The sequence below is a fragment of the Actinacidiphila sp. bgisy160 genome (assembly GCF_057707815.1).
In genome coordinates this window covers 1-96,745 of the sequence record NZ_JBYIQW010000028.1, presented here as the reverse complement: position 1 = coordinate 96,745, position 96,745 = coordinate 1, and the positions used below count along the sequence as shown (strand labels likewise).

Sequence of the window (96,745 nt, the reverse complement as noted above, 5' to 3'; positions counted from 1 at the left end):
GCACCGCGAGGGTGCGCGGCCGGCCGGTGCGGAAGTGGTGCACCGCGAAGGCGAGGGCGAGGAGGAGCACGACGGCGAGGGCGGCGGCGGTCTTCGCCTCGATGCCGCAGCGCACGGAGAACCAGGTGGGGAGGCGTTCGGTGAGGGCGAGGTGCCAGGCGCCCGCGACGCGGCGCCGCGGCGGATCCTGGGCGCTCGGCCGTTCCGGCGCGACCGGCCGTTCGTTCGCGACGGGCCGTTCGCGCGCGTCCTGTCGTTCGTGCGCGACCGATCGTTCCGGTGGATCCGGCGCCGCCGCACCCGGCCCACCCCGTGGCTCGGGGCGGGCCGGCAGAGGGGCGAAGAGCGCGGCGGCCCGTGCCCGGACCGCGCCGGGGTCGGGCGCGGGTCCGGATGCGGATGCGGGTGCGGATGCGGATGCGGATCCGGATGCGGATCCGGATGCGGGTGCGGATGCGGGTGCGGATGCGGATGCGGGTGCGGATGCGGATGCGGACGGATGCCTGCGGTGGCGAGGAGTTGCGGTGGTCGATCCCATGTCAGGGACGGTAGGCGGACCGGCACCAAAGAGATGATCTTGCTCAAGTCCTGTGAATTGTTCAGAGGTTGTGGATATCCCCGTCACCCGAAAGGTGTCACAGCGGGGAGACGACCGCCCCCAGCAACCCGGGCCCCGTGTGGGCGCCGATCACCGCGCCGACCTCGCTGAGGATGAGGGTGTTGAGGCCGGGGACCCGCGCGCGAAGCCGCTCCGCCAGGGTGGAGGCGCGGTCGGCGGCGGCCAGGTGGTGGACGGCGATGTCCACCGGCCGGGTGCCCGCCCGCTCGACGACGATCTCCTCGAGCCGCGCCAGCGCCTTGGAGGCCGTACGGACCTTCTCCAGCAGCTGGATGCGGCCCTCGTCCAGCTGCAGCAGCGGCTTCACCGCCAGCGCCGACCCGAGCAGCGCCTGCGCCGCGCCGATGCGGCCGCCCCGGCGCAGGTAGTCCAGGGTGTCCACGTAGAAGTACGCCGAGGTGTCCGAAGCCCGCTTCTCCGCCGCCGCCACGATCTCATCCGCGGAACCGCCCGCCTCCGCCGCCTCGGCGGCGCTCAGCACCGGGAACCCGAGGGCCATGGCGACCATGGCGGTGTCCACGACGCGCACCGGCACCGGTGCGTCCGCCCCCGCGAGCAGCGCGGCGTCGTAGGTGCCGGAGAACTCGGCCGACAGGTGCAGGGAGACGATCTCGGTCGCGCCCGACGCCGCCACCGCGCGGTAGGCGGCGGCGAATTCCGCCGGGCTCGGCCGCGACGTGGTGACGGGCTTGCGGCGCTGCAGGGCGCGGGCGACCGCGGGCGCCGACACCTCGGTGCCCTCTTCCAGCGCCTCGTCGCCGATCACCACCGCCAGGGGCACCACGGTGATCCGGTGCCGGGTCAGGGCCTCCTGCGGCAGGTAGGCCGTGGAATCGGTGACGATAGCGACATGGGGCGACATGTGCGGGAGGTTACCCGCGCCGAAGGCCGGACGACAGTACGGCTCCGCCGAGGTGAACCCCGGTGAACGTCCTCGGAACCCTTCCCGGCCGCGCCCGGCCCGTCACAACGCCTTGGGCGGCTGCCCGGCACCGGGCTCGGACGCCGGCTCGCGCCGCCTCCCCGGCTGAGTGCGCGGTTCCGGTTCCGGCTCCGGGAGCGCCGCGGGCGCCCAGTGCCGCAACGCCCCGGCCTCCAGGTCGATGTCGCGGCCCAGCGCCGCGAGATCGTCGTCGGCGAAGCGGCGGGCGCGGTCCTGGGCGGCCCAGCGCAGCGAGTCCGCGGAATGGGTGATCCGCCGCGTGCGCTCCTCGAGCTCGCCGATCCGGGCGGCGATGCGGGCACGGTCGGGCTCGCGCTCCAGCAGCCTCAGTTCCGCGTCGAGCTCGTGGGCGTGGGAACGCAGCCGGCCGAGGAGGGCGACGGCCTCGCTCAGGGAGGGGTCCACGCTTGCCTGCCCCTCCAGCGCCTCTGCCGTGCTCGTGATGGACGTACGCAGCGCAAGGCGCAACTCGGCGAGCTTCCCGGCGGGCCCCGGCCGGCTGTAGCGGCGCGCTCTGAGACCGGTCTCCTCGACCACGCGGCGGGCCTCGATGCCCGTGCGCTCCACCCCGCGCTTGACCGCCCGCGCCGTCTTGACCGCGGCGAAGACGCCGAGCGCCATGAAAGAGGCGAAGAGCAGCAGGATCACGGCGACGGCGACATCCACGGCGGCTCCTCTGCCTGGTCGGCCCGGTCCGTCCGACCGGCCCGATCCGTTCGATCGGCTGTATGCCCACCGTAAACGGACGGGGACGGGCGAGGGTTCCGGGAGAACCCCTACCCGCCCCCTACACCGACGTGCGCCGACCGGGCGACCAGACGACCGTGCCGCCGTCACGTCCCCAGGCGGGCAGGCCACCGTCAGACGCTCAGCCCCTCAGGCCCTCAGGCCCTCAGGCGGGAACGATGTTCACCAGCTTCGGCGCCCGCACGATCACCTTGCGGACCCCCGCCCCGTCCAGCGCGGCGACGACCGCCGGGTCGGCCAGGGCCTGGGCCTCCAGGTCGGCCTCGGAGATCGTCGGCGGCACCTCCAGACGGGCCTTGATCTTGCCCTTGATCTGGACGACGCAGGTGACGGCCTCGTCCACCACGTACGCCGGGTCGGCCACCGGCAGGTCCTCGTGCGCCAGGGACCCGTCGTGGCCCAGCCGTCGCCACAGCTCCTCGGCGATGTGCGGGGCCAGCGGCGCGATCAGCAGCACCAGGGGCTCGGCCACCGAGCGCGGCACGGGGCCGCCCACCTTGGTCAGGTGGTTGTTCAGCTCGGTGATCTTGGCGATGGCGGTGTTGAAACGCAGCCCCTCCAGGTCCTGGCGGACGCCTTCGATCGCCTTGTGCAGCGCGCGCAGGGTGCTCTCGTCCGGCTCGGCGTCGGTCACCGTGACCTCGCCGGTCGTCTCGTCCACGACGTTGCGCCACAGCCGCTGCAGCAGCCGGTACTGGCCGACGACGGCGCGGGTGTCCCAGGGGCGGGAGACGTCCAGCGGGCCCATCGCCATCTCGTACAGGCGCAGGGTGTCCGCGCCGTACTCGGCGGCGATCTCGTCCGGGGTGACGGCGTTCTTCAGGGACTTGCCCATCTTGCCCAGCTCGCGCTTGACCTGCTCGCCGCCGTACCAGTGGCCGCCGTCCCTCTCCTCGGCCTCGGCCGCCGGGACGGGGAAGCCACGGCTGTCGCGGTAGACGTAGGCCTGGATCATGCCCTGGTTGAACAGCTTGTGGAACGGCTCGGCGGACGAGACGTGGCCCAGGTCGAACAGCACCTTGGACCAGAAACGCGCGTACAGCAGGTGCAGCACCGCGTGCTCGGCGCCGCCGACGTACAGGTCGACGCCGCCGTGCGGCTGCCCCTCGCGCGGGCCCATCCAGTACCGCTCGATCTCGGGGTCGACCAGTTTCCGGTCGTTGTGCGGGTCCAGGTAGCGCAGCTCGTACCAGCACGAACCGGCCCAGTTGGGCATGGTGTTGGTCTCGCGGCGGTAGCGGCGCACGCCCCGGCCGTCGCCCAGGTCCAGCTCGACGTGGACCCACGACGCGTTGCGGGACAGCGGGGTCTCGGGCTCGGTGTCCGCGTCGTCCGGGTCGAAGGTGCGCGGCGAGTAGTCCTCGACCTCTGGCAGCTCCAGCGGCAGCATCGACTCGGGCAGGGCGTGGGCGACGCCGTCCTCGTCGTAGACGATCGGGAAGGGCTCGCCCCAGTACCGCTGGCGGCTGAACAGCCAGTCGCGCAGGCGGTAGTTGATGGTGCCCTCGCCGATGCCGCGCTGCTCCAGGTACGCGATGACCTTGCGCTTGGCGTCGGCGACCTCCAGGCCGTTCAGGTCGATCTCGTCGTTGGCGGAGTTGATCGCCGGGCCCTGGCCGGTGTACGCCTCGCCCTCCCAGCCCTCGGGCGGCCGGACGGTGCGGATGATGGGCAGGTCGAAGACGGTGGCGAACTCCCAGTCGCGCTCGTCCTGGCCGGGGACGGCCATGATGGCGCCGGTGCCGTAGCCCATCAGGACGTAGTCGGCGACGAAGACCGGGATGCGGGTGCCGGTCAGCGGGTTCACCGCGTACGCGCCGCTGAAGACGCCGGTCTTGTTCTTGCCCTCGGTCTGCCGCTCGACGTCCGACTTGGCCTGGGCCTGCTTGCGGTACTCCGCGACGGCCTCGGCCGGGGTGGCCGCACCGCCGGTCCAGGCGTCCTTGGCGCCCTCGGGCCAGGCGGCCGGCACCACGGTGTCGACCAGCGGGTGCTCGGGAGCCAGCACCATGTAGGTGGCGCCGAACAGGGTGTCGGGGCGTGTGGTGAAGACGGTGACCGGGGTGTCGCCGTGACCCTCGACGGCGAAGTCGACCTTGGCGCCCTCGGAGCGGCCGATCCAGTTGCGCTGCTGCAGCTTGATCGCCTCGGGCCAGTCCAGCGCGTCCAGGTCGGCCAGCAGGCGGTCCGCGTAGGCGGTGATGCGCATCATCCACTGGCGCAGCTTGGCCTTGAAGACCGGGAAGTTCCCGCGCTCGGAGCGGCCGTCTGCGGTGACCTCCTCGTTGGCCAGCACGGTGCCCAGGCCGGGACACCAGTTGACCGGGGACTCCGAGGCGTACGCCAGGCGGTACTCGCCCAGCACGGCGTCGCGCTCGGCGGGGGTCAGCTCGGCCCACGCCCGCCCGTCGGGCGTGGGCCGCTCACCCTTCTCGTACTGCTCGACCAGCTCGGCGATGGGGCGGGCGCGGTCGGCCTGCGGGTCGTACCAGGAGTTGAAGATCTGCAGGAAGATCCACTGGGTCCACTTGTAGTAGTCCGGGTCGATAGTGGCGAACGACCGGCGCTTGTCGTGGCCCAGGCCCAGCCGGCGCAGCTGGGACCGCATGTTGTTCATGGCCGCCTCGGTGGTGACCCGAGGGTGCTCGCCGGTCTGCACGGCGTGCTGCTCGGCGGGCAGGCCGAAGGCGTCGAAGCCCAGGGTGTGCAGCACGTTGTGCCCGGTCATCCGCTGGAAGCGGGCGAAGACGTCGGTGGCGATGTAACCCAGGGGGTGGCCGACGTGCAGTCCCGCGCCCGAGGGGTACGGGAACATGTCCATGATGAACTTCTTGGGCTTGGCCAGCTCGCCGTCCCCGGCCAGGTCACCGGTGGGGTTCGGGGCGGCGAAGGTCTGGTTCTGCTCCCAGAAGTCCTGCCAGCGGCTCTCGATGTCGGCGGCCAGGGCGGCCGTGTAGCGGTGGGGCGCAGCCGCCTCGGCGGCGGGGGTGGTCTCGCTCATCGTCCTTCGTACTCCATCGCTGTCATGACGGCCTGCGGCCCGGCCGCCGTACGGACATCTGCCTGCGAACTGCGGAAACGAAAAAGCCCCTCGCACAGGAGGGGCGCCGCACTGACATCGATCCTGGTCAGCGCGGCTTGCTAAGCAGAAGGCGTACGGCATGCATGGGGTCAGGGTACCCCAGAGCGGAAAGGGCCCGTACCGAGGATCCCCCCGGTACGGGCCCGTCCCTGCCGTTTCCGGCCGTGCTCAGCGGCGGTGGTGCGGCTTGTACGAGTCGACGTACCCGCGCGCCGGGGTGCCGACGCCGGTCACGTCGTCGTACCCGACGACCGCGGACAGCGAGCTGTCCTTGCCGAGGCTGCGGAGCGAGGTGAGCAGCCCGTCCGCCGCGTCGAAGCCGTTGGCGTAGTCCACGCGGACCACCGCGAGGTCCTTGCCGCGGCCCAGCGGGTGGTCGGTCACGTCGTGGTACGCGCCGGTGCCGTAGCGGTCGTAGATCAGCGGGTTCGCGAAGCCGATCGGCACGCCGTGCCGGGCCTGCTGCGCCAGCGCCTGGACGCCCGCGATGACGGGCGCGGCGAGCGAGGTGCCACCGATGCGGTACTCGCTGTACTGGAAGGACCCGTCGGGGAACGCTTGGGTCTGGCCGACCAGGAAGCCGGTGTTCGGGTCGGCGACGGCCGCGATGTCCGGCTCGACGCGCTGCTTGACCGTGCCACCGCCTGCCAGGGCGAGCGAGTCGGGGACGACGCCGCGCTGGTAGAAGGGCTGCCCGTAGAGCCTGCTGGTGCCGCCGCCCGCGCCGGAGGTGAAGCCGCCGGGGAAGGCCGTCCAACTGGAGCCGTCCACGGACAGCGTTGCCCTCAGGGTGCCCCAGCCGGTCTCCCACTGGTACTTGTCGCCCTTGCCGACGGCGAGCGAGGTGCCGCCGACGGAGGTGACCCAGGGGGAGTTCGCCGGGGTGTCGACCTGCTTCGCGCCCGTGCCCAGCGGGTTCGCCACGTTGTCGCCCGCGTCGCCGGAGGAGAAGTAGAAGCCGATGCCCTCGACCGCGCCGATCTGGAAGATCCGGTCGTAGGCGGCGGCGATGTCCGGCGTCTCGTTGGACTCGAGGTCGCCCCACGAGTTGGAGACGATGTCGGCGAGCCGGTGGTCGACGATCTTGCCGAGCGCGTCGAGCAGGTCGTCGTCCGTGCAGGAGGAGGCGCCGACGTAAGTGATGTCGGCGGCCGGTGCGACCGCGTGCACCGCCTCGACGTCCAGGGTCTCCTCGCCGTACCAGCCGGAGGCGTCGCACTCGTCGGGGCTCGTGTAGCGGTAGTCGTCCGGCAGCACCTGGGAGAGCTGGCCGCGCTTGTACGGGGCGTCGCCGTTGCGGGCGGCGTACTTCTGGGCGTCGGCGACGATCGTCGGGGAGGCGAACGCGTCGGTGATGGCGACGGTGACGCCCTTGCCGTTGTACGAGCCGGCGCCGTAGGCGGCGCGCAACTGCCTGCCCGTGTAGCCCTTGACGGCGTACGGGGCGTGCGTGCCGTAGGCGACCGGCAGCTTCTTGTCGGTGTTCGACCCGTAATAAGTGGAGAAGGGGCCGGAGTTCTTGAAGACGGCACCGGGCGGCGGCAGCGTGTCCTGGTGCCGCGCGCGCCGCGGGGAGTTGTCCAGGCCGGTGACCGTGAGCACCGCGCCGCCCAGGGAGGCCGGGACGGAGGCGGTCCCGGTCGGGGCGTGGTAAGTCTTCGCGCCCTTTACGTAGTTGTGGAGCTGGGTGCCGAAAGCCTTCTCCGCGTCGGCGACCTCGCCGGTGACGGTCAGGTAGTGGTCGTTGGCACCGGTGATTTTCAGCCCGGAGGACTCCAGCCACTACCGGGTCTGCGCGACCTGCCGCGCGGAGGCGCCGAAGCGGGCCTTGGCCCGCTTCGGCGAGAGGAACTTGCCGTACGAGACGGAACCGGGGTCGGACACCGCCTGCGCGTAGGCCGCCAGGCCCTGGGCGTCGCGGCCTGCGAGGTACACCCGGAGGGTGACCTCGGCCGAGTCGGCGGTGGCGCCCTTGTCCGCCTTTGCGGTGGCCCAGGCCGGCTTGCCGCCGGCGAGGTTGTGACGTCCGTGCGATGCGTCGGCCTGGGCGCTGGGTATGCCCATCGCCAGCACACCGGCGGCCAGCGGCAGTGTCGCCGCCAGGGCCAGGCCGGCCCGCTTCCTCGAGCGGGTGGAGCTCATGTAACCCCCTGCTGTGTGAAGTTCGCGCGGAGCGGCGGCGCGCCGGAACCGGCAGCGCGCGTGGACCGCCAGGCCACTCTCGCGGTGAACAGCTCACGCCAGGGACATGTGTGCGCCAAGAAGGACTCAAGGAAGGCCCACGAAAGGGCAATTGGGACGGCAATCCGACTCGGAATGCGGACATATGGTGCCGGAGAGCGGGCGCTCCGCTGAAGGACCGGTCATCCCTGCCGAACAGCGCCCGAACAGCGCCCGAACAAACCGACGTTAGCAGTTCGTAATGATCGTCATCCCGGGTTGTCGAAAGACGATCGATCCGACCACCCGTACGGGTTAGCGTCTGCCGCATGCGCACCAACCGACAGTCCCCGGACGGTCGCCGGACCCCCCCGATACCGGCGAGCGACATCCTGTCCGGGGCCCTTCGCGCCGCACGGTCGCCCCGCGCCTGGGCGATCGCCGGCACCGCCGCCGCCCTGCTCGTCCTCGCCGCCACCGCGGGTCCGTACCTGCGGGCGTTCCTGGACTTCGGCGCCGGCGTCCTCACCCTCGTCTCCCTGAGCTGCACCGTCATCTGGGGCCTGGTGTCCACCGACACCTTCTTCCTCGGGCCCCGCGAACGCCTGCTCACCCAGGGCATCCACCGTGGCCTGGGCGTGGCCGCGATCGGGTTCCTGATCCTGCACGTGACGACGAAGGTCATCGAGGTACGTGTCACCACCGCCGGCGCCTTCCTCCCCCTCGGGGTGACCGGCCGGGACGGCCTCATCGCTCTCGGCGTGCTGGCCGCCTACCTGATGATCCTCGCCGCCGCCACGGGCGCCATGCGCAGCATCTTCGCCGCCAACCGGCACCCCGTCCGGTGGCGCATCCTGCACAGCACGGCGTACGCGTCCTGGTGCATGGCGCTGATCCACGGCCTGCAGTCCGGCCGTTCGGCCAAGTCCTGGATCGTCGTGGCCTACGGGATCTGCCTGGTGGGTGTCGCCATCGGCCTGATCTACCGGCTCCGCAGGACCCGCGGCGAGGCGCTCTTCCCCGAGACCCGCGAACGCTCCGCCTCCTTCCGCAAGCTCGGGGGCGAACGGGCCGCGTCCCGGGGCGGTTCCGGCGGCCGACGGCGCGCCGCGCCGCGTGAGGAGACCGGGCCCAGCCTGGCCAGCGCCTACAGCGAACCGCTGCCGCCGCTGCCCAACTTCCCCACCGCCCAGCAGTACACGGCTGTCCCTCCCCCGGCCCCTGACCGTACCCTCGGCATGGATCCCGCGGCCGCCACGATGCAACTGCCGCAGTTACCGGCCGAACCTCAGGCGACGTACCCGCAGCAACCGCAGGTGCCGTACCAGCAGCAACTCCAGCAGCAGGCCCAGCAGGCCGGCTGGGACGGCACCCCGGCGTGGGGTACGCCGATGCCGGGCGGCGCGCAGGACGCGGACCCGCTGGGGGCCGACCGGCTCCAGCCGATCGCCTGGCAGCAGTCCACGCCCGGACCCTATGAAGGACAGCGATGAGCGTTCCCGCCATACCGAACCGGTCACCCGCCCCTCGTTCGGGGGCGGGTGACGTGCTCCCCGACGTGCGCACTGTCGGGCTGCCCCGGATCACCGCGGGTTTCGACGAGGTGGAGCGCCTGGACCGGGTGACCCACCTGAACGTCCACGGCTCCATGCCGAGCATGACCGAGGGCGAACTGCTCGACCTCGCCGAACTGATGGGCCTGCGCGGTCGCGGCGGCGCGGGTTTCCCCTTCTACAAGAAGCTCAAGGCCGTCGGTGAGGCCGCGCGCCGGCGCGGCTCCCCCACCGCGGTGATGGTCAACGGCTGCGAGGGCGAGCCGGCCTGCCGCAAGGACGCGGTCATCCTGCGCCGCGCCCCGCATCTCATGCTGGACGGGGCCCTGCTGTGCGCCGAGATCCTCGGCGCCCGCGAACTCGTCATCAGCGTCACCCGCGACACCAACGAGCAGTCCGTCCGCGACGCGCTGGCCGAACGCGGCCTCGGCACCAAGCGCGGCCGCCAGCTGAGGGCCCGGATCGTGCGCATGCCGGAGCGCTTCGTGTCCGGCGAGTCCTCGGGCATCATCTCGGCGGCCAACGGCGGCCTCCCCCTGCCGCCCGGCAAGAAGGTGAGTGCGAGCGAATCCGGCCTCGGCGGCCTGCCGACACTCTTCTCCAACACCGAGACCTACACCCAACTGGCCATCGGTGCCCGCATGGGAGCAATCCGCTTCGGCTCCGCGGGCGCCCCCGGCGAGCCCGGCACCGCCATGCTGACCGTCTCCGGCTCGGTGCCCCGGCAGACGGTCGTGGAGACCCCGACGGGCGTGCCGATGTCGTACATCCTGCAGATGTGCGGCGGTAACCCGGGGCAGGGCGTGCTCGTGGGCGGCTACCACGGCAACTGGATCGACCCCAACGTCGCCTCGATGGTGACCATCGCCCGCGAGAGCCTGGAGGCCCACAAGGCCACCCTGGGCGCGGGCGCCCTGCTCCCGCTGGACCCGGGCCTGTGCCCGCTGGGCGAGTCGCTGCGGGTCGCGCAGTGGCTGGCCGCCGAGACGGCCGGCCAGTGCGGGCCGTGCCGCCTCGGGCTGCCGCGTATGGCCGGACTGCTCCAGGACGTGCTCAACGGCGGCGGGCAGGCCGCGCTGGAGCAACTGCGGCAGACCGCGGTGGCGGTGAAGGGCCGCGGGGTGTGCAAGCACCCCGACGGCTCGATGCGCTTCGTGATGTCCACCATCAACGCCTTCACCGACGACCTGGCCGCCCACGTCCTCGGCGGCGGCTGCGGGCGCCCCACGGTGGGCGTGCTCCCACTGCTGAAGTCCGACCCGCCGGTGCTGCGCGGCGGCGCCCCCGCGGGCGCGACGGCCGCGCAGCCCAGCAACAAGCGCCTGGTCGTGGACTGGACGCTGTGCAAGGGCCACGGACTGTGCGCCGGCGTGCTGCCCGAGATCGTACGGCTGGACCGGGACGGCTACCCCGATATCGCCGGCACCCCCGTCCCACCGCACCTGGACGCGGCGGCGCAGCGCGCGGTGGCCCGCTGCCCCGCACTGGCGCTGCGCATGGAGGAGGGCGGCCGCCGCTGACCGCGGCCGCGTGGCAGAGGGGCCCGGCACCCACGGCCCACGGTGCCGGGCCCCTCGTACGTCCGTGCCGGCCGCCGGGCCGGCACCGCGCGCTCACTCCGCGCGGTCACCGGTCATGCGTCGCAGCCACTGCCGGGCCAGCCGGCGCTCCTCGTTGCTGAACCCGGCCTCGAGCTCCCGTTCGCGCTCGCGCACCACGGGCCGGGCCTCCTCGAGGCGCTCACGCCCGGCGTCGGTCAGGAAGACCTGCTGGCTGCGGCCGTCCGTGGGGTGCCGCCGGCGTTCGACCAGACCCTGGTCCGCGAGCCCGGCGAGCAGTTCGTTGGCCGACTGCCGGGTGCTCGCGACGGCACGGGCCAGGTCGGCGATGGTGATGCCCGGCTGGTCCGCCAGCACGAGCAGGGACGCGTACTGGGCGACGGACAGCCCGAGCCCCGACAAGGCGCCGTCCATGGCCCCGCGCATGTTCAGCCAGGCCTGACGCACCAGGAAGCTCAGGCAGAGCTCATCGATGTCGGCGTCCACCCAGGTCTCCCCTCGCATTGACAGGAACCTTACGTTCTTGGCACGCTAAGAACGTAAGGACCCTGTCCATCTTACCCGAGACGGCCGGTCCGCAGCAGTTCCGTCATACCCGCTCACCGGAGGTGTGCCGTACTATGTCCGATCGCTTAAGGAGTGGGCAGGGAGAGCCCGAGGTCAATCCGGGCCTGGTGCTGCTCCTCTGCTCGGGCGCGACCTTCATGGCGTTCCTCGACCTGTCCGTCGTGAACATCGCGTTCCCCAAGATCATCGAGAAGTTCCCGGACACCGGGATGGCCACGCTGACCTGGGTGGTCAGCGGCTACGCGGTGATGTTCGCCGCCGTACTGACGCCGGCGGGACGGCTGGCCGACACCGTCGGGCGCACCAAGGTCTTCCTCTGGTCGCTGGCCGGCTTCACGCTCGCCTCACTGGCCTGCGGCGCGGCCACCGGCCCGGAGTGGCTGATCGGGGCGCGGTTCGCGCAGGGAGCGCTCGCGGCGGGGATGATCCCCTCTGCGCTCAGTCTGATCATGTCCTCGACCCCACTGGAGAAGCTGATCAAGGCGATCGGCACCTGGTCGGCGGTGGCGGGTTTCTCCGCGGTCGTCGGCCCGGCCATCGGCGGCGTGCTCGTGGAGCAGCTGAGCTGGCGTGCGGTCTTCTACATCAATGTGCCCATCGGCGTCCTGCTGGCCGTCGCCGGGCTGAGGGCGCTCCCCCGCCATCAGCCCGCGACGGGCAGCAGGCTTCCCGACGTCGTGGGCACGGCGGCGCTCGCGCTCGGCATCGGACTGGTCGTGGCCTCGCTCACCGAGGGCGACTCCTGGGGATGGACGAGCGCCCGCACGCTCGGCCTGCTCGCCGGCGGACTGGCTCTGGGCGCGTTCGCGGTGCTGAGGTCGCGGCGGCACGAGTCCCCGGCCATCGCCACCGACCTGTGGAAGAGCCGGAAGTACGCGGTGGTCAACGGCGTCTCCGCGGTCTTCGGCGTGTCGATGTTCGCCTGGCTGCTGGCGGGCGCGCTCTTCGCCACCGGGGTGTGGCACTGGAGCATCATGGAGGCCGCCGGGGCGATGAGCGTCGGCGCGGTCGCCTCCATGATCACCTCGACCGCCGCCGGCCGGGTCTCCCGACCGGCGACGCATCGCTGGCTGGTGGTCCTCGGCGCGCTGATGTTCGCCGCGTGCACCGCGCTGATGGGCAGTGACTTCCTGGGCGCCGAACCCGACTTCTGGGGGGCCTGGGTCCCGACCGGACTCCTGGGCGGCGGCGGTCTCGGCTTCGCCGTCACCTCGCTGTCGTCCATCGCGGCGACCGCGCTCCCGCCGCTGCAGTTCGCGGCCGGCGTGGGGATGAACCTCACCGCGCGCCAGATCGGCGGCGCCCTGGGGACGGCGATGCTGGCCGCGATCCTGGCCGCGCACTCGGCGCCGGGCATCGACGCCTTCCACGACCTGTACCGGGCGTGCACGGCCGTCACCGTCGTGGCGGCGCTCGCCGCCCTGGGGCTCACCGACCGGGCCCCCGCGGCCGCCCCGCGGCAGGAGGCGGACACGCCGGCACCGGCGGAGGTCTCCGGCTCCTGACCCCCGCCCCGGAGCCGGGAAAATCGGCGGCCGGGAGAACATTGAATCGTTCTCCCGGCCGCCGCCCCCCCCGTTTTCCCTCAACATTCCCCACGATTGCTCACCGAACGGCGGAGTAAATCATTCCGGAAAGAATTCAAGGAATAAACCAATCCGCTCCCGCCGATCATTACCGATGGGTCGACTCAAATAATTTTCTTGCAGTCAACCCCTCCCCATGGCAGACTCGGTCGCGGCAGGGCCGGAACTTCGAAAACGACCATGTTCCGGCTCGTAGATCAGTGACCGCGGGGGGACCTGGTGCACACCGTTCTTGATTGGCTCGACCATGCCGCCGAAGATCGCGGAATCCATTTCTCGGATTCCGGTACCGGCTGGTCGTTCGTCTCCTACACCACACTGGCCGGCGAGGCGCACCGAGTGGCCTCCTTGCTCCATGCCCACGGCGCACAGCCCGGCGACGTGGTGTCTTTGCTGGTCAGCGAGGTACGTGACTTCGCACCCGCCTTCCTGGGCACCATGCTGGCCGGCCTCACACCGGCCCCCATCGCCTCGCCCCTCACCTTCCAGGGGAATGACCGGTACACCGAGCACGTCACGGACATCCTGAAGGTCGCCGAACCGGTCCTGGTGCTGTCCGACGCGCCCCTCGCCGAAATAGCCGGGAAAACATCGGCACAACTGGACGGCAGCTCCGTGGTACTCCTCGACGGCGCGGCAGAATTACCGATCGAGGATTCCGCGCGACGCGCTCCGGCGAACCTCGGGCTCCTGCAGTTCACGTCGGGATCCAGCGGCTCCCCGAAGGGGGTCCGGGTGTCCCGGGACAATCTGGCGGCGAATGTCCGGAGCATTCACGAGTGGCTGGGGATATCCGCCGCCGACTCCTGCTCCTCCTGGCTCCCGCTCTACCACGACATGGGGCTCATCGGAACGTTCCTCGGTTCGCTCACGGCCCAGATCGACCTGTGGCTCATGTCACCCCTGGACTTCGTTCGGGACCCGCTGCGCTGGCTGGAGGCGCACGGCCGGCACGGCGCGACCGTGACCACCGCCCCCAATTTCGGATACGGCTACACCGCCAAACGCGTCCGTCCGCAGGACCTGGAGGGAATGGACTTCTCCGGCTGGCGGGTCGCCATGAACGGAGCGGAGCGCATCGATCCCCGTGCCGCCGCCGCCTTCGACGCGCTGCTGGCCCCTCACGGCTTCCGCGCCACGGCCTTCGCCCCCTGCTACGGACTCGCCGAGGCCACCCTCGCCGTCTCGGGCGTCACGCCGGGCACCGGGGCGCGCACCGTACGGCTGGAGGGCGGACTGCACACCGGCCGGCCGGTCGTGCCCACCGACCGCGGACGGCTCGGGTCCGCACACCCCGACGGCGGGACGAACTGGCTGACGTCCTGCGGCCCGGCGGTGCCGGGCACCCGCGTGGACATCGTCGACGAGGACGGCGCGCCGCTCCCCGAGGGGCACTTCGGCGAGATCCGCGTCCGGGGGGCGTCCGTGGCGGGCGGCTACCGGTCCTCGGTACCGGACGCCTCGTCCGACTTCACGGACGGCGGCCTGCGCACCGGCGACTCCGGATTCCTGCTGGACGGCGAGCTGTTCGTGGTCGGGCGGGTCGGCGACAGCATCAAGGTCCGCGGTCGGAAGGTGCACGCGGAGGACCTCGAGACCGCGCTCACCGCGATCGACGGCATCCCGTCCGGGCGCTGTGCCGTCGCCCTCGGCACGACCGGTGAGGCCCACCACGTGGTGGCCGTCGTCGAATCGGGGCAGGCCGGCTGGCTCGACGGCGCGCTCGCCGTGGTCCGCGCCGCCACCGACGACACCGTCGGGGTCACCGTGGTCCGCGCCGCGCGGGGCGGCATCCCCCGCACCTCCAGCGGCAAGCCGCGCCGGCGCCTGCTCTGGCGCCGCTTCCAGGACGGAGAGGCCATCGGGGAGGTCGTGCACGGCACGGCTCCCGCCGGCCCCGTCACCGGCTGACCCGGCGCCTCCCGCACATCCGGCGCACCCGGCCCTCCCGGCACGTGCGCCGCAGCCGCAGTCCCCTTCACAGTCCCATGCGCAGCACATTCCTTTCCGTCATCCGTGAATTCCGCCGCATTCCCGCCGCGGTCACGCATGCCCTGACGACGTGAATTCCCACAAGGAGACGAGTGCCATGACGACCGCCGCCACCACGGACACCGGCCCCGGCCAGGGATACGTCCCCGACATCACCGCGGAAACCGGCGCCGACGAGCACGGACCCGGCCAGGAACGGCAGGGCCGGCTCGCCACCTCCGCCGACCTCTACCGCCGCTGGGAACGGCAGCAGTGGAGCGTCGCCGAGGTCAGGCCGGCCCGTGACGCGGAGCGCTGGAACGCCCTCACCCCGTTCATGCGGCAGCAGATGCTGGGCGCGCTGGCCGAACTGGAGGTCGGCGAGGTCGCGGTGACCCACACCCTCGGCACGCTGATCGACAGCCCGCCGACCGAGGACGACCGCATCTACCTGTGCACCCAGCTCGCCGACGAGGCCCGCCACGTGAGGTTCTTCCAGACCTACCTGGAGGACGCCTGCGGCATCGACCTCGACGCCGCGGAGGGCGGCGACCTGGAGGCGGCGGCCGACTACGCCAAGGTCTTCGCCCCCGAGCTCACCAGGGTCACCTCGGAGGTCCGGCGCAGCGGCGACACCGAGTCCTGGTACCGCGCCCTGGTCTACTACCACCTGATCACCGAGGGCGTGCTGGCCGCCACCGCGCTGCGCACCACCCGCTTCCTCGCCCGGCGGCTGCGGCTGGCCGCCCTGGAGGAGGGCCTGACCAACGTCACGCGGGACGAGTCCCGGCACGTCTCGTTCGGGCTGCGGGCCGCCGAGGACGGCGTGGCGCGCGGTTTCGGCCGAGTGGTCGAGGACGCCCACTTCGAGGCGGTCGGGATGGCGGCCTGGGTGCTCGTCGGCCCGGCCCGCCACAACCCCTCGCCCGCCATCCCCGCCGCGCTCGCCAGCCGGGCCGCGCAGTTGCAGGGCTCCGTCGACATCGGCGAGGAGCGGCTGGTCAAACAGCTGCGCCTGATCGGTATGCCCGAACTGGCCGACCGCGCCCAGCGGGCCTGGCGCGAGGAGATCGACAAGGCGCTCTCCGCCTACGAGGAGCGGTGGTCGGCCCCGCACCCGATCCGTGCCGCGGCCCGCGACGCCGCCGCCCGGTGAGCCACCCGTCAGTACACCTCTCAGGAAAGTGAGTTCGGCATGTCCAACGAGTCCACACGCGCCAGGGTCCGCGAGATCGTCGGCGAGATGAGCCCCAGCGGCAAGCGGGACGTCGCCCCCTCGGACCTCCTGGTGGAGGACCTCGGCTACGACTCCCTCGCCGTGATCGAGCTGTCGCTGCAGATCGAGTCCGCCTTCGGTCTCAGTTCCGTGAGCCAGGGGACGGTGCCCGACATCATCACCGTCCAGGACGTCGAGGAGCTGGTCGTGCAGGCCCTCGCCACCCCCATCGACGCCGCGTGAGCGCCGCCGTGACCCCGGCGAAGGAGCGCGCCGACCGGCACTGCCTGGCGGAGGACGCGGCGGCGGAGCTGCTGCGCCCCGCGCCCTGGCGCCGGTTCGCCGTGATGGGCGACAGCTTCGCCCAGGGCGTGGGCGGCCCGTGCCCCGGCTACGCCGACGTGCCCTGGCCCGATCGGGTCGCGGGCGCCCTGCGGGCCACCCGGCCCGGACTGGAGTACCTCAACACCGGCGAGACGGGGCTGCGCACCGCCCAGGTGCGCGAGACCCAGCTGGAGCGGGTGCTGGCGTTCCGCCCCGACCTGGTGAACGTCGCCTCCGGCGGCAACGACCTGTTCGTCCCGGAGCCCGACCTGGACGCGGTCGAGGCCGACCTCGACGCCATCTACCGGGCGCTGCGCGAGCGGAAGGCGCACATCTTCGCCTTCACGGTCGCCGACATCTTCGACGCCTTCCCCGAACTGGCCGAGTTCCGCACCAGGATCGCCGCGCTGAACGAGCGGATCAGGGCCGTGGCCGGCCGCTACGACGCCACCGTCGTGGAGATGGAGCGGCATCCGGTCCGGAACGAGCCCACGCTGATGAGCGGGGACGGGATCCACTTCTCGATGCACGGCCACGCCGTGCTCGCGTCCGAGATCATCCGCAACCTCGCGCAGGACGTCGCGTGACCGGGCCCGCCGCCTCGGCCGCCGGCGCCGACTACGTCGTGGTCGGCGCCGGCTCGGCCGGCTGCGTCCTCGCCGCGCGGCTGAGCGAGGACCCCTCGGTGCGGGTCGTCCTCGTCGAGGCGGGCGGTCCCGATCGCAAGGCGGAGATCAGCATCCCGGCCGCGTTCCCCAAGCTGTTCGGCACGGAGTACGACTGGGCGTTCTCCACCGCCCCCCAGCCGGCCCTGGGCGGCCGTGAGGTCTTCTGGCCGCGGGGCAGGACCCTGGGCGGTTCCTCCTCGCTCAACGCCCAGATCTGGACGCGCGGTCACCGCGCGGACTACGACGGCTGGGCCGCCGCCGGCCTCACCGGCTGGGGCTTCGCCGAGGTGGAACCGTACTTCCGGCGGGCCGAGGAGACCCTGGGCGTCCGGCACCTGCGGGATCCCAATCCGACCACCGCCGACTTCCTCGCCGCCTGCGCCAAGGCGGGCATCCCGCCGATGGGCGACACCGAGTGGACGGCGCCCGAGGGCTGCGGGCCGATCCGCGTGACCCAGCGCAACGGCCGTCGCTGGAGCACCGCCGACGCCTATCTGCGCCCCGCCCTCGGCCGGGACAACCTGACCGTCCTCACCGCGGGGCAGGCCCGGCGGGTCGTGCTCGACGGCACCCGCGCGGTCGGCGTGGAGATCGCCACGGTGGACGGCCCGCGGACGGTGGCGGCGGCCCGCGAGGTGATCCTCGCCGCGGGCGCGGTGGGCAGCCCGCACCTGCTCATGCTCTCCGGCGTCGGCGACCCGGAGCAGCTGCGCGCGCACGGCGTCCCGGTCGCCGTGGAGCTGCCCGCGGTGGGCCGGGGGCTGAGCGACCACCTGTTCGCGCCGCTCGCCCTGGCCGCCCGCGAACCGGTCTCGCCGGGCATCGGCGACCAGGCCGAGGACGTGATGCGGTACTTCCGCCACCGCACCGGGAAGCTGAGCTCCAACCTCGCCGAGGCCGTGGCCTGGCTGCGCACCGACGAGCGGCCGGCGGCCCCGGACGTCGAACTGCTGTGGATGCCGGTGCCGTTCCTCGACCACGGGCGCGGCGACCCCGGGCACGGGGTGACGCTCAGCGTCGTCCTGCTGCAGCCGCAGAGCCGCGGCCGGATCACGCTGCGGTCCGCCGACCCGGCCGCGGCGCCCCTGATCGACCCCGGCTATCTGACCGACCCGGGCGGGGCCGACCTGGCCACGCTGACCGCGGGCATCCGCCGGGCCCAGGACATCCTCCGCCGGGAGCCGCTGGCGCCGTGGCTCGGGGAGCCGCTGGTCGCCGGGGTCCTGGACGATTCCGCCGACGCCGTGGCCGCCCTGGTGCGACGCCACGCGGAGACGCTCTACCACCCCGTGGGCACCTGCCGTATGGGGGCGGACGAGGCGTCGGTCGTGGATCCCCTGTTCTGCGTGCGGGGGACAGCGGGACTGCGCGTCGTCGATGCCGGCGCACTTCCTGTCGTCCCCCGCGCGCACACCCACGCCCCGACCGTGATGCTCGCCGAGCGCGCGGCCGACCTGCTGCGCACCGCCTGACCCGAGCCCGATGAACGAGAGGCCATCCGCCATGACCGTGGACCACCGGACACTGTTCTGCGCCCTGCTCGCCGACGACGACTTCACCGCCAAGCTGAAGGACCGCGGTCTCTCGCTGTTCTTCGTCCAGCCCGAGCCCGGCGCCGCCGTCTTCGTCTCCTCCGACGGTGTGGTGACGGGCGAACCGCCCTTCCCTCCCACCCTGCGCTTCGAGATGGGGCCGGACACCGCCCACGAGGTGTGGAGCGGCCGGCTGCCGCTGATGAACGCCGTGGTGGAGCGCCGGCTGACCATCAAGGGCCCGGTCGCCCAGGTACGGCAGCTGGCCGACCTGCTGCCCGCGGTGGGCGCCGCGTACGCCGAGCTGTCCGCCTGACCCGTCCGTGACGCCTTCGACGACCGTACGACATCGATGAAAGGCATGACCGCCATGACCGCCGCCGTCAGCACCGGCATCGTGACCAATGCGCCGACCCTGTCCGACGCGGCCGCCCTCAGCGCGGCCGCCATGCCCTCCCTGTTCACGCTGCCGCCCGAGGTGGAGCGGCTGCGCGACGAGGTCCGCGAGTTCGCGCGCACCGTCGTGAAGCCCCGTGTCCTCGACAACGACCTCGCGCCGCACGACGACTTCGACTGGGAGATCGTCCGCCAGGGCCACGAGCTGGGGCTGCTGCGGATGACCCTGCCCCGGGAGTTCGGCGGCCGAGGCGTGGGGGTGCTCGGTGTCGCCGTCGCCCTGGAGGAGCTCGCCGCCGTCTGCGCCAGTACCGCGCTGATCTTCGGTGCGTCGCTGCTCGGCCAGAGCAGCGTGCTCGCCTCCGGCGACCCCGACCTCCAGGCCCGGTTCATCCCCGGGTTCCTCGGCGCCGAGCCGGTGCTCGCCTGCAACGCCATCACCGAGGAGGTGGCCGGCTGCGACCTGCTCATCCCGGAGAACTCCCCGTACGCACAGGAGGTGACCACCGCCCGCCGGGAGGGCGACACCTACGTCCTCAACGGCGTCAAGCGGTTCATCACCAACGGCAAGGTCGCGCAGTGGTGCACCGTCTTCGCCAACCTCGAGGGACATCCGGGGGCGGACGGCCTGACCACCTTCGTCGTCCCGCTGGACAGCGAGGGCGTGACCCGCGGCCCGGTCGCGGACAAGATGGGCTACCGCGCCTGCCTCGGCACCACCCTGGTCCTCGAAGAGGTCAGGGTCCCCGCCGCGAACGTGGTGCACGGCGAGGGCAACGGCTGGAACTTCCTCACCATGCAGTCCAACCAGGCCCGCGCCACCGTCGCCGCGATCTCCACCGGCGTCGCCCGGGGCGCGTTCGAGATCGCCAAGCAGTGGTGCGGCGAGCGCGTCCAGGCCGGGGTGCCGCTGTACCGGCACCAGTTCAGCGCGCGGAAGCTCGCCGACATGTCCGTGAAGATCGACGCCGCCCGGCTCCTCTACCTCCAGGCCGCCCACCAGGCCGACAACATGCTGCCCGCCCCCACCTACGGCCCGGCCGCCGCCAAGCTCTTCGCGGACCGGATCGCCATCGAGGTGGCCGAGGAGGCCATGTCGATGCTCGGCGCCCGCGGCTACTGCCGGGAGTACGACGTCGAGAAGTTCGTCCGCGAGTCCTTCGGGGCCCGCATCTACGAGGGCACCCCAGAGGTCCTCGCACTGGCCGTCACGGGCGCGCTCTACGGCCACCGCGCCTGATCCACGATCCGGCCGAGGGAGCCATCGCGATGGAGCAGACACTCGAACGGGCCCGGAGCACCGACGTCTACGCCGCCGAGGTGCAGATGGTGCACAGCCTGACCAGTTTCACGGGGCTCGCCGCCCAGGTGCCCGCGGAGAGCCTCCTCTACCACTGCGAACGGCCCGGCGGCCCGACCGTCCTCGCCGTGCGCGACGACGGGCTGCCGGAGCCGTACCGCCACGGTATCTACGGCTTCCGGCTCGCCCAGTACCTGCGCCTGAGGTTCGCCAGCGCGGATCTCGCCTTCCGGCGCTCGCTGGTGACCGAGCCCCACGGCGGCCACCGCAACGAGATCCACGTGCTCGCCCTCGACGGGCCGAGCGGCGCGATCCTGCGCTATCTCTCGCTGGTCGGCTCGACCAACCCGGTGCCCCGGCACCTCAAGGACCCGGCACGGTCGCTCTTCCCGTGCGAGGTCGCCCACGGAGTCAATCTCTTCGAGCACGTGGAGTGCGACGGGGACCTGGACACCAGCCGCGTGTGGGAGGTCAAGCGGCTGGTGCACCGCGCCGAGCAGAATCGTTCCAGCGCCTACGCGCGGCTCCGCCTGACACTGGAGCTGATGCTCGGCTTCTACACCGCGCTCGGCCGGATCGAGCCGGCCCCCGAGGCGCTCGTGGGGGACGGCGAGGAGGGCGTCGCGATCCGCAGGCTGCTGCGCAGCCTGAAGGACATCACGGTGCTGGAGGGCACCCGGCCCTCGCTGCCCGCCGACGACCTGATGTTCCCGCTCTACACGCAGCGCGACGTGGTGAAGCCCTTCGTGGCGCGGGCTCCGCACGGCGAGGAACTTCGGCGACTGATCCGACACATCGACCGCGCCCTGACCGACCGCAATCCGCTGGACGCCCTCAAGGGCCTGGTGGAGACGGTCGGCGGCCGCTTGCGGAGGGTTCACGTATGACCGGCATCCACACGACCGCACCCGTCCCGGCCCGCGCCGCGACCGCCGCCACGGGGACGGGCGGCGCCCCCGACGCGTTCTACGCCGCGTTCACCGAACGCAACCGCGGCCTGATCCCGGACGCCGCGCAGCGGGCGCTGCGGACGGCCGTGGTGCTCGTCGCGGGGTGCGGATCGACGGGCGGGGCGGCCGTCGATCCGCTGACCCGGCTGGGCGTGCAGCACTTCGTCCTCGCCGAACCCGGCGTGTACGAGCTGAACAACCTCAACCGACAGCACGCCGCGCACGCCGACATCGGCCGCAACAAGGCCGAGGTGGCCGCGGAGCGCGTCCGCGCGGTCAACCCGCACGCGGTCGCCGAGGTGCGCCCGGAGGGGATCCAGCCCGGGAACGTGGCGGCGCTGCTGGGCGGTTGCGACATCGTCGTCGACGGCGTCGACGTGACCACCCCGGAGGGCTGGCGGGCCAAGTACGCCCTGCACGCCGAGGCCGCGGCCCAGGGCCGGCCCGTCGTCTCCGGCTACGACATGTCCGGCACCCAGTACATCCGCTACTACGACTACCGCCTCGGGCTGCCACCGCTGGCCGGCGAGGTCACCGCGGAGCAGGTCGCCTCCGAGTCGGTGTGGGAGCTGCTGTTGCGGATCGTGCCGCGCGAGCTGGTGCCCGAGGACCTGCTGGCCGATGTGCGCGCCCACCGCGACGAGCCGGACTACAGCGTTCCGCAGCTGGTCTACACCTCGCTGCTCTTCGGCGTCCTGACCGCCCGTTACGTCGTCGAGGTGCTGGCCGGCCGTCCCGTCCGCGAGGCGCTGTCGCTGGACGTCCACCAGATTGTCCGACCGCAGTCCTAGGAGGAAGAGATGACGTCCGAACTGCTCAAGCCCGATCTCAAGGCCGATCCGGTCGCCCGCCAGACGAAGAAGGCGGCCCAGCTGCTCATCGCGTCCGCCCGGCACTCGTACGACCCCCTGGTGGACATCGACTGGGACGCGCCGCTCGTCGAGGGCAAGTGGTTCCTCGCGGAGAAGCGCTGCTCGCTCTACGGCACCGAGCTGTGGGACTCGCTCGGCGCCGAGCAGCGGATGCTGCTCAGCCGCGAGGAGCTGGCCGCCTCGGTCGCCGTCGGGGTGTGGACCGAGCACGTCCTGCTCCACCTGGTCTCCCGGTACGTCTACAAGCGCGACGTGTCGACCCCACAGGTGCAGTTCGCCCTGACGGAGGTCGCGGACGAGGTCCGGCACATGATCATGTTCGCCAGGCTGGTGGAGAAGATCGGCGCCGAGATCTACCCGACCCCGCCGAAGACCCTCCGCAGCGGCCTGCTGCTCAAGACCTTCGCGCCGGTGCCGGCGTTGTGGGCTCTGATCCTGCTCACCGAGGAGTTCTTCGACCGCTTCCAGCGCGAGCAGTCCAATGACGAGACCATCCAGCCCGTCGTGCGCGCGGTCGCCCGCATCCACGTGGTCGAGGAGGCCCGGCACATCTCCTTCGCCCGCACCGAACTCGAACGGTTCGTGCCCACCCTGTCCAGGGCCCGGCTCGGCGCGCTGCGCCGGCTGCTCGCGGGGATCGTCGCCGGCATGCGCAAGGACCGCTACAACCCGCTGATGTACCAGCGGGCCGGGCTCGACCCGAAGACCGCGATCGCGGCGGCCCGCGCGAACCCCAACAACATCGAGAACGCGAAGTACGGCGGTCAGCGGATCGCCGCGTACTACCAGCAGATCGGGCTGATCGGCGGCCCGACGGAGAAGGTCTGGCGCGAGGCCGGCTGGCTGTCGTGACCGCCCACGGCCACGAGTCCGATCACGGGCCCCACCACGACCACGACCACGACCACGACGAGGACGGCTACGCCGGACCGGCCACCCTGCTGGTGGCAGGCCGGACCCTGGACGTCGAGATCCGGCTGACCGGCTACTTCCAGCCCCTCGACGGCCGCTACCACTGGTACGGCCGGCTGGCCCCCGACGCGCGGCTGTCCGCGCTGGTGGGCGGACAGCCGGTCCCCGTCACCGTGTGCACCCCGCACGGCCGGGCCGAGGGCGAGCTCTCCGACCCCGACCTGTGGCAGCGGATGCGGGTCGCGGGCACCAGCACGCCCCCGTTCAGCGCCATGGCCACGCCCGGCCTCGAGAACTGACCCGCGAGAACCCCCAGGGAGCCGCACCATGTGCTTCGAACCCGATTCCGCGCCTCCGGTGCCCCACGGGCCGCAGGCCCTCGCCCGGGACCACCGGATCACGCTCACCGCGCGGGACGGAACCCGCTTCGCCGCCTTCGAGGCCGTACCGGAGAACCCCTCCGGCCTCGGTGTCGTCATCCTGCCCGATGTGCGCGGGCTCTACCGCTTCTACATCGAGCTGGCCCGGCGCTTCGCCGAGAACGGCCACCACGCGGTGGTCGTCGACTACTACGGCCGCACCGCGGGGGTGGGCGAACGGGACGCGGACTTCCCGGTGGACGAGCACATGGTGCGGCTGACCCCGCGCGGCCTGTACGACGACCTCTCCGCCGCGGTGGCGCACCTGCGCTCCCCCGAGGGCGGCGAGCGGCGCCGGATCGTCACCGCGGGCTTTTGCATCGGGGGCCGGCTGGCCGTCCTCGCGGGCACGAAGCGGGCGGGCCACGACCTGGCCGGGACGGTGGGCTTCTCCTGCTGGCCCGCCCCCGGCCCCGACGGCGCACCCGGCCCCACCCAGCGGGCGGGCGAGCTGACCGCCCCGGTGCTCGCGCTCATGGCGGGAGACGACCCCGGCATCCCGCAGCGGCATGTCGACGCCTTCGAGCGCGCCCTCGCCGAGGCGGGGATCGAGCACGAAGTGGTCACCTACCCCGGCGCCCCGCACAGCTTCTTCGACGTGAAGCAGGGCGAGAACACCGAGGCCTCGGCCGACGCCTGGCGCAGGGTGCTGGCCTTCGCCCGGCGCGCGGCCGCCGGGTGAGACGGCCGACGCGGAACACGAAGAACCCGTCCGATCGAGGCGATCGGACGGGCTCTCGTCACACTGCGGAAGTGGAGCTACGGGGATTCGAACCCCGGACCTCTTGCATGCCATGCAAGCGCTCTACCAACTGAGCTATAGCCCCGCGCTGCCGTCTCCCGGGGTTCCCCCCGGCGACCTGGCATACATTACACGGCCATGGGGGCGGTTCGCCAAATCCATTCCTGGCCGCCGCGGCAGGGCTCCCGGTACTGTCGGCTGACCCCTCCCCGACCGAGAGCGGAGCAGGCCGCCGTGACCGCGACACAGCCCAGAGCCGCCGCCGAGGACGCCACCCGGAGCCTCCCGGCGCGGCGGGCCGTCCTCGTCGCGGCACTCGCCTGCCTGGTCTCCTTCACGGCCTTCTGGGCCGCCCAACGCGCCGCACACGTCTCGATGATCGACCTCACCGTCTACCGTGCCGAGGGATGGACGGTGCGCAAGGGCGGGGACCTGTACGCGATGCGCGTCACCCACGCCCGGCTGCCCAACACCTACCCCCCGTTCGCGGCGCTGCTCTTCACGCCGCTGACGCTGCTCGGCACCGGCGCCTGCCGGACCGCGGCGACCCTGCTCAACCTGGGCCTGCTGGTGGCGCTCTGCCACCTGTCGCTCCGGCTGGCCGGACTGCCGCGGCGGCTCCCCCCGACGGCGGCCGCGCTCGGCGTGGCGGCGGCGGCCGTGTGGTGCGAGCCGGTGTGGACGACGCTGCGGTACGGGCAGGTCAACCTGCTGCTCGCGGTCCTGGTGCTGTGGGACTTCACCCGGCGCGGGAACCGGGCGGCCGGGATCGGCATCGGCGTCGCCGCGGGGATCAAGCTGACCCCGTTGCTGTTCGTGGTCTTCCTGGCCGTCGGCGGAGCGGCGGTGGCCTGGCGGCGGCGCGAGCGGTGGAACCCGTATCTGCGGCAGGCCGCCGTGGCGTGCGTCACCTTCGCGGCGACGGTGGGCCTTTCCGCGCTCGTACTGCCGCGCGACTCGGGGCGCTTCTGGACCGGGGTCGTCTTCTCCGCCGACCGCGCCGGCAACGCCGAGGACACCGCCAACCAGTCCTTGCGGGGAGTGCTCGCGCGGGCGCTGCACACCGGCGACCCGGGCGGCTGGTGGCTCCTCCCGGCCGTTCTCGCGGCCTGCGCGGGCCTGGCCGTCGCCACTGCGCACCTGCGGGCCGGGGAGCACGCCTGGGCGGCGCTGTCCTGTGCCGTGACGGGCCTCCTGGTCAGCCCCATCTCCTGGTCGCACCACTGGGTGTGGGCGGTTCCCCTGGCCGTGTTCCTCGCCGGACGCGCCCCGCGCGCCCGGCGGCCCGCGCTCGGGTGGGGCGGCACCGCGCTGTACGGCCTGCTCTTCTGCTCGTACGCGCTGTGGCTCACACCGCACGGCGACGGGGTCTCGCGTCCCGAACTCCACCAGTCCGCGGCCCAGATGGCCCTCTCCGCGGTCTACCCGGCCGCCGGGGCGGCGTTCCTGTGCCTCGCGGCGGCCATCGCCTGGCGCGACCGGAGGGAGCGCGCCACGGCCCCCGGCTGAGCCGGCCGGCCCGAGACCGGTCCCCAACGGTCCCGCCGGGAAGGCCGCTTCGCGCCGCCAGACGCTTCACGGCACGCCCGGAGCACGACGGCGGTGCGAACGCAAAGATCCCGCCTCCCTGGGGGAGACGGGATCCGCTGCTTCTGTGGAGCTACGGGGATTCGAACCCCGGACCTCTTGCATGCCATGCAAGCGCTCTACCAACTGAGCTATAGCCCCGCTGTCCTCGGGCTTTCGGCCCTCCGAACGAGAAGAAGCTTAGCCGGTCGGGGCCGGATTCCTGAAATCGGCTCCGGACCGGCCCCGCCCCGGGCGTCCGGGACCCGTCAGTCGTCGTCGCCGAGCACCGGCTCGGGCAGGGTGCCGGCGTTGTGCTCCAGCAGCCGCCAGCCCCGGGCGCCCTCGCCGAGGACGGACCAGCAGGTGTTGGACAGCCCGCCGAGCGCCTCCCAGCTGCGCGGGTCGAGCCCGAGGAGACGGCCGATGGTGGTGCGGATCGCGCCGCCGTGGCTGACGACCACCAGCACCCCGCCGTCGGGCAGCTTGTCGGCCGCCGCGAGCACCACCGGGGCGGCCCGGTCGGCGACCTCGGTCTCCAGCTCGCCGCCGCCGCGCCGCACGGGCTCGCCGCGCTTCCAGGCCGCGTACTCCGCGCCATAACGCTCGGTGATCTCCTCGTGGGTCAGGCCCTGCCACACACCCGCGTAGGTCTCCCGCAGCCCCTCGTCGTACGAGATGTCCAGGCCCGTGACGGCGGCCAGCTCCGCGGCGGTGTCGGCGGCGCGCTGCAGGTCGGAGGAGACGATCGCGTCCGGCTGCAGCGCGGCGAGCAGCCGTGCGGCCCGTTTGGCCTGCGCGACGCCGGTGGAGGTCAGCGAGATGTCCGTGGAGCCCTGGAAGCGGCCCTCCACGTTCCACGAGGTCTGGCCGTGCCGCCAGAAGACGACCCGGCGGCCGCGACCGCGTACATGCCCGTTCAGATCAGCTCTCCGTCCCCGTCGGCGGCCGCGGTGGCGCGGGCGTGCTCCTCGGCCTTGCCGCGGGTGGCGACGGCGTCCTTGGGCAGCTCGAGCTCGGGGCAGTCCTTCCACAGCCGCTCGAGCGCGTAGAAGACCCGCTCCTCCGAGTGCTGCACGTGCACCACGATGTCCACGTAGTCGAGCAGCACCCAGCGCCCCTCGCGCTCGCCCTCGCGGCGCACCGGCTTGACGCCGAGCTCCTTCTGCAGCCGCTCCTCGACCTCGTCGACGATGGCCTTCACCTGGCGGTCGTTGGGCGCGGAGGCCAGCAGGAACGCGTCGGTGATGGAGAGGACGTCGCTGACGTCGTAGGCGATGATGTCGTGCGCGAGCTTGTCGGCGGCCGCTTGGGCGGCGGTCTGGATGAGCTCGATGGAGCGGTCCGTGGCGGTCACTGTGCGGCTTTCCGGTCGGGGGCGTCGTACGTCCAGGGTCTCACGGACCGCACTCCGTCCCCGACCGGTTATGGGCCGCCCCGGTCAGCTCTTCTCCGGCGGGCTGTAGTCCTGGCCCAGGACGACCGTGATGTCGGCGTTGGAGGCCACGCCGCCCTTCTTGGCGGCCTTGGCGGACAGGCCCAGCGTCTTCGCCAGCTCCTGCGCGTTCGCCTTCTGGTCGGCGTCGGCGTACAGCACCTGCGAGGTGGCCTGGATGTCCGCGGTGGCGCCGGAGACGAAGGTGTAGCCGCCGCCGATGATCTGCACCTGGGCCTCGCCGGTGTTGGCCGCCACTCCGGTGGCGTTGCGCAGGGTGACCCGGGGGATGCCGTCGGACTCGGTGTTGGTGACGGTGCCGCCGAGCACCTTCTTCACCACGTCCTCGGTGGCCTTCTCGCTCAGCGTGCCGTCGGGCTCCACGGGCAGCGTCTCGGTGGTGTAGTCGCCGCCCTTCGCCTCCTCGGACAGCGCCGCGAGGCTGCTGCCGAGGTCCTTCTCGGTCAGCGGGGGCTCGATGACCTGGTTGAGCCCCTCGATGGTCTTGGTCGCCAGGTCCGGGTCGCTGTACATCTTCTTCAGCACGGCCTGGACGACCTGCCCGAAGCGGGCGAGCTGCTTGTCCGGCCCCTCGCCCGGTCCCCGGTAGGTCGCGTAGGCGACGGCGGCCTGACCGCCCAGCTCCTGCTGCTTGCCGGGCTTGACGAGGGTCTTGTCGCCCTTCTTCTTGCCGGCCTTCACCGTGGCGTCGGTGTCGACGAGGACCCCGCCGAGGGACTCGACGAGGTTGTCCAGGTAGGGGGTGTCCAGCCGCCAGGTGCCGCTGATCTTGGTGCCGAGCAGACCTTCCAGCGCCTCACGGGTGGGGGCGGAACCGTTCTCCACGACGGACTTGCCGAGCGTGGTGCTGCCGCCGTCGTCGCTGCTGACGGCGAGGGAGTTCGGCAGCAGGACGGTGGTGCCCTTCCTGGTCGTCGAGTTGCTGACCAGCAGCGCGGTCGAGGTCTCCTCGCTGCCGACCGGGCGCAGGTGCAGCACGATGACGTCGCGCTTCTGACCGCCCGCCGCCTGCTGGGCGGTCCCGGAGTCCCCACCGAGGCCGGGGATCTTGCCGGCCTTCCACAGGTAGCCGACGCCGCCGACGGCGGCCAGCACCAGGACGACGACCGCGGCGACCACGCGGTTGCGGCCGCGGCGCCTGGCCTCCTCGCGGCGCTCGGTGCGGGACTCGGTGAACTTCAGCCAGTCGATGACCTCTTCCGACTCCTCGGTCTCCTCGTCGACGAAGGAGAACTGGCCGGTGTGGTAGTCGGCTTCGCCCGAGGGCGCGCGGGCGGCGGCGGGCCGGGCCGGCGGTTCCTCGTACGCGGGCTGCCGCTGGGCCGGAGGGGCCTGCGGGGGCGCCGGAGGCTGCCCGTTCTGCTGCTGCTCGTAGTACGGCTCCTGGTACTGCGGCTGCTGCGGGATCCACCCCTGGTACTGCTGCGTCTGCTGGGGGTGTTGGGGGTGCTGCTGCTGGTACTGCGGCTGCTCCTGTGGGTAGTACGGCTGCCCGGAGTAGCCCTGCTGCCCGCCCTGCCGGCCCGGGTAGGACTGCTGCCGGCCGGTCTGCTGACCGCCGGGCGGGCCGGGTTGCTGGGCGTAGGGGCCGTACTGGCCGTACTCGTCGCCGCAACCGTTTGCGTAGTCGCCCCGCTGCTGTGCGTAGGGGTCCTCTCCGTAGGGGTCCTGACCGCCCTGCTCGGGTGTTCCCTCGGCGTATTGCCATCGGGGGTAGTCGTTCACTGGGGACCCCTCCAGTTGCCGATCAGCCGCTGATCACTTACCGGTACAGCCTGCGTTTGTCGATGTAGCGCACGACACCGTCGGGCACGAGATACCAGACCGGCTCCCCCTTGGCGACCCGCTGACGGCAGTCGGTCGAGGAGATCGCCAGGGCGGGCACCTCCACCAGGGAGACCCCACCGGCCGGGAAGCCGGGGTCGGACAGGGTGTGCCCGGGACGGGTGACGCCGATGAAGTGCGCCAGCGAGAACAGCTCCTCGGCCTTGCGCCAGGAGAAGATCTGGGCCAGCGCGTCCGCCCCCGTGATGAAGAACAGCTCCGCCTCGGGGTGCTCGGCCCGCAGGTCGCGGAGCGTGTCGATGGTGTACGTGCGGCCGCCGCGCTCGATGTCGCTGCGGCTGACCGAGAACTGCGGGTTCGACGCGGTGGCGATCACCGTCATCAGGTAGCGGTCCTCGGCCGCCGACACCTTCTGTGCGCTCTTCTGCCATGGCTGGCCGGTGGGCACGAAGACCACCTCGTCCAGCTGGAAAAGGTGCGCCACCTCGCTGGCCGCCACGAGGTGGCCGTGGTGGATGGGATCGAACGTCCCACCCATCACACCGATTCGCTTCTTCATGCGGATAGACCCTACCCGCATCGCCTGATCGAGCTCAGCGGTCGCGGTTGAAACGGGTGGTGATGAAGAGCAGGAGCAGCAGCGCGAACAGCGCGCCGCCGCCCGTGAGGTAGGGGCTCAGGCTCTCGTGGTTGCCGCCGCCCTCGCCCTCGGCGAGCGTGGTCAGAACGGCGGCGGTCGCGTAGGAGGTCATTCGGCGGTCCCTTGGTGGCTTCGGGGTCTGTCGACGGGCGGAAGACTCGGGCAACATCGTACGGGCGGTCCGGCTGGAACTTCGCGGTGGCTCCGCGCGTCCTCACTAGGTACCCAACGGGCGAGCAGGGGGGCGGGGACATATGTCCGGTCCGAACGATTCGAGCGGTGCGAACGGCGGCGGGAACGAGTCGGGGCGGCTGCCCGGACGCAACCGGCGGCGCTTCGAGGGCGTCTCCTCGCGCGCGTACGAACACCCGGCGGACCGTTCCGCGCTGGTGGCGCTGCGCAAGCTGAGCGGCTTCGACACCGTCTTCAAGGCGCTCAGCGGGCTGCTGCCGGAGCGCTCGTTGCGGCTGCTGTTCCTCTCGGACTCGGTGCGCGTCAGCGACCAGCAGTTCGCGCACCTCAACGACATGCTGCGGGACGCCTGCTACATCCTCGACCTGCCCAGGGTCCCGGCGATGTACGTCACCCAGGACCCGAAGCCCAACGCGATGTGCATCGGCCTGGACGAGCCGATCATCGTCGTCACCACCGGGCTGGTGGAGCTGCTGGACGAGGAGGAGATGCGGGCCGTCGTCGGCCACGAGGTCGGTCACGCCCTGTCCGGCCACTCCGTCTACCGCACGATCCTGCTCTTCCTGACCAGCCTGGCGCTGCGGGTCGCCTGGATACCGCTCGGCAACCTCGCGATCATGGCGCTCGTCACCGCACTGCGCGAGTGGTTCCGCAAGTCGGAGCTCTCCGCCGACCGCGCCGGACTCCTGGTCGGCCAGGACCTGCAGGCCTCGATGCGCGGCCTGATGAAGATCGCCGGCGGCAACCACCTGCACGAGATGAACGTGGACGCGTTCCTGAAGCAGGCCGAGGAGTACGAGGAGTCGGGCGACCTGCGCGACTCCGTGCTGAAGATCCTCAACGTCCTGCCGCGCAGCCACCCGTTCACCACCGTGCGCGCCGCCGAGCTGAAGAAGTGGGCGGCGAGCCGCGACCACCAGCGCATCATGGACGGCCACTACCCGCGGCGCAGCGAGGACAAGGACACCTCGGTCTACGACTCGTTCAAGGAATCCGCGAGCCACTACGCCGACACGGTGAAGACCAGCAAGGACCCGCTCATGAAGCTGCTCGCCGACATCGGGTCGGGGGCAGGGGACATCGGCGGCCGGCTGCGCGGCCGCTTCACCGGGACGCCGGGCCAGGGCTCCGGCTCGTCGGAGCGCCCGCCGAAGGACTCGCCGCACTCGCCGCCGGAGAGCTGATCCCCGGTCCGGCCACCGGGGCCGGGGCGAGCACCCCGCACACCGAGCTGATCTCGTGGCGGTGGTCGTAGGGGTCGACCCCGGGCTGCGCCGACGGCCGCTGCCCGGCCAGCAGCGGCAGGAAGTGCGCCACGGGGGCGCCCGCGCAGGACAGCGGCCCGGCCTCGACGGCGGCCTGCAGCAGCTCCACGTGCTGGTCGCGCAGGTCCGCGCGGTCGAACCGCAGCCGCAGTGCGCGGCGCACCGTGAACAGCGAGGCCTGGCCGCTGCCCCCGGTGGCGGCCTGTACGGCGTAGACCAGGGTGTGGTCGGTGACGACCTCCAGAGCCTCGCCGCCCGCCTCGGCCACGGTCATGGTGCCGCGCACCTTGACCTCGTCGTCGGCGAGGGCGACACGGGTGGGGTCGAAGCGCACCAGCCAGCCGGTCGCCGCGTGGCGCCCGTCGTCCGCGGGCCGCTCCAGGCTGCGGTCGAACTGGTCGAGCTGCCCGGGGTCGAGCATGGTGCGCACCGTGCGGATGTCCCCGCCGGTCAGCGCGCCGGGATCGGCGGAGGATGCGACCAGGTAGTCCTTGGCGAAGACCAGGGCCTGCATGACCTGGCTCTCGCTGAAGTGCGCGGTGCGGCGCGCCGGGGGCAGCGCGTAGCCGTCCCCGCCGGCCCGGTAGTGCTCGGCGCGCTGCCCGGCGAACGGCCGCGACCGGTCCACGGCGGCCACGACAGCCGTGGGGGCGAGCGGCAGCAAGGTGATCCGCAGCGGCTCCGCCACGGGAGGGGCGGGCTGGTCGTAGGGGTTGCGTATGCCCAGGTAGACGGCGGTGCCGAAGGCCATGACGATCAGCAGGACGAGGACCAGGGCCTGCCGCGGGGCACCGCCGCGGGCCCATGGGCGGCGGGTGCGCACCGAGCGGGCCGATCCGTCCAGCCGCTCCCGCGCGGAGAACTCCTGTATCCGGGCAGCACGGACGAACGACTCGTCGAAGACGACGGATCGGTACTCGTCCTCACCACCTCCCGGGGAGCCCTCGGGGTTCCCCTCCGGTGGGTTACCAGGCCCTGCCATACAACAAGCGTAGGTCTGTCAGGGCCCTTTAAAACGTCCTGGTACGAGACAAGTTCGGGCGGCGTCAGGGGGTGCGGCTGACCGCCACCGGGGGTAGCGACGGGGCTCCGATCCGGCCCGTCGGAGCGGGCGGGACGGAGGGCTGGCGAGCGCCTCCGGCACCCCGGTAGACCGCCGCGAACGTCAGTGCCACGACGCCGATGCCCATCACCACGGCGAGCACCCACGCCACGGTCCGGTGCCAGCGCCCGTGCCCCCGGTAGGGGCGCCGCTGGGAGTAGAGGTCCTCGTACTCAACGTCCTGCGCGGAGCGCTCGGCCTCCGCTTCCCCGTACGGGCTGGTGCCGTCCTCCCCGCTCAGGACGCGGGGGCGGGACGCCTCGGCCTCGGCCTGTGCCGTGGCGGCGGCGAGCATGCGCTCATGGGCGCTGGGTTCGTGGAAGGCGGCCGCCCGTATGAAGGCCTCGTCGAGCACCACGGACGCGAATTCGTCATCCGCGCCACCGTGGTCCTCGCCGTCCGGGAACGGCTTGCCCCCCAGTTCGTCCGGCACCCGTCCAGAATAGGGCCGATCACGCGGATTGGGCAGGCCGCTCGGGAAGTCCGTCCTTCCACCGGGGCCGGTCAGCCGCGGATGTGACCGTCCCCGGTGAAGACGTACTTGGTCGAGGTCAGCTCCGGAAGCCCCATCGGGCCGCGGGCGTGCAGCTTCTGCGTGGAGATGCCGATCTCCGCGCCGAAGCCGAACTGCCCGCCGTCGGTGAACCGGGTCGAGGCGTTGACGGCGACGGCCGCGGAATCCACCAACCGGGTGAACCGCCGGGCGGCCGGCTGCGAGGTGGTGACGATGGCCTCGGTGTGCCCGGAGGACCACAGCCGGATGTGCTGCACGGCGGCGTCCAGCGAGTCCACCACGGCGGCGGCGATGTCGTTGCTCAGGTACTCGGTCTCCCAGTCCTCCGCGGTGGCCGGGACGACGATGGCCTTGGTGCCGCTCTTCTCGGCCAGTTCCCGCACCCGGTCGTCGGCGTGCACGGTGACCCCGGCCGCGGCCAGCGCGTCCAGGGCGCGCGGCAGGAAGTCGGCGGCGATGTCCCGGTGCACCAGCAGTGTCTCGGCGGCGTTGCACACGCTCGGGCGCTGCGCCTTGGAGTTGACCAGGATCGAGACGGCGGTGTCGAGGTCGGCCTGCGCGTCCACGTACACATGGCAGTTGCCGGTGCCGGTCTCGATCACCGGGACGATCGACTCCTCGACCACCGTCTTGATGAGGGAGGCACCGCCGCGCGGGATGAGCACGTCGACCATGCCGCGGGCGCGCATCAGCTCGCGCACCGACTCCCGGCTCTCCCCCGGCACCAACTGGACGGCGTCGGCGGGCAGCCCGGCGCCGCCGACGGCGTCGCGCACCACCGTCACCAGCGCGGAGTTGGAGTGGTACGCCGAGGAGGAGCCGCGCAGCAGCACCGCGTTGCCGGACTTCAGGCAGAGCGAGGCCGCGTCCACGGTGACGTTGGGCCGGGCCTCGTAGATGATGCCGACCACGCCCAGCGGCACACGGATCTGCCGCAGGTCCAGCCCGTTGGGCAGCGTGGAGCCGCGCACCACCTCGCCGACCGGGTCGGGCAGGCCGGCCACGTCGCGCACATCGGAGGCGATGGCGCGGACCCGCTCGGGGGTCAGCGTCAGCCGGTCCACAATCGCCTCGCCGGTGCCCGCCTCGCGGGCGCGGGCGACGTCCTCCGCGTTGGCCTCGACGATCTCCCGTGTGCGGACCACCAGGGCGTCGGCGATGGCCAGCAGAGCATCGTCCTTCGCCGAGCGCGGCAGCGGCGCGAGGTCGGCGGCGGCCGAACGGGCACGGTAGGCGGCCTGCAGCACCGGGCTCTTCGGCCACGGCGAGGGCAGGGAGGCGGCGAGGTCGTCGTTGCTGTGGCTGCGGCTGCTCATAGCGGCCAGGGTACGGCGTGGGCGCCGGCCGACGGGGCGGCTTTCCAGCGGGTGAGACCCGTGCCGCGCACGGCCGGAGGCCGTCGCGGCTCAGTAGGGGTGCACGCCGACGGGCGCCGCCGGGGGAGGTCCGTAGCCCTCCGCGAGGCGCTGGTGATAGGTGTCCCGGTCGATGACCTCCAGGCCCACCGTCTCCCAGGGCGGCAGGTTGGCGGAGGAGCGGTGCTCACCCCACAGCCGCAGCGCGATGGCGGCGGCGTCGTGCAGGTCGCGGGCCTCCTCCCAGTACCGGATCTCGGCGTGGTCGGCCGCGTACCGGCTGGTCAGCAGGAAGGGATGGTCGTTCGCGAGTTGTTCCAGCGCGCGCCGCACCTCGGCGAGCGGGGCCTCGGGCCCGGAGACGCTGAGCGTCACGTGCCAGAGCCGGGACACGGGGCGCTCCCGGGTCGGCGGGGCGATGTCGTCGCTCGTCACGCTCACCAGTGTCCGCTCCGCCGTCCCTCGGGACGACGATGCCCCCGGGCGCCCTCGTCTCACCGGCGGCCTCCCTGTCGTCCCTGTCTTCACGTCCGTGGCCGGATTCCGTGCTCCGCCCTCAAAGTCCAGCAGCCCGGGAGCGGCCGCGGGGCGGTTTTCACGAAGTAACCACGAAGGAGGTCCGCCTCAGTGGTGCAGGAGAACGAGGTCGTCCCGGTGCACGACCTCGCGCTCGTAGGCGGGCCCCAGCTCCCGCGCCAGTTCGCGGGTGGAACGGCCGAGCAGCCGCGGCAGCTCCTTGGCGTCGAAGTTCACCAGGCCGCGTGCGACGGCGTGGCCGGAGGTGTCGCGCAGTTCGACCGGGTCTCCGGCGGTGAAGTGGCCCTCCACCGCCGCGATTCCCGCGGGCAGCAGTGAGGTGCGGCGCTTGACGACCGCCTGCACCGCGCCGTCGTCCAGGATGAGCGCGCCGAGCGGCGTGGAGGCGTGGGCCAGCCACAGCAGCCGGTCGGCGGAGCGCTTGCCGGTGGCGTGGAAGAGGGTGCCCGTACACCGTCCGGCCAGCGCGTCCGCGGCCTGCGAGGCGGAGGTGAGCACGACCGGGATGCCGGCGCCGGCCGCGATCCGCGCGGCCTCGACCTTGGTGACCATGCCCCCGGTGCCGACGCCGGCCTTGCCCGCGCTGCCGATGGAGACGCCCTCCAGGTCCCGCTGCCCGCGGACCTCCTCGATGCGCGAGGTGCCCGGGAGTGCGGGGTCGCCGTCGTAGAGGCCGTCGACGTCGGAGAGCAGCACGAGCAGGTCGGCGCGGACCAGGTGGGCGACCAGGGCGGCGAGGCGGTCGTTGTCGCCGAAGCGGATCTCGTCGGTGGCCACCGTGTCGTTCTCGTTGACGATCGGCATGGCGCGCATGGCGAGCAACTTGTCCAGCGTGCGGAAGGCGTTGCGGTAGTGCGCCCGGCGGCTCATGTCGTCGGAGGTGAGCAGCACCTGGCCGACCCGTACGCCGTACCGGGCGAAGGAGGCCGTGTAGCGAGCCACCAGCAGACCCTGGCCGACGCTGGCGGCGGCCTGCTGCCGGGCCAGGTCCCGGGGTCGCCGGGTGAGCCCGAGCGGCGCCAGCCCGGCGGCGATGGCACCGGAGGAGACCAGGACGACCTCCTTGGCCGCCGCACCCTCCTGCGCCGCGCCCTCCCCCGTCCCGCGCGCCTTGGCGAGCACGTCCACGAGGGCGTCCACCCGGTCGGCGTCCAGGCCGCCGGCCGCCGTCGTCAGGGACGACGACCCGACCTTGACCACGACCCGCCGGGCCTCCGCCACGTCCTGCCTCGCGCTCGCCACGTGCTTCCTCGCGTCTCGCACCGCTCCTGCAGCGGTCCCCGCCCCGCAATCTACGCGAGCGCCCGGTGCGCGCGCCTGCGTGTTCCAGCGTCCGGACGCCCCCGCCGACAGGCACGTCCACCGGCCGGCACGACGAAATGTGAACATCGTTACCACGCGGCAGGCGAAGCTTTACCCACGGGTTACGCTGTAGCCCGGCATTTACGTTCATCGCACGCGAGTCCCGTGCCCGAGGCACTCAGGATTACGCAGGGAAGCTGGCGACCATGAAGAGAGTTTTGCTGCGTTCCGGCAAGAGCCCGTTCGACGTGGTGTCACACGAACAGGCCATACACAATGACGTCATCGGAACGAATTCCGGCAATCTCGTCTTCAGCAACGCCGCGCACAAGCTCCTACAGGTCCCCGACGTCGAGATCGCCAACCAGTTCAGGTTCGAACCCTCCGAGGCCGGTCGCATCAACGAGCAGTTCGACGCGTTCGTGGTCCCGCTCGCGAACGCGTTCCGGCCCTCCTTCGCCGGTGGGCTCACCAGGCTCAGCAGGCTCATAGAGAAACTCAAGATTCCGGTGGTCGTGCTGGGGGTGGGGGCCCAGGCGGACGTGAAGTACAACACCGCGAGGCTCGATGGAATCGAGCGTCAGGTGAAGCGGTTCGTGTCGGCCGTGCTCGACCGTTCCGCGACGATAGGCGTGCGGGGGGAGTGCACCGAGACGTATCTGAGGGGTCTCGGCTTCCGCGACGTGGAGGTCATCGGCTGTCCCTCGATGTTCCTCAACGGCGACCGCTTCACCGTCGAACGCAAGACCGACGCCATCGGACCCCAGTCGCGCATCGCCGTCAACGGGTCACACAGCGCCCTGCGCGTAGGGCACATGGGCGCCCTGATGGACACCGCGTCCCGGACCTACCCGAACCTGACCTACATCGCACAGAACCTCACGGACGCGGAACTCCTCTACTGGGGTGACGTCTCCGAGGCCGCCGGACTGCACCGCCCCTACCCGGCGCACCGCACCCACGCGTGGTTCCGCGAGAACAAGGTGCGGATCTATCTCGACCCGGTGCCCTGGATCAACGACCTGCGCGCCTACGACTTCTCCTTCGGCGGCCGTATCCACGGAAACATCGCGGCTCTTCTCGCCGGCACTCCGGCCGTGGTGCTCTGCCACGACTCCCGCACGCTGGAACTGTGCCGCTACTTCGGCATCCCGCATCGGCTCGCCACCGACGTCACCGCGGACACCCATCCCGCGGACCTCTACGAGAAGGCCGACTTCTCCGAACTGCTGAGCGGACACCGGGAGCGGTTCGACCGGTTCACCGCGTTCCTCGACAAGAACGGCCTGCAGAACACGTACACCCACGGCGACCGAGGCGCGTCGTTCGACGCACGCATCGGCGAACTCGCGTTCCCTCCCGCGCTGGAGGCCTGGCAGGACGAGGCTTACGGCCTCATGGGCTACCGGATCGCCTGGCTCAAGCAGCAGGTCGCGCAGGCCAGAGCCGGCCAGGCGGAGGCCCTCGCCAAGACCGCCGCGCTGGAGGCCCGCCTCACCTCCATGGAGAAGCGGCTCAGATTCCTCATCGGCCCCGACCGCGACACCCTGCGCCGTGCGAAGCGGGCCGTGAACATCAAGAGGATCTTCAACGGCCGCGGCTGAACGCCCCTACCGCCCGGCCCGAACCTGCCGCAGTCCGGTTCGGGCCGCCAGGCGCGCGACCTTGCCCGCCAGTGCCCGTCCGAGCACCCGGCGCAGGAGCCTGCCCGCCCTGGTCGGCCGCCGGGCCGGGTTCGCCTTGACCCCCGCGGACTTGATGCGCGCGGCGATGTCGTCGGGGATCGGGTCCCGGGTCATCTCGTACACGTGGTCGGGGATGCCCGCGGCCTCGTCCCGGAAGTGGGGCAGCGCCAGGTACGCCCTGGTCCCGCCGGCGTCCAGATGCACCGGGGCCTCCGCCTTGGAGCGCACGAACCCGACGGCGTCGGCGAGCAGGTCGAGCCGCCCCTGACCCACGCAGTGGAGTCTGAGCCGCTCGTGCACGCGAAGCCGCCGTGCCACGCCGTCGGTGAAGTACTCCTGCACCAGGGGTCGGCCGAGTTCGACCTTGTGCCGCTGCTCCTCCTCGCTCCCCGCGAGGAAGCGCGGCCCGAACTGCGGGAGCAGCGTGACCGTGAAGGGCCGGGTCATCAGCAGGTCCCGCTTGTCACCCGGCGGCACGCGCTCGGCGATCAGTTCCGTCAACGCCCGGGCGGAGTCGAAGCGCAGCACGTACGTCCCGCTCTTGGTGACGTGTTTGCCGTCCTCACGCCCGACCAGGTAGTAGCACGTGTAGTCGGCGACCACGGAGACGCCGTTCGCCCGCAGGTACGCGTCCATCGTGAAGTGCGCGTCCTCACCGGTCTTGAGGTCCTCACGGAAGCGCATGCCGTGCCGGACGAGCAGTTCCCTGCGGAAGAGCTTCTGGGCACTGAGGGTGAAGCGGATCTGCGAGGAGAAGACGTCGGTGCGCTCGTGGTTCCGCCCCCACATGGACTTGGGAGCGGAGCGGTTGACCCCCTCCACCCGGCCCAGCACCACATCGGTGCCGTTGCGTTCGGCGACGGCGAGCATCCGTTCGAATGTCTCTTCACCGAGGTAGTCGTCGGCGTCGAGGAAGAAGACGAAACGGCCGCGCGCCAGGTCGAGCCCGGTGTTGCGCGGACCGCTGGGACCACCGGAGTTGGCCTGGTGGACCACGCGCGTCGGGATCGCGCTGCGGGCCGCGAACTCGTCCAGGTACGCACCGCTGCCGTCGCTCGAGCCGTCGTCCACCGCGATGATCTCGATGTGTTCGGCACCGAGAGTCTGCGTCTCGACGGACTCGAGGCACCGCACGAGGTAGGGCATCGCCTCATAGACGCCGATGACGACGCTGATGCTCGGTGTGTTCATCGATCTCCGATCGCTGCGGTCATGCCGGTAGCTGAGACGGGAACGGCGAGGGAAAGGTTGCACCGGCGCTCCGCACACCGTGGTGACCGGCGTCACACACCGCAGGTGCGACGGGGCCGCGGATCTCGGAGTCCGCCCTGCCGGCCTGGAGCGGCCGCGCCGGCAGGGCCTTCGGCGCGAGCCCCGGAACGGATCCGGGGCTCAGCCGATGTTCGCGTCGTCGAGGGCGTCGCCCTCGAGAGGTGCGACGAGGTCCAGGACCTCGTCCCCCTCGCGCTGGCCGGGGACGGCCGGCGCCGGGTTCCCTTCCGCCCCCTCGGCGGCGTGCCGTTCCGCCTGGCGGGCCGCGCGGGCCGTCGACTCGACGGCCAGCGCGCGCACGGCGTTGTCGAAACGCACGATCGAGGAGGGCTCGTCGGGACCGAGCAGGTACTCCTTCAGCTCCCTGCGCGCACCGGCCAGCGGGTCCCGGCCCTCCCCACTCACGGCGGCCACGAGCTCGCCGAGCCGTGTGGCCTGGTTGTCCAGGATCAGCGCGGCGCGCGCCGCGGTGTTCAGCCGCTTGAAGTCCGCCTCGCCGATCTCCGCGGAGTCGGTGATCGCGTACGGCTTGCCGCTCGCGATGAAGTCCGAGACGACGCTGGAGACGTCCGAGACCATCGCGTCCGCCGCGTTGAAGCAGCCGTACAGGTGCGGCATCGGACCGGTGATGACCTGGTGCTCCCACGGGACGAGCGCCCGCCAGTACGCCTCGCTCCACTGCTCGCGCAGCGACCGCATCTCCATCACGTCGTTCGGGTCGGCCGCCCGGCCGGGAACGTCGCCCGTCTCGTCCGAGGACTCACCGAGCGCGGTGTCGAGCTGCGCCAGTCGCGCCTCGATCCGGGCCATCTCCGCGCGCGCCTCGGCACGCGCGGAAGCCTGCCCGTCGTCCTGCCCGGACCACCGGGGGTCGGCGGCGCGCTGGGCGTTGGCCTTCTCCAGCAGCGCCACGATGCGCTGGTGCGCCTGCCCGGCCTTCGGCTGGCGTGTGCCGGTGAAGGGGTGCGGCTTGTAGAGGACGCGTACCGGCGTCTTGGAGGCGAGAAGGGTACGCACGATGTTCTCGCCCGCCAGCATCAGGGAGGTGTTCCCCGGGTCGTCGCTCCAGCCCTCCCACGTGGGGGCGTAGAGCACCGTGGGCATCCGGTCCGCCCGGGGACCGGTCCACGGCTGGATGCCGGACAGCTGGGGGCGGCCGACCTCCACGATGTCCTCGTCGCGGACTCCGACGTCGGCCAGTGCGTAGCGGTCACGGCCGGCCTTGCCGGCCGTCCACACCTGGTCGTACACCTTGCTGAAGGGGTTGACGCTCGCGACCTTGTCGCTGTCCCCGTGCCCGATGAAGACGTGCTTCATGGTCGGGACGCGCAGAAGGTGGATGTTCTTTCCGACGTTCGCCGGATAGAGCGCCACCCGCACGTGCGAGAGGTCCATGTTCATGAGGTGGACACCGCTGGGAATACTCACCACCGGCACCGTGGAAGGGGCGAGCTTGGGGAGGATGTGGTGCTCGCGCAGGAGCACCATGGGACGGCCACCGAGCTGCTCCATGGTGTCCAGCCACATGTTGACCTGGTACGCGCTCTCCGTGGACCCGGAGAAGTAGAGCACCGTGGTCGGCCGGTAGACGCGCAGCCACCGGTCCAGGGCCGCCAGTGCCTTCTCCCTGGCCGGCGCCAGGTGCCTGCGGCGCAGGTACGGGACCAGCAGCAGCACGCCCAGCAGTCCCGCGACCAGCGTCACGGCGGCACCCACCAGCGCGTACACCCGCTCGTCCGCCGCGGACGTGACGACCAGTCCGACCACGGCGAAAAGGTCCAGGTGCAGGAGCTTCTCCACTGCGCGACGGCTGAGCCAGCTCGGCGGACCGGGCGGAACGCGCAGTCCGGGCAGGTCGATGTTCCGCACCTCGAACGGCAGCTTGCGGCGGTTGCCGATCAGGGCGAGCAGTGCGGTGTGGGGAATCTGGAGCGCGTAGAGCACGAGGAAGCACAGGACGACGGCGTAGAAGACCGTGCTGTCCGTCGCCTCGACGCGTGCCAGGAGGAGGACGACGATGAGCTCACGCGCCAGGAAGCGGACGGGCAGCCCGGCCCCGGCCTTGGTGAGCCTGCTCAGCACAGGTGCGCCACGCCGGCGCAGCAGCCAGTCCGACGCGTAGCTGACCGCCGCCGCGCCGGCGAACACCCACAGGTGGGGCAGCAGAGCGCCCACCACCATGACGGGGTAGCTCAGCAACATGGTCAGCAATACGGACAGCTCGGTGCGATTGCCCACCCGGGCCAGGCGGACGGCGGTCGATATCACGAAATGCCTTCTCCTGAACGCTGGTGAAGACGAAGGTCTGGGAATGGACAAACGCGACCTGCGTCGCCAACGGATCAGGTCCCCGGAAATGCTTCTCCGAGTTTCCCGAGGACCCGAAATCACAATTGCGGAATCGTACTATGCGTTTTCTTCCCGCGCCAAAACCCCGGCGAGGGCCTGCTCGAAGCTCGACGCGCCGGCGGCGGCCTTCGTCGGATCCTGCTGGCGGACGTCGATGACATGGCCGGTCAGGTCGGAGAGCAGCACGTCGAGGGAGGAACGCGCGACGGACTCCGAGGACAGCAAAGTGCCCGCGGGCTCCTGCCCGAACGCCTTGGTGCGCATGGGCGTGGCCGTGCGCTCCGGGTTGACGCAGTTGACCCGGATGCCGTCGGCGGCCCACTCGTCGGCGAGTGCCTGGGTCAGATTGACCATGGCGGCCTTCGTCGAGGAGTACAGGCTGTACTCGGCACGGCCGCGGGTGTAGCTGCTGGAGGTGTAGAGCATGAGCTGCCCCCCGCTCTCCGCGAGGTACTTGTGCGCCGCGCGGGCGATCTGCACCGGCGCGAGGTAGTTGACGCGCAGGGCTTCCTCGATGGTGGCGTTGTCGGTCTCGGCGAGGCGGCCGATGCGCAGCACGCCCGCGGTGTTGACGACGTAGTCGATGCGGCCGGTCTCGGCGTAGGCCTTGGACAACGCGTCGTCGACGTGTTCGGGGTTGTCGACGTGGGTGCCGGTCGTGGAACGGCCCAGCGCGTACACGTTGGCGCCGAAGCGCCTGCCGAGCTCGGCGATGTCGGCCCCTATGCCGTAGGAACCCCCGAAGACGACCAGGGTCCGCCCGGTGAGCTGCGCGCGGTAGGCGGCGTCGTCGGCCTGCTCCGGGGCCGTCTGCGAGGCGAGCTGGAAGAGCTTGTCGGCGATGAAGACGTCGACCGGCTGGGTCACCTTCATGTTGTACTCGTCACCGGGCACCACGTACACCGGCACGTCCGGGAGGTACTTCAGCACGACGGTACAGTCGTCGGTCGCCTGGAAGTTGGGGTCCGCGGAAGCGATCTGGTAGGCGCGGCGGATCGTGGAGAGCTTGAAGGCCTGCGGGGTCTGCCCGCGGCGCAGCCGGGAACGATCCGGGATGTCGGTGATGAACTCGCCGTCCTCGCCATGCGTCCGCGTCACGATGATGGTGTCCGCCGAGGGGATCGCGACATCGACGGCCTGGTAACGGTCGAGGGCGGATACGCAGTCGGCGATGACGCGCTGCGAGAGCAGCGGACGCACCGCGTCGTGGAACAGGACGTTGCAGTCCTCGCCGTCGGCGAGACCGGCTCCGATGGCGGCGATGGCGCGCTCGGTCGTCTCGTTGCGCGTCGCACCGCCCTCCAGGACCCTGCTGACCTTCGCGAAGCCGGCCTTGGCCACGATCTTTTCCACGTCCTGCACATAACCCGGCGCCATGAGGACGATGACGTCGTCGATTCCGTCGGCCTGCTCGAAGACGGCAAGGGTGTGCTCGATGACCGCCTTGCCCGCGATCTTCAGGAGCTGCTTGGGGATCGAGAGGCCAACGCGCTGACCAGTACCGCCGGCCAGCACGACGGCCGTGGTACGGGGCTTGGCTATGTGCTCGGACACAGATGACCTACCTTGAAGGAATGGAGGGCGCAGGCAATGCTGCCGTCCGCCATCGTCGGAGCGTAAGGCGGACACATCCCACGCAGCATGATGCCGCAACCCTAGGTTCATCTTCCGCCCGACCGGAAATCCGGGGGAACCCCGGCAACCGAACTGTGACAGAATCCACAAGATTTTCTCATTTGAGACGGCTTCCGCTCATGCGTCGGCGTGACTGCCCCGCATTGCCTTCGTTGTCACCATGTGCCTCTTGTTCAGCTGAATCGCGACAATAGTTCCAGTCCTCCACCACCGTTGGGCCCGCGTTCCGCCGCGATGGCCGTGGCGATGCTGGCGGCGGCGTTCGCAGCGCACCTGACTGCGGCCGTCCTGTCATCCGTGCCGCTGCTCGTCGTGGCCTCGGCGGTGGGCCTACTGGCGGACCTCCACCTGCATCTGCGCCATCCCTCGCTGACGGGCCTGCTGACGCGCGTCCGGCTGGACGTCACGGCCCGGCAACTGCTGCGCGACCTGCTCACCATCACGACGCTGCTGCGCGTGGACAGCGTCCACGGCACCCGGGCCTACGCCCCTGTGCTGGTCGGGCTGATGGCCCTGTACGCGGCGCACAGCGCCTGCCACGCCCTCGCGCTACTGGTGCGCCGTGCCAGAACGCTGCCCGTGGTGACCCGCAACATCGACGCCGCCGCCCTCAACCCGACACCGGCTCCGCCCCTGTTGCTGGCCCGCCGGCCCGGTCACCGCCTCCTGCTGCTCTCGTTGTCCGTCTCCACCGGACTGCTCGCCACGGCCGTCACCGGCAACGCGCTGTGGGCGGCACTCGGCGCCGCCTCGGCCGCGGTGGCGGCGGTGGGCGGCGCCGCCTACCTTGCACTGTGGCTGCTGCCGGGCCGGCGCCCGGTGGACGGGGCCCGCGCCCTGCAGTGGCTCGACCGGTGGCTGGCCGACTACCGGCCGACGGTGGGCATCTACTTCTCGGGCGGCGCCGCGTCGGCCTACCAGCTCAACATGTGGCTTTCGACACTCGCCCGGCTCGACGGACGACCGGTGGTGCTACTCCGGGAACGCCCCATGGTGCAGCGCGTCGAGGCCACGGACATCCCCGTGCTGTGCATCCCCAAGGTCGCGGACGTGATGCGGCTGGAGCACTCCACGCTCAAGGTGCTGCTCCACCCCTCCAACTCCGGCAAGACCTCCCAGATCCTGCGCATCCCCACCATCAAGCACGCGTTCACCAACCACGGCGAGAGCGACAAGCTCTCCAGCTGCAATCCGTACGCCAAGGCGTACGACGAGGTGTGGGTCGCGGGCCCGGCCGCACGCGAGCGGTACGCCCTGGCGGACATCGGCGTGGACGACCGCGACATCGTGGAGGTCGGGCGTCCCCAGCTCGCGCCGATCCTGCCCGGTGGCGGGACCCCGTCGGGTCCGATGACCACGGTGCTGTACGCGCCCACGTGGGAGGGCTGGGACGGCCAGCCGGGCAACACCTCGGTCGTGCTCGCGGGGGAGAACATCGTCCGGGCCCTGCTCGCCGACCCGGCGGTACGGCTGCTCTACAAGCCGCACCCCCTGACCGGTTCCGTCGATCCCCGCGCGGGCCGCGCGGACCGCCGCATCCGGGCCATGATCGCCGAGGCCTGTCGCGAGCGGGCCCGGAACGCGCCGGGCGACGCACCGACCGCGTCGAGCACCGAACTCGCCCGCCGCGCGGCGGCACTGGACGAGCTCACCACCGCACGCTTCCGGGCCGACGCCGACGACCTCGAGCGCATGGCGCTGCAGGGCACCCCCGCCCCGGGACGCGCCGCCGCGGTCGAGGCCGCGACCGCGGCCTGGGAGGACTGCTACTGGTCCGCCGCCCGGGCGTGGGAGCACCGCGTCATCACCGACAGCCGTCCGTCGCTCTACTCGTGCTTCAACCAGGCCGATCTGCTGATCAGCGACGTGTCGAGCGTCGTCTCGGACTTTCTGGCCAGTGAGAAACCGCACGCCGTGGCGAACACCAGCGGGCTGGCCGAGGACGCCTTCCGTGCCGCCTTCCCCACCGTGGCCGCCGCGACGATCATCTCGCCCGACGCCCACGAGGTGCCCGCGTTGCTCGACAGTGTCCGCGACCCGGAACGGGACGGCCTGGGACCGGCCCGCGCAGCGCTGAAGGAACGGCTGCTCGGGCCGGCGCAACCGACCTCCCTCGAACGCTTCACGGCGGCGGCACGGGCACTGGCCGCGGCCGCGGACGAACGGCGCTCCCGGCAGGAGGCCGGAGGGACCGCCTCCGTGGCGCGTGTCGTGGCACCGCGCGAAGCCGGGCAAGGTGACGGCGTCGCAAGGGAACCGCGGCAGGAGGCACGGTCGGCGCGACGCTGAGCCGGACGCCCGCCCTCGGCACTCGCCTCCCCACCCCGGTCCGCCGGCCCCCGTGAGACGGCGGCCGCCCTCGGCAGCGCGCCTCCACCGCGGCATCGGTTCGACGCTGCCGCGGTGGCCGGGGGGGGGAGCCGGCACGACCGGGTTCAGCTCCCGAACGGGTCGAAGTCCTCGAACGCGCTGTAGGAGTCGTCCCGCTCGGCGTCGCGGTCCTTGCGCCGCTGGGCCGCCGGGCGGGGAGTGTCGAAGCGGTGGTCCTCACCGCGGCGGCCGAGCATCTCGGCACCGGCGGCGACCGAGGGCTCCCAGTCGAAGACGACCGCGTCGTCCTCGGCCCCGATGACAACCTCGTCGCCCTCGCGGGCGCCCGCCTTGACGAGTTCCTCCTCGACGCCGAGGCGGGCGAGCCGGTCGGCGAGGTAGCCGACGGCCTCGTCGTTGGCGAAGTCGGTCTGGCGGACCCAGCGTTCGGGCTTCTCGCCGCGCACCCGGTAGAAACCGTCCTCGGCCGTGACGGTGAATCCGGCGTCGTCCACGGCCTTGGGCCGGATGACGATCCGGGTGGCCTCCTGGACGGGCACGGCGGCCCGTGCCTCGGCCACGATGCCGGCGAGGGCGTAGGACAGCTCGCCCAGACCCTTGTGGGCCACCGCCGACACCTCGAAGACCCGGTAACCCCGCGCTTCCAGGTCGGGCCGGACCATGTCGGCGAGGTCCTGGCCGTCGGGGATGTCGACCTTGTTGAGGACGACCAGCCGAGGCCGGTCCTCGAGTCCCCCGTACGCCCGCAGTTCCGACTCGATGGTGTCGAGGTCGCTCAGCGGGTCGCGGTCCGACTCCAGCGTGGCGGTGTCCAGGACGTGGACCAGGACGCTGCACCGCTCGACGTGCCGCAGGAACTCCAGGCCCAGTCCACGGCCTTCGCTGGCGCCCGGGATGAGGCCGGGGACGTCGGCGATGGTGTACACCGTCGAACCGGCCGTGACCACGCCCAGGTTGGGCACGAGCGTGGTGAAGGGGTAGTCCGCGATCTTCGGCTTGGCCGCGGAGAGCACGGAGATGAGCGAGGACTTCCCCGCGCTCGGGTAGCCGACCAGTGCCACATCGGCGACCGTCTTCAGCTCCAGGACGAGGTCCCGGCTCTGTCCGGGCTCGCCCAGCAGCGCGAATCCCGGCGCCTTGCGGCGGGCCGAGGCGAGCGCCGCGTTGCCGAGGCCGCCGCGTCCGCCCTGGCCGGCGACGAAGGTGGTGCCGTGGCCGACGAGGTCGGCGAGCACGTTGCCCTGCTTGTCGAGGACGACCGTGCCGTCCGGGACGGGCAGCACCAGGTCCGTGCCGTCCTTGCCGGAGCGGTTGCCTCCCTCGCCTGGCTTGCCGTTGGTGGCCTTGCGGTGCGGGTGGTGGTGGTAGTCGATGAGCGTGGTGACCGACTGGTCGACGACCAGCGTCACATCGCCGCCACGGCCGCCGTTGCCGCCGTCCGGGCCGCCGAGCGGCTTGAACTTCTCCCGGTGCACGGAGGCGCAGCCATGGCCCCCGTTACCCGCGGCGACGTGCAGCTCGACGCGGTCCACGAAGGTGGTCATGCGGATGTTCCTCCTGATGCGTGCGGGAATGTCTGTGGGTTAACGCGCCGAGGGCGGACCTGCTTCCCGGCCCGGGAAGCAGCGTCCGCCCTCGGTGAAGTCGTATCGCGGCCGATCAGGCGACCGGGACGATGTTCACGACCTTGCGACCACGGCTGGTGCCGAACTCGACCGCACCGGCGGCGAGAGCGAACAGCGTGTCGTCCTTGCCACGGCCGACGCTGGCGCCGGGGTGGAAGTGGGTGCCGCGCTGGCGGACGATGATCTCACCGGCGTTCACGACCTGGCCGCCGAAGCGCTTGACGCCGAGCCGCTGGGCGTTGGAGTCGCGACCGTTCCGGGTGGACGATGCGCCCTTCTTGTGTGCCATTCCTCTTCAGTCCCTTACTTCGCAGCCGTGGGGATGCCGGTGATCTTCAGCGCCGTGTACTGCTGGCGGTGGCCCTGACGACGGCGGTAGCCGGTCTTGTTCTTGTACCGCAGGATGTCGATCTTCTGGCCCTTGTGGTGGTCCACGATCTCGGCCTGGACCTTGATCCCGGCCAGCACCCACGGGTCGCTGGTGACGGCGTCGCCGTCGACGATCAGGAGCGTCGAGAGCTCGACGGCGTCACCGACCTTGCCCGTGGAAATCTTGTCAACCTCGACGATGTCGCCGATGGCCACCTTGTGCTGGCGGCCACCGCTGCGCACGATTGCGTACACGCGGGAACTCACTCTCTCGCTCGGATCGTCACTCCTGACGCCAGCCGCCCCTGTGGTACATGGGAGGCCTCTACCGGCCGGAACCGGTAGGAAGGTGCTCAGGAATGGGCGCTGAAACGCCGACGGTCAAGACTACGGGCCCCCTGCGGGAGGGTCAAACCGGGTGGACAGGACGTCGCGCCCGCTACGGCATCTCCACCAGCGCGGTCTCCCCCTGGCCCGACGCGTCCTCCCGGTACAGCGCTCCGGTCTGCGGGCACTCCCACACGCCGGGCTCACCCGCCCGTTCGACCAGCCGCACCCCGGCCCGGCCGACCCAGCCGATGCGGCGGGCGGGAACACCCGCGACGAGGGCGAAGTCGGGGACGTCCTTGGTGACCACCGCTCCGGCGGCGACCAGCGCCCAGCGGCCGACCCGTACGGGGGCCACGCACACCGAGCGGGCACCGAGCGAAGCGCCCTCGGCGACCTTGACGCCGACGGCCTCCCAGTCGCCTCCGCGCTTGAGCTTGCCCTCGGGGTCGACGGAACGGGGGTACTGGTCGTTGGTGAGCACGACCGCGGGCCCGACGAAGACGCCGTCGCCCAGCTCGGCCGGCTCGTAGACCAGGGCGTAGTTCTGCAGCTTGACGTTGTCGCCGATCCGCACGCCCGTACCGACGTAGGCGCCGCGGCCGATGACGCAGCCCGCGCCGAGGCGGGCCTTCTCGCGGATCTGGGCGAGTTCCCACACGGTGGTTCCGTCGCCGAGCTCGGCGCTCTCGTCGACCTGTGCGGTGGGCTTGATGGTGTGACTCACGATGGACCTTCCCTGACGACGGCGTCGGCGCGAGCATACGGCTCGGCCCGGGGACCGCGGCCACGGGGCACCGGGGTGGGTGGGCCCGTCGCCTCCGCGTGGACGAAACCGTCATCCCAGCCATCAGGCCCGAGCGGTGACCGCCCCCAGGAATCGAATTGATCGCGATCTTGGCCGCTGCCACCCTCCGGCGGCTGTGTGATCCCGACGATTCCCTACCTTGGCGTGGAACACCCGATCGATCAAGCCCTCCGTGCCGGGCAGACCACCGGTCGCCCGCGACGGAACCGCTACCGCCAGGAACCCGACCTGATCGCCTGCCCGAAGAAGCCGCCCACGGCGCTCGCGGGCGGCAATCCCGCCTCCTGGTCACGCAGCGCCGAGGCATGGTTCCACCTGCTCTTGCCCCTCTTGCCGGCGCTGCTGCACCGGCGCCGGGGGCGCCGCTGGATCGCGGCGCCGTCTCGACCCGCGTTGAAGTGAAAAGCCGGAAGGCCCCCCGCGGAACGGGGGGACCTTCCGGATGACACACGGAGCGGTCAGGACAGGTGCCTCGGCACCCGCTCGTGCGGGTGGACGTACTTCCCCGCGCTTCCCCGCTCCACTCGTCCCATCCCGTGCCTCACCCAGGATGAGGTGGACCTCCCACCCGGCCTCGGCCATGGCCCGCGGCGCTCTTCTGAACCCGGGAATCACCATCGACGGTGTCGTCGACCGACATCACCACACGGCCGGGGCGCGAAGAGCCCACGTCGTTGCCTCCCCAGAGGTGCGCTCAGCCGCCGATCACGATGCGGCGCACGCCGGCCCAGCGGGCCGGGTCGGTGGTGCGGCGGCCGTCGACCAGGACGCGGACGTCGGGCAGGTCGGAGGCGGAGAGCTCGCGGTACTCGGCGTGGTCGGCCTGGAGCACGGCGGCGGTCACGGTCTCGCCGCGGTGCGGGGGCAGGCCGTGGGCGGCCAACTCCTCGTCCGTGTACATCGGGTCCGAGACATACGGGACGGCTCCGTACGCCTTGAGGGCCTCGAGGGTCGGGAACACGCCGGAGAACGCGGTCTCCTTCACGCCGCCGCGGTAGGCGGCGCCCAGCACGAGCACGTTGACGTCCTTGAGGTCGCCGTAGGCGGCGGCCAGCAGGTCGACGGCGTACGACGGCATGGCGGCGTTCGCCTCACGGGCCGAGCGGACGACGGTCGCCTCCGGGTCGTTCCACAGGTACATCCGCGGGTAGATCGGGATGCAGTGGCCGCCGACCGCGATGCCCGGCTGGTGGATGTGGCTGTACGGCTGGGTGTTGCAGGCCTCGATGACCTTCTTGACATCGATACCGGCCTTGGCGGCGAACCTGGCGAACTGGTTCGCCAGGCCGATGTTGACGTCGCGGTAGGTGGTCTCGGCGAGCTTGGCCAGCTCCGAGGCCTCGGAGGACCCGAGGTCCCACACTCCGTTGGGGCGCTCGAGGTCGGAGCGCTCGTCGAAGTCGAGCACCGCCTCGTAGAACTCCACACCGTGCTTCGCCGACGCCTCGTCGATGCCGCCGACGAGCTTGGGATAGCGGCGCAGGTCGGTGAAGACCCGGCCGGTGAGCACCCGCTCGGGGCTGAAGACCAGGTGGAAGTCCTGCCCGGCCGTCAGGCCGGAGCCCTCCTCCAGCATCGGCGCCCAGCGGTTGCGGGTGGTGCCGACGGGCAGGGTGGTCTCGTACGACACCAGGGTGCCGGGACGCAGGCCCCGGGCGATGTCCTTGGTCGCGGAGTCCATCCAGCCGAAGTCCGGCACCCCCTCGGCGTCCACGAACAGCGGGACGACCACGACGACGGCCTCGGACTCGGCGACGGCCGCCGCGGTGTCGGTCGTCGCGGACAGCAGACCGGCCTCCACGGCCGCCTTGAGCTTGGTGTCCAGGTCCGCTTCGCCGGGGAACGGCTCCACGCCGGCGTTGACCAGCTCGACGACCTTCTCGTTGACGTCCGCGCCGATGACGCGGTGCCCCTTGGCCGCGAACTGCACGGCGAGCGGCAGGCCGATCTTCCCCAGCGCGACTACACAGATGTTCATGGGCGTGGCTACTTCTTCCTCGGTCGGCGCAGGCGTCGTGCGATGCCCCGCAAGATACTGTCAGCGGCGACGGCAAGCACCAGTCTGCCCTGCTCGTTCGTGGTTACGGATACGCGGTAGGGGCGCGCCCGGCGCCATATCCACTTGTGCAGCACCGAGGCGTGGGCACCGAAGGGCACCCGGTACGGCTCGCCCGCCAGGTCCACGGCCACGTTGAGCCGCCAACGCGCGGACTGGCCCGGCCGCATCGCCACGAGCGGGCGCAGCGGCACCACGACGTCAACGCGGGTGCCCAGCCCGTTCTTCCAGGTGCTCGTGGTGGCCGGCAGCGGAACGGACTGCGGGCCGCTGAGCTCGCAGCGGACCGGGGCCGGACCCGCCCCGAAGGGACCGAGCAGCTTGGTCCGCGCGGAAACCGCCAGCGCGGGGCCCTCCGGGCTCTTGTGCCAGGCGGCGGACAGGGTCTTGGTGCCTGCCTTCAGCCGCCCGTGCACCCCCTCGCCGAGGAGCTCGTACCAGCTCATCGGCAGGACGGGATCCACGTCACGGAAACCCGGGTAGCGGGCGAAGGCCCGTTCCCCCTCCAGGACGAAGCCGGGAGCCCCGTGCTCCGCCTCGTCACGGATCAGCGCGACGAGCTCGTCGGTCCTGCCCCGCTGCGCCAGGCCGAGACGCACACGCTTCTTGACGCCCATGCCGTCACGGATGGTGCCGGTGAGGTACGCGTCGGCGAGCCGGCCGATGCCCGTCACCAGGTTCTTCTGCACGACGGGATCGAGCTCGGGGAAGTCGTCCAGCAGCAGCTTGGACAGCTCCCACCCGAAGTGGCGCTTCAGTACCGCGTCCCGCTCCGGGCCCGCGGGGACGAGCCCCGCCGTGAAGTGCATGATCTCGGCCGTGCAGCGCAGCCGGGCCTCATGGTCGGCTCGGTAGGTGATGTTGCTGGAGTCCCCACGCTTGACGGCGTAGTAGTAGGTGTAGTCCGCCAGCACCGAGATGCGGGCGGCCCGCACACAGGCCTCGATGGTGAACGGCTGGTCGCTGCCCACGGGAAGGTCCTCGGGGAAACGGAGCTCGTACCGCTCGACCAGTTCGCGCCGGAACAGCTTGGTGTTGGCGATCGTCCACGGCAGCGCCGAGTTGGTGAAGGTCACATCGTGCCGCGTCGTCTCGTACAGCGCCTGGTGGACGTACCGGCCGCCGACCCCCTCCATCTTGCCGACCACGACATCGGAACCGTGCTCGTCGGCCGCCGCGACCATCCGCTCCAGCGCCTCACGGCCCAGGTAGTCGTCGGATCCGATGAAGTAGACGTAGCGCCCGGTCGCGACATCCAGCGCCCGGTTGCTGGGCGCTGCCGGACCACCGGAGTTGGCCTGGTGGATCACCTTGACCGTACCCGGATACAGGTCCGCGAACCGGTCGAGCTCCTTGCCGCTGTCGTCGGTGGATCCGTCGTTCACGGCGACGATCTCCAGCCGGTCCCGGCCGATCGTCTGCTCCACCAGGGAGGTCAGGCAGTCGCTCAGGTACGGCATGGTGTTGTAGACGGCAACGATGACGCTGACGTCCGGCGTCGCCATCAGCGGCTCTCCAGGAGGCGGCTGTACACCTGGTCGAGAATCTTGGCCTGGGCTTCCCAGGTCCACTCCTCCAGCAGGCCCGAGGTCTCGTACACCGACCGGTAATGCTGCGGGTCCGCCAGCACGGCCTTGACGGCACGAGCGTAGTCGGCGACGTCTTCTGCCTTGAACACCTCGCCCTGACCGGTCTTCAGCGTCACCTGGGACATCGTCTTGACGTCACTGACGACCAGGGGCAGCCGCGCGTGCGAGTACTCGAAGTACTTCGTGATCAGGGCGATCTCGTGGTTCGGCCAGTGGTGGATGGGGATTACACCCGCGTCCGCCGCCGACAGGAACGGGACCACCTGGTAGTGCGGCACGTAGGGCAGCGCGTGCACCCGCTCGGAGACGCCGAGCTCCTCGGCCCGGGCGAGCAGCTCCTTGAGGTACGCCGACGTCGGCTTGAGCACGACGAAGGCGACGTGGACGCCCTCGAGGCCGGGAAGGGCTTCGACCATGATGTCGAGGCCCCGCTGCGGGGCCGCCGCACCGCTGTAGACAACCAACGGCGTGTCGGGCCCGATACCGCAGAGCGCGCGGAGGTCGGGCACCTCCTCGTCGGCTGCTCCTTCCGGCAGTTCGGCGCCGGGCGCGTTCAGCACGACGGCCGGCCGCTCGGTCAGCCCGTGACGCTCCACGAGCAGATCCGCCAGGGTCTCCGACACGGTCACCACCGCGTCGGCGTAGCGCGAGTACTCACGCTCGTGCGCGCACTGCGCGATGTGCCAGCGCGGGTGGCTGTTCCATGGCTTGATACCGGGCAGGAACTCGTGGGCGTCCCAGACCAGCTTCGGCCGGCGACCGTTGGCGCGTGCCCGCACGACCGCGCGGGCCCCGGTGCCGAGCATGCGGAAGTCGTTGGCGTGGACCAGGTCGGGACGCAGTTCGTCGATGACCTTGCCGTAGGCGAGTTCGTAGTCCCACAGCCCCGGGTCCAGCCGACGCCACGCCCGGTCGCCCATGGTCTTCTTCCAGAAGGCGGTGGTGAAGCGGTCCAGCCGGGATTCCATGTTCTTGCGCCGCTCGTCCAGCCGGCGGGTGACGCGGAACCGGATGCCCACCCAGCGGCTCATGACGTTGGACAGCATGCGCGGGAACAGCAATCCGACGCGCCTGAAGGTGGAGCCTTCGAGCCTGGCCGCCGCGTCCCGGACGTTGAGTTCGGCCCGCCACGCCTTCATCTTCTGCCTGCGGTACTCGGCCAGCTTGCCCGGAGGATAAGCGAGCGGGCTGCGCAGGGGCGCACGCCGGAACTCGTGGCGCCGCTTGTTCAGCGGCGTGGAGACAGGTATCAGAAGAACCTCTGCGTCCCCGAGCCGCCACTCACGGCGCTGCTTGTCGGGCGACTTGCCCAGCAGGATCACGTCCCAGCCGGCCGCGGCGGCCGAACGCGCCTGCTTCTGCACTCGGGAGTCACCATGGACGCCGTTGTCCACGAGCATGACGATCAGGCCGCGAGTGCCGGGTCTGCGAGCGGGCACGCGGTCACGCTCCATCGCTGGTCTCGCCCTTCTCCTGAATCGTGATCGTACGACCGCTCTGCGCGGACTCGAGGACCGCAGCCGACACCTGTACCGTACGCAGGCCCTGACGGAGGGTCACGATGTCACTGGGCACGCCCAGGACGGCGTCACGGAAGCGCTCGTGCTCGACGAGCAGCGGCTCCCGCTTGGGTATGGCGTAACGGACCATGTCGCCCTCGGAGACACCGCGGAACGCGCGCAGCGCCTCCCACTCGGTGTCCTGCACGCCGTTGGCGAAGAAGGTCAGGTCGGCGGTGAGCGTGTCGGCCACGAAGCAGCCCCGCTCACCGGTGACGACCGTGGTGCGCTCCTTGAGCGGGCTCAGCCAGTTCACCAGGTGGTTGACCATGGTGGAGTCGGCCAGCTGCCCGACGACCGCGACCATGTCCTCGTGCGGGCGGCCGCTCTTGGACACCGTGTGCGCGGCGACGGAGACGTACTCCTGGCCGGTCACCCATGAGGTGAGGTCGATGTCGTGGGTCGCGAGGTCCTTGACCACGCCGACGTCGGCGATACGGTGCGGGAAGGGTCCCTGGCGGCGTGTGACGACCTGGTACACGTCGCCGAGCTCGCCCGCCTCAAGACGCCCGCGCAGGTTCTGCAGCGCCGGGTTGTACCGCTCGATGTGGCCGACACCGGCGACCAGTCCGGCGGCCTCGAAGGCGTCGACGAGTGCCTGCGCCGCTTCCACCGTGTGCGCCAGCGGCTTCTCGATGAGCGCGCCGACACCCGCGCCGGCGAGCGTGAGGCCGACCTCCTCGTGCAGGGCGGTCGGGCAGGCGACCACGGCGTAGTCGACACCGAGGGCGATGAGTTCCTCGACCGTGTCGAGAACGGGGGCGCCGTGCGCCGCCTTGGGGTCGCCCTTGGGGTCGACCACGCCCACGAGGTCCACGCCCTCGAGGCCCGCCAGCACACGGCAGTGGTTGCGGCCCATGGCGCCCAGGCCGATCAGGCCGGCGCGCAGAGGTGCGGAGGTCACTGTGCGTCTCCCAGTGCGTTGACTGCCGCCACGACACGCTCGAGGTCGTCCTGTGACAGGCTCGGGTGGACCGGAAGCGACAGCACCTCGGCGGCGGCGCGCTCGGTCTCCGGCAGGTCCCAAGTGCGGTTGATCTTCTGGTCCGGCTCCCAGTAGGGCTTCAGCCGGTGGATCGGCGTCGGGTAGTACACACCGCTGCCCACGCCGGCCTCCGCCAGGGCGGAGTGCGCGGCGTCCCGGTCACCGCTGACGCGGACCGTGTACTGGTGGTAGACGTGGCGCGCGTGGTCCGCGACGGGCGGCACAGCCACACCGTTCAGCCCCGCGTCCAGGAACGCGGCGTTGGCGATGCGCCGCTCGGTCCACTCGGGCAGCTTCTTCAGCTGCTCGCGGCCGATGGCCGCGGCGACGTCGGTCATCCGCATGTTGGCGCCGACGATCTCGTTGGCGTAGCGCTGCTCCATGCCCTGGTTGCGCAACAGCCGCAAGGTGCGCGCCACATGCGCGTCGGCGGTGGTGACCATGCCGCCCTCCAGGGCGTGCATGTTCTTGGTCGGGTAGAAGCTGAAGCAGCCCGCGGCACCGAAGGAGCCGACCGGCTGCCCGTTCAGCGCGGCACCGTGTGCCTGGGCGGCGTCCTCGACGACCGCGAGCCCGTGCCGCTCGGCGATGGGCATCAGCTTGTCCATCGCGGCCGGGTGGCCGTAGAGGTGGACCGGCATGATCGCCACGGTGCGGGGCGTGACGGCGGCTTCGACCGCGGCCGGGTCGACGCAGAAGCTGTCCGCCTCGATGTCGACGAAGACGGGCTCGGCGCCCACGAGTCGCACCGCGTTGGCCGAGGCCGCGAAGGAGAAGGACGGCACGATGACCTCGTCGCCGGGGCCGATGCCCAGCGCGAGGAGTGTGAGCTGCAAGGCGGAGGTACCCGAGTTCACCGCCACGCAGTGACGGCCGGCCACCAGCTCCGAGAACTCCTCCTCGAAGGCGGCCACCTCAGGGCCCTGTACGACTCGGCCGCTGCGCAGCACACGCACGGCGGCCTCGATCTCTTCCTCGCCGATGACCGGCCGCGCAGCAGGAATGAATTCCTGGTCGACGCCTGGCATGGGGTTTCCTCCCGCTTCCAGCACCAAGGGTTCTCGGCCGGTCGCAACTACAGACGGCATGACGCCCGACGGACGCCACCGCCCTGGCGCAGCGCCGGCGGCTTCCGTTGACCACGCGGTGCCGGCAGGCCCTGGTTCCGAGGTGGGCGATGCAGTTCCGCGTCCGGAAAGACCCTTGAGGCCCAGCCGGATGTGGTATGTCGTCATCGTCCCGTGACGGTGAGCGACGGCAACGGCAGAACCGACAGCAGTGTCACCAGTGTTTGCACTGTCGGCCGCCGTAACATTATCAGCTGTTTCCCTTGTGTTCTGGCGGCGTAACGAGCGCCACATCCAAGGGCCCAACGGCCGCACGGCCGCCGGGCTGTTCTTCCCACGAGCGGGAAGAACAGCCCGGCTTTCGTGCCGGCGGAAGCCTACGACGCGTCGGTGGGCGTCTCGCCTGCGGCCTTGGCGACGGCCTTCTTCGTCGTCGCCTTCTTCGTCGGCGCCTTCTTGGCCGTCGCCTTCTTGGCCACGGTCTTCTTCGCCGCCGTCTTCTTGGCGACGGCGGCCTTCTTGGCCGGTGCCTTCTTCGCAGCCGTCTTGCGCGGTGCCCGCTTCTTCGGCTCCGCCTGCTCAGCCTCGCTGGTCCCCGTCTCCACCTCGGCCGCCGCCTGCTGCGCCTCGGCGGTCGCGGACTGCTCCGGCTGCGCCTCGGCGGCCGGGACGACCACGACCGCGGCCTCCTCGCCGGAGGACGGCGCGCCCGCGGGGGCGGACACCCTGCGCGTGGCACGACGCCGGACCGGCGGGGCCGGCTCCTGGACCTCCGCCACGGGCTCCGGCTCGGGGGCCGGGGCCGGGACTGCCGTCTCCGCCGCGGGGACGACCACGGTGGCCGCCTCACCGGCGGGGGCGCTCGGCGCGGTGGCCTTGCGGGTCGCCCGGCGCCGGCCGCGGACCGGTGCGACGGGCTCCTCGACCTCGGCGGTGCCCACGACGACGGAAGCCTCGACGACGGTGGGCGTCGCGGACTCCGCCACCTGAGGCTCGGTGACCGGGGCGACCGACGGGACGACGGTGACGATCTCGGCCGTCGCGTCCGGTGAGATCACCGGAGCGGTGACCCGCCGCGAGGCACGCCGCCGGGAACGGCGCCCGGCCGCGGCCTCGGCCTCCGCCGGGCTGCCGTACCACTCCTCGTCCCCACCGACCGCGGGCACCAGCTCGGCCTCGGCGACCACGACCGGCTCCAGCTCCGGAGCCTCCTGCGCGGCCTCCTCGGCCTCGGTGACGACGGTCGTCTCCGCGGCCGCCGGCTCCTCCCCCGCGCCGCCGCGACGGCGCTTGCGCTTGCCGCCGCCACCGGCCGCCGTGGCCTGGTCCATGTGCACGATGACGCCGCGGCCGTTGCAGTGCACGCAGGTCTCGGAGAAGGACTCCAGCAGGCCCTGGCCGACCCGCTTGCGGGTCATCTGCACCAGACCCAGCGAGGTGACCTCGGCCACCTGGTGCTTGGTGCGGTCCCGGCCCAGGCACTCCAGCAGCCGGCGCATGACGAGGTCGCGGTTGGACTCCAGCACCATGTCGATGAAGTCGATCACGATGATGCCGCCCAGGTCGCGCAGCCGCAGCTGGCGCACGATCTCCTCGGCCGCCTCCAGGTTGTTCCTGGTGACCGTCTCCTCCAGGTTGCCGCCCTGACCGGTGAACTTGCCGGTGTTGACGTCGATGACGACCATCGCCTCGGTCCGGTCGATCACCAGCGAACCGCCGCTCGGCAGCCACACCTTGCGGTCCAGCGCCTTCAGCAGCTGCTCGTCGATCCGGTAGGTGGCGAACACGTCGACCTCAGAGGTCCAGCGGCTCAGCCGCCCGGCCAGGTCAGGCGCGACATGCGAGACGTAGCCGTGGATGGTCTCCCAGGCGGTGTCGCCGCTGACGATGACCTTGGTGAAGTCCTCGTTGAAGATGTCGCGGACGACCCGGACGGTCATGTCCGGCTCACCGTAGAGCAGCGACGGGGCGTTGCCGCTCTTGGCCTTCTTCTGGATCTCCTCCCACTGAGCCTGAAGCCGCTCGACGTCACGGCGCAGCTCGTCCTCACTCGCGCCCTCGGCGGCGGTGCGCACGATGACGCCCGCGTCCTCCGGGACGATCTTCTTGAGGATCTGCTTCAGCCGGGCGCGCTCGGTGTCGGGCAGCTTGCGGCTGATGCCGGTCATCGAGCCCTCGGGCACGTAGACCAGATAGCGGCCCGGCAGCGAGACCTGGCTGGTCAGGCGGGCGCCCTTGTGGCCGATCGGGTCCTTGGTGACCTGGACCAGCACCGACTGGCCGGACTTGAGGGCCGCCTCGATGCGCCGCGGGCCGTTGCCCATGCCCAGCGCCTCGAAGTTGACCTCACCGGCGTACAGGACGGCGTTGCGGCCCTTGCCGATGTCGACGAACGCGGCCTCCATGGACGGGAGCACGTTCTGGACCTTGCCCAGGTAGACGTTGCCGACGTACGAGGTGGCCTGCTCCTTGTTGACGTAGTGCTCGACGAGGACGTCGTCCTCCAGCACGCCGATCTGCGTCCGGTCGCCGTTCTCGCGGACGACCATGACGCGCTCGACCGCCTCGCGGCGGGCCAGGAACTCGGCCTCGGTGATGATCGGCACACGCCGGCGGCCCTGCTCGCGGCCCTCGCGGCGCCGCTGCTTCTTGGCCTCGAGACGGGTGGAGCCCTTGATGGACTGCACCTCGTCGACCGGCTCGGCCGGCTTGCGCGGCTCACGGATCTTGACGACCGTGCGCTCCGGGGCGTCCTCGCCCAGGCTCTCCTCGGTCGTGCCCTCGCCGCCACGGCGGCGACGACGGCGACGACGGCGGCTGGTGCTGCTCTCCGCGTCCTGGTGCTCGTCCTCCTCGGACTCGTCCGCGGCGCCCTCGCCCTCGGCCTCCTCGTCCTCGCCGGCGCTCTCCTCGTCGTCGGCTGCCTCGCCGCGACGACGACGGCGGCCACCACGACGACGACGGCGGGACGTCCGCTCGCCGCCCTCGCCCTCGTGCTCCTCGGCCTCGTGCTCCTCGGCCCCGGCCTCCCCCTCGTCCTCGTGGACGGCCTCGGGCTCCTCGTCGGCGTGCTCCGTCACGGCCGTCTGCGCGGCCTCCACGGCCTCCACGGGCTCGCCACGACGACGGCGACGACGCCGACGCGCGCCGGCGTACTCCTCGGCCTCCGCCTCGGCCTCGGCCTCGTGCTCCTCCGGCTCCTCGTGCTCCGCGGGCTGCCCGGCCTGAGCCGGGGCAGGGGCCTGGAACACCGGTGCCTGGAAGACAGCCATGGGCGGCCGCACGACCCGGCGACGGCCACGCGTGGGAGCGGGCTCGGCCTCGGCTTCCGGGCCGACCTCGGCTTCCGGACCGGCCTCGGGCTCGGCACCCTGTGCCTCCCGGACCTCGACGACGATGGCGTCCTCGGGGACGCCGAACGCCTCCGCGACGGCCGCGACCGCGGCGACGCGGGCCTTCTCGACGGTGTCGCCGTAGCCACGGATCTCGTAGGCGTCCTCGACCTCGACGGCCCAGCCGGAGCCGTCCGGGACAGCCTTGGCGGTGTAGGTGCGCTGCTCCGGGGCACCGCCCTCGGCGGCCCCGGCCTCGGTCTCCGCCTCGTCACGCGGCGCGAGCGCGCCCGGCTTCAGACGGCGCGAACCGTCGTCGGCGGCGAGGAAGGAGGCGGCCGGAGCCGTACGCCGGCGCGAACGGGTGCTCCTGGTCTTCTCGGCCTGCGGCTGCTCGGCCTTCCTCCGCTTCGGCCGCTCCGCGGGCTCCTCCTGCAGGGCCTTCGCGGGCGCGTCGGCGGCGGCCACGGCCGTGGCCTCGGCCGGCTCGGGGCTGGCCACCTTGCGCGTGGCACGGCGACGGGTGCGCGCCGGAGCCGCCGGCTGCTCGGCCTGCTCCACCCCGGCGGCGGCCTCGGCGTGCAGCGGCAGGTCGGCCTGGAGTTCCTTGGCCTGCGTGTCGGCGGCGGCCGCGGGGCCGGCCGTCTCCTCGGCGGCCGGGGCCGCCTCGGGGCTGGCCACCTTCCGCGTGGCACGGCGACGGGTACGGGCCGGAGCCGCCGGCTCCTCGGCCTGCTCCGCCCCGGAGGTCTCGGTGGCAGAAGTCTGCGCGGCGGGGGCCTCGACGGCCGCCGCGGGAGCGGTGGCCTTCCGCGGCGCGCGGCGGCGGGCCGGGGCGGGGGCGGCCTCGGCCGTCTCCTCCACGGACCCGGCCGGCTGCGGCTCCGGGGCGGCGGCCTTGCGGGTCGCCCGGCGGCGGGTGCGCGGCGGGGCAGGCTCCGCCTCGGACTCGGCGGAAGGCGTTTCGGCCGGTATGGCCGGCGACTCGGCAGCCCCCGCGGGGACGCCGGACATCACGTCCTGGGCGGCCTCGCCGGCCGCGGGCGGTCCCGCGGGGCGGCTGGCCGCTCGGCGACGGCGGCGCGGAGCGGCCGTCGCCTCGGTGTCGGTGCCGCCGGAGGCGGCTTCAGTGGCGCCGTTCTCGGGCGCCTCGTTCGGCTCGTTGTGCTCGAGCATGCGGGCATTTCTCCCGTCACGCTCCCGGGCGCCGCGTCCTTGTCCGGTTCGCGGCGGTCCGCGTCATCGCGGTTCCGCCGCCCGGGGGCGCGGGCGCCACACGGGAGCTGTCGTATCGCTCGTCGGCACCGACCTGACGGGCCGACGAAAGTCTCGTCTGATGTGTGCTGCCGGACCCGGGTTTCCCCAGATGCGTCGGCCGCACCACGACGACGGTCCTAGGCGGAGCCCTCCGGCACCGTCGCGGCATCGCGGTCGGGCGCGAGCGGATCGGTCACCGTGCCGGTCTCCTCGTCGAGCGGCCCCTGCGCCAGCCTGGTCACCGCAACGGGGACCGGCGGCGCGAGGTCGGCCACCGCGCGGAGGCCGGACAGGACGTCGTCGGGTCGTACGGCAGGTGTCACATGCCGAACAACCAGCCGCAGTATCGCACAAGCTGCTGGTGCCGGCCTATCGGCATCCTGTTCGAGAATGCCGTCCTTGGCCCCGGCCACCTGCGGATCGACCGCTTCGAGCCGGGTCACGGCCTGGCGCGCGTCGAAAGTCCGCACGCCGTTCTTCGTCATCCGCTGGACCTCGACGGCCCCGGCGGCCAGGAACGCCGCCACGGCCCGCTCGGCCGCGGCGTGCTCCACACCGTCCAGCCGCAGCTGCCACACGGACGCCTCCAGCCGCTCGGCGAGACCCGACGTACGGGCCTCCACGGCCTCGACCACGTCGAGGCCGGCCGGCAGTGACTCGTCCAGCAGCAGGCGCAGCTTCTCCGGCTCACGTGCCTCGGTGAGCGCGATCTCCAGGTACTCGGCCTCGCTCGCCACGCCGGTGGGTGCGGCGTTGGCGTACGAGACCTTGGGGTGCGGGGTGAAGCCCGCCGAGTACGCCATGGGCACCTCGGCGCGGCGCAACGCCCGCTCGAATGCGCGCTGGAAGTCGCGGTGGCTGGTGAACCGGAGGCGGCCGCGCTTGGTGTAGCGCAGTCGGATGCGCTGCACCGCGGGTGCGGGCGGCGGGCCTTCGGGCTGTCGCTTGCCCAGTGTCGTTCAGTCCCTCGTGCGTCTGGTCACCCCGGACGGGGTTGCTTGTGTCTTCCAGATTACTGGGGGTCGCGGCCTTCCGGTTCCGCACGGCGCCCGCCGCGCTCCAACGGTCGCGGCGCGCCGGTCAACGCGGTGCGCAGATCGGCGCGCAGGCCGCGCACGGTCTCCCGCACCGCGGCCAGGGCCTCGCACACCGCCCGGCCCGCGTCGGCAGCCGCCCGCCGTACCGGCCGCCACACGGGCAGCACCAAGGCGCGCCACGCCCAGGCCACCGGAACCACCAGGACCGTGGTGGCCAGCCATTTCAGTGCCCGCCCCGCGGCCCGCGACACGTGACCCGCCACGCGCCAGGCCACCAGCAGGGCGTCCCGGACCTCCAGGGCGACCGGAACGAGCACCCGGCGCCACAGGAGGAGCAGCGGGGTCGCGACCACCCACCGCACCAGCCACGCCACCGCCACGGCCGACGGGACCAGGACGTAGCGGTACACCGCTACCGCCGGAACCACGACGAGCACCCGGACCGCCCACCGGGCCAGCCACACCGCCCCGGCCGCCAGCGGTACCAGGACATGGCGGTACAGCGCTGCCACGGGCACCACCAGCAGCGTCCGGACCGCCCACACCGCCCCCGCGCCGGCCGCCCGCCCCAACGGGACGAGCACGTATTGCCACAGCGCCACCGCCGGCACCACCACCAGCACGGAGACCGCCCACGCCACGGCGACGACGACGGCCCGCCCCACCGGCGCCAGCACATACCGCCACACCGCCACCGCCGGCACCACCACCGTGTACCGGACCAGCCCCCGCACCGCCCACACCACGGCCCGCCCCGCCGGCGCCAGCACGTACCGCCACACCGCCACCGCGGGCACCACCACCAGCACGGAGACCGCCCACGCCACGGCGACGACGACGGCCCGCCCCACCGGCGCCAGCACATACCGCCACACCGCCACCGCCGGCACCACCATCAGCACCCGGACCAGCCACCTGCCGAACCGGCCCAGCGCCCGGCCCGCCAGTGTCAGCACGTCCCACGCCATGCGCAGCGGAAGCACGACCACCAGCGCGACGATCCGCGCCGGCATCCTGATCGCCACCGTCAGACAGCCGTCCCCGTTTCCGCCGTATCCACCGGCGCTCCCCCGTTCCCGCATGCCCGAACGTTACGCCCGGAAGCCCGCCTTCCTCTCCCGTCGGCCGAACCGCCGACGCCCCGGCTTCCCCACGGGCGGAGCGGGAGGACGACGCGCCCCCGGCCCTGACGTCAACCGCCGTGCGCGACGCCGCCTGACGATTGTTCGCCTCTCCCGTACGCACGAGGAGGACTCTCTGCGTGCCGTGCGGCGGGGGCCTCGGGTACGCCGCACGCTCCTGAGCTGAAGTACCGGTGACGCCCGTTCCCGTCGGCTCCGCGTGTGAGCGTGATCCTGGTCGACTGATCGCAGGGGGCCCTGCCGAGGGCGGCCGAGGGGCGGTGGACCCGTTCGCCGTAAACCTGCTGATCCAGGTGGCTGATCTTTCGGGTTTTCAGGTAATCGCCCGGTTGGTTGTGGCAAACCTTCACCACCGATCAGAAGAGGGGGCTGCATGGGCCATGCGGGCCCAGGGACCGCAGAACAGGAGTAGCGCGAGCATGTCCGACTCGAACCGTGTCACCTCGACTGGCGTGCCAAGAGATTCGCGTGGCCCATCAGAGGTCTTCCGGCGGTGACGGGAGCGGACCCGAGCAGACCCGCGCCACTTCGGGGGCTCCGGTCCCCACAACCGAAAGCCCCGCCAGGCCCAGTACCACGAGGGAACGCGTTCACCGGTGACAGTCGGAGCTCAGGAGACCGGATCGATCTCGACGTGCTCTACGGGAACCTGATCACCGAGAAGGGGCGTGCACCATCAGCCGCATTGAATGCAAGGCATTCAATGCGGCAGCAGCCTGCAGCCAAGGGTCCACCTGAGTGCCGGGCACTCCCCTGAGCCGCCCCTGACGCCGGCCTCTACAGATTGGCCGATGGTCGAGCCCGCCAGATCCGTCCACACCAAAGCCAGACATCAGCAAAGGATGTCCCATGTTCGTACACGCAGGCCGCCTGGCCCGTACCGCAATACTCACCCTGCTTCTCGCCGCCGCCGCTGCGGCACCCGCCCTGCCACTGAGCCCCGCGGCAAGCCGTCCCGCTGACGTCGCGAACGTGGCAGCCGCGGCCCCAAGGGCTCCTTCGGCAGGCGTGGCGGTCATTTACCGGATTCCGGGGAGGCCGTATTTCCGGGTCCACAATGCCCTCTTGCTCGAGGCGCGACCCGGTGTGGGCCTCAAGATCGCTCACGTGGGAGTCTGGCCTGCCAACACGAGGAGGCCCACTGTCCAGGAATTCTGGGTCTGCTACCAGCCCCAGAGTGCAGGATGCCCAACGCCGAAGAGGACGAATTGGCAACTCAATTCGTTCCACAGGTACAGCAATCAGCCATGTCCCACCAGGGCAGGCGTGACCTATTGCCCTGGGCCCTTTATCGCCTACAGGTCGCCGGCCGGCACCCATAACGGCGCGTTCGCGTGCTGGCGGCCCACTGGCAGCGCGTCATGCAGCAGGACATGGCCGGGGGACAACAGGATCTTCCAGAGCTCCGGCACGCTCGTGGTCCTGCATTATGCGAATCCAACGCCGCCCGCAAATGCTCCCCAGATGAACAGGGGCTCGTACGCGACCGCCCCGGGGCAGTTCAGGTTCGAAGTGCGCGCTGTCCCCGGCCCGGTGTCGGCACAGCGAATCTGCTACCTGCGCCATACTTGCTGACGTGAATCGCCGCGGCGAAATCCTGACTGCCAGGACGTGGCGGTCCGCCTCGTTGCACTGGGGAGGTCATCCCCCACCCCTTCGCCGCCGACGGGGAACCGACGAAATGTCGTTCCCGAAGTGACGGCAAGCGCTGGCGAGATGAGCCGAGCCGGGAGCTGCTGCGCGCTGTCGGCGCCCGCACATCATGTGACGTGACGGCTGCTGACGCGCGCCTTGGCCCGGGAGTCAGTCCGAGCCCGGCAGTTCCTGGCCGGCGGGGAACGGCGCCCCACCGATGCGGACACCCGCCGCGGCCAGGGTCCTGAGTCGCCTCACCGCCCCACTCTTCGTCCGCGGGGCCAGAGACGGTGGAGACGTCGCCCTGCACGACGAACGAGCCGGAGGCGGCGCGGTGGACGTTCGGGCAGTCCCCCTGCCCGCAGTCGCCGCCGTCGGTGCTGCCGGTGAGCCGTGGGAGTTCTCCGCGCGCCATGCTGAACCCCCTCTCGCGACCGTACGAGGGAGGTGGACACGTCGTCCATGCGGGAACGCGCCCATGCGCGTTGTCGCATGAACAGGACCCTGGAAACGCCGAGAGGCGCCCGGACCGGATCGTCCGAACACCTCTCTTCGCCTACACCCACTCGACCGCCGAGACGATGCCCGAGTCCTGCCGAGGGGCGGGGAGCGGCGAACGCCGCGTGGGGCGGGGTGCCTGCTCGCGCTCCTTCACTCCGAGCCCTCGAAGGGCTTCGGCGCGGTCCGCCTCGGGTACCTCGGCAAGCGCCTCAGCCATCCACTGGATGGCATCGCCGCTGGTCACGACTACTTCTTGACCGTGAGCGGGAGCAGCTTCTTGCCGGTGGGGCCGATTTGTATAGCCGTGTCCATCTGAGGACACACCCCGCAATCGAAGCACGGCGTCCAGCGGCAGTCCTCGACCTCGGTCTCGTCGAGGGCGTCCTGCCAGTCCTCCCAGAGCCAGTCCTTGTCCAGGCCGGAGTCCAGGTGGTCCCAGGGCAGCACCTCCTCGTAGCTGCGCTCGCGCGTGGTGTACCAGGCGAGGTCGACGCCCTGCTCCGGGAGCGCCTTCTCGCACATGCGGATCCAGCGGTCGTAGGAGAAGTGCTCGCGCCAGCCGTCGAAGCGGCCGCCGTCCTCGTAGACGGCGCGGATGACCGCGCCCACGCGGCGGTCGCCGCGGGAGAGCAGGCCCTCGATGATGCCGGGCTTGCCGTCGTGGTAGCGGAAGCCGATGTTGCGGCTGTACTTCCGGTCGCCGCGGATGGCGTCGCGCAGCTTCTCCAGGCGGGCGTCGGTCTCCTCGACGCCGAGCTGCGGGGCCCACTGGAACGGGGTGTGCGGCTTGGGCACGAAGCCGCCGATCGACACCGTGGCGCGGATGTCGTTCTGGCCGGTGACCTCGCGGCCCTTGGCGATGACGTTCTTCGCCATGTCGGCGATCTGCAGGACGTCCTCGTCGGTCTCGGTGGGCAGACCGCACATGAAGTACAGCTTCACCTGACGCCAGCCGTTGCCGTAGGCGGTGGCGACGGTGCGGATCAGGTCCTCCTCCGAGACCATCTTGTTGATGACCTTGCGGATGCGCTCGGATCCGCCCTCGGGGGCGAAGGTGAGGCCCGAGCGGCGGCCGTTGCGGGTCAGCTCGTTGGCCAGGTCGATGTTGAAGGCGTCGACACGGGTGGAGGGGAGGGACAGGCCGATCTTGTCCTCCTCGTACCGGTCGGCGAGGCCCTTGGCCACGTCGGCGATCTCGGAGTGGTCGGCGGAGGACAGGGACAGGAGGCCGACCTCCTCGAACCCGGTGGCCTTCAGGCCCTTGTCGACCATCTCGCCGATGCCGGTGATGCTGCGCTCGCGCACCGGGCGGGTGATCATGCCGGCCTGGCAGAAGCGGCAGCCCCGCGTGCAGCCGCGGAAGATCTCCACGGACATGCGCTCGTGGACCGTTTCCGCGAGCGGCACCAGCGGCTGCTTGGGGTACGGCCATTCGTCGAGGTCCATGACGGTGTGCTTGGACACCCGCCACGGCACGCCGGACCGGTTGGGGACGACGCGGGCGATCCGGCCGTCGGCCAGGTACTCCACGTCGTAGAACCTCGGCACGTACACCCCGCCGGTGCGGGCCAGGCGGAACAGCAGCTCGTCGCGGCCGCCGGGGCGGCCCTCGGCCTTCCAGGCGCGGATCACGTCGGTGATCTCGAGGACGGCCTGCTCGCCGTCGCCGATCACGGCGGCGTCCAGGAAGTCCGCGATGGGCTCCGGGTTGAAGGCCGCGTGGCCGCCGGCGAGCACGATCGGGTCGTCCTCGGTGCGGTCCCGGGCCTCGAGCGGGATGCCCGCGAGGTCCAGGGCCGTGAGCATGTTGGTGTAGCCGAGCTCCGTGGAGAAGCTGAGGCCGAACACGTCGAAGGCCTTGACGGGGCGGTGCGCGTCCACGGTGAACTGCGGCACGCCGTGCTCGCGCATGAGCCCCTCGAGGTCGGGCCACACGCTGTACGTGCGCTCCGCGAGGACCCCCTCGCGCTCGTTGAGCACCTCGTAGAGGATCATGACGCCCTGGTTGGGCAGCCCGACCTCGTAGGCGTCCGGGTACATCAGGGACCAACGAACGTCGCACTCGTCCCAGGGCTTGACGGTGGAGTTCAGTTCCCCGCCGACGTACTGGATCGGCTTCTGCACATGCGGCAGCAGGGCCTCGAGCTGGGGGAAGACCGACTCGACAGGCATCAGAGGTGTCTTTCGTGAGCTGGCAAGGGTGACCATTCAGCGTAACGCGTCACGGCGGGCTTCCCGGCCGCGTTCCGCGCGGCGGCGGGTGCCTGGTGGTGGTCGTCCCCGCGGGCTTAATAAACGCCCTCGCGGGCTCAACCGGCCAGCTTGCCGCGGTCGGCCCTGGGCCAGTCCTTCGGAAGTCGCCGCTCGACCGCGGCGGCGCGGTCGCGTTCCAGCTGGTAGAGCGCGCCGTACGGGAAGGTGTCCTCGCCGGCCCCGCGGGCGTCGGAGGCGAGGCGGAGGACGGCCTCGCGGCAGATGACGCTGTCCTGGTGCTCGCCCAGGAGCTGCTGGACGGCCTTCATGCGCTTGGTGTGCTCCTTGGCGGGCTTGCGCAGCGCCGGGACGGCCTGGGCGGCCTCGCCGCTGTAGCGGGCGCGTTTGGCGGCCTTGCGGGCGTCGTGGAGGGCGAGGTCACGCTCGTGGCCGGGTTCCATCTCCAGGGCCGGCTCGACGCGCCGGCGCAGCCGCCGGTGGTCGCGGCTGACGGCCTTGGCGACGGCGTCGGCCGCGGGGGCCGCGGCCGCGTCGAGCAGGGGCGGGTCGGCGAGCAGGGACTCCAGGGTGTCCAGGAGCCGGAAGTAGCGCCCGCCGCCGAGTTCGCGCAGCAGCTCCTCGCGGGCGCCCTCGTGGACGGGGGCGTCACCGCCGATGCGCGCGGTGAGGACTTCCGTGACGAGTTCTTCCGGCAGTTCGGCCAGGCGGTCGCGGAGGCGGTCGGCGAGGACCTCGCGGTCGCGTTCCAGGCCCAGCACCCCGGCGAGCCACTTCAGTTCGTCGCCGATGGGGTCGGTCACGCCGCGGTCGAGTTCGCGGCGGAAGGACTTGAGGGCGCTGCGCAGCCGTCGGGTGGAGACGCGCATCTGGTGGACGGAGTCCGGCTCGTCGCGGCGGACCTCCGGGTCCCAGCCGGTGATCGCGGCGACCTGCTCGTGCATGTAGGCCAGGGCGACGTCCCCGGCGGTGTCGGTCTTGGCCGGCGGCTGCGGTGGCTCGGGTGCGGCGGTCAGGCGCTCGCCGAGGGCGCGGGCGAGCTTGGAGGGGGACTTCGAGCGCCGCAGCCCTGCCGCGCGGAGCCGCTTCTCGACGGCGTCGAGCAGGGCGGTGTCGCCGTCGAGGAGTTCGGTCTCGACCTCGGTCCAGGCCCTCTCCGATCCGTCGCCGTGGTCGAGGACGGTCGCGCGGACCTGGTCGTGGGCGATCTCCACCAGGGGGGCGCCCTGGGCGTCGACGAGGTGCACCCGCTTGCGGGTGTTGCGCAGCCGGACGACGGGGACGAGGTCCCGGTCGCGGACGATCGCGGCGACCTCGGCGAGCAGGGACTTGGGGACCCTGGGGCCGCCCTTGCGGCCCTGCTTGCCGAGCGGCGCGTGCACCTCGGTGCGGGTGTCGGCCTGTGAGCTCGGCAGTTTCAGGTGCCAGCCCGCGTCGTCGCCGCCGGTGCGGCGGCGCAGCGTGATCCGGTGGGTGGCCAGCCGCAGGTCGGAGGTGTCGACGTACACGGCGTCCAGTTCGGCCGGTGCCAGGACGCGCACCGCCGCGACTCCGGGCAGGCCTTCGAGATCGGGCTCACCACTCTGCTCGGCGGCCTCGTACTTGCGCTCGGTCTCCACCACACGCTTCCCCATGTCAGGAACGTAATCGCGGGTTCGCCGGGCCGCAATGGTGCGGTCACCCGGTGGACGGGTCAGGCCGACATGGGCCGTTTCATATGGATGGCCTGCAGCAGCCCGATCGCGATCCAGACGGCGAACATCGAGGATCCGCCGTACGAGACGAACGGCAGCGGCAGACCGGCCACGGGCATGATGCCGAGGGTCATCCCGATGTTCTCGAAGGACTGGAAGGCGAACCAGGCGACGATGCCCGCCGCGATGATCGTGCCGTACAGGTCGGTGGCGTTACGGGCGATCCGGCAGCCACGCCACATGATCACGCCCAGCAGTACGATGATCAAGGCCGCCCCGACGAAGCCGAGTTCCTCCCCCGCCACGGTGAAGACGAAGTCGGTCTGCTGCTCGGGTACGAACTGCCCCGTGGTCTGGCTGCCCTCGAACAGGCCCTTGCCGAGCAGTCCGCCGGAGCCGATGGCGATGCGCGCCTGGTTGGTGTTGTAGCCGACACCCGCGGGGTCGAGGGCGGGGTTCGCGAAGGCCGCGAAGCGGTCGATCTGGTACTGGTCCAGGACGCCGAGCTGCCAGACCGCGATCGCGCCGCCCGCGCCCGCCGCGATCAGGCCGAGGACCCAGCGGTTGGAGGCGCCGGAGGCCAGCAGCACGCCGAGCACGATGACCGCCATCACCATGACCGAGCCGAGGTCGGGCATCAGCATGACGATCGCCATCGGCAGTATGGCGAACCCGAGCGACTGGGCGACCGTCCGGTGGTCGGGGAAGAGCCGGTCGCCCGCGTCGACCCGGGCGGACAGCATCATCGCCATGCCCAGGATGATGGTGATCTTGGTGAACTCGGACGGCTGCAGCGAGAAGCCGCCGCCCAGCACGATCCACGCGTGGGCGCCGTTGACCGTGGAGCCCAGCGGCGTCAGCACCGCGGTCACCAGCAGCACCGAGACGGCGTAGAGCACCGGCACCGCGCCCCGCAGCCGGCGGTGGCCCAGCGCCACCGTGCCGGCGGCGAGGGCGAAGCCGATGGCGGTGTTGAGCATGTGCCGCAGCAGGAAGTAGTACGGGTCCCCGTGGGTGAGTTCCGTACGGTTGCGCGTCGCGGAGAACACCAGCGCCGTGCCGATCAGGGACAGCGCGAGGGCGGCGCCGAGCAGCAGCCAGTCCATCCGGCGCAGTATCGAGTCCCGGGCCAGGAGTTTGCCCAGGGTGCCGCGCTCGGGGGTGAAGCGCCGCGCGCCGTAGCCGTGCGCGCTCATGACAGGTACCTCCTGCCCGCCAGGAGCTTCCCGGTGCGGTCCGGGGGCAGCGCGGCGGCCGTCTGCACGGTGGCCTGCGGCGCGGACGGCATCTGCGGCACGTCGGCCCAGGAGGCCTTGGTGACCCGGATGGTGCCGTCGGAGTCGATCTTCGGCAGCTTGGTCAGCGGATGCGGGAGCAGCGCCTTCTTGGTGTCGATCGACCCGTCCTTCTGGACGCCGTACATCGCCTCGTAGATCTTGCGGACGGCCGGACCGGAACCACCGGAACCGGTACCGCCCTGGGAGATCGTCATGACGATCGCGTAGTCCTTGCTGTACGTGGTGAACCACGAGGTGGTCTGCTTGCCGGCGACCTCCGCGGTACCGGTCTTGGCGTGCAGCGGGATCTTGTCCTGCGGCCAGCCGCCGAACCGCCACGCGGCCGTACCGCGGGTGACGACGCCCTCGAGGGCCTCGTTGATGTACTTCAGCGTCTTCTTGGTGGCCGGGGCCTTGCCGTTGACCTTCGGCTTGATCCGGGTGACCGTCTTGCCGTCGGCGCTGATGATCGCCTTGCCGATGGTGGGCTGGTAGAGGGTGCCGCCGTTGGAGATGGCCGCGTAGATGTTCGCCATCTGGATCGGGGTGACGAGGGTGTCGCCCTGTCCGATGGCGTAGTTGACGGAGTCACCGGCGCGCATCACGTAGCCGTCGACGCAGTTCTCGCGCGCGATCTGGCTCGCGTAGTCCTGCTTGTCGCTCTTGGCGACCTTGCACCAGTAGTCCTTGTTGGCCTCGTAGTAGTCCCGCTTCCACTGCCGGTCCGGGATCCGGCCGGGCACCTCGGAGGGCAGGTCGATGCCGGTCACCGAGCCGAGGCCGTACTCCTTGGCGGTCTTGTAGAACCAGTCCTTGGGGTGCTTCTTGGGCTTGGTGCCGCCGTCCTTCAGCCACTGGTCGTACGACAGGCCGTAGAAGACGGTGTCGCAGGAGATCTCCAGGGCGTGGGCGAGGGTGATGGAGCCCGCGCTCTCCCCTTCGAAGTTGTTGAAGACGCGGCCGCCGATGGTCATCGACGAGGGGCAGGGGTAGCGCCCGTTGATGTCGTAACCGGCCCTCACCGCGGCCGAGGTGGAGATCGGCTTGAAGGTGGAGCCTGGGGCCGACTGACCCTGTATGGCCCGGTTCAGCAGCGGGAAGTTGGACTTCTTGCCGGTCAGCTTGGCGTAGTCCTTGGCTGAGATGCCGCCTACCCAGACGTTCGGGTCGTACGTGGGCGCGCTGGCCATCGCGATGACCTGGCCGGTGTGCACGTCCATGACGACGACCGCGCCGGAGTCCGCCTTGTAGAGGCTGCCGGTGACCTTGTCGAAGGTCTGCCGGGCGACCTTCATCGCCTCGGCGAGCTCCTTCTCGGCGACCGCCTGGACGCGCGCGTCGATGCTGGTCACCAGGTGGCTGCCGGGCTCTGCGGCGGTCTCGCCCGCCTTGCCGATGACCCGGCCGAGGTTGTCCACCTCGTAGCGGGTGACGCCGGCCTTGCCGCGCAGTTCGCTGTCGTAGGTGCGCTCCAGGCCGGAGCGGCCGATCTGGTCCGAGCGCAGCAGGGACTGGCCCTTCTTCTCCGCCGCGGTCAGCTCCTCGTCCGTCACGGGCGAGAGGTAGCCGAGGACCTGGGAGGCGTTGGCCCCGAACGGCGAGGTGTAGCGGCGCACCGCGGTCGGCTCCGCGGTGATGCCGGGGAAGTCCTCACGGCGCTCCATGATCTGCAGCGCCTGCTGGGTGGTGGCCTCGTCGGTGATGGGGATCGGCTGGTACGGCGAACCGTTCCAGCACGGCTTGGGGGTCTGCGAGTCGCAGAGCCGGACCTTGCCCAGGACCTCTTCCGGCTTCATGTGCAGCACGTCGGCGAGCCGGGTGAGCACCGCCTTGCCGTCGTCCTTCTGCTTGAGCAGGTCGGTGCGGCTCGCGGAGACCACCAGCCGGGTCTCGTTGTCGGCGAGCGCCACGCCCTTGTCGTCCAGGATCGACCCGCGGACGGCGGGCGCGACGACCTCCTGCACGTTGTTGCTGTTGGCCTGCGCCGTGTACTCCTGGCCGTTGCGGATCTGCAGGAACCACAGCCGCCCGCCGAGGGTGAACAGCAGGGACAGGACGAGGATCTGCAGAACCACCAGCCGGATGGTGACCCGCGGCGTCCGCCCCGTCTCCGGGATGTTGCTCAAAGCCGCCGTCCTCCCTTGGCGACGCTCCCCACCCTGCCCAGGATGCTCGAGCGCTGGCCGCCGATGCGGGCGCCGAAGCCGGGGCCGGAGGCGTCCTCCGTGAGCGAGTCGCCCTGGAACCGGCGGGCCAGTGCCATGATCCACGGCACGGTGAACGGCGCGAGCAGCAGGTCGTACACGGCGGCGGTGAACAGCAGCTTGCCCAGGCCCACGTGCTGGGCAGCGGTGTCGCCGACGAGGGCGCCCACGGCCGCGTACAGCACCGTGGAGCCGATGGCGGCGCCGACCACGACCAGCATCGGCCGGGTGGCCGACCGCAACTGCCCGCCGTCGGGCTTGACCAGGCCCGCGACGTAGCCGACGACGCACAGCACGAGGGCGTAGCGGCCCGCGGCGTGGTCGGCGGGCGGCGCGAGGTCGGCGAGCAGGCCGGCGCCGAAGCCGATGAGGCAGCCGGCCACGTGACCGTACGTCAGTGCGAGGCCGAGGACGACGAGCAGCAGCAGGTCGGGGACGGCGCCGGGCAGGTGGAGGCGGGCCAGGACGCACACCTGGACGACCATGCCGGCGACCACGAGGCCGGTGGCGAGCAGAGCGCGCTTCATCGGACCTCCTCCTGTCCGTAGAGGGAGGACTGGGAGGGGCTCCCACTGGGCGTCGCCGTGACGGTGACCGTCGGGACCGGCTTCGGGCCGGCGGGGAGCACCGAGTCACGCGGGTCCTTGCGCGGGCCCTGGACGACGACGCCGACGATGTCGAGCTTGGTGAAGCCGACGAACGGGGTGACCTCCACCGTACGGGTGAGGCCGCCGCCCGCGCGGTCGACTTTGGCGACCGTGCCGACCGGCACGCCGGGGACGAACGGCTTGTCCGCCTGCGAGCCGAAGGTGACCAGCCGGGCGCCCTTCTTCACGTGGGCCTTGCCGTTGAGGAGCTGCACCCGCATCGGCCGGTTGCCCTGACCGGTGGCGAAGCCGAGCTCCGAGGACTTCTCCAGCCGCGTGCCGACCGTGAAGTCCGGGTCGCAGGCGAGCAGGACGGTCGAGGTGGAGGGGCCGACGGTGGTGACCCGGCCGACCAGGCCGTCCCCGTTGACCACTGTCATGTCGCGCTGGATGCCGTCGTTGGCGCCGGAGTCGATGGTGACCGTCCAGGAGAAGCCCTGGGCCGCTCCTATCGCGATGACCTGCGCGCCCTTGACGCGGTACTGACCGGCTCCGGCGAGCTTGAGCAGCTTGTCGAGTTCGCGGGCCCGCTCGCGCGTGACGTCCTTGCTGCCGAGCTGCTGCTTGAGCTCGGCGTTCTCCCGCTCCAGTGCGCTGATGCGGCTGCTGCGGTCGCCGGAGTCGCGTACCGCGTCCACGGCATTGTCCACCGGGTCGACCGCGGCCGCGACCCCGTCCTCGACGGGGCCGAAGACGGCGGCCGCGGCGGACCGGGCGCCGTCCAGCGGTGAGTCCTCACCGCCGCGGATGTCGACGGTGATAAGCGCGAAAGCGATCGCCACCAGCAGCACCAGCAGAAGCCGGCTCTCTCGTGTGTCCCTCACGGGGGCCAGTCCGTGCCTTCCTCGTCAGAGCGTGTGAGCCCGTGGGCCCGATGGGCCGTCCCGGGAAGTAGAACGAGCCGGCGTACGGGCGGGACTTCACCCGTACGACGGATCGTGAGGACTCATCTGCGCGGCTGCGCGTCCAAGACCTGCTGCAGTGCCTCGAACTCCTCGACGCACTTGCCGGCGCCGAGGGCCACGCAGTCCAGCGGGGACTCGGCGATGTGGATCGGCATGCCGGTCTCGTGGCGCAGCCGCTCGTCCAGGCCGCGCAGCAGCGCGCCGCCGCCGGCCAGGACGATGCCGCGGTCCATGATGTCGCCGGACAGCTCGGGCGGGCACTTGTCGAGGGTCGTCTTGACCGCGTCGACGATGGCGTTGACCGGCTCCTCGATGGCCTTGCGCACCTCGGCGGCGGAGATGACCACCGTCTTGGGCAGGCCGGAGACCAGGTCACGACCGCGGATCTCGGTGTGCTCCTCGTTGTCGGCCGCGAAGGCCGAGCCGATGGTGAGCTTGATGGATTCCGCGGTGCGCTCGCCCAGCAGGAGGCTGTACTCCTTCTTGATGTGCTGGATGATCGCGTTGTCCAGCTCGTCACCGGCCACCCTGATCGACTGCGCCGTGACGATGCCGCCGAGCGAGATGACGGCGACCTCGGTGGTGCCGCCGCCGATGTCGACGACCATGTTGCCGGTCGCCTCGTGCACCGGGAGCCCGGCGCCGATCGCGGCGGCCATGGGCTCCTCGATGATGTGCACCTGGCGCGCGCCGGCCTGGGTGGCGGCCTCGATGACGGCGCGGCGCTCGACCCCGGTGATGCCGGAGGGGACGCAGACCACGACGCGGGGACGTGCCAGGTAGCGACGCTTGTGGATCTTGAGGATGAAGTAGCGCAGCATGCGCTCGGTGATCTCGAAGTCCGCGATCACCCCGTCCTTGAGAGGACGGACCGCGACGATGTTGCCGGGGGTCCGGCCGATCATCTTCTTCGCTTCGGAGCCGACCGCCAGAATGCCGCCCGTATTGGTGTTGATGGCGACGACGGATGGCTCGTTGAGGACGATCCCGCGACCCCTGACGTACACCAGCGTGTTGGCGGTGCCGAGGTCGACAGCCATGTCACGGCCGATGAACGACATGTTGTTCGCCATGAGGATACGTCTGGCCTTCCCGAGCTGGAGCGATGTGGGGGTGAGCACGGCGGGTGCGCTGCTGTGCGCTGAGCCGGAGGTGCGGAGATTCCATCGTAGTCGCGCCGGCCAGGGCACGGGATCAGGGTTCCGCCGCCATTGTCATCAGAACACACAGCTGTCCTCAGCAATGGTGACGCTGTGTCGGCGGAATTGGTTCCCCCGAACCCCCGGCATATGCCTTCGGGCGGCCGGGAAATTTCCGGCCGCCCGTTGAGCTGATCGGGCGTCAGCGGTGAATTCGGGGCGAACCGCCGCCGAGAATCAGGCCAGTCCCGGGAAGAAGATCTTGATCTCGCGCTCGGCGGACTCCTCGGAGTCGGAGGCGTGGATCAGGTTCTCCCGGACGATGGTGCCGAAGTCGCCGCGGATCGAGCCGGGGGCGGCGGCGATCGGGTCGGTCGGGCCGGCCAGCGCGCGCAGCCCCTCGATGACCCGCTCGCCCTCGACGACCAGCGCGACAGCCGGACCGGAGGCCATGAACTCCACCAGCGGCTCGTAGAAGGGCCGGCCGACGTGCTCGGCGTAGTGCTGTTCGAGGATCGCGCGGTCGAGCGTGCGCAACTCCAGCGCGGTGATGCTCCAGCCCGCCTTGCGCTCGATGCGGCCGAGGATCTCGCCGACCAGGCCGCGACGTACGGCGTCCGGCTTGAGAAGGACGAGGGTGCGCTGGGACACGGTGTGACTCCTATGTGCGGGATGCGGGTACGACGACATTACCGGGGATCTCCACGACCCACGGCACCCCCTCGGCCCGGGTACGGCGTACGCGATCAGGCCGGCTGCGCGGCGCGCGCCGCCTTGGCCTCGTCGACCTTCCGGCCGAAGTGGCCGGCGGCCCACCACAGGGCGGCGAAGACCGCGCCGAGGAAGAACATCACCGGGACGACGAAGCCGCTCACGATCAGCCCGGCCTGCAGCAGCCAGCCGACGGCCAGAGCGCCGCGCCGCCCGAGCATGCCGCACAGCAGCACGCACAGGGCCATGGCGACGCCGCTGACCGCCCACACCGTGCCGGCCGTCAGACCCGGCTGCTTCATGGCCACCAGACCGGCGAAGCCGATCACGAAGAACTCACCGATCAGGGTGCTCGCGCACAGGGTCCGCATCCGCTTGGCTTCGCTTCCCGCTCGTCACTTCCGGCCCAGCAGCAGCCGGGCCTCTCCCACGGTGATCACCGATCCGGTGATCAGCACCCCAGCGCCGGAGTACTCCCCCTGCTCCTCGGCGAGCGTCACGGCCGCCTCGATCGCGTCGTCCAGCCGGGGCTCGACCTGCACACGCTCGTCGCCGAAGACCTCGACCGCGAGCGCGGCCAGCTCGTCCACGTCCATGGCGCGGTGCGTGGAGTTCTGGGTCACCACGACCTCGGCGAAGACCGGCTCGAAGGCCTCCAACAGCCCCCGTACGTCCTTGTCGCCGCTCGGCCCCACCACGCCCACCAGATGAGTGAACCCGAAGGCCTCGTCCAGCGCGGCGGCCGCCGCCCGGGCTCCCGCGGGATTGTGCGCCGCGTCCAGCACAACGGCGGGGCTGCGGCGCACGACCTCCAGCCGGCCCGGCGAGGTGACGCCTGCGAAGGCGGTGCGAACGGTGTCGATGTCCAGGGTGCGCGCGTGCAGGGTGCCGATGCCGAAGAAGGCCTCCACGGCGGCGAGCGCCACGGACGCGTTGTGGGCCTGGTGCTCACCGTGCAGCGGCAGGAAGACCTGCTCGTACTCCCCACCCAGGCCGCGCAGGGTCAGCATCTGCCCGCCGACGGCCACCTCGCGGTGCGTGACGCCGAACTCCATGCCCTCCCGGGCGACCGTCGCGTCCACCTCGACGGCCCGCTTCAGCAGCACCTGCGCCGCCTCCATGGGCTGCTGGGCCAGCACCGCGATGGCGTCCTTCTTGACGATCCCGCTCTTCTCCACCGCGATCTCGCCGGACGTCTCGCCGAGGCGGTCGGTGTGGTCCAGGTCGACCGGGGTCACCACGGCGACCGTGCCGTCCACCACGTTGGTCGCGTCCCAGCTGCCGCCCATGCCGACCTCGACGACGGCCACGTCCACCGGAGCGTCGGCGAACGCGGCGTACGCCATGCCGGTCAGCACCTCGAAGAACGACATCCGGTACGGCTGCGAGGCGTCGACCATCTCCACGTACGGCTTGAGGTCGCGGTACGTCTCGATGAACCGCTCCGGCGCGATCGGCCGGCCGTCGAGGCTGATCCGCTCGGTGACGGACTGCACGTGCGGGCTGGTGTAGCGGCCGGTGCGCAGGTCGAAGGCGAGCAGCAGCTGCTCGATCATGCGGGCGGTGCTGGTCTTGCCGTTGGTGCCGGTGATGTGGATCGAGGGGTAGGAGCGCTGCGGCTCGCCCAGGATGTCCATCAGCGCGGTCATCCGGTCCAGGGACGGCTCCAGCTTGGTCTCCGGCCAGCGCCCGGCCAGCTCCGCCTCTACCTCGCGGAGGGCCTTGTCCACCTCCGGGTCGGCGGGGCGGGCCGGGACACCGTCGTCCTGCGGCACCGGTCCCCCGGCCCGGAGGGTACGGCTGCCCGCCTCGATCACCGCAAGGTCTGCCTCGCGGCCGGGGTCGATGTCGGCTTCGTCCTCGTCACCGCCCAGACCCATCGCGGCCAGCGGATCGGAAAGGGGCTCGTCGTTCTCGGGGCGCGGGTTGCTCACGACCACATTGTACGAAGCGGCCAGGTAGATCCGGGTTGTGGGCGGGCGTTTCCGCCTGCCCACCCACCCCGGGTGCGTCAGTCCCGCGGCAGCGAGGACAGCTGCGCGGTGATGCGGGCGATGTCCGCCTCGGCCGCCTCCAGGCGGGTGCGGATCTTGGCGACGACGGGCTCCGGCGCCTTCGCGAGGAAGGCCTCGTTGCCCAGCTTCGCCGTGGCCTGCGCCTTCTCCTTCTCGGCCGCGGCCAGGTCCTTGGCGAGCCGCTTGCGCTCGGCCTCCACGTCGATCGCCCCGGACAGGTCGAGCGCGACCTTCGCGCCCGCGACCGGGAGGGTCGCCGTCGCGGTGAAGCCCTCGCCCTCCGGCTGCAGGCGCAGCAGCTGGCGGACCGCCGCCTCATGGGCCTCCAGTCCGGTGGAGCCGAGGTCGAGCCGGGCCGGGACCTTCTGGCCCGGCTGCAGGCCCTGGTCGGCGCGGAACCGCCGGACCTCGGTGACCAGCGACTGGACCGCCGCGATCTCCTTCTCGGCGGCCGCGTCACGGAAGCCGGAGTCGGCCGGCCAGTCGGCGATCACGATCGACTCGCGTCCGGTGAGCGTGGTCCACAGCGTCTCGGTGACGAAGGGGACCACCGGGTGGAGCAGTCGCAGCAGCTTGTCCAGCACCTCGCCCAGCACACGACGCGAGACCTCGGCCGGACGGCCGCCCGCCATGAAGGTGGTCTTGGAGAGCTCGACGTACCAGTCGAAGACCTCGTCCCACGCGAAGTGGAAGAGGGCGTCGCTGAGCTTGGCGAACTGGTAGTCGTCGTAGAGCGCGTCCGCCTCGGCGACCGTGGCGTCCAGCCGGGACAGGATCCACCGGTCGATCGCCGACAGCTCCTCGGGCGCGGGCAGGTCGCCCTCGACCGTGGCGCCGTTCATCAGCGCGAAGCGCGTGGCGTTCCAGATCTTGTTGGTGAAGTTCCGGGAGCCCTGGACCCAGTCCTCGCCGATCGGCACGTCGGTGCCGGGGTTGGCGCCGCGTGCGAGCGTGAAGCGCAGCGCGTCGGAGCCGTAGGTGTCCATCCAGTCCAGCGGGTTGACCGCGTTGCCGAAGGACTTCGACATCTTCTTGCCGAACTGGTCGCGGACCATGCCGTGCAGGGCGATGGTGTGGAACGGCGGGGTGCCGTCCATCGCGTAGAGACCGAACATCATCATCCGGGCGACCCAGAAGAAGAGGATGTCGTACCCGGTGACCAGGACGGAGTTCGGGTAGAACTTCGCGAGGCTCTCGGTCTGCCCGGGCCAGCCGAGCGTGGAGAACGGCCACAGACCGGAGGAGAACCAGGTGTCGAGGACATCGGTCTCCTGGGTCCAGCCCTCGCCGCTCGGGGGCTCCTCGTCGGGGCCGACGCAGACGGTCTGGCCGTCCGGTCCGTACCAGACCGGGATGCGGTGACCCCACCACAGCTGGCGCGAGATGCACCAGTCGTGGAGGTTGTCGACCCAGTCGAAGTAGCGCTTCTCCATCTCCTGGGGGTGGATCTTGACCTTGCCGTCGCGGACGGCGTCACCGGCGGCCTTCGCCAGCGGGCCGACCTTGACCCACCACTGCATGGAAAGCCGCGGCTCGATGGTGGTCTTGCAGCGCGAGCAGTGGCCCACCGAGTGGACGTACGGGCGCTTCTCGGCGACGATCCGGCCCTCGGCGCGCAGCGCGGCGACGATGGCGGAGCGGGCCTCCAGGCGGTCCAGCCCCTGGAAGGGACCGTGCGCGGTGATGACGGCGCGCTCGTCCATGACGGCGAGGTTCGGCAGACCGTGGCGCTGGCCGATCTCGAAGTCGTTCGGGTCGTGCGCGGGCGTGACCTTGACGGCGCCCGTGCCGAACTGCGGGTCGACGTGCGTGTCGGCGACGACCGGGATACGGCGGCCGGTGAGCGGCAGCTCGATCTCGCGGCCGACGAGGTGCCGGTAGCGCTCGTCCTCCGGGTGAACGGCGACGGCGGTGTCGCCGAGCATCGTCTCGGCGCGGGTCGTCGCGACGACGATGGAGTCCTCGCCCTCGCCGTACCGGATCGAGACCAGCTCGCCGTCGTCGTCCTGGTACTCGACCTCGATGTCCGAGATGGCCGTCAGACAGCGCGGGCACCAGTTGATGATGCGCTCGGCGCGGTAGATGAGCTCGTCGTCGTAGAGCTTCTTGAAGATGGTCTGGACGGCCTCGGACAGGCCCTCGTCCATGGTGAAGCGCTCACGCGACCAGGCGACGCCGTCACCGAGGCGCCTCATCTGCCCGGAGATCTGCCCACCGGACTCCGCCTTCCACTGCCAGACGCGCTCGATGAACGCCTCGCGGCCGAGGTCGTGGCGGGACTTGCCCTCCTTGGCGAGCTCACGCTCGACGACGTTCTGCGTGGCGATGCCGGCGTGGTCCATGCCGGGCTGCCACAGCGTCTCGTACCCCTGCATCCGCTTACGGCGGGTGAGGGCGTCGATCAGCGTGTGCTCGAAGGCGTGGCCCAGGTGGAGGCTGCCGGTGACGTTCGGCGGCGGGATGACGATGGTGTACGGCTTCTTGTCGCTCTTGGCGTCGGCCTCGAAGTAACCGCGCTCTACCCAGCGCTCGTACAGGGGCCCCTCTACCTCGGCCGGCGCGTACTGGGTCGGCAGTTCGGGGGTCGCGCTGTTCGGCCCGCTCGCGGCGGCCTGCTGAGTGTTGTCGGTCACGGCGCTCAGTTTACGGGCGGGGCGGGCCCCGTTACGAATCCACCGGTACCCGGGCGCGAGGGGAGGGGACCGGGCCCGCAGGACGCGCGCCCGCCGCGGGCCCCGCCGGGGGGCCTGCCGGGGGGCCTGCCCGCCGTCCGATCCGGGTGGCCCGTGCTGCCGCCCCTCGGGCCGAGGCCACGGCGGGGGCCGGGGCGGCGGATGGCATCACCGGACCCAGGAGCACGGCCGCCGCGCCCCAACGGCCGGTGGACGCGGCGGCCCTGACGGTGACGCGGCGGATCGCGCGGGTGGGCGGTACCCGGCCGCACCGGCCGTCAGGGTGACCAACCGGGCATCTGCATCGTCTTGTTACCAAGTCCTGACGACCCCGATGTAAAGACGGCCTAAACAATCCGCAAGGATGAGTGCGAGGAGACAGCAGTTCAACGAGGGGACTCACCGATGAGCTTCAACCAGCCGCCGCCGCAGCCGGGTTACGGCGGCCAGCCTGGCCACGGGGGCCAGCCCGGACACCCCCAGCAGCCACCGGCGCCGCCCGGCCCGCCCCAGCAGCCCGCACCGGGCTACGGCTACCCGCAGCAGCCCACGGCCCCGCAGCCGGCCCCCGGATACGGCCACCCACAGCAGCCCGGCCCGTACGGCCAGCAGCCCGGCCCGTACGGCCAGCAGCCGGGCCCGTACGGCCAGCAGCCCGGCGCCTGGGGTGCCCCGCCGCCGCCGTCCTCCGGCGGCAAGGGCAAGATCATCGGCATCGTGGTCGGCGTCGTGGTCGCCGTAGCGGTGATAGGCGGCGGCGTCCTCGCCCTCACGAGCAGCGGCGGCGTCGGCGGCGGCGGTGACTACAAGCTCTCCATGCCGGCCACGCTGCTGAACGGTCAGTACGCCAAGTCCGGCAACGACCCCGCCCTCAGCGACGGTGAGACCGGGGACGACACGGGCATCGACAACGCCACCACGGTCTCCGGCAGCTACAAGAAGGGCACCACCGAGCAGCTGATCGTCACCGGCGCCTACGGCGACGTCAGCGACCCGGGCGACGTGCTCGACAAGATGCTCGCCGCCTTCACCTCCAAGGCCGGCGGCTCCGGCGGCGAGGCCCCGAAGGAGGTCCACCCCCCGGGCTTCGACGGCGACGTCATGAAGTGCGGCACGATCGGCTCGGCCGGCGTCAGCTTCCCGTACTGCGCCTGGGCCGACGACAGCACGGTCGCCCTGGCCATGAACATGAACGTCGACATCACCGGTGACGTCGAGGCGCCCTCCGCCACGGAGTGGGCGGACAGCACCGTGAAGATCCGCGACGAGGTCCGCGTCAAGAAGTGACCCACGCCGTACGGCGAAGGGGGCGCCCGGCATCCGCCGGGCGCCCCCTTCTTCGTCTGCCGGGGCGCGTCACGCGCTCTTCTGCTCGCCCTTGCCGATGATGCGGGGCTCGCGCGGGACCAGGGTCGGGTTCACGTTGGAGTGGACGACGTCCTCGGTGATGACGACGCGGGCGACGTCCTTGCGCGAGGGCACCTCGTACATCACCGACATCAGCACCTCCTCCATGATGGCGCGCAGGCCACGGGCGCCGGTCTGGCGAAGGATGGCCTGGTCGGCGATGGCCTCCAGGGCGCCGCGCTCGAACTCCAGCTCGACGCCGTCGAGCTCGAAGAGCCGCTGGTACTGCTTGACCAGGGCGTTGCGCGGCTCGACCAGGATCTGCAGCAGCGCCTCGCGGTCGAGGTTGTGCACGCTGGTGATGACCGGCAGACGCCCGATGAACTCGGGGATCATGCCGAACTTCACCAGGTCCTCCGGCATGACCTCGGAGAACTGGTCGGCGGAGTCCATCTCGCGCTTGGAGCGGATGGTCGCGCCGAAACCGATGCCCTTGGCGCCGGCCCGGGCCTCGATGATCTTCTCCAGACCGGCGAAGGCACCGCCCACGATGAACAGAACGTTGGTGGTGTCGATCTGGATGAACTCCTGGTGCGGGTGCTTGCGCCCGCCCTGCGGCGGCACCGAGGCCGTGGTGCCCTCCAGGATCTTCAGCAGCGCCTGCTGCACGCCCTCGCCGGAGACGTCGCGGGTGATCGACGGGTTCTCGCTCTTGCGGGCCACCTTGTCGATCTCGTCGATGTAGATGATCCCCGTCTCGGCCTTCTTGACGTCGTAGTCGGCCGCCTGGATCAGCTTGAGCAGGATGTTCTCGACGTCCTCGCCGACGTACCCCGCCTCGGTCAGCGCCGTGGCGTCCGCGATGGCGAACGGCACGTTCAGCATCCGGGCCAGGGTCTGGGCGAGCAGGGTCTTGCCCGAGCCCGTGGGGCCGAGCAGCAGGATGTTGGACTTGGCGAGCTCGATGCCGTCGTCGTGGCCGCGGCCGCCGCCGTTCTCACCGGCCTGCACCCGCTTGTAGTGGTTGTAGACCGCCACGGAGAGCGCCTTCTTCGCCGGCTCCTGGCCGACGACGTAGCTCTCGAGGAACTCATAGATCTCGCGCGGCTTCGGCAGGTCCTCCCACCGCACCTCGGAGGACTCGGCGAGCTCCTCCTCGATGATCTCGTTGCAGAGGTCGATGCACTCGTCGCAGATGTACACACCGGGTCCTGCGATGAGCTTCTTCACCTGCTTCTGGCTCTTTCCGCAGAACGAGCACTTGAGCAGATCGCCGCCGTCACCGATGCGTGCCACGAGGTGCTTCCCCTTCGCCTGGGTCCCGTCAGTTCGACGAGTCCTGGTGCTTGCCTATCGACGGTACCTTGCCGCGGCCCCAGTGCGGGCCCCCCTTGGAGCTACTGGGCCGTGACCTGCACAACCCAGTGACTCCAAGAGGGGACTTCTTGTCGCAGAATGCCCTGCCGGGCGTCAGACCGCGACCGACGATCCCTTGCGGGTCGAGACGATCTGGTCGACCAGACCGTAGGAGAGGGCCTCCTCGGCCGTGAGGATCTTGTCGCGCTCGATGTCGTCGCGGATCTTCTCGATGGGGGTGCTGGAGTGCTTGGCCAGCATCTCCTCCAGCTGGGCCCGCATCCGCAGGATCTCGTTGGCGGCGATCTCCAGGTCCGAGACCTGGCCGCGGCCGGTCTCGCTGTACGGCTGGTGGATCAGGATGCGGGCGTTGGGCAGCGCCATCCGCTTGCCGGCGGTGCCGGCGGCGAGCAGCACGGCCGCGGCGGACGCCGCCTGACCCATGCAGACCGTCTGGATGTCGGGCTTCACGAACTGCATCGTGTCGTAGATCGCCGTCAGCGCCGTGAAGGAGCCGCCGGGGCTGTTGATGTACACCGAGATGTCGCGGTCCGGGTCCATCGACTCCAGGCACAACAACTGTGCCATGACGTCGTTGGCGGAGGCGTCGTCGATCTGCACCCCGAGGAAGATCACGCGCTCCTCGAAGAGCTTCGCGTACGGGTCGTACTCGCGGACGCCCTGGGAGGTGCGCTCCACGAAGCGCGGGACGACGTAGCGGGCCTCGGCGGCGTTCACGCGGTCGTACAGGCCGCTGCCGGGGAAGTTCTGGGTGGTCACGTTCACCGTCCTGGAGATGAGCAGTGGGCTGGGGTCGGTCCTGCGGGGCTGTACGGGCTCACGGCCCGGTCAGGCCCCGGTGCCGCCGCCGCCCGGGACGTTCACGGCATGCGTGATGACGTCGTCGATCAGGCCGTACTCCTTGGCCGCCTCGGCGGAGAACCAGCGGTCGCGGTCGGAGTCACGGGTGATCGCCTCGACGCTCTGGCCGGAGTGCTCTGCGATGAGCTCGGCCATCCGCTTCTTCGTGCGGAGGAGCTGCTCGGCGTGGATCTTGATGTCCGAGGCCGAGCCGGCCAGGCCGGCGGACGGCTGGTGCATCAGGATGTCGGTGTTCGGCAGCGCGAAGCGCTTGCCGGGGGTACCGGCGGTCAGCAGGAACTGCCCCATGGAGGCCGCCAGGCCCATGGCGATGGTGACGACGTCGTTCTTGATGAACTGCATGGTGTCGTAGATCGCCATGCCGGCCGTCACGGAGCCGCCGGGGCTGTTGATGTAGAGGTAGATGTCCTTGTCCGGCTCGGCGGCAAGGAGGAGCAGCTGCGCGGTGATCTTGTTGGCGATGTCGTCGTCCACCGGCTGGCCGAGGAAGATGATCCGCTCGCCGAGCAGCCGGTTGTAGACCTGGTCGCCGAGGCCACCGATGGTCGGCTCGCCGGCGGCGGAAGGCATCGGAGTCGTCACGTATCCACCTGCTCGTTGTCGGACGGCGCGGACGCCGTCACAGGGTCTTCTCGTAGGGCACGGGCCCTCGTACCTACGGACCCTAACGCGCAGGTGGGGCCCGGCAATCCCCCACGCGGAACTGTTCGCTGTGAGCGCAGGGAGGGGGTAAGCGGAGAGCGAAACGGAGCAGAACGGGCCCGGACGCAACTGTCGTCCGGGCCCGTCGGATGGTGCTGCGGGGCGAGGCTCAGGCCTCGGAGCCCTCACCCTTGGGGGTCTCGGCGTCCGCGTCCTGCGAGGTGGCCTCGACCGTCTCGCCGGCCTCGTCCTCCTCGTCCTCCAGGTCGACGACCTCGCCGTTGGTGTCCTTGACCGTGGCGGCCTCGACGACCAGGGCCAGCGCCTTGCCGCGGGCGACCTCGCCGACCAGCAGGGGCACCTGGCCGCCCTCGACGACCGCCTGGGCGAACTGGTCGGGGCTCATGCCGGAGGAGGCGGCGCGGCGCATGAGGTGCTCGGTGAGCTCCTCCTGGTTGACCGAGAGCTTCTCGGTGGAGACGAGCTCGTCCAGGACGAACTGGGTCTTGATGCCCTTCTTCGCCTGCCCCTCGATCTCCTGGTCGTACTCCTCGCGGGTCTTGCCCTCGTTCTCGAGGAACGACTCCCAGGTCAGGCCCATGGCCGGGAACTGGTGGTGCTCCAGGTTGTGGACGCGGGTCTCGATCTCGTCCTTGAGCAGCTTCTCCGGCAACGGGATGTCGACCAGCTCCAGGAGGGCGTCCAGCACCTTCTCCTGGGCCTGGGTGGCCTGGTCGTACTGCTTGATGCGCTCCTGGCGCTTCACGGCGTCGGCGCGGAGCTCCTCGAGGGTGTCGAACTCGCTCGCCAGCTGGGCGAAGTCGTCGTCCAGCTCGGGCAGCTCACGGGCCTGGACGGTGGTGACGTCCACCTTGACCTGGGCCTGCTTGCCGGCGGCGGAGCCACCCTTGAGCTCGGAGGTGAAGGTGGCCGAACCGCCGGCCTCCAGGCCGATGACGGCCTCGTCGATGCCGTCGAGCAGCTGGCCCGAGCCGATGGTGTAGGTGACGCCGCTGGCGACGCCGTCCTCCAGCACCTCGCCGTCGACCGAGGCCTCCAGGTCGACGACGACGACGTCGCCGTCGGCGGCGGCGCGCTCCACGACGGTGGTGGAGGCGAAGCGCTCGCGCAGCTGCTCCAGGGCCTTGTCGACGTCCTCGTCGGACACCTCGATGGCGTCCACGGTGACCTCGATGCCGGAGTAGTCCGGGATCTCGATGACCGGGCGGACGTCCACCTCGGCGGTGAACTTCAGCTCCTGGCCGTCGTTGAATTCGGTGATGTCCACCTCGGGCTGGCCGAGGACGTTGAGCTCGCCCTCGTTGACCGCCTCGGTGTAGAACTTCGGCAGTGCGTCGTTGATGGCCTCTTCGAGGACCGCGCCACGGCCGAACCGCTGGTCGATGACGCGCGCGGGGATCTTGCCCTTACGGAAGCCCGGCACCGTGACCTGCTGGTTGATCTTCTTGTACGCCGCGTCGAGGCTGGGCTTGAGCTCCTCGAAGGGCACCTCGACAGTGAGTCGAACCCGGGTCGGGTTCAGAGTCTCGACGGCGCTCTTCACGGTTGGGTCTCCTTGGGGGCTTTACGTTGATGGGCGGCCGCTCGGCGTTCATGCGGGGCGGCTGGTGTTCGACCTGGCTTTTCCGCGTTTCAGGTGGCCGACGACCCATCCTACCGGTACCACAATCCTGCGGCCGGGCCTGCTCGGCACAGGCGGCCGAGCACTGGTCGGGGTGGCCGGATTCGAACCGACGACCTTCCGCTCCCAAAGCGGACGCGCTACCAAGCTGCGCCACACCCCGTCGGTGCGACACGTAGAGTACATGCCTCCGCACACCCCGACGGACAAATATGACGTGCGTGGGAGCCGGGTCGATCGGCTACGATCTGATGTGCCAGAATGACCGGTCGTTGCGGGCGTAGCTCAATGGTAGAGCCCCAGTCTTCCAAACTGGCTACGCGGGTTCGATTCCCGTCGCCCGCTCTGCAGACAAAGGCCCAGGTCAGGGCAGTATCTCCCCGGACCTGGGCCTTTGTGTTCCCCGGCCGCACCGGTCGCCCCGGCCGTCCGCGCGCGGTTCCGGCGGGGTTCCAGCGCGATTCCGGCGCGGGATGCCCCTCCTTCGCCCGGCCGCGACGACACGCCCGGCGGTGCCGGTAACCGCGGCCGTCCTGCGGGTACGCCCGTGTACTTGCCGGCGGGACCGGTCGACTCACCCCATCGGGGGTGCCCGAGGCGACGGCACATGCCGCCCGGGCGGACGCCCGCAGTGGTCGACCCGGTCGGCGCCGCCGTCGAGTTGGGGAACACGGGGCCCGCTCCGGAGAGGTCCGGAACGTCGTCACGAGGGCTTCGCCGGGCTCTGCTCCTCGAGCCAGTCGGCGAACGTCAGGGTGCCGCGGGGGCCGGGACCGGTCGGCAGCAGGCCGCCCTTCCTCATCGCGGCACCGCACCGCCCCGGGACCGCGGATCCCCGGACCGGGCGTCTCCGCATGCGGGGGGCGCCGGAGTCTGCGCAGGCTGGGAGGTGTGCCATTGATCCACGGTGAGGATCGGTGATCGTTACGGTGGTGTCGATGCCCGAGGGCACCGCCGCCCGCGCCGCCGTGTTGGAGGCGCGTGAGCGTCTGGCGGCGTGCCGGTTCCTGCTCGTGGACATCGAGGTGTCCGGGGAAGGGCCGCCCGACGAGCCGCCGATCGCCCCCGAACTCGGCCTGGACGCCGAGGACCTGGCATGGCTGGGCCGGGAGGGCGAGGCGGCACGGGCGGAGTTCCACGGGGACAACGCCCGGCTCGTCGTTCCCGTCATCGACGACGGCGAGGTCGTCCACGTCCACGCCTTCGTGACCGAGCGGTACCTGGTCACCGTCCACCGGGGGCCGAACACGCTCGTCGGGCGGTTCATCGCCCGGCTGCCGCACGAACGTCCCCCGGACTCCACCGGCGCGCTGTTCCTGCTGCTGGAGGACGCCCTGGAGACCTTCCGCAAGTCCGCCGTGGAGGCGCTGCTGCAGGTGGAGGACCTCGAGGACGAGATGTTCGAGAGCCGGCACCCGCAGCAGGTGTACCGGCTGGCCCGGCTGCGGCGGCGGGCGGCCCTGCTGCACCACGCCCTGCTGCCGTTCCTGCAGGCGACCGACGAGACCATCACCCGGCGGATGATGAGCGGCAGCTTCCCCGAGGAGCGGCAGCGCCTCGCCGCCTCCTACCAGCGGGCCGCGCGGATGGTGCTCAGCAGCATCGAGTCGCTCCAGGACGCGGCGCGGCGGGCCTTCGCCAGCTACTCCTCCCTCGTGTCCGGCGAGCAGAACGGCGTGATCAACCGGCTGGCCATCGTGTCGACGATCTTCCTTCCGCCGACCTTCCTGACCGGCTTCTTCGGCATGAACTTCACCTACATGACGGACGAGTTGGAGAGCAGGATCGTCTTCTGGCTGCTCGCCGTGGGACTGCAGGCGGCCGTCATGCTCGTCGCCGTCTACGTGCTGCACGCACCCGCATCCGGCACAAGCTGCGCGACGACGGGCGCGACGAGGGCTGAACGCCTCACTACATTGACGGCATGGAGATCTGGATCAACCCCGCGTGCTCGAAGTGCCGCTCCGCGCTGCATCTGCTGGACGAGGAGGGCGCGCAGTACACCGTGCGCCGCTATCTGGAGGACCCGCCGGACGCCGGCGAGATCCGGGCGGTGCTGGAGCGGCTCGGGCTGGAGCCCTGGGACATCGTGCGGACCCAGGAGGCCGAGGCGAAGGAACTGGGCCTGAAGGAGTGGCCGCGCGAGCCGGCTGAGCGGGAGCGCTGGATCGGGGCGCTGGCGGCGCACCCCCGGCTGATCCAGCGGCCGATCATCACCGCCGAGGACGGCACGGCGGTGGTCGCCCGCTCCGAGGAGGCGGTGCGCGACGCGCTCGGACGCGTCCAGGACACTGTCTAGAACCGCCTGGAACCGTCCAGAACACCGACAGCCCGGTGGCCGAGGTGAACGCGTCGAGGGCCGCCCTGGCACCGACAGAGTCGCCGGCCGGGGCTCCAGGCGCACAGGGCGCCCCGGCCGGGGAGGACGGCGAGGACGGCCCCGCCGACGCCGCTCTTGCCGGGCGGGACCACGCGGTGGGCGAACTCCCCCGCGGCGTCGTAGGTGCCGCCGGTGAGCAGCACGACGCTGAGGCGTTGGGCGTCGGCGCGGGACGCAGGCGGCTGCCGTCGGCGCGCGGACCGTGCCGGGCGAGGAAGCCGCCCGGCAGGGCGAGGTCGCGGCAGGAGGCCTCCCCACCGGGCCATCGGACCCGGGCCCTAGCCGACCGGCACTCCTTTGGGGCCCTTGATCCGCTTCATGATCATCTGCGAGTTCACCTCGCTCACGCCCGGCAGGGCGATCAGCTTCTCGGTCCAGAAGCGCTCGTAGGCGTCGCTGTCGGCCACCGCGATCCGCAGCAGGCAGCCGGGCGCGCCGTAGAGCCGGTAGGCCTCCACGATGTCGGGGATGGCCTGCACCTGCTCCTCGAAGTCGGCGACGGTCTCGCGGTCCCGCCGCACCTCGACGGAGGCGAAGACCTCGAAGCCCCGGCCGACGGCGGCGGGATCGACGACGGCCCGGTAGCTCTGGATCACCCCGTCCTCCTCCAGCTGGCGCACCCGGCGCAGGCACGGGGAGGGGGTGAGGCCGACCCGGGCGGCCAGCTCCTGGTTGGTGAGCCGGCCGTCGGCCTGGAGCTCACGCAAGATACTTCTGTCAATGGCGTCCATGACGGTGATGGATACCACGGATGCCCGGTCTACGCGGGCTGATCAGCAATCCAATGCCAGAGGTCAGCGCATATCCTTGCGGCGGAGGGTTGGGCGAACACGCGAGCGAGGGAAATGTGAAGCACGTCGTCGTGATCGGCACCGGCGGCACGATCGCCAGCCGGTGGCAGGGGGCCGGTTACGCGGCCGAGGCCGCCGGCCACGAGGTGCTGGCCGCGGGTGCGGTCCCCGAGGGCGTCGAGGTGAACGTCCGCGACCTGTTCACGGTGAACAGCTCGCGGCTGACCTCCGCCCACCAGCTGGAGCTGCTGCGGACGGTCCACGAGGTGCTGGCGGATCCGGCCGTGGACGGCGTCGTGGTGACGCACGGGACGGACACCATGGAGGAGTCCGCCTTCCTCCTCGACCTCCACCACGACGACCGGCGCCCGGTGGTCCTCACCGGCGCCCAGCTCCCGCTTGACGCCGTCGACGGGGACGCGGCGGGCAACCTCTACGACGCGCTGCTGACCGCCGCGACCGGCGAGGGCATCGGCGTGGTCATCGCCTTCGGCGGCTTCGTGCACGCCGCCCGGGGCACGGTCAAGGCGCACACCCTGGACGTCCAGGCCTTCGCCGACCCCTCGGGGCGGCCGCTGGGACGGGTGAAGTTCGGCGAGATCGCCTGGGGCGCTCCGCGGCCGCGCGCCGCCGCGCTGCCGCTGCCGGACGCCGGCGCCGGGGCGCCGCGCGTCGACGTCGTGATGCACCACGTGGACGCCGACCCCCTGCTGTTCGAGGCCGCGCTGGGCGCGGGGGCGCAGGGGATCGTGCTGGTCGGCACCGGCGCGGGCAACGCGACGCCCGACTTCGTGGCGGCGGTGCGCCGCGCGGTGGACGCCGGCGTGCTGGTCGCCGTGAGCACCCGGGTGGCGGCGGGGCCGGTGGCACCGCTGTACACCGGGGGCGGGGCGGTGGACCTCGCCGCGGCCGGCGGTGTGCTGACCGGGACGCTGCGCGCGGGACAGGCCCGCATCGCCGTGCTGGCGGCGCTGCTGTCCGCCGAGGGCCCCGAGGAGCGGGCCGCCGCACTGCGGCGCATCATCGCAACGGCCGAGGACCGCACGCCGGCTGTCGCCTGACTCCCCGTCACCCGGCGCGGTCATCGCGCCGGGTGACGGGTGACCTGTGACGGATGACCTGTGACGGTCAGAGGTTTATCTGGTTGATGGTGTCGGCCAACGAGTCCAGGAACTTGCTGATCGACGGGGCCATGCCCGTGGAGGCAAGGAAGAAGCCGAAGAGCGCGGCGACGATGGCCGGGCCGACCTTGAGCGACTTGCCCCTTATCAGGACGATCATGATGATCGCCAACAACAGCACCACGGACAGGGAGATGGCCACTGGGGATCACATCCTCGGTCTGACGCCTCACCGTTCCGGGGGGAGCCACCGCAGCCGCACCCCCGCGACGTCCATCGTGCCACCTGCCACCGACACCGTGACCCCGCGTGAGACCCCTTCCCCGCGCGCCGGGGTCGCACACCTGTGACGCAGGACGTCGCGACCGGTTCCGGTCGCTTCGGACGAGGCGAATCTCGCAATTGCACGGCACGTTCGAGTGAATTTCCCTCAAACTATTTCCCCGCACACCGACTTGCCACACAAAGGATCAACAAAAAACCTGCACAACCGCCAACCCGCCTGTCGACATGTCCCGTTCAACCCTTATATGACTGCCCAAAGCGTCATAGAACGGACAGTGGCGCGACGTAAGCATTACCGGCCGGCGGCGCCGCGCCCGCCATTCCGACCGGAAATTTACCCGGGCAGAGGGCGCCCGCTATGGTGCATCGAATGTTCCAGCCCCTCCGCACGAACACCCTGTCCCCCGGCAGGACCCAGACCGGGAATTCCGTTCTCCCCGCCCCGCGCAAGAAGGCCTTCTTCGGCCCCGGGACGGCCGCCCCCGCGGGGTCCTCCGCCCCCGCCACGTCCTGCGCGCCCTCCGCGGGACGCGACCCGTTCTTCGACAACGCCAAGTACCTCGCCATCGTCCTGGTCGCGATGGGCCACGCCTGGGAACCGCTCACCGGGCACAGCAGGGCCGCCGGAGCGCTCTACAACCTCGTGTACGCGTTCCACATGCCGGCCTTCATCGTCATCTCCGGCTACTTCTCGAAGAGTTTCGACGCCCGTCCGGACCGCGTCAGGAGACTGATCACCGGCGTCGCCGTCCCGTACCTGCTCTTCGAGGCCGCCTACTCGCTCTTCAGGAACTGGGCAGACGACGCCGCGCCGCAGCCGCTGAGCCTGCTGGACCCCTGGTACCTCACGTGGTTCCTCGCCGCCCTCTTCATCTGGCGCCTCACCGCACCCGTCTGGCGGATCGTGCGGCACCCGGTCGTGATCGCCCTCGTGATCGCGGCCCTCGCGTCCCTCTCCCCGGCCATCGGCGACGACCTGGAACTCCAGCGCGTCCTGCAGTTCCTGCCCTTCTTCGTGCTCGGCATGTGCCTGAAGGCCGAGCACTTCCACCTCGCGCGGCGCCGGGCCGTGCGCGTGCTGTCCGTTCCGGTGGGGCTCGCCGCACTGGTCGTCTCCTACTGGCTGGTGCCCCGCATGGACAGGGCCTGGCTCTACCACCGCACGAGCGCCCAGGAGCTGGGCGCGCCCTGGTGGACCGGGCCGGTCGTCACGCCGGTGCTGTTCTGCTGCTCCCTGGCGCTGACGGTGTGCTTCTTCGCCTGGGTGCCGCGCCGCCGCATGTGGTTCACCGCCCTCGGCGCCGGCACGCTCTACGGCTACCTGCTGCACGGCTTCATCGCCAAGGGCTCGCGCTTCGGCAGCTGGTACGACCACGACTGGATCCACACACCGCTGGGCCAGGTCGCGATCACCGCGATCGCCGTCGCGGTGGTCACCGCGTTGTGCACCCCGCCCGTGCAGCGGCTGTTCCGTTTCGCGATGGAGCCGAAGATGTCCTGGGCGTTCCGGCCGGCGCCTGGAGCTGTCGGCAAAGTCCCTCCCGCGACCTTCGGCCGGGGGTGCCCCCACCCCGCGACGCCTGGCACGGCACCTCGCTGCGTTGTGGAATCGTCCGAGTAGCCCACTACGAGGACGACTTTCCGCCTTGCGATGCACCGCGCCTGGGGGCACCTCCCAGCGGAGCTGGGGGAGCCAATTCGACGACGCGCTCTAGTCCCGGCACACGATGAGCAGGGCGCGGTCGTCGTTGACGTCCTTGGCCACCGCCTCGATCAGCTGCCAGGCCGCGCCGCGGAAGCCGTGCGCGACGTAGCGGTCGGCCTCGCCGATGAGCCGGTCGATGCCCTCGGTGAGGTCGCGGCCGGCGGCCTCGACCAGGCCGTCGGTGAAGAGCAGCAGGACGTCGCCGGAGCGCAGGGTGCCCTTCACGCTGTGGAACTCGGCGCCGTCGTACACCCCCAGCAGCGGACCCTCGGCCGCTTTCTCCTCCCAGCGGCCGGTGCCCGCGCTGAGCTGCATGCCCGGCAGGTGGCCCGCGGAGAGCAGCTCGTAGTCGCCGGACTCCAGGTCCAGCACCAGGTGGACGGAGGTGGCGAAGCCCTCCTCCCAGTTCTGGCGGAGCAGGTAGCCGTTGGCGGCGGTGAGGAAGGCGGGCGGCGGCAGCGAGCCGAGCAGGCCGCCGAAGGCGCCGGACAGCAGCAGCGCGCGCGAGCCGGCGTCCATGCCCTTGCCCGACACGTCGGTGAGCACGGCCTCCAGGACGCGCCCGCCCGAGGTGCGGGTGGCCACCACGAAGTCGCCGGAGAAGGACTGGCCGCCGGCCGGCCGCAGCGCCATCTCGGCGTGCCAGCCCTCGGGCAGCCGCGGCAGCCTGCTCTGCACCCGGATGCGCTCGCGCAGGTCGAAGAGCATGGTGCCGCCGCGCATCCAGGGCACACCGACCCGGGCGCGGAACTGCGCGACGATCAGCCCGGCCAGCGCCACCGCCGCCACCACGAGCACGGTGCCCGGGGTCACGCGGGCCACGCCCTCGCGGTACGGGCCGAGGACGGCGGACTCGACGACCAACGCGGCGGCGCTGGCCCCGTACAGCAACAGCAGGCTGGAGGGGCGCAGCAGCAGGCCGCCGACGACGACGGGCAGCACCAAGGTGGTGGGCGGGCACCATTGCGGCGCCAGCATCGTGCCCCAGGCGATCAGCGGGACGCTGATGGTCAGGGCGGTCAGGGCGAGCCAGTCGGCCGCGTCGCCGCGGAAGTAGTCCACGGCGGATTTGCGCAGGCCGACCCGGGCCCGGTGGACCGTCCTGCGCCACCGGGCCCTGAATCCGTCTCCTACCGGGCTTCGTGCCATCTTCCCGGCGACCCTATCCACCCTCACCCGTCCTCCGCATGGGAGGTGCCCCTCGTGGTGCGCCGATTCGCCGCGGTGACCGGCGAAAACCGTTCGCCCGCCGTTGGGACTGCTGGTAGGCAGGGGACATGACGGTGGAGTTGCGGGTTCTCGAGTCCGAACAGTGGGACGAGTGGTTCAGCAAGCTGGAACGCGCGTTCGGCAGTGCGCGCGAGCCCGCGGAGGAGCGGGAGTTCGACCGCGGGGTGACCGAGCTCTCCCGGTCGATCGCGGCCTGGGACGGCACGGAGGTCGTCGGCACCGCGGGGGCGTTCTCCTTCCGTATGGCGGTGCCGGGCGGAGCCGTGGTCCCGGCGGCGGGCGTCACCATGGTCAGCGTCGCCTCGACGCACCGCCGCCGCGGGCTGCTGAGCTCGATGATGCGGCGGCAACTGGACGAGGTGCGCGAACTGGGCGAGCCGCTGGCGGTGCTCACGGCGTCCGAGCCGGCGATATACGGCCGGTACGGCTACGAGGTCGCCACCCGCCAGATGAGCCTGGAGGTCGACACCCAGCGGGCGGGCCTCACCGTGCCCGCGGGCGCCGATGAGGTCACGCTGCGCTTCGCCGACCCGGAGGAGGCCCTGGCGGCCTGCGAGGAGGTCTACGCGCGGCTGGTGCCCACCCGGCCGGGCATGCTGGAGCGGCGGCCGAACTGGGAGCGCAAGGGCGTGCTCGACCCGGAGGCGTACCGGGACGGCGCGTCGAACCTGCTGTGCGTGGTCGCCGAGCGGGACGGCGAGGTGCGCGGCTACGCGCGGTACGCGGTGAAGCCCGCCTGGAACGCGGGCGGCCCCGACGGAACGGTGGTGCTGCGCGACCTGGAGGCGCTGGATCCGGACACATGTGCCGCGCTGTGGCGCTACCTGTTCGGCATCGACCTCACCTGCCGCATCACCTCCCGCAACCGTCCCGCCGACGACCCGGTCCTGCACCTGGTCGACGACGTCCGCCGCTGCGGCGTACGCGTCAGGGAAGGCCTGCTGCTGCGCCCGGTGGAGGTGGGCGCGGCTCTGTCGGCCCGTACCTACGTGGCCCCGCTGGACGTCGTGCTGGAGGTCTCGGACCCCTTCTGCCCCTGGAACGAGGGCCGCTGGCGGCTCGGCGGCGACGCCAAGGGCGCGACCTGCGAGCGGACGACGGACGCCGCCGACCTGGCGCTGTCGGTGCGCGAGCTGGGCGCGGCCTACCTGGGCGACGTCTCGCTGACCGCGCTGTCACGGGCCGGCCGCGTGCGGGAGCTGCGACAGGGCGCGCTGCGGGAGGCCACGGTGGCCTTCGGCAGTGAGGTCGCCCCCTGGCTGCCGCACGGCTTCTAGGCCCTTCCGGACCGGATCAGGTGCCTGCCTCACGGTCGGCCGCGCCGAGCCGGTCCCTGCGCTCCGCGGTCCGGCCGGCAGGCCCTCTCCCGCCGCACGGCCCTCCCCCGCACGGCCCTCCCCCGCCCGGACCCGCACCGCTTGCGGGCCCCGTCCCCGCCGACTGGTCTGGGGGCGGGGCGGACGACGGTGCGCCGGCCCCGCGGAGGTGTCCGGTCGAGCGGCGAGGAGGAATCGTCATGCTCAAGGGTTTCAAGAACTTCCTGCTGCGCGGGGACGTCATCATCGTGGCGGTGGGCCTGATCGTCGCCCTGGCGTTCAGCACGCTGATCCTGTCGTTCACCGCCAACGTGATCAACCCGATCATCGCCCGCGCCCAGGGCGGGGCGTCACCGGGCCTCGGCTGGCAGCTCGGCAGGCCGGGCAACAGCAAGACCTATCTGGATCTCGGATCCTTCATCTCCACGCTGATCTACTTCGTGATCTTCATGGCGGTCGTCTACTTCGTGATCATCGTCCCGTACAAGGCCTACCAGGCACGGCGTGGCGTCACGGTGTTCGGCGATCCCGGCCCGGTGAAGACCTGCCCGGAGTGCCTGTCCGAGGACATCCCCGCCGCGGCCCGCAAGTGCCGCTACTGCGGCAGCGGCCAGGCCGTCGCCCCGTAGCCGGGCAGGGCGCACCGCACGGCGGAACGGCCCGGCGGATCGGGCCTCAGCCGCGGGCGGGCTGGCAGACGGGGCACCAGAAGAGGTTGCGCGCCACCAGGGAGGCGGTGCGCACCTCGGTGCCGCATATGTGACAGGGCATCCCGGCGCGGCGGTAGACGTAGACCTCGCCGCCGTGGTCGTCGACGCGCGGCGGGCGACCCATCGCCTCGGGCGTGTGCTCGGGGCGGACGGTGTCGATGCGGTTGTTCCGCACACCCTCGCGCATCAGGGCCACCAGATCGGCCCAGATCGCCTCCCACCGGGCGCGGTCCAGGTCCCGTCCCGCCAGGTACGGGTCGACGCCGTGGCGGAAGAGGACCTCGGCGCGGTAGACGTTGCCGACGCCCGCGACGACCTTCTGGTCCATCAGCAGCGCGGCGACGCTGGTGCGGCTGCGGGCCACGCGGATCCAGGCGCGCTCCCCGGTGTCGGCCGGCCGCAGCGGGTCCGGGCCGAGCCGCTCGTGTATCGCCTGCTTCTCAGCCTCGGTGATCAGCTCGCAGGCGGTCGGCCCGCGCAGGTCGGCATGGTGCTCGTCGGTGGCCAGGCGCAGCCTGACCTGGCCGACGGGGGCCCGGCCCGGGCCGGTACCGAAGCCGAACTTGCCGTACAGCCCGAGGTGGACATGGATCCAGCCGACCGGGCCGAACCCCAGGAACAGGTGCTTGCCGTGGGCCTCCGCGGACTCCAGCACGGCGCCGTCGAGGAGGGCGGCGCCGTCGGAGAACTTGCCCTGCGGACTGCTCGCGCGCACCACGTGGCCGGCGAAGCGTTCCTCGTGGTCTGCGGCGAGGCGGTGGATCGTATGCCCCTCGGGCATGCCCGGATCAGCCCTCCTGCGGGTGGTGCGGGGGGATCGGGGGCAGCTCGCCGGTGGTCTCGTACGCGGTGAGCATGTCGATGCGGTGGGTGTGGCGCGGCTCACCCGAGTAGGGCGTGCCGAGGAAGACCTCGACGAACCCGGTGGCCTCGTCCGTGGTGTGCATGCGGGCGCCGACGCTGATGACGTTGGCGTTGTTGTGCTCGCGGCCGAGGGTCGCGGTCTCCCGGCTCCACGCGAGCGCGGCCCGCACGCCCTTGACCTTGTTGGCGGCGATGGCCTCACCGTTGCCCGAGCCGCCGATCACGATGCCGAGGGAGCCGGGGTCCGCGGCGGTGCGCTCCGCGGCGCGCAGACAGAACGGCGGGTAGTCGTCCTGGGCGTCGTAGACGTGGGGGCCGCAGTCGACGGGCTCGTGCCCGTTGGCCTTGAGCCACTCCACGAGGTGGTTCTTGAGTTCAAAGCCGGCATGGTCGGAACCGAGGTACACGCGCATGCGCACGAGTGTCGCACGGGCACGTCGGGCGACATGCCGTGGGTGTTCCGTGAGGGGAATTCGAGCCGCTCCAGGCGGGTCTTCCGGTAGCCGGGCACGTCGTGGGAACCGGCCTTGAAGGCGCGCCGCTGCTCCGGGAGGCCCACGGAGAACGGGTGGGGGGGGGGGACTCTCCCCGCCCCCCCCCCGGGTC

At 71.4% G+C, this 96,745-nt stretch carries 76 protein-coding genes, 4 tRNA genes and 3 pseudogenes; 28 read left to right on the top strand and 55 right to left on the bottom strand.

The annotated features are described in order from the left end of the window. Positions 1–635 precede the first annotated feature (635 nt). From AC3EUJ_RS22205 to AC3EUJ_RS22190, 4 genes and pseudogenes are all read right to left on the bottom strand, one after another. Complete coding sequence (locus tag AC3EUJ_RS22205) at positions 636–1,481, bottom strand: DegV family protein (RefSeq protein ID WP_431963970.1); 846 nt, start codon at positions 1,479–1,481, stop codon at positions 636–638. A 102-nt stretch (positions 1,482–1,583) separates the two neighbouring features. Beyond that, entirely contained in the window at positions 1,584–2,228 is a 645-nt protein-coding gene (locus AC3EUJ_RS22200) for a hypothetical protein (RefSeq protein WP_431963969.1), read from the bottom strand. Between the two features lie 226 nt (positions 2,229–2,454). Next, the gene (leuS, locus tag AC3EUJ_RS22195) at positions 2,455–5,310 is read right to left on the bottom strand and encodes a leucine--tRNA ligase (protein WP_431963967.1); all 2,856 of its coding nucleotides are present in this window, start codon (positions 5,308–5,310) and stop codon (positions 2,455–2,457) included. Between the two features lie 249 nt (positions 5,311–5,559). Continuing rightward, positions 5,560–7,533 (bottom strand): annotated as a pseudogene (locus tag AC3EUJ_RS22190) (S53 family peptidase). A 347-nt stretch (positions 7,534–7,880) separates the two neighbouring features. On the opposite strand from AC3EUJ_RS22190, the gene AC3EUJ_RS22185 reads away from it, so the two are divergent. Both AC3EUJ_RS22185 and AC3EUJ_RS22180 read left to right on the top strand, forming a co-directional pair. Next, complete coding sequence (locus AC3EUJ_RS22185; protein WP_431963965.1) at positions 7,881–9,044, top strand: ferric reductase-like transmembrane domain-containing protein; 1,164 nt, start codon at positions 7,881–7,883, stop codon at positions 9,042–9,044. Beyond that, the gene (locus AC3EUJ_RS22180) at positions 9,041–10,624 is read left to right on the top strand and encodes an NADH-ubiquinone oxidoreductase-F iron-sulfur binding region domain-containing protein (protein ID WP_431963963.1); all 1,584 of its coding nucleotides are present in this window, start codon (positions 9,041–9,043) and stop codon (positions 10,622–10,624) included. The genes AC3EUJ_RS22185 and AC3EUJ_RS22180 overlap by 4 nt, the downstream gene beginning before the upstream one ends. A gap of 93 nt (positions 10,625–10,717) precedes the next feature. Here AC3EUJ_RS22180 and AC3EUJ_RS22175 read toward each other — a convergent pair whose 3' ends face one another. Next, a complete protein-coding gene (locus AC3EUJ_RS22175) occupies positions 10,718–11,167 on the bottom strand; it encodes a MarR family winged helix-turn-helix transcriptional regulator (protein WP_431963961.1) in 450 nt (149 codons plus the stop codon). A gap of 116 nt (positions 11,168–11,283) precedes the next feature. On the opposite strand from AC3EUJ_RS22175, the gene AC3EUJ_RS22170 reads away from it, so the two are divergent. From AC3EUJ_RS22170 to AC3EUJ_RS22110, 13 genes are all read left to right on the top strand, one after another. Further along, positions 11,284–12,735, top strand: coding sequence for an MFS transporter (locus AC3EUJ_RS22170; RefSeq protein WP_431963959.1), 1,452 nt, complete (start codon positions 11,284–11,286; stop codon positions 12,733–12,735). Positions 12,736–13,035: 300 nt separating this feature from the next. Further along, positions 13,036–14,727, top strand: a complete 1,692-nt coding sequence (locus AC3EUJ_RS22165) for an AMP-binding protein (RefSeq protein ID WP_431963957.1) — start codon at positions 13,036–13,038, stop codon at positions 14,725–14,727. Positions 14,728–14,905: 178 nt separating this feature from the next. Further along, positions 14,906–15,943 (top strand): ribonucleotide-diphosphate reductase subunit beta, encoded by a 1,038-nt coding sequence (locus AC3EUJ_RS22160; protein WP_431963955.1) that lies wholly within the window; start codon positions 14,906–14,908, stop codon positions 15,941–15,943. Positions 15,944–15,982: 39 nt separating this feature from the next. Further along, positions 15,983–16,246 carry an acyl carrier protein gene (locus AC3EUJ_RS22155; protein WP_431963953.1) on the top strand — a complete coding sequence of 88 codons (264 nt, stop codon included), beginning with the start codon at positions 15,983–15,985 and terminating at the stop codon, positions 16,244–16,246. Beyond that, a complete protein-coding gene (locus AC3EUJ_RS22150; RefSeq protein ID WP_431963951.1) occupies positions 16,243–16,914 on the top strand; it encodes an SGNH/GDSL hydrolase family protein in 672 nt (223 codons plus the stop codon). Before AC3EUJ_RS22155 ends, AC3EUJ_RS22150 begins: the two co-directional genes overlap by 4 nt. After that, entirely contained in the window at positions 16,911–18,467 is a 1,557-nt protein-coding gene (locus AC3EUJ_RS22145) for a GMC family oxidoreductase (protein ID WP_431963949.1), read from the top strand. Before AC3EUJ_RS22150 ends, AC3EUJ_RS22145 begins: the two co-directional genes overlap by 4 nt. A 10-nt stretch (positions 18,468–18,477) precedes the next feature. Beyond that, entirely contained in the window at positions 18,478–18,843 is a 366-nt protein-coding gene (locus tag AC3EUJ_RS22140) for a hypothetical protein (RefSeq protein WP_431963947.1), read from the top strand. A 45-nt stretch (positions 18,844–18,888) separates the two neighbouring features. Continuing rightward, positions 18,889–20,163, top strand: coding sequence for an acyl-CoA dehydrogenase family protein (locus AC3EUJ_RS22135; RefSeq protein ID WP_431963945.1), 1,275 nt, complete (start codon positions 18,889–18,891; stop codon positions 20,161–20,163). A 29-nt stretch (positions 20,164–20,192) separates the two neighbouring features. Continuing rightward, positions 20,193–21,110, top strand: coding sequence for a hypothetical protein (locus AC3EUJ_RS22130; protein WP_431963943.1), 918 nt, complete (start codon positions 20,193–20,195; stop codon positions 21,108–21,110). Continuing rightward, entirely contained in the window at positions 21,107–21,964 is an 858-nt protein-coding gene (locus AC3EUJ_RS22125) for a HesA/MoeB/ThiF family protein (protein WP_431963941.1), read from the top strand. The genes AC3EUJ_RS22130 and AC3EUJ_RS22125 overlap by 4 nt, the downstream gene beginning before the upstream one ends. A 9-nt stretch (positions 21,965–21,973) precedes the next feature. Beyond that, positions 21,974–22,897 carry an AurF N-oxygenase family protein gene (locus AC3EUJ_RS22120; RefSeq protein WP_431963939.1) on the top strand — a complete coding sequence of 308 codons (924 nt, stop codon included), beginning with the start codon at positions 21,974–21,976 and terminating at the stop codon, positions 22,895–22,897. Then, a complete protein-coding gene (locus tag AC3EUJ_RS22115) occupies positions 22,894–23,256 on the top strand; it encodes a DUF4873 domain-containing protein (RefSeq protein WP_431963937.1) in 363 nt (120 codons plus the stop codon). The genes AC3EUJ_RS22120 and AC3EUJ_RS22115 overlap by 4 nt, the downstream gene beginning before the upstream one ends. A gap of 28 nt (positions 23,257–23,284) precedes the next feature. Further along, positions 23,285–24,058 carry a dienelactone hydrolase family protein gene (locus AC3EUJ_RS22110; protein WP_431963935.1) on the top strand — a complete coding sequence of 258 codons (774 nt, stop codon included), beginning with the start codon at positions 23,285–23,287 and terminating at the stop codon, positions 24,056–24,058. Between the two features lie 72 nt (positions 24,059–24,130). Here the strand turns inward: AC3EUJ_RS22110 and AC3EUJ_RS22105 are convergent. Next, positions 24,131–24,203, bottom strand: a tRNA-Ala gene (locus AC3EUJ_RS22105). Between the two features lie 149 nt (positions 24,204–24,352). Here AC3EUJ_RS22105 and AC3EUJ_RS22100 point away from each other — a divergent pair. Then, positions 24,353–25,627 carry a glycosyltransferase 87 family protein gene (locus tag AC3EUJ_RS22100; protein WP_431963934.1) on the top strand — a complete coding sequence of 425 codons (1,275 nt, stop codon included), beginning with the start codon at positions 24,353–24,355 and terminating at the stop codon, positions 25,625–25,627. Between the two features lie 146 nt (positions 25,628–25,773). Here the strand turns inward: AC3EUJ_RS22100 and AC3EUJ_RS22095 are convergent. The 6 genes from AC3EUJ_RS22095 to AC3EUJ_RS22070 form a co-directional block, all read right to left on the bottom strand. Next, positions 25,774–25,846, bottom strand: a tRNA-Ala gene (locus tag AC3EUJ_RS22095). A 107-nt stretch (positions 25,847–25,953) separates the two neighbouring features. After that, entirely contained in the window at positions 25,954–26,607 is a 654-nt protein-coding gene (locus AC3EUJ_RS22090; RefSeq protein ID WP_431963978.1) for a histidine phosphatase family protein, read from the bottom strand. Then, a complete protein-coding gene (gene rsfS, locus AC3EUJ_RS22085) occupies positions 26,604–27,041 on the bottom strand; it encodes a ribosome silencing factor (RefSeq protein WP_431963932.1) in 438 nt (145 codons plus the stop codon). The genes AC3EUJ_RS22090 and rsfS overlap by 4 nt, the downstream gene beginning before the upstream one ends. Before the next feature lie 84 nt (positions 27,042–27,125). Continuing rightward, a complete protein-coding gene (locus tag AC3EUJ_RS22080; RefSeq protein ID WP_431963930.1) occupies positions 27,126–28,865 on the bottom strand; it encodes an LCP family protein in 1,740 nt (579 codons plus the stop codon). A 37-nt stretch (positions 28,866–28,902) separates the two neighbouring features. Then, positions 28,903–29,484, bottom strand: coding sequence for a nicotinate-nucleotide adenylyltransferase (gene nadD / locus AC3EUJ_RS22075; protein WP_431963928.1), 582 nt, complete (start codon positions 29,482–29,484; stop codon positions 28,903–28,905). A gap of 34 nt (positions 29,485–29,518) precedes the next feature. Further along, positions 29,519–29,677, bottom strand: a complete 159-nt coding sequence (locus AC3EUJ_RS22070; RefSeq protein ID WP_018556595.1) for a hypothetical protein — start codon at positions 29,675–29,677, stop codon at positions 29,519–29,521. Between the two features lie 142 nt (positions 29,678–29,819). Here AC3EUJ_RS22070 and AC3EUJ_RS22065 point away from each other — a divergent pair, with 142 nt between their 5' ends. Beyond that, positions 29,820–30,941 carry a M48 family metallopeptidase gene (locus AC3EUJ_RS22065; RefSeq protein WP_431963926.1) on the top strand — a complete coding sequence of 374 codons (1,122 nt, stop codon included), beginning with the start codon at positions 29,820–29,822 and terminating at the stop codon, positions 30,939–30,941. Here AC3EUJ_RS22065 and AC3EUJ_RS22060 read toward each other — a convergent pair. The 5 genes from AC3EUJ_RS22060 to proB all read right to left on the bottom strand — a co-directional run bounded on the left by AC3EUJ_RS22060 (position 30,862) and on the right by proB (position 35,772). Continuing rightward, the gene (locus AC3EUJ_RS22060; protein ID WP_431963925.1) at positions 30,862–32,004 is read right to left on the bottom strand and encodes an SCO2583 family membrane protein; all 1,143 of its coding nucleotides are present in this window, start codon (positions 32,002–32,004) and stop codon (positions 30,862–30,864) included. The genes AC3EUJ_RS22065 and AC3EUJ_RS22060 overlap by 80 nt on opposite strands. A gap of 64 nt (positions 32,005–32,068) precedes the next feature. Next, positions 32,069–32,557, bottom strand: coding sequence for an SCO2584 family spore wall biosynthesis protein (locus tag AC3EUJ_RS22055; protein WP_431963923.1), 489 nt, complete (start codon positions 32,555–32,557; stop codon positions 32,069–32,071). A gap of 71 nt (positions 32,558–32,628) precedes the next feature. Continuing rightward, positions 32,629–33,954 (bottom strand): glutamate-5-semialdehyde dehydrogenase, encoded by a 1,326-nt coding sequence (locus AC3EUJ_RS22050; protein ID WP_431963921.1) that lies wholly within the window; start codon positions 33,952–33,954, stop codon positions 32,629–32,631. 90 nt (positions 33,955–34,044) lie between these two features. Further along, on the bottom strand, positions 34,045–34,491 hold the full coding sequence (locus AC3EUJ_RS22045) for a hypothetical protein (protein WP_431963919.1): 447 nt from the start codon (positions 34,489–34,491) through the stop codon (positions 34,045–34,047). Positions 34,492–34,617: 126 nt separating this feature from the next. Further along, entirely contained in the window at positions 34,618–35,772 is a 1,155-nt protein-coding gene (gene proB / locus AC3EUJ_RS22040) for a glutamate 5-kinase (protein ID WP_431963917.1), read from the bottom strand. A gap of 266 nt (positions 35,773–36,038) precedes the next feature. Between proB and AC3EUJ_RS22035 the strand changes: the two genes are divergently transcribed. Further along, positions 36,039–37,436 carry a polysaccharide pyruvyl transferase family protein gene (locus AC3EUJ_RS22035; protein WP_431963915.1) on the top strand — a complete coding sequence of 466 codons (1,398 nt, stop codon included), beginning with the start codon at positions 36,039–36,041 and terminating at the stop codon, positions 37,434–37,436. Between the two features lie 6 nt (positions 37,437–37,442). Here the strand turns inward: AC3EUJ_RS22035 and AC3EUJ_RS22030 are convergent, their stop codons facing one another. The 3 genes from AC3EUJ_RS22030 to AC3EUJ_RS22020 all read right to left on the bottom strand — a co-directional run bounded on the left by AC3EUJ_RS22030 (position 37,443) and on the right by AC3EUJ_RS22020 (position 42,692). After that, positions 37,443–38,708, bottom strand: coding sequence for a glycosyltransferase family 2 protein (locus AC3EUJ_RS22030; RefSeq protein WP_431963913.1), 1,266 nt, complete (start codon positions 38,706–38,708; stop codon positions 37,443–37,445). A gap of 201 nt (positions 38,709–38,909) precedes the next feature. Continuing rightward, positions 38,910–41,057 carry a hypothetical protein gene (locus AC3EUJ_RS22025; RefSeq protein WP_431963911.1) on the bottom strand — a complete coding sequence of 716 codons (2,148 nt, stop codon included), beginning with the start codon at positions 41,055–41,057 and terminating at the stop codon, positions 38,910–38,912. 138 nt (positions 41,058–41,195) lie between these two features. Further along, positions 41,196–42,692: an SDR family NAD(P)-dependent oxidoreductase gene (locus AC3EUJ_RS22020; RefSeq protein WP_431963909.1), complete on the bottom strand. Its 1,497-nt coding sequence runs from the start codon at positions 42,690–42,692 to the stop codon at positions 41,196–41,198. A 315-nt stretch (positions 42,693–43,007) separates the two neighbouring features. Between AC3EUJ_RS22020 and AC3EUJ_RS22015 the strand changes: the two genes are divergently transcribed. Continuing rightward, positions 43,008–45,062, top strand: coding sequence for a hypothetical protein (locus tag AC3EUJ_RS22015; protein ID WP_431963976.1), 2,055 nt, complete (start codon positions 43,008–43,010; stop codon positions 45,060–45,062). A gap of 146 nt (positions 45,063–45,208) precedes the next feature. On the opposite strand, the gene obgE is transcribed toward AC3EUJ_RS22015, so the two are convergent. The 4 genes from obgE to AC3EUJ_RS21995 form a co-directional block, all read right to left on the bottom strand. Next, positions 45,209–46,648, bottom strand: coding sequence for a GTPase ObgE (obgE, locus tag AC3EUJ_RS22010; protein ID WP_431963907.1), 1,440 nt, complete (start codon positions 46,646–46,648; stop codon positions 45,209–45,211). A gap of 115 nt (positions 46,649–46,763) precedes the next feature. Then, complete coding sequence (gene rpmA, locus AC3EUJ_RS22005; protein WP_018556585.1) at positions 46,764–47,018, bottom strand: 50S ribosomal protein L27; 255 nt, start codon at positions 47,016–47,018, stop codon at positions 46,764–46,766. A 14-nt stretch (positions 47,019–47,032) separates the two neighbouring features. Further along, positions 47,033–47,353, bottom strand: coding sequence for a 50S ribosomal protein L21 (rplU, locus tag AC3EUJ_RS22000; RefSeq protein WP_431963905.1), 321 nt, complete (start codon positions 47,351–47,353; stop codon positions 47,033–47,035). A gap of 184 nt (positions 47,354–47,537) precedes the next feature. Next, positions 47,538–48,152, bottom strand: coding sequence for an acyltransferase (locus AC3EUJ_RS21995; RefSeq protein WP_431963903.1), 615 nt, complete (start codon positions 48,150–48,152; stop codon positions 47,538–47,540). Between the two features lie 225 nt (positions 48,153–48,377). On the opposite strand from AC3EUJ_RS21995, the gene AC3EUJ_RS21990 reads away from it, so the two are divergent. Beyond that, complete coding sequence (locus tag AC3EUJ_RS21990) at positions 48,378–48,635, top strand: hypothetical protein (RefSeq protein WP_431963901.1); 258 nt, start codon at positions 48,378–48,380, stop codon at positions 48,633–48,635. Positions 48,636–48,927: 292 nt separating this feature from the next. On the opposite strand, the gene AC3EUJ_RS21985 is transcribed toward AC3EUJ_RS21990, so the two are convergent. The 20 genes from AC3EUJ_RS21985 to AC3EUJ_RS21890 all read right to left on the bottom strand — a co-directional run bounded on the left by AC3EUJ_RS21985 (position 48,928) and on the right by AC3EUJ_RS21890 (position 79,829). Next, positions 48,928–50,211 (bottom strand): nucleotide sugar dehydrogenase, encoded by a 1,284-nt coding sequence (locus AC3EUJ_RS21985; RefSeq protein WP_431963899.1) that lies wholly within the window; start codon positions 50,209–50,211, stop codon positions 48,928–48,930. Positions 50,212–50,219: 8 nt separating this feature from the next. Beyond that, positions 50,220–51,794, bottom strand: coding sequence for a glycosyltransferase family 2 protein (locus AC3EUJ_RS21980; RefSeq protein WP_431963897.1), 1,575 nt, complete (start codon positions 51,792–51,794; stop codon positions 50,220–50,222). After that, the gene (locus tag AC3EUJ_RS21975; RefSeq protein WP_431963974.1) at positions 51,794–53,278 is read right to left on the bottom strand and encodes a glycosyltransferase family 4 protein; all 1,485 of its coding nucleotides are present in this window, start codon (positions 53,276–53,278) and stop codon (positions 51,794–51,796) included. The genes AC3EUJ_RS21980 and AC3EUJ_RS21975 overlap by 1 nt, the downstream gene beginning before the upstream one ends. A 43-nt stretch (positions 53,279–53,321) precedes the next feature. Continuing rightward, positions 53,322–54,341: a Gfo/Idh/MocA family protein gene (locus AC3EUJ_RS21970; protein WP_431963895.1), complete on the bottom strand. Its 1,020-nt coding sequence runs from the start codon at positions 54,339–54,341 to the stop codon at positions 53,322–53,324. After that, a complete protein-coding gene (locus AC3EUJ_RS21965) occupies positions 54,338–55,450 on the bottom strand; it encodes a DegT/DnrJ/EryC1/StrS family aminotransferase (RefSeq protein WP_431963893.1) in 1,113 nt (370 codons plus the stop codon). The genes AC3EUJ_RS21970 and AC3EUJ_RS21965 overlap by 4 nt, the downstream gene beginning before the upstream one ends. Positions 55,451–55,866: 416 nt before the next feature. Then, a complete protein-coding gene (locus AC3EUJ_RS21960) occupies positions 55,867–59,997 on the bottom strand; it encodes an Rne/Rng family ribonuclease (protein ID WP_431963891.1) in 4,131 nt (1,376 codons plus the stop codon). Between the two features lie 218 nt (positions 59,998–60,215). After that, the gene (locus tag AC3EUJ_RS21955; RefSeq protein ID WP_431963889.1) at positions 60,216–60,989 is read right to left on the bottom strand and encodes a TIGR03936 family radical SAM-associated protein; all 774 of its coding nucleotides are present in this window, start codon (positions 60,987–60,989) and stop codon (positions 60,216–60,218) included. Between the two features lie 101 nt (positions 60,990–61,090). Then, entirely contained in the window at positions 61,091–62,197 is a 1,107-nt protein-coding gene (locus tag AC3EUJ_RS21950; protein WP_431963887.1) for a hypothetical protein, read from the bottom strand. A gap of 2,251 nt (positions 62,198–64,448) precedes the next feature. Further along, complete coding sequence (locus AC3EUJ_RS21945; protein WP_431963885.1) at positions 64,449–64,637, bottom strand: hypothetical protein; 189 nt, start codon at positions 64,635–64,637, stop codon at positions 64,449–64,451. 2 nt (positions 64,638–64,639) lie between these two features. Beyond that, complete coding sequence (locus tag AC3EUJ_RS21940) at positions 64,640–66,565, bottom strand: TIGR03960 family B12-binding radical SAM protein (protein ID WP_431963883.1); 1,926 nt, start codon at positions 66,563–66,565, stop codon at positions 64,640–64,642. 137 nt (positions 66,566–66,702) lie between these two features. Next, positions 66,703–68,238: a CYTH and CHAD domain-containing protein gene (locus tag AC3EUJ_RS21935; protein ID WP_431963881.1), complete on the bottom strand. Its 1,536-nt coding sequence runs from the start codon at positions 68,236–68,238 to the stop codon at positions 66,703–66,705. Between the two features lie 59 nt (positions 68,239–68,297). After that, complete coding sequence (rodA, locus tag AC3EUJ_RS21930; RefSeq protein WP_431963879.1) at positions 68,298–69,494, bottom strand: rod shape-determining protein RodA; 1,197 nt, start codon at positions 69,492–69,494, stop codon at positions 68,298–68,300. After that, entirely contained in the window at positions 69,491–71,701 is a 2,211-nt protein-coding gene (gene mrdA / locus AC3EUJ_RS21925) for a penicillin-binding protein 2 (RefSeq protein WP_431963877.1), read from the bottom strand. The genes rodA and mrdA overlap by 4 nt, the downstream gene beginning before the upstream one ends. Continuing rightward, the gene (gene mreD, locus AC3EUJ_RS21920) at positions 71,698–72,306 is read right to left on the bottom strand and encodes a rod shape-determining protein MreD (protein WP_431963875.1); all 609 of its coding nucleotides are present in this window, start codon (positions 72,304–72,306) and stop codon (positions 71,698–71,700) included. The genes mrdA and mreD overlap by 4 nt, the downstream gene beginning before the upstream one ends. Continuing rightward, on the bottom strand, positions 72,303–73,250 hold the full coding sequence (gene mreC / locus AC3EUJ_RS21915) for a rod shape-determining protein MreC (protein WP_431963873.1): 948 nt from the start codon (positions 73,248–73,250) through the stop codon (positions 72,303–72,305). The genes mreD and mreC overlap by 4 nt, the downstream gene beginning before the upstream one ends. A 122-nt stretch (positions 73,251–73,372) precedes the next feature. Next, positions 73,373–74,392, bottom strand: coding sequence for a rod shape-determining protein (locus AC3EUJ_RS21910; protein WP_361797330.1), 1,020 nt, complete (start codon positions 74,390–74,392; stop codon positions 73,373–73,375). 315 nt (positions 74,393–74,707) lie between these two features. Beyond that, positions 74,708–75,121, bottom strand: coding sequence for a nucleoside-diphosphate kinase (gene ndk / locus AC3EUJ_RS21905; RefSeq protein ID WP_431963871.1), 414 nt, complete (start codon positions 75,119–75,121; stop codon positions 74,708–74,710). A gap of 95 nt (positions 75,122–75,216) precedes the next feature. Beyond that, positions 75,217–75,552: a DUF4233 domain-containing protein gene (locus AC3EUJ_RS21900; RefSeq protein ID WP_431963869.1), complete on the bottom strand. Its 336-nt coding sequence runs from the start codon at positions 75,550–75,552 to the stop codon at positions 75,217–75,219. A 24-nt stretch (positions 75,553–75,576) separates the two neighbouring features. Beyond that, complete coding sequence (gene folC, locus AC3EUJ_RS21895) at positions 75,577–77,061, bottom strand: bifunctional tetrahydrofolate synthase/dihydrofolate synthase (RefSeq protein WP_431963972.1); 1,485 nt, start codon at positions 77,059–77,061, stop codon at positions 75,577–75,579. Positions 77,062–77,192: 131 nt separating this feature from the next. Continuing rightward, entirely contained in the window at positions 77,193–79,829 is a 2,637-nt protein-coding gene (locus AC3EUJ_RS21890) for a valine--tRNA ligase (RefSeq protein ID WP_431963867.1), read from the bottom strand. Positions 79,830–80,273: 444 nt separating this feature from the next. On the opposite strand from AC3EUJ_RS21890, the gene AC3EUJ_RS21885 reads away from it, so the two are divergent. Then, positions 80,274–81,155 carry a hypothetical protein gene (locus tag AC3EUJ_RS21885; RefSeq protein ID WP_431963865.1) on the top strand — a complete coding sequence of 294 codons (882 nt, stop codon included), beginning with the start codon at positions 80,274–80,276 and terminating at the stop codon, positions 81,153–81,155. 69 nt (positions 81,156–81,224) lie between these two features. Here the strand turns inward: AC3EUJ_RS21885 and clpX are convergent, their stop codons facing one another. From clpX to AC3EUJ_RS21860, 5 genes are all read right to left on the bottom strand, one after another. After that, positions 81,225–82,511: an ATP-dependent Clp protease ATP-binding subunit ClpX gene (gene clpX / locus AC3EUJ_RS21880; RefSeq protein WP_431963863.1), complete on the bottom strand. Its 1,287-nt coding sequence runs from the start codon at positions 82,509–82,511 to the stop codon at positions 81,225–81,227. Between the two features lie 174 nt (positions 82,512–82,685). Beyond that, entirely contained in the window at positions 82,686–83,351 is a 666-nt protein-coding gene (locus AC3EUJ_RS21875) for an ATP-dependent Clp protease proteolytic subunit (RefSeq protein WP_431963861.1), read from the bottom strand. A 69-nt stretch (positions 83,352–83,420) separates the two neighbouring features. After that, positions 83,421–84,023, bottom strand: coding sequence for an ATP-dependent Clp protease proteolytic subunit (locus AC3EUJ_RS21870; RefSeq protein ID WP_319139309.1), 603 nt, complete (start codon positions 84,021–84,023; stop codon positions 83,421–83,423). A gap of 241 nt (positions 84,024–84,264) precedes the next feature. Further along, a complete protein-coding gene (gene tig / locus AC3EUJ_RS21865; RefSeq protein WP_431963859.1) occupies positions 84,265–85,659 on the bottom strand; it encodes a trigger factor in 1,395 nt (464 codons plus the stop codon). A gap of 164 nt (positions 85,660–85,823) precedes the next feature. Continuing rightward, positions 85,824–85,900 (bottom strand) — tRNA-Pro (locus tag AC3EUJ_RS21860). A gap of 111 nt (positions 85,901–86,011) precedes the next feature. On the opposite strand from AC3EUJ_RS21860, the gene AC3EUJ_RS21855 reads away from it, so the two are divergent. The 3 genes and pseudogenes from AC3EUJ_RS21855 to AC3EUJ_RS21845 all read left to right on the top strand — a co-directional run bounded on the left by AC3EUJ_RS21855 (position 86,012) and on the right by AC3EUJ_RS21845 (position 88,036). Then, positions 86,012–86,082: transfer RNA gene (locus AC3EUJ_RS21855), tRNA-Gly, on the top strand. A 593-nt stretch (positions 86,083–86,675) separates the two neighbouring features. Next, positions 86,676–87,527: pseudogene (locus tag AC3EUJ_RS21850) on the top strand (CorA family divalent cation transporter); the annotation flags it as partial. Positions 87,528–87,661: 134 nt separating this feature from the next. Continuing rightward, positions 87,662–88,036: an arsenate reductase family protein gene (locus AC3EUJ_RS21845; RefSeq protein WP_431963857.1), complete on the top strand. Its 375-nt coding sequence runs from the start codon at positions 87,662–87,664 to the stop codon at positions 88,034–88,036. A gap of 19 nt (positions 88,037–88,055) precedes the next feature. On the opposite strand, the pseudogene AC3EUJ_RS21840 reads toward AC3EUJ_RS21845, so the two are convergent. Together AC3EUJ_RS21840 and AC3EUJ_RS21835 are read right to left on the bottom strand one after the other, a co-directional pair. Then, positions 88,056–88,370, bottom strand: a pseudogene (locus tag AC3EUJ_RS21840) (glutaminase); the annotation flags it as partial. 25 nt (positions 88,371–88,395) lie between these two features. Next, positions 88,396–88,848 (bottom strand): Lrp/AsnC family transcriptional regulator, encoded by a 453-nt coding sequence (locus tag AC3EUJ_RS21835; RefSeq protein ID WP_431963856.1) that lies wholly within the window; start codon positions 88,846–88,848, stop codon positions 88,396–88,398. Positions 88,849–88,964: 116 nt separating this feature from the next. Here AC3EUJ_RS21835 and AC3EUJ_RS21830 point away from each other — a divergent pair, with 116 nt between their 5' ends. Next, on the top strand, positions 88,965–89,969 hold the full coding sequence (locus AC3EUJ_RS21830) for an asparaginase (protein WP_431963854.1): 1,005 nt from the start codon (positions 88,965–88,967) through the stop codon (positions 89,967–89,969). Positions 89,970–90,036: 67 nt separating this feature from the next. Here the strand turns inward: AC3EUJ_RS21830 and AC3EUJ_RS21825 are convergent, their stop codons facing one another. Further along, entirely contained in the window at positions 90,037–90,231 is a 195-nt protein-coding gene (locus AC3EUJ_RS21825) for a hypothetical protein (RefSeq protein ID WP_431963852.1), read from the bottom strand. A 453-nt stretch (positions 90,232–90,684) separates the two neighbouring features. Between AC3EUJ_RS21825 and AC3EUJ_RS21820 the strand changes: the two genes are divergently transcribed. Then, positions 90,685–91,935 (top strand): acyltransferase family protein, encoded by a 1,251-nt coding sequence (locus AC3EUJ_RS21820; protein ID WP_431963850.1) that lies wholly within the window; start codon positions 90,685–90,687, stop codon positions 91,933–91,935. Positions 91,936–92,025: 90 nt separating this feature from the next. On the opposite strand, the gene AC3EUJ_RS21815 is transcribed toward AC3EUJ_RS21820, so the two are convergent. Then, entirely contained in the window at positions 92,026–93,168 is a 1,143-nt protein-coding gene (locus tag AC3EUJ_RS21815; RefSeq protein WP_431963848.1) for a SpoIIE family protein phosphatase, read from the bottom strand. Between the two features lie 128 nt (positions 93,169–93,296). Here AC3EUJ_RS21815 and AC3EUJ_RS21810 point away from each other — a divergent pair, with 128 nt between their 5' ends. Both AC3EUJ_RS21810 and AC3EUJ_RS21805 read left to right on the top strand, forming a co-directional pair. Further along, positions 93,297–94,526, top strand: a complete 1,230-nt coding sequence (locus tag AC3EUJ_RS21810; RefSeq protein ID WP_431963846.1) for a GNAT family N-acetyltransferase — start codon at positions 93,297–93,299, stop codon at positions 94,524–94,526. 239 nt (positions 94,527–94,765) lie between these two features. Beyond that, positions 94,766–95,194 carry an MscL family protein gene (locus tag AC3EUJ_RS21805; protein WP_431963844.1) on the top strand — a complete coding sequence of 143 codons (429 nt, stop codon included), beginning with the start codon at positions 94,766–94,768 and terminating at the stop codon, positions 95,192–95,194. Between the two features lie 46 nt (positions 95,195–95,240). On the opposite strand, the gene AC3EUJ_RS21800 is transcribed toward AC3EUJ_RS21805, so the two are convergent. Next, the gene (locus tag AC3EUJ_RS21800) at positions 95,241–96,056 is read right to left on the bottom strand and encodes an Fpg/Nei family DNA glycosylase (protein ID WP_431963842.1); all 816 of its coding nucleotides are present in this window, start codon (positions 96,054–96,056) and stop codon (positions 95,241–95,243) included. 7 nt (positions 96,057–96,063) lie between these two features. Further along, entirely contained in the window at positions 96,064–96,552 is a 489-nt protein-coding gene (locus AC3EUJ_RS21795) for a ribose-5-phosphate isomerase (RefSeq protein ID WP_431963840.1), read from the bottom strand. Positions 96,553–96,745: the final 193 nt, after the last annotated feature.

What these genes read in the sequence shown, in the direction of transcription:
- AC3EUJ_RS22130 (WP_431963943.1), top strand. Translation starts at nt 20,193, where the DNA reads ATGGAGCAGACACTCGAACGGGCCCGGAGCACCGACGTCTACGCCGCC.
- obgE (WP_431963907.1), bottom strand. Translation starts at nt 46,648, where the DNA reads ATGACCACCTTCGTGGACCGCGTCGAGCTGCACGTCGCCGCGGGTAAC.
- AC3EUJ_RS21935 (WP_431963881.1), bottom strand. Translation starts at nt 68,238, where the DNA reads ATGGGGAAGCGTGTGGTGGAGACCGAGCGCAAGTACGAGGCCGCCGAG.
- AC3EUJ_RS21885 (WP_431963865.1), top strand. Translation starts at nt 80,274, where the DNA reads ATGAGCTTCAACCAGCCGCCGCCGCAGCCGGGTTACGGCGGCCAGCCT.
- AC3EUJ_RS22155 (WP_431963953.1), top strand. Translation starts at nt 15,983, where the DNA reads ATGTCCAACGAGTCCACACGCGCCAGGGTCCGCGAGATCGTCGGCGAG.
- AC3EUJ_RS21815 (WP_431963848.1), bottom strand. Translation starts at nt 93,168, where the DNA reads ATGGCACGAAGCCCGGTAGGAGACGGATTCAGGGCCCGGTGGCGCAGG.
- rodA (WP_431963879.1), bottom strand. Translation starts at nt 69,494, where the DNA reads ATGAGCGCGCACGGCTACGGCGCGCGGCGCTTCACCCCCGAGCGCGGC.
- leuS (WP_431963967.1), bottom strand. Translation starts at nt 5,310, where the DNA reads ATGAGCGAGACCACCCCCGCCGCCGAGGCGGCTGCGCCCCACCGCTAC.
- AC3EUJ_RS21950 (WP_431963887.1), bottom strand. Translation starts at nt 62,197, where the DNA reads ATGCGGGAACGGGGGAGCGCCGGTGGATACGGCGGAAACGGGGACGGC.
- AC3EUJ_RS22050 (WP_431963921.1), bottom strand. Translation starts at nt 33,954, where the DNA reads ATGAGCAGCCGCAGCCACAGCAACGACGACCTCGCCGCCTCCCTGCCC.
- AC3EUJ_RS22140 (WP_431963947.1), top strand. Translation starts at nt 18,478, where the DNA reads ATGAACGAGAGGCCATCCGCCATGACCGTGGACCACCGGACACTGTTC.
- AC3EUJ_RS22205 (WP_431963970.1), bottom strand. Translation starts at nt 1,481, where the DNA reads ATGTCGCCCCATGTCGCTATCGTCACCGATTCCACGGCCTACCTGCCG.
- AC3EUJ_RS22030 (WP_431963913.1), bottom strand. Translation starts at nt 38,708, where the DNA reads ATGAACACACCGAGCATCAGCGTCGTCATCGGCGTCTATGAGGCGATG.
- AC3EUJ_RS21910 (WP_361797330.1), bottom strand. Translation starts at nt 74,392, where the DNA reads ATGTCGTTCATCGGCCGTGACATGGCTGTCGACCTCGGCACCGCCAAC.
- AC3EUJ_RS22180 (WP_431963963.1), top strand. Translation starts at nt 9,041, where the DNA reads ATGAGCGTTCCCGCCATACCGAACCGGTCACCCGCCCCTCGTTCGGGG.
- AC3EUJ_RS22185 (WP_431963965.1), top strand. Translation starts at nt 7,881, where the DNA reads ATGCGCACCAACCGACAGTCCCCGGACGGTCGCCGGACCCCCCCGATA.
- AC3EUJ_RS21980 (WP_431963897.1), bottom strand. Translation starts at nt 51,794, where the DNA reads ATGGCGACGCCGGACGTCAGCGTCATCGTTGCCGTCTACAACACCATG.
- AC3EUJ_RS21845 (WP_431963857.1), top strand. Translation starts at nt 87,662, where the DNA reads ATGGAGATCTGGATCAACCCCGCGTGCTCGAAGTGCCGCTCCGCGCTG.
- AC3EUJ_RS21800 (WP_431963842.1), bottom strand. Translation starts at nt 96,056, where the DNA reads ATGCCCGAGGGGCATACGATCCACCGCCTCGCCGCAGACCACGAGGAA.
- AC3EUJ_RS21795 (WP_431963840.1), bottom strand. Translation starts at nt 96,552, where the DNA reads ATGCGCGTGTACCTCGGTTCCGACCATGCCGGCTTTGAACTCAAGAAC.
- AC3EUJ_RS22120 (WP_431963939.1), top strand. Translation starts at nt 21,974, where the DNA reads ATGACGTCCGAACTGCTCAAGCCCGATCTCAAGGCCGATCCGGTCGCC.
- AC3EUJ_RS22160 (WP_431963955.1), top strand. Translation starts at nt 14,906, where the DNA reads ATGACGACCGCCGCCACCACGGACACCGGCCCCGGCCAGGGATACGTC.
- AC3EUJ_RS22035 (WP_431963915.1), top strand. Translation starts at nt 36,039, where the DNA reads ATGAAGAGAGTTTTGCTGCGTTCCGGCAAGAGCCCGTTCGACGTGGTG.
- AC3EUJ_RS22125 (WP_431963941.1), top strand. Translation starts at nt 21,107, where the DNA reads ATGACCGGCATCCACACGACCGCACCCGTCCCGGCCCGCGCCGCGACC.
- AC3EUJ_RS22170 (WP_431963959.1), top strand. Translation starts at nt 11,284, where the DNA reads ATGTCCGATCGCTTAAGGAGTGGGCAGGGAGAGCCCGAGGTCAATCCG.
- AC3EUJ_RS21900 (WP_431963869.1), bottom strand. Translation starts at nt 75,552, where the DNA reads ATGCGGACCCTGTGCGCGAGCACCCTGATCGGTGAGTTCTTCGTGATC.
- AC3EUJ_RS22135 (WP_431963945.1), top strand. Translation starts at nt 18,889, where the DNA reads ATGACCGCCATGACCGCCGCCGTCAGCACCGGCATCGTGACCAATGCG.
- AC3EUJ_RS21820 (WP_431963850.1), top strand. Translation starts at nt 90,685, where the DNA reads ATGTTCCAGCCCCTCCGCACGAACACCCTGTCCCCCGGCAGGACCCAG.
- nadD (WP_431963928.1), bottom strand. Translation starts at nt 29,484, where the DNA reads ATGAAGAAGCGAATCGGTGTGATGGGTGGGACGTTCGATCCCATCCAC.
- AC3EUJ_RS22065 (WP_431963926.1), top strand. Translation starts at nt 29,820, where the DNA reads ATGTCCGGTCCGAACGATTCGAGCGGTGCGAACGGCGGCGGGAACGAG.
- rpmA (WP_018556585.1), bottom strand. Translation starts at nt 47,018, where the DNA reads ATGGCACACAAGAAGGGCGCATCGTCCACCCGGAACGGTCGCGACTCC.
- folC (WP_431963972.1), bottom strand. Translation starts at nt 77,061, where the DNA reads ATGGGTCTGGGCGGTGACGAGGACGAAGCCGACATCGACCCCGGCCGC.
- AC3EUJ_RS22070 (WP_018556595.1), bottom strand. Translation starts at nt 29,677, where the DNA reads ATGACCTCCTACGCGACCGCCGCCGTTCTGACCACGCTCGCCGAGGGC.
- AC3EUJ_RS21975 (WP_431963974.1), bottom strand. Translation starts at nt 53,278, where the DNA reads ATGCTCGTGGACAACGGCGTCCATGGTGACTCCCGAGTGCAGAAGCAG.
- AC3EUJ_RS22015 (WP_431963976.1), top strand. Translation starts at nt 43,008, where the DNA reads ATGGCCGTGGCGATGCTGGCGGCGGCGTTCGCAGCGCACCTGACTGCG.
- AC3EUJ_RS21985 (WP_431963899.1), bottom strand. Translation starts at nt 50,211, where the DNA reads ATGAACATCTGTGTAGTCGCGCTGGGGAAGATCGGCCTGCCGCTCGCC.
- AC3EUJ_RS21835 (WP_431963856.1), bottom strand. Translation starts at nt 88,848, where the DNA reads ATGGACGCCATTGACAGAAGTATCTTGCGTGAGCTCCAGGCCGACGGC.
- AC3EUJ_RS21805 (WP_431963844.1), top strand. Translation starts at nt 94,766, where the DNA reads ATGCTCAAGGGTTTCAAGAACTTCCTGCTGCGCGGGGACGTCATCATC.
- AC3EUJ_RS21960 (WP_431963891.1), bottom strand. Translation starts at nt 59,997, where the DNA reads ATGCTCGAGCACAACGAGCCGAACGAGGCGCCCGAGAACGGCGCCACT.
- AC3EUJ_RS21870 (WP_319139309.1), bottom strand. Translation starts at nt 84,023, where the DNA reads ATGCCTTCCGCCGCCGGCGAGCCGACCATCGGTGGCCTCGGCGACCAG.
- AC3EUJ_RS22110 (WP_431963935.1), top strand. Translation starts at nt 23,285, where the DNA reads ATGTGCTTCGAACCCGATTCCGCGCCTCCGGTGCCCCACGGGCCGCAG.
- mreD (WP_431963875.1), bottom strand. Translation starts at nt 72,306, where the DNA reads ATGAAGCGCGCTCTGCTCGCCACCGGCCTCGTGGTCGCCGGCATGGTC.
- AC3EUJ_RS22060 (WP_431963925.1), bottom strand. Translation starts at nt 32,004, where the DNA reads ATGGCAGGGCCTGGTAACCCACCGGAGGGGAACCCCGAGGGCTCCCCG.
- AC3EUJ_RS22175 (WP_431963961.1), bottom strand. Translation starts at nt 11,167, where the DNA reads ATGCGAGGGGAGACCTGGGTGGACGCCGACATCGATGAGCTCTGCCTG.
- AC3EUJ_RS21940 (WP_431963883.1), bottom strand. Translation starts at nt 66,565, where the DNA reads ATGCCTGTCGAGTCGGTCTTCCCCCAGCTCGAGGCCCTGCTGCCGCAT.
- AC3EUJ_RS21965 (WP_431963893.1), bottom strand. Translation starts at nt 55,450, where the DNA reads ATGCCAGGCGTCGACCAGGAATTCATTCCTGCTGCGCGGCCGGTCATC.
- AC3EUJ_RS21810 (WP_431963846.1), top strand. Translation starts at nt 93,297, where the DNA reads ATGACGGTGGAGTTGCGGGTTCTCGAGTCCGAACAGTGGGACGAGTGG.